The 115343-nt window shown below is 72.7% G+C and carries 106 protein-coding genes and 1 pseudogene (1 of these 107 running past the window's edge); 37 read left to right on the top strand and 70 right to left on the bottom strand.

Going from position 1 to position 115343, the window contains the following annotated elements; all coding sequences use genetic code 11:
• From IE109_RS28015 to IE109_RS28005, 3 genes are all read left to right on the top strand, one after another.
• Positions 1-215, top strand: the end of a protein-coding gene (locus IE109_RS28015; RefSeq protein WP_506417186.1) for a response regulator transcription factor. 469 nt of this gene lie to the left of the window's left edge; 215 of the gene's 684 nt are visible here — the last part of the coding sequence; the start codon falls outside the window, past its left edge; the stop codon is at positions 213-215.
• 287 nt (positions 216-502) lie between these two features.
• On the top strand, positions 503-2473 hold the full coding sequence (locus tag IE109_RS28010) for a 2-oxoacid:acceptor oxidoreductase subunit alpha (protein WP_189554150.1): 1971 nt from the start codon (positions 503-505) through the stop codon (positions 2471-2473).
• Entirely contained in the window at positions 2466-3515 is a 1050-nt protein-coding gene (locus tag IE109_RS28005) for a 2-oxoacid:ferredoxin oxidoreductase subunit beta (protein WP_189554149.1), read from the top strand. Before IE109_RS28010 ends, IE109_RS28005 begins: the two co-directional genes overlap by 8 nt.
• Positions 3516-3551: 36 nt before the next feature.
• On the opposite strand, the gene IE109_RS28000 is transcribed toward IE109_RS28005, so the two are convergent.
• Complete coding sequence (locus IE109_RS28000) at positions 3552-3944, bottom strand: winged helix-turn-helix transcriptional regulator (protein WP_189554148.1); 393 nt, start codon at positions 3942-3944, stop codon at positions 3552-3554.
• A 92-nt stretch (positions 3945-4036) separates the two neighbouring features.
• Here IE109_RS28000 and IE109_RS27995 point away from each other — a divergent pair, with 92 nt between their 5' ends.
• Both IE109_RS27995 and rarD read left to right on the top strand, forming a co-directional pair.
• Positions 4037-4900 carry an SDR family oxidoreductase gene (locus IE109_RS27995; protein ID WP_189554147.1) on the top strand — a complete coding sequence of 288 codons (864 nt, stop codon included), beginning with the start codon at positions 4037-4039 and terminating at the stop codon, positions 4898-4900.
• A 183-nt stretch (positions 4901-5083) separates the two neighbouring features.
• Positions 5084-6124: an EamA family transporter RarD gene (gene rarD / locus IE109_RS27990; RefSeq protein ID WP_229891628.1), complete on the top strand. Its 1041-nt coding sequence runs from the start codon at positions 5084-5086 to the stop codon at positions 6122-6124.
• Here the strand turns inward: rarD and IE109_RS27985 are convergent.
• Entirely contained in the window at positions 6121-6522 is a 402-nt protein-coding gene (locus tag IE109_RS27985; RefSeq protein ID WP_189554145.1) for an SRPBCC domain-containing protein, read from the bottom strand. The genes rarD and IE109_RS27985 overlap by 4 nt on opposite strands.
• Positions 6507-7118, bottom strand: coding sequence for a CGNR zinc finger domain-containing protein (locus IE109_RS27980; protein WP_189554159.1), 612 nt, complete (start codon positions 7116-7118; stop codon positions 6507-6509). Before IE109_RS27980 ends, IE109_RS27985 begins: the two co-directional genes overlap by 16 nt.
• A gap of 42 nt (positions 7119-7160) precedes the next feature.
• Here IE109_RS27980 and IE109_RS27975 point away from each other — a divergent pair, with 42 nt between their 5' ends.
• Together IE109_RS27975 and IE109_RS27970 are read left to right on the top strand one after the other, a co-directional pair.
• The gene (locus tag IE109_RS27975; protein ID WP_189554144.1) at positions 7161-7613 is read left to right on the top strand and encodes a VOC family protein; all 453 of its coding nucleotides are present in this window, start codon (positions 7161-7163) and stop codon (positions 7611-7613) included.
• A 382-nt stretch (positions 7614-7995) separates the two neighbouring features.
• The gene (locus IE109_RS27970) at positions 7996-9357 is read left to right on the top strand and encodes a M28 family peptidase (protein WP_189554143.1); all 1362 of its coding nucleotides are present in this window, start codon (positions 7996-7998) and stop codon (positions 9355-9357) included.
• 153 nt (positions 9358-9510) lie between these two features.
• Here IE109_RS27970 and IE109_RS27965 read toward each other — a convergent pair whose 3' ends face one another.
• A complete protein-coding gene (locus IE109_RS27965) occupies positions 9511-10704 on the bottom strand; it encodes a LolA family protein (RefSeq protein ID WP_189554142.1) in 1194 nt (397 codons plus the stop codon).
• A gap of 121 nt (positions 10705-10825) precedes the next feature.
• Positions 10826-11836 (bottom strand): polyprenyl synthetase family protein, encoded by a 1011-nt coding sequence (locus IE109_RS27960; protein ID WP_189554141.1) that lies wholly within the window; start codon positions 11834-11836, stop codon positions 10826-10828.
• 216 nt (positions 11837-12052) lie between these two features.
• Between IE109_RS27960 and IE109_RS27955 the strand changes: the two genes are divergently transcribed.
• Together IE109_RS27955 and fahA are read left to right on the top strand one after the other, a co-directional pair.
• Positions 12053-14179: a CocE/NonD family hydrolase gene (locus tag IE109_RS27955; RefSeq protein WP_189554140.1), complete on the top strand. Its 2127-nt coding sequence runs from the start codon at positions 12053-12055 to the stop codon at positions 14177-14179.
• Between the two features lie 43 nt (positions 14180-14222).
• Positions 14223-15449, top strand: coding sequence for a fumarylacetoacetase (gene fahA / locus IE109_RS27950; RefSeq protein ID WP_189554139.1), 1227 nt, complete (start codon positions 14223-14225; stop codon positions 15447-15449).
• Between the two features lie 184 nt (positions 15450-15633).
• Here fahA and IE109_RS27945 read toward each other — a convergent pair whose 3' ends face one another.
• The 16 genes from IE109_RS27945 to IE109_RS27870 all read right to left on the bottom strand — a co-directional run bounded on the left by IE109_RS27945 (position 15634) and on the right by IE109_RS27870 (position 33549).
• Positions 15634-16437, bottom strand: a complete 804-nt coding sequence (locus IE109_RS27945; RefSeq protein WP_189554138.1) for a dioxygenase family protein — start codon at positions 16435-16437, stop codon at positions 15634-15636.
• A 40-nt stretch (positions 16438-16477) separates the two neighbouring features.
• The gene (locus tag IE109_RS27940; protein WP_189554137.1) at positions 16478-17446 is read right to left on the bottom strand and encodes a helix-turn-helix transcriptional regulator; all 969 of its coding nucleotides are present in this window, start codon (positions 17444-17446) and stop codon (positions 16478-16480) included.
• A 109-nt stretch (positions 17447-17555) separates the two neighbouring features.
• Positions 17556-19217: an NADH-quinone oxidoreductase subunit NuoN gene (nuoN, locus tag IE109_RS27935; RefSeq protein ID WP_189554136.1), complete on the bottom strand. Its 1662-nt coding sequence runs from the start codon at positions 19215-19217 to the stop codon at positions 17556-17558.
• Positions 19214-20800: an NADH-quinone oxidoreductase subunit M gene (locus IE109_RS27930; RefSeq protein ID WP_189554135.1), complete on the bottom strand. Its 1587-nt coding sequence runs from the start codon at positions 20798-20800 to the stop codon at positions 19214-19216. The genes nuoN and IE109_RS27930 overlap by 4 nt, the downstream gene beginning before the upstream one ends.
• 7 nt (positions 20801-20807) lie before the next feature.
• Entirely contained in the window at positions 20808-22748 is a 1941-nt protein-coding gene (nuoL, locus tag IE109_RS27925; RefSeq protein ID WP_189554134.1) for an NADH-quinone oxidoreductase subunit L, read from the bottom strand.
• 11 nt (positions 22749-22759) lie between these two features.
• Positions 22760-23059: an NADH-quinone oxidoreductase subunit NuoK gene (gene nuoK / locus IE109_RS27920; RefSeq protein WP_189554133.1), complete on the bottom strand. Its 300-nt coding sequence runs from the start codon at positions 23057-23059 to the stop codon at positions 22760-22762.
• Positions 23056-23907 carry an NADH-quinone oxidoreductase subunit J gene (locus IE109_RS27915; protein WP_189554132.1) on the bottom strand — a complete coding sequence of 284 codons (852 nt, stop codon included), beginning with the start codon at positions 23905-23907 and terminating at the stop codon, positions 23056-23058. Before IE109_RS27915 ends, nuoK begins: the two co-directional genes overlap by 4 nt.
• Entirely contained in the window at positions 23904-24530 is a 627-nt protein-coding gene (nuoI, locus tag IE109_RS27910; RefSeq protein ID WP_189554158.1) for an NADH-quinone oxidoreductase subunit NuoI, read from the bottom strand. The genes IE109_RS27915 and nuoI overlap by 4 nt, the downstream gene beginning before the upstream one ends.
• The gene (gene nuoH / locus IE109_RS27905) at positions 24517-25875 is read right to left on the bottom strand and encodes an NADH-quinone oxidoreductase subunit NuoH (protein ID WP_189554131.1); all 1359 of its coding nucleotides are present in this window, start codon (positions 25873-25875) and stop codon (positions 24517-24519) included. The genes nuoI and nuoH overlap by 14 nt, the downstream gene beginning before the upstream one ends.
• Positions 25872-28361: an NADH-quinone oxidoreductase subunit G gene (locus IE109_RS27900; protein ID WP_373297790.1), complete on the bottom strand. Its 2490-nt coding sequence runs from the start codon at positions 28359-28361 to the stop codon at positions 25872-25874. The genes nuoH and IE109_RS27900 overlap by 4 nt, the downstream gene beginning before the upstream one ends.
• Before the next feature lie 5 nt (positions 28362-28366).
• On the bottom strand, positions 28367-29710 hold the full coding sequence (gene nuoF, locus IE109_RS27895) for an NADH-quinone oxidoreductase subunit NuoF (RefSeq protein WP_189554129.1): 1344 nt from the start codon (positions 29708-29710) through the stop codon (positions 28367-28369).
• Entirely contained in the window at positions 29710-30552 is an 843-nt protein-coding gene (nuoE, locus tag IE109_RS27890) for an NADH-quinone oxidoreductase subunit NuoE (protein WP_189554157.1), read from the bottom strand. The genes nuoF and nuoE overlap by 1 nt, the downstream gene beginning before the upstream one ends.
• Before the next feature lie 20 nt (positions 30553-30572).
• A complete protein-coding gene (locus tag IE109_RS27885; RefSeq protein WP_189554128.1) occupies positions 30573-31895 on the bottom strand; it encodes an NADH-quinone oxidoreductase subunit D in 1323 nt (440 codons plus the stop codon).
• Positions 31892-32620 carry an NADH-quinone oxidoreductase subunit C gene (locus tag IE109_RS27880; RefSeq protein WP_189554127.1) on the bottom strand — a complete coding sequence of 243 codons (729 nt, stop codon included), beginning with the start codon at positions 32618-32620 and terminating at the stop codon, positions 31892-31894. The genes IE109_RS27885 and IE109_RS27880 overlap by 4 nt, the downstream gene beginning before the upstream one ends.
• On the bottom strand, positions 32617-33171 hold the full coding sequence (locus tag IE109_RS27875; RefSeq protein WP_064070020.1) for a NuoB/complex I 20 kDa subunit family protein: 555 nt from the start codon (positions 33169-33171) through the stop codon (positions 32617-32619). The genes IE109_RS27880 and IE109_RS27875 overlap by 4 nt, the downstream gene beginning before the upstream one ends.
• A gap of 18 nt (positions 33172-33189) precedes the next feature.
• Entirely contained in the window at positions 33190-33549 is a 360-nt protein-coding gene (locus IE109_RS27870; RefSeq protein ID WP_064070021.1) for an NADH-quinone oxidoreductase subunit A, read from the bottom strand.
• 692 nt (positions 33550-34241) lie between these two features.
• Here IE109_RS27870 and IE109_RS27865 point away from each other — a divergent pair.
• Entirely contained in the window at positions 34242-35090 is an 849-nt protein-coding gene (locus IE109_RS27865) for a C40 family peptidase (protein ID WP_189554126.1), read from the top strand.
• Here IE109_RS27865 and IE109_RS27860 read toward each other — a convergent pair.
• Together IE109_RS27860 and IE109_RS27855 are read right to left on the bottom strand one after the other, a co-directional pair.
• A complete protein-coding gene (locus IE109_RS27860) occupies positions 35054-36340 on the bottom strand; it encodes a benzoate/H(+) symporter BenE family transporter (protein WP_189554125.1) in 1287 nt (428 codons plus the stop codon). The two genes, IE109_RS27865 and IE109_RS27860, sit on opposite strands and share 37 nt — an antisense overlap.
• 23 nt (positions 36341-36363) lie before the next feature.
• Positions 36364-37254 (bottom strand): NAD(P)-dependent oxidoreductase, encoded by an 891-nt coding sequence (locus IE109_RS27855; RefSeq protein ID WP_189554124.1) that lies wholly within the window; start codon positions 37252-37254, stop codon positions 36364-36366.
• Positions 37255-37359: 105 nt separating this feature from the next.
• Between IE109_RS27855 and IE109_RS27850 the strand changes: the two genes are divergently transcribed.
• Positions 37360-38370, top strand: coding sequence for a helix-turn-helix domain-containing protein (locus tag IE109_RS27850; protein ID WP_189554123.1), 1011 nt, complete (start codon positions 37360-37362; stop codon positions 38368-38370).
• Here the strand turns inward: IE109_RS27850 and IE109_RS27845 are convergent.
• Positions 38336-39628 (bottom strand): geranylgeranyl reductase family protein, encoded by a 1293-nt coding sequence (locus IE109_RS27845; protein ID WP_189554122.1) that lies wholly within the window; start codon positions 39626-39628, stop codon positions 38336-38338. The two genes, IE109_RS27850 and IE109_RS27845, sit on opposite strands and share 35 nt — an antisense overlap.
• 98 nt (positions 39629-39726) lie before the next feature.
• Between IE109_RS27845 and IE109_RS27840 the strand changes: the two genes are divergently transcribed.
• Positions 39727-40257 (top strand): GNAT family N-acetyltransferase, encoded by a 531-nt coding sequence (locus IE109_RS27840; RefSeq protein ID WP_189554121.1) that lies wholly within the window; start codon positions 39727-39729, stop codon positions 40255-40257.
• Positions 40258-40272: 15 nt separating this feature from the next.
• Here IE109_RS27840 and IE109_RS27835 read toward each other — a convergent pair whose 3' ends face one another.
• The 5 genes and pseudogenes from IE109_RS27835 to mqnC form a co-directional block, all read right to left on the bottom strand.
• A complete protein-coding gene (locus IE109_RS27835) occupies positions 40273-42483 on the bottom strand; it encodes a serine/threonine kinase C-terminal domain-containing protein (protein ID WP_189554120.1) in 2211 nt (736 codons plus the stop codon).
• A 168-nt stretch (positions 42484-42651) separates the two neighbouring features.
• Positions 42652-42720: pseudogene (locus IE109_RS34235) on the bottom strand (zinc-ribbon domain-containing protein); the annotation flags it as partial.
• Between the two features lie 75 nt (positions 42721-42795).
• Positions 42796-43491, bottom strand: coding sequence for a demethylmenaquinone methyltransferase (locus tag IE109_RS27830; RefSeq protein WP_189554119.1), 696 nt, complete (start codon positions 43489-43491; stop codon positions 42796-42798).
• 31 nt (positions 43492-43522) lie between these two features.
• Entirely contained in the window at positions 43523-44122 is a 600-nt protein-coding gene (locus tag IE109_RS27825; RefSeq protein WP_189554118.1) for a hypothetical protein, read from the bottom strand.
• A gap of 7 nt (positions 44123-44129) precedes the next feature.
• Positions 44130-45344 (bottom strand): cyclic dehypoxanthinyl futalosine synthase, encoded by a 1215-nt coding sequence (gene mqnC, locus IE109_RS27820; RefSeq protein WP_189554117.1) that lies wholly within the window; start codon positions 45342-45344, stop codon positions 44130-44132.
• 226 nt (positions 45345-45570) lie between these two features.
• Between mqnC and IE109_RS27815 the strand changes: the two genes are divergently transcribed.
• Entirely contained in the window at positions 45571-46665 is a 1095-nt protein-coding gene (locus IE109_RS27815; protein WP_189554116.1) for an alpha/beta hydrolase, read from the top strand.
• Here the strand turns inward: IE109_RS27815 and IE109_RS27810 are convergent.
• Entirely contained in the window at positions 46628-47509 is an 882-nt protein-coding gene (locus IE109_RS27810; protein WP_189554115.1) for a menaquinone biosynthetic enzyme MqnA/MqnD family protein, read from the bottom strand. The genes IE109_RS27815 and IE109_RS27810 overlap by 38 nt on opposite strands.
• Positions 47510-47770: 261 nt before the next feature.
• On the opposite strand from IE109_RS27810, the gene IE109_RS27805 reads away from it, so the two are divergent.
• From IE109_RS27805 to IE109_RS27795, 3 genes are all read left to right on the top strand, one after another.
• Positions 47771-47974 carry a cold-shock protein gene (locus tag IE109_RS27805; RefSeq protein WP_003967102.1) on the top strand — a complete coding sequence of 68 codons (204 nt, stop codon included), beginning with the start codon at positions 47771-47773 and terminating at the stop codon, positions 47972-47974.
• A gap of 223 nt (positions 47975-48197) precedes the next feature.
• Positions 48198-48638, top strand: a complete 441-nt coding sequence (locus IE109_RS27800) for a DnaJ family domain-containing protein (protein WP_189554114.1) — start codon at positions 48198-48200, stop codon at positions 48636-48638.
• Positions 48639-48824: 186 nt separating this feature from the next.
• The gene (locus tag IE109_RS27795; RefSeq protein ID WP_189554113.1) at positions 48825-49628 is read left to right on the top strand and encodes a maleylpyruvate isomerase family mycothiol-dependent enzyme; all 804 of its coding nucleotides are present in this window, start codon (positions 48825-48827) and stop codon (positions 49626-49628) included.
• Positions 49629-49685: 57 nt separating this feature from the next.
• On the opposite strand, the gene IE109_RS27790 is transcribed toward IE109_RS27795, so the two are convergent.
• Positions 49686-50303, bottom strand: coding sequence for an antibiotic biosynthesis monooxygenase family protein (locus tag IE109_RS27790; protein WP_189554112.1), 618 nt, complete (start codon positions 50301-50303; stop codon positions 49686-49688).
• Positions 50304-50541: 238 nt separating this feature from the next.
• Positions 50542-52404 carry an AMP-dependent synthetase/ligase gene (locus tag IE109_RS27785; RefSeq protein ID WP_189554111.1) on the bottom strand — a complete coding sequence of 621 codons (1863 nt, stop codon included), beginning with the start codon at positions 52402-52404 and terminating at the stop codon, positions 50542-50544.
• Between the two features lie 273 nt (positions 52405-52677).
• On the opposite strand from IE109_RS27785, the gene IE109_RS27780 reads away from it, so the two are divergent.
• Complete coding sequence (locus IE109_RS27780) at positions 52678-53568, top strand: MaoC family dehydratase (RefSeq protein WP_229891623.1); 891 nt, start codon at positions 52678-52680, stop codon at positions 53566-53568.
• Here the strand turns inward: IE109_RS27780 and IE109_RS27775 are convergent.
• Positions 53534-54166, bottom strand: a complete 633-nt coding sequence (locus IE109_RS27775) for a TetR/AcrR family transcriptional regulator (protein WP_189554156.1) — start codon at positions 54164-54166, stop codon at positions 53534-53536. The two genes, IE109_RS27780 and IE109_RS27775, sit on opposite strands and share 35 nt — an antisense overlap.
• 233 nt (positions 54167-54399) lie before the next feature.
• Here IE109_RS27775 and IE109_RS27770 point away from each other — a divergent pair, with 233 nt between their 5' ends.
• Complete coding sequence (locus IE109_RS27770; protein ID WP_189554109.1) at positions 54400-55584, top strand: S8 family peptidase; 1185 nt, start codon at positions 54400-54402, stop codon at positions 55582-55584.
• Positions 55585-55665: 81 nt separating this feature from the next.
• Here IE109_RS27770 and IE109_RS27765 read toward each other — a convergent pair whose 3' ends face one another.
• The 9 genes from IE109_RS27765 to IE109_RS27725 form a co-directional block, all read right to left on the bottom strand.
• Entirely contained in the window at positions 55666-57036 is a 1371-nt protein-coding gene (locus IE109_RS27765; RefSeq protein WP_189554108.1) for a dicarboxylate/amino acid:cation symporter, read from the bottom strand.
• Positions 57037-57379: 343 nt separating this feature from the next.
• Positions 57380-57634: a DUF4229 domain-containing protein gene (locus IE109_RS27760; protein WP_189554155.1), complete on the bottom strand. Its 255-nt coding sequence runs from the start codon at positions 57632-57634 to the stop codon at positions 57380-57382.
• A 122-nt stretch (positions 57635-57756) separates the two neighbouring features.
• Complete coding sequence (locus tag IE109_RS27755; protein ID WP_189554107.1) at positions 57757-58284, bottom strand: GNAT family N-acetyltransferase; 528 nt, start codon at positions 58282-58284, stop codon at positions 57757-57759.
• A gap of 209 nt (positions 58285-58493) precedes the next feature.
• On the bottom strand, positions 58494-59657 hold the full coding sequence (gene mqnE / locus IE109_RS27750) for an aminofutalosine synthase MqnE (protein ID WP_189554106.1): 1164 nt from the start codon (positions 59655-59657) through the stop codon (positions 58494-58496).
• 90 nt (positions 59658-59747) lie between these two features.
• Positions 59748-60203: an Lrp/AsnC family transcriptional regulator gene (locus IE109_RS27745; RefSeq protein ID WP_189554105.1), complete on the bottom strand. Its 456-nt coding sequence runs from the start codon at positions 60201-60203 to the stop codon at positions 59748-59750.
• Between the two features lie 254 nt (positions 60204-60457).
• Entirely contained in the window at positions 60458-61132 is a 675-nt protein-coding gene (locus tag IE109_RS27740; RefSeq protein ID WP_189554104.1) for a UbiX family flavin prenyltransferase, read from the bottom strand.
• A gap of 82 nt (positions 61133-61214) precedes the next feature.
• The gene (gene mqnP / locus IE109_RS27735) at positions 61215-62135 is read right to left on the bottom strand and encodes a menaquinone biosynthesis prenyltransferase MqnP (protein ID WP_189554154.1); all 921 of its coding nucleotides are present in this window, start codon (positions 62133-62135) and stop codon (positions 61215-61217) included.
• Positions 62135-62605 (bottom strand): hypothetical protein, encoded by a 471-nt coding sequence (locus IE109_RS27730; protein ID WP_189554103.1) that lies wholly within the window; start codon positions 62603-62605, stop codon positions 62135-62137. Before IE109_RS27730 ends, mqnP begins: the two co-directional genes overlap by 1 nt.
• Positions 62602-64053: a menaquinone biosynthesis decarboxylase gene (locus IE109_RS27725; RefSeq protein WP_189554102.1), complete on the bottom strand. Its 1452-nt coding sequence runs from the start codon at positions 64051-64053 to the stop codon at positions 62602-62604. Before IE109_RS27725 ends, IE109_RS27730 begins: the two co-directional genes overlap by 4 nt.
• A gap of 204 nt (positions 64054-64257) precedes the next feature.
• Here IE109_RS27725 and IE109_RS27720 point away from each other — a divergent pair, with 204 nt between their 5' ends.
• The 5 genes from IE109_RS27720 (at position 64258) to IE109_RS27700 (ending at position 69789) form a co-directional block, all read left to right on the top strand.
• Positions 64258-64677: a PLD nuclease N-terminal domain-containing protein gene (locus IE109_RS27720; RefSeq protein WP_189554101.1), complete on the top strand. Its 420-nt coding sequence runs from the start codon at positions 64258-64260 to the stop codon at positions 64675-64677.
• A 46-nt stretch (positions 64678-64723) separates the two neighbouring features.
• On the top strand, positions 64724-65179 hold the full coding sequence (locus IE109_RS27715) for a nucleoside deaminase (protein WP_189554100.1): 456 nt from the start codon (positions 64724-64726) through the stop codon (positions 65177-65179).
• Positions 65172-66101, top strand: a complete 930-nt coding sequence (locus IE109_RS27710; protein WP_189554099.1) for an isopenicillin N synthase family dioxygenase — start codon at positions 65172-65174, stop codon at positions 66099-66101. The genes IE109_RS27715 and IE109_RS27710 overlap by 8 nt, the downstream gene beginning before the upstream one ends.
• Before the next feature lie 75 nt (positions 66102-66176).
• Positions 66177-68243, top strand: coding sequence for a hypothetical protein (locus IE109_RS33785; protein WP_189554153.1), 2067 nt, complete (start codon positions 66177-66179; stop codon positions 68241-68243).
• A gap of 1 nt (position 68244) precedes the next feature.
• A complete protein-coding gene (locus IE109_RS27700; protein ID WP_189554098.1) occupies positions 68245-69789 on the top strand; it encodes a type 1 periplasmic-binding domain-containing protein in 1545 nt (514 codons plus the stop codon).
• 14 nt (positions 69790-69803) lie between these two features.
• On the opposite strand, the gene IE109_RS27695 is transcribed toward IE109_RS27700, so the two are convergent.
• The 8 genes from IE109_RS27695 to hemL form a co-directional block, all read right to left on the bottom strand.
• Positions 69804-70319, bottom strand: a complete 516-nt coding sequence (locus tag IE109_RS27695) for an SRPBCC domain-containing protein (RefSeq protein WP_189554097.1) — start codon at positions 70317-70319, stop codon at positions 69804-69806.
• A gap of 49 nt (positions 70320-70368) precedes the next feature.
• Positions 70369-71445 (bottom strand): c-type cytochrome biogenesis protein CcsB, encoded by a 1077-nt coding sequence (gene ccsB / locus IE109_RS27690; protein ID WP_189554096.1) that lies wholly within the window; start codon positions 71443-71445, stop codon positions 70369-70371.
• Entirely contained in the window at positions 71442-73121 is a 1680-nt protein-coding gene (gene resB, locus IE109_RS27685; RefSeq protein ID WP_189554095.1) for a cytochrome c biogenesis protein ResB, read from the bottom strand. The genes ccsB and resB overlap by 4 nt, the downstream gene beginning before the upstream one ends.
• A 4-nt stretch (positions 73122-73125) precedes the next feature.
• Positions 73126-73893, bottom strand: coding sequence for a cytochrome c biogenesis CcdA family protein (locus IE109_RS27680; protein WP_189554094.1), 768 nt, complete (start codon positions 73891-73893; stop codon positions 73126-73128).
• A gap of 16 nt (positions 73894-73909) precedes the next feature.
• Positions 73910-74515 (bottom strand): TlpA family protein disulfide reductase, encoded by a 606-nt coding sequence (locus tag IE109_RS27675; protein ID WP_189554093.1) that lies wholly within the window; start codon positions 74513-74515, stop codon positions 73910-73912.
• Between the two features lie 67 nt (positions 74516-74582).
• Positions 74583-75824 (bottom strand): polysaccharide deacetylase family protein, encoded by a 1242-nt coding sequence (locus tag IE109_RS27670; RefSeq protein WP_189554092.1) that lies wholly within the window; start codon positions 75822-75824, stop codon positions 74583-74585.
• A 250-nt stretch (positions 75825-76074) separates the two neighbouring features.
• Positions 76075-76779: a histidine phosphatase family protein gene (locus IE109_RS27665; RefSeq protein ID WP_189554091.1), complete on the bottom strand. Its 705-nt coding sequence runs from the start codon at positions 76777-76779 to the stop codon at positions 76075-76077.
• Positions 76776-78083 carry a glutamate-1-semialdehyde 2,1-aminomutase gene (hemL, locus tag IE109_RS27660; protein ID WP_189554090.1) on the bottom strand — a complete coding sequence of 436 codons (1308 nt, stop codon included), beginning with the start codon at positions 78081-78083 and terminating at the stop codon, positions 76776-76778. The genes IE109_RS27665 and hemL overlap by 4 nt, the downstream gene beginning before the upstream one ends.
• 302 nt (positions 78084-78385) lie before the next feature.
• Between hemL and IE109_RS27655 the strand changes: the two genes are divergently transcribed.
• The 3 genes from IE109_RS27655 to IE109_RS27645 all read left to right on the top strand — a co-directional run bounded on the left by IE109_RS27655 (position 78386) and on the right by IE109_RS27645 (position 80514).
• Positions 78386-78967 (top strand): hypothetical protein, encoded by a 582-nt coding sequence (locus IE109_RS27655; protein ID WP_189554089.1) that lies wholly within the window; start codon positions 78386-78388, stop codon positions 78965-78967.
• A gap of 113 nt (positions 78968-79080) precedes the next feature.
• Positions 79081-79620: a GNAT family N-acetyltransferase gene (locus tag IE109_RS27650; protein ID WP_189554088.1), complete on the top strand. Its 540-nt coding sequence runs from the start codon at positions 79081-79083 to the stop codon at positions 79618-79620.
• Positions 79621-79779: 159 nt separating this feature from the next.
• Positions 79780-80514: a Mut7-C RNAse domain-containing protein gene (locus tag IE109_RS27645; protein ID WP_189554087.1), complete on the top strand. Its 735-nt coding sequence runs from the start codon at positions 79780-79782 to the stop codon at positions 80512-80514.
• A 168-nt stretch (positions 80515-80682) separates the two neighbouring features.
• Here IE109_RS27645 and IE109_RS27640 read toward each other — a convergent pair whose 3' ends face one another.
• A complete protein-coding gene (locus tag IE109_RS27640) occupies positions 80683-81243 on the bottom strand; it encodes a TetR/AcrR family transcriptional regulator (RefSeq protein WP_189554086.1) in 561 nt (186 codons plus the stop codon).
• A 157-nt stretch (positions 81244-81400) separates the two neighbouring features.
• On the opposite strand from IE109_RS27640, the gene IE109_RS27635 reads away from it, so the two are divergent.
• The gene (locus IE109_RS27635; protein WP_229891619.1) at positions 81401-82858 is read left to right on the top strand and encodes an FAD-dependent oxidoreductase; all 1458 of its coding nucleotides are present in this window, start codon (positions 81401-81403) and stop codon (positions 82856-82858) included.
• Positions 82859-82930: 72 nt separating this feature from the next.
• Here the strand turns inward: IE109_RS27635 and IE109_RS27630 are convergent, their stop codons facing one another.
• Positions 82931-83638, bottom strand: a complete 708-nt coding sequence (locus IE109_RS27630; protein WP_189554085.1) for an AAA family ATPase — start codon at positions 83636-83638, stop codon at positions 82931-82933.
• A gap of 106 nt (positions 83639-83744) precedes the next feature.
• Positions 83745-84212 (bottom strand): hypothetical protein, encoded by a 468-nt coding sequence (locus IE109_RS27625; RefSeq protein ID WP_229891617.1) that lies wholly within the window; start codon positions 84210-84212, stop codon positions 83745-83747.
• A gap of 129 nt (positions 84213-84341) precedes the next feature.
• Here IE109_RS27625 and IE109_RS27620 point away from each other — a divergent pair, with 129 nt between their 5' ends.
• A complete protein-coding gene (locus tag IE109_RS27620) occupies positions 84342-85163 on the top strand; it encodes an SDR family NAD(P)-dependent oxidoreductase (RefSeq protein ID WP_189554084.1) in 822 nt (273 codons plus the stop codon).
• Between the two features lie 196 nt (positions 85164-85359).
• On the opposite strand, the gene IE109_RS27615 is transcribed toward IE109_RS27620, so the two are convergent.
• Positions 85360-86553 carry an RtcB family protein gene (locus tag IE109_RS27615; protein ID WP_189554083.1) on the bottom strand — a complete coding sequence of 398 codons (1194 nt, stop codon included), beginning with the start codon at positions 86551-86553 and terminating at the stop codon, positions 85360-85362.
• Between the two features lie 206 nt (positions 86554-86759).
• Between IE109_RS27615 and IE109_RS27610 the strand changes: the two genes are divergently transcribed.
• From IE109_RS27610 to IE109_RS27600, 3 genes are all read left to right on the top strand, one after another.
• Positions 86760-87623 carry a DUF3558 domain-containing protein gene (locus IE109_RS27610; protein WP_189554082.1) on the top strand — a complete coding sequence of 288 codons (864 nt, stop codon included), beginning with the start codon at positions 86760-86762 and terminating at the stop codon, positions 87621-87623.
• 140 nt (positions 87624-87763) lie between these two features.
• Positions 87764-88507: a DUF3558 family protein gene (locus tag IE109_RS27605; protein WP_189554081.1), complete on the top strand. Its 744-nt coding sequence runs from the start codon at positions 87764-87766 to the stop codon at positions 88505-88507.
• A 106-nt stretch (positions 88508-88613) separates the two neighbouring features.
• Positions 88614-90005, top strand: coding sequence for a DUF2637 domain-containing protein (locus tag IE109_RS27600; RefSeq protein ID WP_189554080.1), 1392 nt, complete (start codon positions 88614-88616; stop codon positions 90003-90005).
• A 200-nt stretch (positions 90006-90205) separates the two neighbouring features.
• On the opposite strand, the gene lysS is transcribed toward IE109_RS27600, so the two are convergent.
• A complete protein-coding gene (gene lysS / locus IE109_RS27595; protein WP_189554079.1) occupies positions 90206-91948 on the bottom strand; it encodes a lysine--tRNA ligase in 1743 nt (580 codons plus the stop codon).
• Positions 91949-92120: 172 nt separating this feature from the next.
• Between lysS and argS the strand changes: the two genes are divergently transcribed.
• A complete protein-coding gene (gene argS, locus IE109_RS27590; RefSeq protein WP_189554078.1) occupies positions 92121-93878 on the top strand; it encodes an arginine--tRNA ligase in 1758 nt (585 codons plus the stop codon).
• Between the two features lie 61 nt (positions 93879-93939).
• On the opposite strand, the gene IE109_RS27585 is transcribed toward argS, so the two are convergent.
• A complete protein-coding gene (locus tag IE109_RS27585; protein WP_229891615.1) occupies positions 93940-95598 on the bottom strand; it encodes a helix-turn-helix domain-containing protein in 1659 nt (552 codons plus the stop codon).
• A gap of 297 nt (positions 95599-95895) precedes the next feature.
• Between IE109_RS27585 and IE109_RS27580 the strand changes: the two genes are divergently transcribed.
• Both IE109_RS27580 and IE109_RS27575 read left to right on the top strand, forming a co-directional pair.
• On the top strand, positions 95896-96660 hold the full coding sequence (locus tag IE109_RS27580; RefSeq protein ID WP_189554076.1) for a DUF4232 domain-containing protein: 765 nt from the start codon (positions 95896-95898) through the stop codon (positions 96658-96660).
• Positions 96661-96842: 182 nt separating this feature from the next.
• The gene (locus tag IE109_RS27575; RefSeq protein WP_189554075.1) at positions 96843-97556 is read left to right on the top strand and encodes a DUF4253 domain-containing protein; all 714 of its coding nucleotides are present in this window, start codon (positions 96843-96845) and stop codon (positions 97554-97556) included.
• 214 nt (positions 97557-97770) lie between these two features.
• On the opposite strand, the gene hemB is transcribed toward IE109_RS27575, so the two are convergent.
• From hemB to IE109_RS27545, 6 genes are all read right to left on the bottom strand, one after another.
• On the bottom strand, positions 97771-98781 hold the full coding sequence (hemB, locus tag IE109_RS27570) for a porphobilinogen synthase (protein ID WP_189554074.1): 1011 nt from the start codon (positions 98779-98781) through the stop codon (positions 97771-97773).
• A 210-nt stretch (positions 98782-98991) separates the two neighbouring features.
• Positions 98992-100659: a bifunctional uroporphyrinogen-III C-methyltransferase/uroporphyrinogen-III synthase gene (locus IE109_RS27565; protein WP_189554073.1), complete on the bottom strand. Its 1668-nt coding sequence runs from the start codon at positions 100657-100659 to the stop codon at positions 98992-98994.
• Positions 100656-101615 carry a hydroxymethylbilane synthase gene (gene hemC, locus IE109_RS27560; protein ID WP_189554072.1) on the bottom strand — a complete coding sequence of 320 codons (960 nt, stop codon included), beginning with the start codon at positions 101613-101615 and terminating at the stop codon, positions 100656-100658. The genes IE109_RS27565 and hemC overlap by 4 nt, the downstream gene beginning before the upstream one ends.
• Positions 101612-102958 (bottom strand): glutamyl-tRNA reductase, encoded by a 1347-nt coding sequence (locus tag IE109_RS27555; RefSeq protein WP_189554071.1) that lies wholly within the window; start codon positions 102956-102958, stop codon positions 101612-101614. The genes hemC and IE109_RS27555 overlap by 4 nt, the downstream gene beginning before the upstream one ends.
• The gene (locus IE109_RS27550; protein WP_189554070.1) at positions 102955-103731 is read right to left on the bottom strand and encodes a redox-sensing transcriptional repressor Rex; all 777 of its coding nucleotides are present in this window, start codon (positions 103729-103731) and stop codon (positions 102955-102957) included. Before IE109_RS27550 ends, IE109_RS27555 begins: the two co-directional genes overlap by 4 nt.
• A gap of 640 nt (positions 103732-104371) precedes the next feature.
• The gene (locus tag IE109_RS27545) at positions 104372-104635 is read right to left on the bottom strand and encodes a glutaredoxin family protein (protein ID WP_189554069.1); all 264 of its coding nucleotides are present in this window, start codon (positions 104633-104635) and stop codon (positions 104372-104374) included.
• Positions 104636-104736: 101 nt separating this feature from the next.
• Here IE109_RS27545 and IE109_RS27540 point away from each other — a divergent pair, with 101 nt between their 5' ends.
• The 3 genes from IE109_RS27540 to IE109_RS27530 all read left to right on the top strand — a co-directional run bounded on the left by IE109_RS27540 (position 104737) and on the right by IE109_RS27530 (position 108193).
• A complete protein-coding gene (locus IE109_RS27540; RefSeq protein WP_189554068.1) occupies positions 104737-105642 on the top strand; it encodes an HAD family hydrolase in 906 nt (301 codons plus the stop codon).
• 341 nt (positions 105643-105983) lie between these two features.
• A complete protein-coding gene (locus IE109_RS27535) occupies positions 105984-106763 on the top strand; it encodes an ECF subfamily RNA polymerase sigma factor, BldN family (protein WP_084907479.1) in 780 nt (259 codons plus the stop codon).
• Between the two features lie 224 nt (positions 106764-106987).
• Positions 106988-108193: a DUF5667 domain-containing protein gene (locus IE109_RS27530; protein ID WP_189554067.1), complete on the top strand. Its 1206-nt coding sequence runs from the start codon at positions 106988-106990 to the stop codon at positions 108191-108193.
• A 67-nt stretch (positions 108194-108260) separates the two neighbouring features.
• Here IE109_RS27530 and IE109_RS27525 read toward each other — a convergent pair whose 3' ends face one another.
• From IE109_RS27525 to IE109_RS27490, 8 genes are all read right to left on the bottom strand, one after another.
• The gene (locus IE109_RS27525) at positions 108261-109373 is read right to left on the bottom strand and encodes a lysophospholipid acyltransferase family protein (protein WP_189554066.1); all 1113 of its coding nucleotides are present in this window, start codon (positions 109371-109373) and stop codon (positions 108261-108263) included.
• A 17-nt stretch (positions 109374-109390) separates the two neighbouring features.
• On the bottom strand, positions 109391-110464 hold the full coding sequence (locus tag IE109_RS27520; protein WP_189554065.1) for an NAD-dependent epimerase/dehydratase family protein: 1074 nt from the start codon (positions 110462-110464) through the stop codon (positions 109391-109393).
• A 180-nt stretch (positions 110465-110644) separates the two neighbouring features.
• A complete protein-coding gene (locus tag IE109_RS27515; RefSeq protein ID WP_003948845.1) occupies positions 110645-110743 on the bottom strand; it encodes a 30S ribosomal protein bS22 in 99 nt (32 codons plus the stop codon).
• A 150-nt stretch (positions 110744-110893) separates the two neighbouring features.
• Positions 110894-111106, bottom strand: a complete 213-nt coding sequence (locus IE109_RS27510) for a helix-turn-helix domain-containing protein (protein ID WP_064070100.1) — start codon at positions 111104-111106, stop codon at positions 110894-110896.
• Between the two features lie 128 nt (positions 111107-111234).
• Complete coding sequence (locus IE109_RS27505) at positions 111235-112050, bottom strand: phosphatase (protein ID WP_189554064.1); 816 nt, start codon at positions 112048-112050, stop codon at positions 111235-111237.
• Positions 112051-112262: 212 nt separating this feature from the next.
• Positions 112263-113438 carry an acetoin utilization protein AcuC gene (locus IE109_RS27500; RefSeq protein WP_189554063.1) on the bottom strand — a complete coding sequence of 392 codons (1176 nt, stop codon included), beginning with the start codon at positions 113436-113438 and terminating at the stop codon, positions 112263-112265.
• Positions 113407-114582 carry an MFS transporter gene (locus tag IE109_RS27495; RefSeq protein ID WP_189554062.1) on the bottom strand — a complete coding sequence of 392 codons (1176 nt, stop codon included), beginning with the start codon at positions 114580-114582 and terminating at the stop codon, positions 113407-113409. Before IE109_RS27495 ends, IE109_RS27500 begins: the two co-directional genes overlap by 32 nt.
• A 43-nt stretch (positions 114583-114625) precedes the next feature.
• On the bottom strand, positions 114626-115270 hold the full coding sequence (locus IE109_RS27490) for an HAD family hydrolase (protein WP_189554061.1): 645 nt from the start codon (positions 115268-115270) through the stop codon (positions 114626-114628).
• Between the last annotated feature and the right edge of the window lie 73 nt (positions 115271-115343).

The following is a 115343-nucleotide window of genomic DNA, read 5'->3' as shown; positions in this document are numbered from 1 at the left end:
AGCAGGACGTGCTTGCGGCGCTGACGCCGCGCGAGCGCGAGGTCCTGGGCCTGATGGCGGAAGGCAGGACCAATTCGGCGATCGCGCGGCAGCTGAAGGTGAGCGAGGGGGCGGTGGAGAAGCACGTGAGCAACATCTTCCTGAAGCTCGGCCTGTCGCCGAGCGACGGGGACCACCGCCGGGTGCTCGCGGTGCTGACCTACCTGAACGGCTGAGGTGCGGCGCCCGCCGAGCCGGCCGCGCCGGCCGGGGAATCCGCCGCACGGCCCGGAATCGAAGGACGAGTCGGGAGCGTCGTTACCGAACGGCACAGGGGGAGACGAAGCATGATGATCCAGGGCGTAAGGGCGTCTCAGAGAGGCGTCCATCATATGAGCGGTCCAGGGTGGGCGCCCCTTGCGGACGTAGGGTGGGCCTTGGGACGGCCGGTGGGCCGGCTGTCTCCCGAGCGTTCCCCCGCCGACGGCGGGGAGGCCCCTTGTCTCGAGGGAGGTCCAGTTCAGTGACCAGCCAGGTCAGTAGCCCAGCCGATCGGTCCGACGGGTCCGGTGGGGACCGGACGGCCGGTGAGGCTGTCGTCGGGGAACAGCGTGGCGGCCCCGGCCAGCAGGGTGCGGAAAAGGAAGTACGCCGTCTGGACCGGGTGATCATCCGTTTCGCGGGTGACTCGGGCGACGGTATGCAGCTGACGGGTGACCGTTTCACGTCGGAGACGGCGTCGTTCGGGAACGACCTGTCGACCCTGCCGAACTTCCCGGCCGAGATCCGGGCGCCCGCCGGCACGCTGCCGGGCGTCTCGTCCTTCCAGCTGCACTTCGCCGACCACGACATCCTCACGCCGGGTGACGCGCCCAACGTGCTCGTGGCGATGAACCCCGCCGCGCTGAAGGCCAACATCGGGGACGTGCCGCGCGGCGGCGAGATCATCGTCAACACCGACGAGTTCGCCAAGCGGGCCATGGCGAAGGTCGGCTACGAGACGTCCCCGCTGGAGGACGGCTCACTGGACGGCTACCGGGTCCATCCGGTGCCGCTGACGACGCTGACGATCGAGGCGCTCAAGGACTTCGGCCTGTCCCGCAAGGAGGCCGAGCGCTCCAAGAACATGTTCGCGCTCGGGCTGCTGAGCTGGATGTACCACCGTCCGACCGAGGGCACGGAGAAATTCCTGCGGCGGAAGTTCGCCAGGAAGCCGGAGATCGCCGAGGCGAACGTGGCGGCCTTCCGCGCCGGGTGGAACTTCGGCGAGACCACCGAGGACTTCGCGGTCTCCTACGAGGTCGCCCCGGCCACCAAGGCGTTCCCCGCCGGCACCTACCGGAACATCTCCGGGAACCTCGCCCTCGCCTACGGCCTGGTCGCCGCGGGCCGACAGGCGGACCTGCCGCTGTACCTGGGCTCCTACCCGATCACCCCGGCGTCCGACATCCTGCACGAGCTGTCCAAGCACAAGAACTTCGGTGTGCGGACCTTCCAGGCCGAGGACGAGATCGCGGGCATCGGCGCGGCGCTGGGCGCGGCCTTCGGCGGGTCGCTGGCGGTCACCACCACGTCGGGCCCCGGTGTGGCGCTGAAGTCGGAGACGATCGGGCTCGCGGTCTCGCTGGAGCTGCCGCTGCTGATCGTCGACATCCAGCGTGGCGGCCCGTCCACCGGGCTGCCGACCAAGACGGAGCAGGCGGACCTCCTCCAGGCGATGTACGGGCGCAACGGCGAGGCCCCGGTGCCGATCGTGGCGCCGAGGACCCCGGCGGACTGCTTCGACGCGGCGCTGGAGGCGGCGCGGATCGCGCTGACCTACCGCACCCCGGTGTTCCTGCTCTCCGACGGCTACCTGGCCAACGGCTCCGAGCCGTGGCGCGTCCCGGACCTGGAGGAGCTGCCCGACCTGGGCGTACGGTTCGCCACCGGGCCGAACCACACGCTGGACGACGGCACCGAGGTCTTCTGGCCCTACAAACGCGACCCGGAGACGCTGGCCCGCCCGTGGGCCCTGCCCGGTACGCCGGGGCTGGAGCACCGGATCGGCGGCATCGAGAAGCAGGACGGCACGGGCAACATCTCCTACGACCCGGCCAACCACGACTTCATGGTCCGCACCCGCCAGGCCAAGGTCGACGGCATCGACGTCCCCGACCTGGAGATCGACGACCCGGGCTCCGCCGCCCGCACCCTGGTGCTGGGCTGGGGCTCGACGTACGGGCCGATCACGGCCGCCGTGCGACGGCTGCGGTCGGCCGGCGAGTCGATCGGCCAGGCCCACCTGCGCCACCTCAACCCCCTCCCGAAGAACCTCGGGGTGGTGCTCAAGCGGTACGACAAGGTCGTCGTGCCGGAGATGAACCTGGGCCAGCTCGCCACTCTCATCAGGGCGAAATATCTGGTCGACGCGCACAGCTACAACCAGGTGAACGGTATGCCGTTCAAGGCCGAGCAGCTCGCCACCGCTCTCAAGGAGGCCATCCATGACTGAGGCGCTGAAGCTGGTCCCCAAGGCCGAGGCCAAGCAGTCCATGAAGGACTTCAAGTCCGATCAGGAAGTGCGCTGGTGCCCCGGCTGCGGTGACTACGCCATCCTCGCCGCCGTGCAGGGCTTCATGCCCGAGCTCGGCCTGGCGAAGGAGAACATCGTCTTCGTCTCCGGCATCGGATGCTCGTCCCGCTTCCCGTACTACATGAACACCTACGGGATGCACTCGATCCACGGCCGCGCGCCGGCGATCGCGACGGGCCTGGCCTCCTCCCGCACCGACCTGTCCGTCTGGGTCGTCACCGGCGACGGGGACGCGCTGTCCATCGGCGGCAACCACCTGATCCACGCCCTGCGGCGCAACGTCAACCTCAAGATCCTGCTGTTCAACAACCGGATCTACGGCCTGACGAAGGGGCAGTACTCGCCGACGTCCGAGGTCGGCAAGGTCACCAAGTCGACGCCGATGGGTTCGCTCGACGCGCCGTTCAACCCGGTGTCCCTGGCCATCGGCGCGGAGGCGTCCTTCGTGGCCCGGACCGTCGACTCCGACCGCAAGCACCTCACCGAGGTGCTGCGGCAGGCGGCCGACCACCCCGGCACGGCGCTGGTCGAGATCTACCAGAACTGCAACATCTTCAACGACGGGGCCTTCGACGTCCTGAAGGACAAGGACAAGGCCGAGGAGGCCGTGATCCGGCTGGAGCACGGGCAGCCGGTCCGCTTCGGCCCGGACGGCGCCAAGGGTGTGGTGCGGGACCCGGCCACCGGCGACCTGAAGGTCGTGACGGTCACCCCCGAGAACGAGGGCCAGGTCATCGTCCACGACGCGCACGGCGCCAGCCCGACCACGGCCTTCGCCCTGTCCCGGCTCGCGGACCCCGACACGCTGCACCACACACCCATCGGCGTGTTCCGTGCCGTCCGGCGCCCCGTCTACGACACGCAGATGGCCGACCAGCTCGACGCGGCCGTCGAGCAGAACGGCAAGGGCGACCTGGCGGCGCTGCTCGCGGGCAACGACACATGGACCGTCGTCGGCTGACGTCCGGCGCGGTCGGCCACCGGGCCCGGGTCTCCGTCAGGAGGCCCGGGCCTCGTCGTAGACCTCCTGTGCCCGCCGGACGTCGTCGACGTGCCGCTCGGTCCACCGGGCGAGGGCCCACACCTGCTCGGCGGCCTCCCTGCCGAGCGCGGTGAGCGAGTAGTCGACGCGGGGCGGGATGACGGGCTGGGCGTCGCGGTGGACGAAGCCGTCCCGCTCCAGGGTCTGGAGCGTCTGGGCGAGCATCTTCTCGCTGACGCCCCCGATGAAGCGGCGCAGTTCGCTGAACCGGTACGGGCGCTCCAGCAGGGCGGCGAGCACCAGCACGCCCCAGCGGCTGGTGACGTGCTCCAGGACCTGACGGGAGGGACACATGGCGTCCATGACGTTCGGCGGGAGCGGCTGGGCGGCCGGGATGCTTACGCTCATGACAGTACCTTACTTCAAAGTGGGTACTTTCCTCCAGTTAGTGCATTCCGTAGGTTGGTGCTCCGATCGTCCGACCGAAGGAGAACCACCTCATGAGCATCGTCGTCACCGGAGCCACCGGCCGTCTCGGCCGCCTCGTCGTCGACGCCCTGCTGGCCGACGGCATCGCGCCGGCCCGCATCGTCGCCGTCGTACGCGACAAGGCGAAGGCCGCCGACCTGGCTGAGCGCGGCGTCGACCTGCGCGTCGCCGACTACGACCGGCCCGAGACGCTGGCCGACGCGTTCCAGGCGGGCGACCGCGTACTGCTGGTCTCCGGCAGCGAGGTGGGGCGGCGCGTGCCGCAGCACGCCGCGGTGATCAGCGCGGCCAAGGCGGCGGGCGTGGCGCAGCTGGCGTACACCGGCATCCTGGGCGGGCCGGAGGCCGACTTCGAGCTGGCCGCCGAGCACCAGGTGACCGAGCGGCTGATCCTGGACTCCGGCCTGCCGTACACGCTGCTGCGCAACGGCTGGTACACCGAGAACTACACCGACCAGCTCGCCCCGGTCCTGGAGCACGGCGCGGTCGTCGCCAACGCCGGCCAGGGGCGCGTCGCCTCCGCCGCCCGCGCCGACTACGCGGCCGCGGCCGCCGCCGTGCTGACCCAGGAGGGGCACCTGGGTCAGGTGTACGAGCTGAGCGGCGACACCGCGTGGTCGCTGGCCGAGTACGCGGCGGAGGTCTCGCGCCGGTCGGGCAAGGCCGTCGCGTACCGGAACGTGCCGGCCGAGGCGCACCTGGCGGTCCTCACCGGCGCCGGGGTCCCCGAGCCGTTCGCGGCGATCCTCGTCGATGTCGACAAGGCGATCGAGCGCGGCCGGCTGGCCCGCACCGACGGCGACCTGTCCCGCCTGATCGGCCGCCCGACCACCCCGCTCGCCGACACGGTGGCGCAGGCGCTGGAACGCCTGTGATCCAGGCGTCATGACCGTATCGCGGTACGGACATGACAGGCCGCCCCGCCCGGCGCTACCTTCGTCCGCAGGGCATGTTCAGGGCATGTGCGGGACAGGGGCGCGGAAGGGCGGCGGCCGGTGGCGGCGAAGAGCGGCGGCGAGCAGCGGGCGGGATTCCTCTACGGCGTGAGCGCCTACGGCATGTGGGGCCTCGTGCCGCTCTTCTGGCCGCTGCTCAAGCCGGCCGGGGCCATCGAGATCCTGGCCCACCGCATGGTCTGGTCCCTGGTCGTCGTGGGCGTCGCGCTCCTCGCGCTGCGCCGCTGGGGCTGGATACGCGAGCTGCTGGGCCAGCCCCGCAAGCTCGGCCTGATAGCGCTCGCCGCGACCGTGATCACCATCAACTGGGGCCTGTACATCTGGGCCGTGAACGCGGGCCAGGTGGTGGAGGCCTCCCTCGGCTACTTCATCAACCCGCTGGTCACCATCGCCATGGGCGTCCTGCTGCTGAAGGAGCGGCTGCGGCCGGCGCAGTGGGCGGCGGTCGGCACCGGCTTCGTGGCGGTGGTGGTCCTGGCGGTGGGCTACGGCCGGCCGCCGTGGATCTCGCTGATCCTCGCCTTCTCCTTCGCCGTCTACGGCCTGGTGAAGAAGAAGGTCAACATCGGGGGCCTGGAGTCGCTGGCGGCGGAGACCGCCGTCCAGTTCCTGCCGGCGCTGGCGTACCTGCTGTGGCTGGGCTCGCGGGGCTCGGCGCACTTCGGCGGCGAGGGGGCGGGCCACGCGGCGCTGCTCGCCGCGACCGGCGTGGTCACCGCGGTGCCGCTGGTCTGCTTCGGCGCGGCGGCGATCCGGGTGCCTTTGTCGACCCTGGGGCTGTTGCAGTACCTGGCGCCGGTGTTCCAGTTCACCCTGGGCGTCGTCTACTTCCACGAGGCCATGCCGCCCGAGCGGTGGGCGGGCTTCTCACTCGTCTGGCTCGCCCTGACGGTGCTGACGTGGGACGCCCTGCGCACGTCGCGGCGTACGAGGGCGGAGGCGGCGGCGCTGCGGCTGTCGGCGGCCACGAGCGCGGCGGGCGCGAGGACGGCGGAGAGCGCGACGCCGCCGGCGACCGCGACGAAGGAGGCGGAAACGGCGGGGGCGACGGCGGCAACCGAGGCCACGGCGGCGACCGCCCCCGCGGCCGGTCCGGCGGGACCGCGGGGGACCACCCGGCCGGTGGACGCGCCGAAGGTCTAGCCGGCGCCCACGCCCAGCTCCTCCACCACCCGGCGCATCACGCCCTGCCAGTGCGCACGGCGCCGCTCCCGCTCGTCCGCGCTCGCGAGCCGCTCCTGATGGAAGCGGAGGACCGCCTTCCGAGGGCCGGCCCCGGAGACGGTGACCTGGAGCGTCGTCCCGCCGTAGGTGAGGCGTACGCGGTCGCCCGGCCGGTAGCCGCGCACCTCGCCGGTGACGCCGTCGGCCGTCGCGTAGGCCGCGCCCCGCTCGGTGGGCAACCCGCCCCGGACGTCACCGAGCCACAGCGCGAGGCCCTCAGGGCCCGTGATGAACTCCCAGACGGCGCCGGCCGGCAGCGGCAGGGTCTTCGAGACGCCGGTCTCCCACCCCGCGTCGCGCGTCAGACCTGTGGGCATCGTTCTTCTCCTTCGCTCTGTGTACGGGCGCGATGGGCACGCACCTTGTGCCGGTTGCCGCACCGTTCCATCGCGCACCAGCGGCGGCGGCCGGGGCGGGAGGTGTCGACGAAGAGCAGGTAGCAGTCGGGACCGCCGCACTCGCGGATCCGGCCCGCCGCCGCGTGCGCGCCCGTGAACAGCTCGACCGCGTCGCGGGCGACCGTCGACAGCAGCCCGGCCACGCTCGCGCCGGGCGCCCACTCCCGCTCCCCCGCCGCCGTCATGCGCACGACCAGCGGCGGTACGGCCGCGGCGGCGTTCACCACGGCCAGGTCGGCGGCCCCCGGGGGGCGGCCGTGCGCCCGGGCGACGGTAAGCCTCTGCAGGGCGTCCCGCACCTCCCGCACCGCGGCGAGGTCGCCCTCGCCCACGGGCGGCAGCCGCAGGCTTGGAGGCTCCAGGCGGCTGGCCGCCACCCAGTCGAGCAACCCGGCGGGAGTGTCGAGCACCTCGAACCGGGCGAGCGGGCCCGGGCCGCCGGTGAGCAGCAGCTCCAGGCACAGGGCGCCCGGATCGAAGCGGAAGGAGCCGCCGTCCGGCGGACGCAGGGTCATTCCCGTTGCACGCTCACTCACCTAACCAATATAAGTGGTTACATGACACCGCTCCACTGGAAGCTTGTGATCGACGCCGCCGACCCGCACGCCCAGGCCGACTTCTGGGCGGAGGCCCTGGGGTACCTGGTCGAGGACAACAGCGCCCTGATCGACCGGCTGCTCGGCCTCGGACACGTGACGGAGGCGGACACCGTCGAGGCGCACGGCCGTCGCGCCTGGCGGAATCTGGTCGCAGTCCGGCATCCGGACGACCCGTACCAGGAGGAGACGGGCATCGGGCTCGGCAGGCGGCTGCTCTTCCAGCGCGTACCGGAAGCGAAGACCGGGAAGAACCGCCTCCACCTCGATCTGCACGCTCCACCGGGACGGCGCGACGCGGAGGTGGCGCGCCTGGAGGCGCGGGGCGCGTCCGTACTGCGTCACGTCGAGGAGCCGGGTGGCGAGTGGACCGTCCTGGCCGACCCGGAGGGCAACGAGTTCTGCGTGCAGTAGCTGCCGGGGCGACGCCGTGCCGGCGCCGGTGCCGGACCCCGCGGGCGTCACCCCGGCCGGACCCTCCGGGTGGACCAGGTGCACGGACGGGGACGCGCATGGGCCGTCAGGAGCGCTCATGGACGGACGGGACTGGAAAACGGTGCGATGGAGTTCATTCCACGACCGCTTCGCGTCGACTGCCTTCCGATATCCGAACAGTGGTGACCGGTTTACGCCCTTGACGCTGAGTCAAACTCTCGCTGAACATTCAGCACGCACGTCGCAGCAGTAGCTGCACCCGCTCCACCGGCTCGACCAGCTCCAACGCCCCGCGCCACCCCGGCCGCGGGGCGTCTCGCACGTTCCGTCCCATCCCCGTACGGAATTCCGGAGCCCCCACATGAATCTCTCCGTCCACCACCGCATACCCAGACGCACCGCCGCGACAGCCGCGCTCGTCCTGGCCGGCCTCCTGGCCACCGCCGCCCCGGCCGCCACCGCCGCCCCGTCCTCCGCGACGACCACGTCGACCACGGCACGGACGACCGCCGCCGCGCTCGCCGCACCGGACATCCCCCTCGCCAACGTCAAGGGGCACCTCACCCAGTTCCAGTCCATAGCCGGCGCCAACGGCGGCAACCGCGCCCACGGCCGCCCCGGCTACAAGGCGTCGATCGACTACGTGAAGGCCAAGCTGGACGCCGCCGGATACACCACCACCGTCCAGCAGTTCACGTACAACGGCACCACCGGCTACAACCTGATCGCCGACTGGCCCGGCGGCGACACCAACCAGGTGATCATGGCCGGCGCCCACCTCGACTCCGTGTCCTCCGGCGCCGGCATCAACGACAACGGCTCCGGGTCGGCCGCCGTGCTGGAGACCGCGCTCGCCGTCTCCCGCGCCCAGCTCAAGCCCACCAAGCACCTGCGCTTCGGATGGTGGGGCGCGGAGGAACTCGGCCTGGTCGGCTCCAAGCACTACGTGAGCACCCTGCCCGCCACCGAGCGGGCCAAGGTCTCCGGGTACCTCAACTTCGACATGATCGGTTCGCCGAACCCCGGCTACTTCGTCTACGACGACGACCCGGTCATCGAGAAGACCTTCAAGGACTACTTCACCGGCCTCGGCGTCCCCACCGAGATCGAGACCGAGGGCGACGGCCGCTCCGACCACGCCTCGTTCAAGAACGCCGGCATTCCCGTCGGCGGTCTGTTCACCGGCGCGAGCCGTACGAAGACCAGCGCCCAGGCGCAGAAGTGGGGCGGTACGGCCGGCCAGGCCTTCGACCGCTGCTACCACTCCTCCTGCGACAGCACGTCCAACATCAACGACACGGCGCTCGACCGGAACAGCGACGCGGTCGCGCACGCCATCTGGACGCTGTCGGCCGGTACGACCGAGCCCCCCACCGGTGACACGTACGAGAACACCGCCGACGTGGCCATCCCGGACAACGGCACGGCCGTGACGTCAACGGTCACCGTCGCCGGCCGCACCGGCAACGCGCCGGCCGCGCTGAAGGTGGGCGTCGACATCGTCCACACCTGGCGCGGCGACCTGGTCGTGGACCTCGTCGCGCCCGACGGCACGGCGTACCGCCTGAAGAACTCCAGCAGCAGCGACTCGGCGGACAACGTGCAGACCACGTACACGGTCGACGCGTCGAGCGAGGCGGCGAACGGCGCGTGGAAGCTGCGCGCGCAGGACGTGGCGGCCCAGGACACGGGCTACATCAACGCCTTCCGCCTCACGTTCTGAGCCCCGGCCCCCGGCCCCTTCCCCGGCCACCCGGCCAAGGGCCGCACCGGCGCCCGCGCACGGGCCCGCCGCACCGCACAAGCAGGCGCCCCGCCCGGAGAGCGAACACAGCCTCTCCGGGCGGGGCGCCCCCCAACGAGCCGCGCGCACCGCCTACTTGTCGGCGTTGGCCGCGTCGACCAGCGCCCCGGGGGTGACGGCGCCCACGTAGACCCTGCCGTCGTCGGTCATCAGGGCGTTGACCAGACGGGTCTTGAACACGGTCCCGGAACCGAACTTCCCGGTCACCTTGTCGCCGAGCGCGTCCAGGAACTGCTGGGCCTCCGCCGGTGCGTCCTCGGGCAGATCGGAGGGGACACCACCGGACGGGCCGGCGAGCCGGGCGATGGACGTCCAGCCCTCACCGATGACGTTCAGGTCATCCTCGCCCGCGAAGTCCTCGGGGGCACCCTTCCCGCCCTTCTCCCGGGGGACGGCGTGCTCCGCCGCGCCGGCCGGCTCCTCGATCACCTTGGCGCCCTCGGGCGGGGTGAAGTCGAACGTCGACGCGTCGGGCTTGGCGAAGTCCACCTTGGTGAACCCGGCGTCGATCGCGGCCTTGCCGCCGCCGCTCGGGGTGAGCGTGAACTTCAGCGGCACGCCGTTGCCCGCGTCCACCGCGACCTTGATCGATCCGATCGTCGAACCGCTCTGCTTCGGCTTGATCACCAGCTGGTACGCGTCACGCCCGGCGATCCGCGCCGTACCGTCCACCGTCACCGACGTCGTGGCGTCGACGGCCTTCAGCGCCTCGTCCACCAGGGCCTTGGGCGTGGCCGGGCCGCTCGGGAGACCGGGCGCGGTGCGGGCGCCGTCATCGGACCGTGCCGCCCCGGACGGTGCCGCCTCCTTGGAGTGCACCGCCTCCTTGGACGCCCCGTCGTACGCCCAGACGTCCTCGCCGTCGCGCACCAGGCTGTACTCGGCGGAGGCGTCGTCCACGACGGTCAGCCGCTGCTTGTCCGGCCCGTCCGCCGCAACCCGCAGGGTGTGGGTGCCGGAGGCGAGCTCCAGCAGCTTGCCGATGCCCTCGTCGCCGCCCGCCGCGCCCCCGAGGTCGCCCCCGAGCCCGGCCACGGACGGCAGACCCAGGTCCGTCGTCACCTTCACCGTGCCGGACAGCTGCTGCACGTCCGACGCGGCGATTCTCTCCATCAGTTGCTGTGCCGTGATCTCCGGCAGTTCGGGGTCCCCGGATGCCGCGAGCGCCGGGACGAGCCCGATCGTCGCCGCCGCCACCCCCGCCACCGCGACCGGAACCGCGTACCGTGCCGTCCTGCGGCGTCCGGCGCTGTCGTTCGGTGCCATGTGTGCCTACCTCCGTGGTCAGCGATCCATCGGTATCCATCTGACCAAGGCGGCACCCCCTGGGGCGTCAGACCGGGGGCCCGACTTCCGTACTGCTCAGGGATGACAACGACCCCGAGCCCTACCCCGCGCGGTGCACCACCAGGTCGCACAGCTCCTCCAGCGCGGCCTTCGCGTAGCAGTCCGGGAGGGGCCCCAGCGTGGCCCGCGCCTCCTGGGCGTACCGGACGGTGTCCCGCCGGGCCTGCTCCAGGGCCGGGTGGACGCGCAGCCGCCGCAGGGCCTCCGCGTGCCGGGCGTCGTCCGTCAGGTCGCCGTCCAGCAGCGCGACCAGCTCCAGGTCCTCCGCCCCGCCGCCCGACGCCGCCCGCGCCCGCAGGTGCAGCACCGGCAGGGTGGGGATGCCCTCCCGCAGGTCGGTGCCGGGCGTCTTGCCGGACTCGTGGGAGTCGGAGGCGATGTCCAGGACGTCGTCGGCGAGCTGGAAGGCGACGCCGAGCCGCTCGCCGTACTGCGTGAGGATGTCCACGGCCCGCTCGTCGGCGCCCGACATCATCGCGCCGAAGCGCCCCGACACGGCGATCAGCGAGCCGGTCTTGCCGGCGATGACGTCCAGGTAGTGCTCGACCGGGTCGCGCCCGTCGCGCGGGCCGGCCGTCTCCAGGATCTGTCCGGTGACGAGGCGCTCGAACGCCTCGGCCTGGATGCGCACCGCTTCGGGGCCGAGGTCCGCCAGGATGTGCGAGGCCCGCGCGAAGAGGAAGTCACCCGTCAGGACGGCCACCGAGTTGCCCCAGCGGGCGTTGGCGCTGTCCACCCCGCGGCGCACGTCCGCCTCGTCCATGACGTCGTCGTGGTACAGGGTCGCGAGGTGCGTGAGCTCGACGACGACGGCGGAGGGCACGACGCCCGGGGCGTGCGGGTCGCCGAACTGGGCGGCGAGCATCACCAGCAGCGGACGGAAGCGCTTCCCCCCGGCCCGTACCAGGTGCTGTGCGGCCTCGGTGATGAACGGCACGTCGCTCTTGGTGGCATCGAGGAGCCCTGCCTCGACGGCCGCCAATCCGGTCTGGACATCGGCCTCAAGAGCCTGGTCCCGCACGCTCAGCCCGAACGGCCCGACTGCGGTCACGAGGGGGTCTCCTGTCTGGTGACGATCACACGGATTGTCGATGTGTCGCTGGATTCACTCAAGTCAGCGTATCCGGTCCCCTTTCGATCACCGTGGGCGCCTTCCGCCCTCCCCCGGTATGTTCAAGAACAGCTCATATGACCGTGAACGCCCCCTTTACCCCATGCTGCCAAGGAAACCCCAGGGAACATCGACGAGACGGGTCCCGAGGCCCCTATGAAGATCCGCACCGCCTTTCCGTACGCAACGGTCCACGAGGACGTCCGCGTCCCCCTCGCGGACGGCACGAGGCTCTACGCACGGGTGTGGCGCCCCCTCACCGACGAGCCCGTCCCCGCCCTCCTGGAGTACGACCCGCACCGGCTGACCGACTGGTCCGCGCCCCGCGACCGGCAGCGCCACCCCTGGTACGCGGGGCACGGCTACGCCTCGGTGCGGGTGGACGCGCGCGGCCACGGCAACAGCGAGGGACTGCCCGGCGACCTGGGCTCCGGGGCGGAGCCCTCCGACTGCGCCGAGGTGATCGACTGGCTCGCCGCCCGGCCGTGGTGCACCGGCCGCGTCGGCATGTTCGGCGTCGGCCGGGGCGGCACCGCCGCGCTGCGGACCGCCGCGCTCGCCCCCGAGCCGCTCCGGGCGGTCGTCGCCGTCGCCTGCCCCGACGGGCGGTACGAGGCCGGGGTCCCCCACCGGGACGGTCCGGCCGACGGGAACGGCCCGGAACCGGCGGACGGCCCCGATGGCGCGGGCGGCCCCGCCGACGGCCCGGCCGCCCAGGACGGTCCGGCCGACGGGAACGGCACGCCCGGCCTGTCGGCAGCCCTGCTCGCCCGGTCGGCCGCCCTGCTCGCCCTCGCCGCGTGCCCGCCCGACCCCCGGTACGCCGGTGACGCCTGGCGCGAGATGTGGCCGGCCCGCCTCGAAGCGCTGGCGCCCCCGGCGCACGCCTGGCTCGCGCACCCGGCCGGCGACGACCACGCCGGGACCGGCGGACCCGGCCCCGGGGGCGGCGCCCCTGACCCGTACGCCTCCGTCCGGGCGGCCGTCCTCGCGGTGGGCGGGTGGCACGACCCGTACCACGACACCGTCCTGCGGCTGGTCGCGCACCTGCCGGACGACCTGGTCCGGGGCGTCATCGGGCCCTGGGCGCACCAGTACCCGGACCGGGAGCAGTCGCCCGGTCCCGCGATCGGCTTCCTCCAGGAGACGCTGCGCTGGTGGGACCACCACCTGAAGGGCGAGCCCACCGGGGTCATGTCCGAACCGCTCCTCCGCTCCTGGATCGGCACGCCGTCCCCGCCGGTGCCCGCCCGCCCGGAGCCCGGACCCCGCCCCGGGCCGGGGCCCGCCGGACGCTGGGTGGGCGACGGCGCCTGGCCGTCGCCGAACGTCACGCCGGTCACGTACGCCCTCCAGGGCCCGCCCGTCCTCGTCCGCTCCCCGCAGCACACCGGCCTGGACGCCGGGCGCCCGGTCCCGTCCGGCGATCCCGCCGGCCTGCCGCCCGACCAGCGGGCCGAGGACGCCCACGCGGCCTGCTTCGACTTCCCCGTCCCGCACGACGGCGCACCCGTCGACGTCCTCGGCCGGCCCCGCGTCGCCCTCACCCTGCGCGCCGAGGCCCCCGCCGGGCAGGTCGCCGTCCGCCTCTGCGACGTCGCCCCGGACGGCTCGTCCACCCTCGTCACCCGGGGCGCGGCGCGGCTGGCCGCCGGGCCCGGAGGCGGCCCACGCGAGTACGTCTTCGAACTGGACGGCACCGGCCACGCCTTCCCGCCCGGCCACCGGATCCGGCTCGCGGTCTCCTCCGCGTACTGGCCCCGGGTCTGGCCCGGCCCCCGGGCCGCCGGCTTCACCCTCGACCCGGCCGCCTGCTCGCTCCGGCTGCCCGTCCGCCGGCCCACCACCGACAGCGTCGCCTTCGCGGAACCGGAACAGGCCGAGCCCCTCGGCGTCACCGTCCCCGCCGCCCTGGACGACCCCGAGACCCGGCGCCCCGCGCGCCTGATCGTCCGGGACGTCGCCGCAGGCGAGTGGCGCCTGGAGGACCGCCCCAGCCAGGACGGCACCCACGCGTACCCGGACGGGCTGGAGATCACCGAGGACGCCGTGGAGACCTGTGTCATCACCGAGGGGGAACCCCTCTCCGCCCGCGCCCGCACGGAGTGGAGGATCCGCCTGCACCGACCGGACATCGCCTGGAACGTCACCGTCGACGCCCGCTCGGAGATCGTCTGTGACGCCACCCACTTCCTCACCACCGACGAGGTGATCTGCGCCGAAGGTCCCGAGGTGGTGTTCCACCACACCTGGGAGAAGCGCATCGCCCGCGCGCCGGGCTGATCTAACGTGTCCCCCACACACGTGGAAAGCGAGGCAAGCACCGATGCCCGAGCAGAGCCCGCTCGACCTGACCGAAGGCGATCCCTTCGGCCCGCACAACCTTCCGTACGGCGTCTTCACCACCGCCGACGAGCCCGGCCGCCGCCGGCTCGGCGTCCGCATCGGCGACCACGTCCTGGACGCGGGAGCGGCGGCGCACGCGCTGGGTTCCCCGTACGCGGCGCTGCTGGCCCAGCCGAGCCTGAACCCGCTCCTCGCCGCCGGCCGCACCGCCTGGCGCGACGTCCGCCGCGCCCTCACCGCCTGGGTGACCGTCCCGGCGCACCGCCCCGACATAGAGCCGCTGCTGCGCCCGCTCGGCGAGGTCACCCTGCACCTGCCGTACGAGGTCGCGGACTACGTCGACTTCTACGCCTCCGAGCACCACGCCACCAACGTCGGCAGGATCTTCCGCCCGGACGGGGACGCCCTCACGCCGAACTGGAAGCACCTGCCGATCGGCTACCACGGCCGCTCCGGCACGGTCGTCGTCTCCGGTACCGACATCACGCGCCCCGCCGGGCAGCGCAAGGCGCCCGCGGACCCGGCGCCCGTCTTCGGGCCGTCGGTGAAGCTCGACATCGAGGCGGAGGTCGGCTTCCTGGTCGGCACGCCCTCCGAGCTCGGCCGGCCGGTTCCCCTCGCCTCGTTCCGCGACCACGTCTTCGGCCTGACGCTGCTCAACGACTGGTCGGCGCGCGACATCCAGGCGTGGGAGTACGTCCCCCTCGGCCCGTTCCTGGGCAAGTCCTTCGCGACCTCGGTGTCCGCCTGGGTGACCCCGCTGGAGGCCCTGGACGCGGCCCGGGTGGCGCCGCCCGCGCGCGACCTCCCCCTCCTGCCGTACCTGGACGACGGCTCCGACGAGGAGCCGGGGGGCTTCGACCTCCACATCACGGTGCGCATCAACGGGGAGACGGTCTCCGAGCCGCCCTTCTCCACCATGTACTGGACGGCCGCCCAGCAGCTGGCGCACATGACGGTCAACGGCGCCTCCCTGCGTACCGGTGACCTCTACGGCTCCGGCACGGTCAGCGGCCCGGAGGTCCACCAGCGCGGCTCGCTGCTGGAGCTGACCTGGAACGGCCAGGAGCCGCTGGAACTGTCCACCGGCAAGCGGACGTTCCTGGAGGACGGCGACGAGGTCACGCTGACGGCCTGGGCCCCGGGCCCCGACGGCACGAAGGTCGGCCTCGGCGAGGTCACCGGACGGATCACCCCCGCGCGGTGAGCCGCGCCCGGCCGCGCGCTGCCGGGCGCCGGCCGAACCGCCCGCCCGGTATGCGCGCCCCCGGCCGGCGGCGCGGCGACCGGCGGGACCCGGGGGCAGGTCCACCGAGCGGAGCCCCCGGGTCCGCCGCCCCGGCACCGGGGACCGACCGGTCAGCCGGCCTGCGGCACCGGGGACCGACCGGTCAGCCGACCCGCCACAGGGCCGGCGCGCTCGGGGGCTCCCAGCCCGGCTGCGCCGTGTGGCCCTGGAGGCAGGCGTACGCCGCTCCCCCGTACGTGACGCGGTCGCCCGGCCGGTAGGCGGTGCCCACCGTCCAGGTGGTCCCGCCGGGCGGCGGGGTGGGCCCGGGACCCGGTGTCTGCGGCACGTCGAGCACGAAGTCGAACGCCGCCTCCCTGGCGCCGCCCGCGTCCCGCACGGTCATCAGCAGCCGGGGGTCGAACAGCGCGTCGGTGTTGTTGCGGGGCTCGCCGGGGAAGTAGAGCTGCGTCGTCAGCACCGGGCGGCCGGGGGCCTGCACCTTGACGTGCAGGTGCCGGGTGCGGCCCGGGTACAGCCCCGGCACGATGGTGGTCAGCGTGAACGCCCCTCCCCCACCGGTGAACTGGTGGCCGCGGAACCGGAAGCCCGCGTTGTCGTAGGCCCCGTTGACGTCCGCCTGCCAGAAGTCCAGCAGCACCCCGCCGAGCGGGCGGCAGGCGAGCCCGAAGACGTACCCGGTGACGGTGAGGCGCACACCGGGGGTGCCGGGCTCCAGCAGCGAGGTGCGCCGGGGCGAGTTCGGCTTGAAGTAGGGGCCTTCCATCTGCGGCGGGGTGGGGTCGTCGCCGTCGTCGCAGGTGGGGGTCAGTTCGGGCGCCGGGCCGTTCGTCGTGCCGCTGACCGTGCGGGCCAGCGCCGGCACGCCCATCAGCGCGGCGGGTGTGGAGACGCCCGCGGCGAGCGCGGCGCGCAGCACGGTCTTTCGGCTGGGGTGTCCGTCCATGCCTGCTCCTCATGGGGGCGGTCGGGGATCGGCACCGAACCTACGCAGCCGGTTCCGGGCGGGCGATGGACTCGATCCGGTGGTCGTGGTGAATACCGTCGCCGTGTGCCTCGCCGCCCCGCCGGAACGTGCCGGGGCTCAGTCCGGTCTCCCGCCGGAAGAAGCGGCAGAAGTACGCCGGATCGTCCATCCCGACGCGTGCCGCCACCTGGCGCACCGTCAGTTCGGTGTGCGCGAGGAGCCGCTTGGCCTCGTGGGTGCGGGCCTCCCGGACCAGCTGGCCGGGGGTCCGGCCGGTGGCGGCCTTGACGGCCTCGGTGAGGTAGCCGGTCGTCACACCGATGTGCGCGGCGCAGGCGCGTACCGACCACAGGTCCGGATCGGTGCGGGCCAGCAGCCGGGCGAACGCCTCCGCGACGGCACCCGGCCGGGTGGTGCCCGGGGGCGCCTGGGCGGTGGCGGCGCCGGGGGCGGGCAGCCGGGCGGCGCGCACGACGAGGATGTGCAGCAGGGCGCGCAGGACGCTCTCGAACCCGTCGGCACCACGCCGGTACTCCTCCTGGAGGTCGGCCAGCAGGCGCCCGGTCCGCTCGTGGTCGGGCCGGTCGAGCGTGAGCCAGGGGCGTCCGGCGAAGCCCCGCAGCACCTCCCGGTCGCCGGGGTGGTCGAGCAGGAAGTCCTCGGTGAACAGCACCACCGTGCCGTCGAGCCCTTCCGCGTCCTGCCAGTGGTGGACCTGGCCCGGCACGATGACGCACAGGTGGGGCGGGCGCAGCTCCCAGCGGGCGAGGTCCAGTACGTGCGTGCCGGTCCCGGCCGTGACGTGGACGATCTCGTAGAAGGTGTGCCGGTGCGGGAAGGCGGCGCGGGACATCGGGCCGATGGTGTCGAAGCTGCCGATCGCGAACGGCAGCGCGTTGGGCATGGGCACTTCGAGGCGGTGCATGGGCAGCACGCCCTCCGCGGGTGCGGTGCAGGGCGTGCCGGGTAAGACGGTGGTGCCGCGCATCGTCCTGTTCCCTTCCAGGAGGTCCAGACCAATTCCCGGCCACGATGACACGCGCGCGCAGGGCCCGGCACCCCTTACGGGAGGCCGGGCCCTGCGAGGCGCCGTCGGGTCAGCGGACGAAGACCCCCGCCTGCCCGGCCAGGTCGAGGAAGTACTGCGGCGCCACACCCAGGGCCAGGGTGACCGCGACGCCCACGGCGATCGTCGTCATCGTCAGCGGCGACGGCACGGCGACCGTCGGGCCCTCCGGCTTCGGCTCGCTGAAGAACATCAGCACGATGACCCGGATGTAGAAGAAGGCGGCGATCGCCGACGAGAGCACGCCGATGACCACCAGCGTCCCCGCGCCGCCCTCGGCCGCCGCCTTGAAGACGGCGAACTTGCCCGAGAACCCGGAGGTGAGCGGGATACCGGCGAAGGCCAGCAGGAACACCGCGAACACGGCCGCCACGAGGGGCGACCGCCGCCCGAGCCCGGCCCACTGCGACAGGTGCGTCGCCTCGCCGCCGGCGTCCCGCACCAGGGTGACGACCGCGAAGGCGCCCACCGTCACGAACGAGTAGGCGCCCAGGTAGAACAGCACGGACGACACCCCGTCGGGCGTGGCCGCGATGACACCGGCGAGGATGAACCCGGCGTGGGCGATCGACGAGTACGCCAGCAGGCGCTTGATGTCGGTCTGGGTGATCGCGACGATCGCGCCCGCGAGCATGGTGACGATCGCGACGCCCCACATGACGGGCCGCCAGTCCCAGCGCAGCCCGGGCAGCACCACGTACAGCAGCCGCAGCATCGCGCCGAACGCGGCGACCTTCGTGGCGGCGGCCATGAAGCCGGTGACCGGCGTCGGGGCGCCCTGGTAGACGTCCGGGGTCCACATGTGGAACGGCACCGCGCCGACCTTGAACAGCAGGCCCATCAGCACCATGGCGAAGCCGATGAGCAGCAGCACGTCGTTGCCCATGGTCCCGGCGAGGGCGGGGGTGATGTCGGCGACGGATCCGTCTACCACGTCGGCGATCCTGGCGTACGACACCGAGCCCGCGAAGCCGTACATGAGGGCGACGCCGAACAGCAGGAACGCCGACGAGAAGGCGCCCAGCAGGAAGTATTTGACCGCCGCTTCCTGCGACATCAGCCGCTTGCGGCGGGCGACCGCGCACAACAGGTACAGCGGCAGGGAGAAGACCTCCAGCGCGATGAACAGCGTCAGCAGGTCGTTGGCCGCCGGGAACACGAGCATGCCGCCGACGGCGAACAGCACGAGGGGGAAGACCTCGGTGGTGGTGAACCCCGCCTTGACGGCGGCCTTCTCCTGGTCACTGCCCGGTACGGCGGCGGCCTCGGCGGCGAACGAGTCGACCCGGTGCCCGTGGTGTGCGGGGTCCAGCCGCCGCTCCGCGAAGGTGAACACGGCGACCATCGAGGTCAGCAGGATCGTTCCCTGGAGGAACAGGGCGGGTCCGTCGACGGCGATCGCGCCCATCGCGACGATGCCGGCCTTGGTGGTGGCGTGGCCGCCGGCCGCCAGGGCGACGACGGCCGCGAAGGCGGCGGCCAGCGCCACGACGGTCAGGAACACCTGCGCGTGGTAGCGGGCCCGGCGCGGTACGAACGCCTCCAGGAGCACGCCCACCACCGCGGCGCCCACCACGATCAGCGTGGGTGCCAGCTGGGCGTACTCGATGGCCGGCGCCCCGATCCGGTCGGCGGCCGGTTCGGCCGCCGTCGTCCACAGGCTGTGGACAGCCACTGCGGCTGATGCGCTCACTTGGCCGCCTCCACTTCCGGTCGCGGGTCCTTCTGCTGTACGTCGGACATGGTGTGCCGCACGGCCGGGTCGACGATCTCGGTCAGCGGCTTGGGGTAGACGCCCAGGACGAGCAGCAGGGCGATCAGCGGGGCGACCACCACCAGCTCACGCGCCTTGAGGTCGGGCATCGCCCGCACCTCCTCCTTCACCGGCCCGGTCATGGTCCGCTGGTACAGCACCAGCGTGTAGAGCGCGGCGAGCACGATGCCGGTGGTGGCGATGATCCCGGCCACCGGGTAGCGGGCGAACGTGCCGACCAGCACCAGGAACTCGGAGACGAACGGTGCGAGGCCGGGCAGCGACAGCGTCGCCAGTCCGCCCACGAGGAACGTCCCGGCGAGCACCGGCGCCACCTTCTGCACGCCGCCGTAGTCGGCGATGAGCCGCGATCCGCGCCGTGTGATCAGGAACCCGGCCACCAGCATCAGGGCGGCCGTCGAGATCCCGTGGTTGACCATGTACAGGGTGGCCCCGGACTGGCCCTGGCTGGTCATCGCGAAGATGCCCATGACGATGAAGCCGAAGTGGGAGATCGACGCGTACGCGACCAGGCGCTTGATGTCGCGCTGGCCGACCGCGAGCAGCGCCCCGTACACGATGCTGATTAGCGCCAGCGCGATGATCACGGGCGTGGCCCACTTCGACGCCTCCGGGAACAGCTGGAGGCAGAAGCGCAGCATCGCGAAGGTGCCGACCTTGTCGACGACCGCCGTGATGAGCACCGCCACCGGCGCGGTCGCCTCGCCCATCGCGTTGGGCAGCCAGGTGTGCAGCGGCCACAGGGGGGCCTTCACCGCGAAGGCGAAGAAGAACCCGAGGAACAGCAGCCGCTCGGTGTCGGTCGCCATCTCCAGCGACCCACTGGCCCGGGCCTCGGCGATCTCCGTGAGGGAGAAGTTGCCGGCGACCACGTACAGCCCGATGACGGCGGCCAGCATGATGAGCCCGCCGACCAGGTTGTAGAGGAGGAACTTGACCGCCGCGTACGAGCGCTGGGCCGCCGCGTTCTCGTCGGAGCCCGTGTGGGCCCGGTCCCCGAAGCCGCCGATGAGGAAGTACATCGGGATGAGCATGGCTTCGAAGAGGATGTAGAAGAGGAAGACGTCGGTGGCGGCGAAGGAGAGGATCACCATCGCCTCGACCATCAGGATCAGGGCGAAGAAGCCCTGCGTCGGCCGCCACCGCCGGGACCGCGTCTCCAGGGGGTCGGCGTCGTGCCAGCCGGCCAGCACGATGAACGGGATGAGCAGCGCGGTGAGCGCGATCAGCGCCACCCCGATGCCGTCCACGCCCAGTTCGTACCGGACGCCGAAGTCCTCGATCCAGGCGTGGGACTCGGTGAGCTGGTAGCGCGCGCCGTCCGGTTCGAACCGGACGACCACGAACGCGGCCAGGACCAGAGTGCCCAGCGAGACCAGCAGCGCCAGCCACTTGGCGGCCGTGCGGCGCGCGGCCGGGACGGCGGCGGTGAGGATCGCACCGGCGGCCGGCAGGGCCGCCGTCACCGTCAGGAGGGGGAACACTGTGCTTGATTCGGACATGGCGTGGTCACACCCCCCTCATCAGCAGGGTCGCGGCGATCAGCACCGCCGTACCTCCGAACATCGAGACCGCGTAGGAGCGGGCGAAGCCGTTCTGCAGCTTGCGCAGCCGGCCGGACAGTCCGCCGACCGAGGCGGCGGTGCCGTTGACCACCCCGTCGACCAGGGTGTGGTCCATGTACACCAGCGAGCGGGTGAGGTGCTCGCCGCCACGGACCAGGACGACGTGGTTGAAGTCGTCCTGGAGCAGGTCGCGCCGGGCGGCGCGGGTGAGCAGCGAGCCGCGCGGGGCGACGACCGGGACGGGCTTGCGGCCGTACTGCGCGTACGCGATGCCGACGCCGATCAGCAGGACGACGACCGTGGAGGCGGTGACCGCGGCCGCGCCGATCGGCGGGTGTCCGTGCTCGAACGCGGTGACCGGCTCCAGCCAGTGGACGAACGCGCTGTTGAGCGAGAAGAGGCCGCCCGCGAAGACGGACCCGAACGCCAGCAGGATCATCGGGACCGTCATGGACTTCGGCGACTCGTGCGGGTGCGGCATCCGCCCCGCGTGGTCCTCGGCTGCCGGTTCGGCGCTGGGCACCGCGTCCGCGTCGGGGGCCGGCTGCCAGCGCTTCTCGCCGAAGAACGTCATGATCATCACGCGGGTCATGTAGTACGCGGTGATGCCCGCGCCCAGGAGCGTGACCGCGCCGAGGATCCATCCCTCGGTGCCGCCCTTGGCGAAGGCCGCCTCGATGATCTTGTCCTTGGACCAGAAGCCGGACAGCCCCGGGAAGCCGATGATCGCCAGGTACCCGAGCCCGAAGGTCACGAAGGTCACCGGCATGTACTTCCGCAGGCCCCCGTACTTCCTCATGTCGACCTCGTCGTTCATGCCGTGCATGACCGAGCCGGCGCCGAGGAACAGCCCGGCCTTGAAGAAGCCGTGGGTCACCAGGTGCATGATCGCGAAGGCGTACCCGATCGGGCCGAGCCCGGCCGCCAGGATCATGTAGCCGATCTGCGACATCGTCGAACCGGCCAGCGCCTTCTTGATGTCGTCCTTGGCGCAACCGACGATCGCACCGAACAGGAGCGTGACCGCGCCGACCACCACGACCGCCAGCTGCGCGTCCGGGGCCGCGTTGAAGATGGCGCCCGACCTGGTGATCAGGTAGACGCCGGCGGTCACCATCGTGGCCGCGTGGATCAGGGCCGAGACCGGGGTCGGGCCCTCCATCGCGTCACCGAGCCAGGACTGGAGCGGCACCTGGGCGGACTTGCCGCACGCGGCGAGCAGCAGCATCAGCCCGATGGCCGTCAGCATGCCCTCACCGGTCTCCCCCGCCGCCGCGAGCACCGGCCCGAAGGCGAACGTCCCGAAGGTGGTGAACATCAGCATGATGGCGATCGACAGGCCCATGTCGCCGACCCGGTTGACCAGGAACGCCTTCTTCGCGGCGGTGGCCGCGCTGGGCTTGTGCTGCCAGAAACCGATCAGGAGGTACGAGGCGAGGCCGACGCCCTCCCAGCCGAAGTACAGCAGCAGATAGTTGTCGGCGAGGACCAGCAGCAGCATCGCCGCCAGGAACAGGTTCAGGTAGCCGAAGAAGCGGCGCCGGCGCTCGTCGTGCTCCATGTACCCGATCGAGTACACATGGATGAGCGTGCCGACACCGGTGATGAGCAGGACGAACGTCATCGACAGCTGGTCGAGCTGGAAGGCGATGTCGGCCCGGAAGCTCTCCACCGGCACCCAGCTGAACAGGTGCTGGTGCAGCGCCCGTTCCTCCGCGCCCCTGCCCAGCATGTCGAAGAAGAGCACCGCCCCGATGACGAAGGAGGCGGCGGCGAGCAGGGTGCCGAGCCGGTGCCCGGCCCTGTCCAGCCGCCTCCCGCCGCACAGCAGGACGGCGGCTCCCAGCAGGGGCGCCGCGACGAGCAGCGCGATCAGATTCTCCACGATTCAGCCCCTCACAGCTTCATCAGGCTGGCGTCGTCGACCGAGGCCGAGTGGCGGGAACGGAACAGCGACACGATGATCGCGAGGCCGACCACGACCTCCGCGGCGGCGACGACCATCGTGAAGAAGGCGATGATCTGACCGTCGAGATTGCCGTGCATCCGGGAGAAGGCGACGAGCGCCAGGTTGCAGGCGTTGAGCATCAGCTCGACGCACATGAAGACGACGATCGCGTTCCGCCGGATCAGCACCCCGGCCGCGCCGATGGTGAACAACAGGGAGGCCAGATACAGGTAGTTGACCGGGTTCACTGGGCGTTCTCCTCCTTACGGCCCTGGGGCCGGGACGCCTGAGGCTCCGACGGGCCGCGCCCCAGCCGCTCCTCGGCGCGCTGCTCCAGCGCCCTGAGGTCCGCCAGCGCCTGCCGCGACACGTCGCGGACCTGGCCGCGCGCCCGCAGCGTCCGGCTGACGGTGAGCTCCGACGGCGTGCCGTCGGGGAGCAGGCCGGCGATGTCCACGGCGTTGTGCCGGGCGTAGACACCGGGCGCCGGCAGGGGCGGCAGGTGCTTGCCCTCCCGTACGCGCCGCTCGGACAGCTCGCGCTGGGTGAGGGCCCGCTCGGTGCGCTCCCGGTGCGTCAGCACCATCGCGCCGACCGCGGCGGTGATCAGCAGCGCGCCGGTGATCTCGAAGGCGAAGACGTACGTGGTGAAGATCAGGGCCGCGAGGCCCTCCACATTGCCCCCGGCGTTCGCCGTGCCGAGGCCCTCGAAGGTGTCCAGCGAGGCCCTGCCGAGTCCGGCGACCAGGAGGATGCCGAAGCCCAGGCCGCAGGCGGCGGCCAGCCAGCGCTGGCCCTTGATGGTCTCCTTCAGGGAGTCGGCGGCGGTGACGCCGACGAGCATCACGACGAAGAGGAAGAGCATCATGATCGCGCCGGTGTAGACGATGATCTGCACGACGCCCAGGAAGTACGCCCCGTTGGCGAGGTAGAACACCGCCAGGATGATCATGGTCGCGGCCAGGCTCAGCGCGCTGTGCACGGCCCTCTTCATCAGGATCGTGCCCAGCGCCCCGACGACGGCGATGGTGCCGAGCACCCAGAACTGCACGGCCTCGCCCGTGGAGGCCGCGCCGGCGGCGGCGAGCGCGCTCATGCGCCGATCACCTTCTTCGACGCGGGCTCGTCCGGCCCGAAGTCCGACGCGCCCTCCTGCGGCTCCTCCCGGCCGGCCGCGGCCTGCCGGACCGTGCCGGGCGCGGCCTCCGTGACCAGGCCCCGGTAGTAGTCCTGCTCGGTCATGCCGGGGAAGATGGCGTGGGGCGAGGCGACCATGCCGTCCTCCAGGCCCGCGAGGAGCTGCTCCTTGGTGTAGATCAGGTTCTCGCGGGAGCTGTCGGCCAGCTCGAACTCGTTCGTCATCGTCAGTGCCCGGGTGGGGCACGCCTCGATGCACAGACCGCACAGGATGCAGCGGGCGTAGTTGATCTGGTAGACGCGGCCGTACCGCTCGCCGGGCGAGTAACGCTCCTCGTCCGTGTTGTCCGCGCCCTCCACGTAGATGGCGTCGGCCGGGCAGGCCCAGGCGCACAGCTCGCAGCCGACGCACTTCTCCAGGCCGTCCGGGTGGCGGTTGAGCTGGTGCCGGCCGTGGAAGCGCGGCGCCGTCGTCTTCTGCTGCTCCGGGTACTGCTCGGTGAGCCGCTTCTTGAACATGGCCTTGAAGGTCACGCCGAAGCCGGCGACCGGATTCTGGAAGTTGCTCTCAGACACCGTCAGCCTCCTTTCCGTCACTGTCAGTATTGGCGCCACCACTGACAATCAACTCGCCGTCACGGCGCGGCCGTCGGCGAGGCACCGGCGGCAGGGTCTGACCGGGCAGCGGCGGCACGGGGAACCCGCCGGCCATCGGGTCGAACTCGGCGGGCGGCGCCGCCTCCTCCGCCCCCGCCCCGGCCTTCTTGTCGCGGAAGACGTCGACCACGAAGGAGAGGAGGAGGACCGCGACGACCGCGCCCGCCACGTACAGCACGACCTCCTGGAAGTCGTAGTTCTCGTTGCGCAGCGCCCGCACGGTGGCCACCAGCATGAGCCAGACGACCGAGACGGGGATGAGGACCTTCCAGCCGAGCTTCATCAGCTGGTCGTAGCGGACGCGGGGCAGCGTGCCGCGCAGCCAGATGAAGAAGAACAGCAGCAGCTGCACCTTGATGACGAACCAGAGCATCGGCCACCAGCCGTGGTTCGCGCCCTCCCAGAAGGTGGAGACCGGGTAGGGGGCCCGCCAGCCGCCCAGGAAGAGGGTCACCGACACCGCCGAGACGGTCACCATGTTCACGTACTCGGCGAGCATGAACATCGCGAACTTGATGGAGCTGTACTCGGTGTTGAAGCCACCGACCAGGTCGCCCTCGGACTCGGGCATGTCGAACGGGGCGCGGTTGGTCTCACCGACCATCGTGACGACGTAGATGATGAACGAGACCGGCAGCAGGATGATGTACCAGCGGTCCGCCTGCGCCTCGACGATCGCCGAGGTCGACATCGACCCGGAGTACAGGAAGACGGAGGCGAAGGCGGCGCCCATCGCGATCTCGTAGGAGATCATCTGCGCGCACGACCGCAGGCCGCCGAGGAGCGGGTACGTCGAGCCGGACGACCAGCCGGCCAGCACGATGCCGTAGATGCCGACGGAGGCGACCGCGAGGATGTAGAGCATCGCGATCGGCAGGTCGGTCAGCTGCATCGTGGTGCGCTGCCCGAAGATCGAGACCTCGTTGCCGGCCGGGCCGAAGGGAATCACCGCGATCGCCATGAACGCGGGGATCGCGGCCACGATCGGCGCGAGGACGTAGACGACCTTGTCGGCGCGCTTGACGACCAGGTCCTCCTTCAGCATCAGCTTGACGCCGTCCGCGAGGGACTGGAGCAGTCCCCAGGGGCCGTGCCGGTTGGGGCCGATGCGCAGCTGCATCCAGGCGACGACCTTGCGCTCCCACACGATGGAGAAGAGCACCGTGATCATCAGGAAGGCGAAGCAGAAGACGGCCTTGACCACCACGAGCCACCAGGGGTCGCGGCCGAACAGGGACAGGTCCTCCGCAGCCAGGGTGTACGGGATCATGCCTCCACCTCCGTGGCGGCCTCGGACGTCGGGGTCGTCGGGGCGAGGCGGACCAGCTGTCCGGGCGCCGCGCCCAGGGCGGACAGGACGCCGCCCGGGGTCGAGTTCAGCGGCAGCCAGACCACCCGGTCGGGCATCTCCGTGACCTCCAGGGGGAGCTCGACCGAACCGGCCGGGCCGGTCACCGACAGCGGGTCGCCGTCCTTGACGCCGGTCTCCGCCGCCGTGGCCGCCGAGAGGCGGGCGGGGGCGGCGTGCCGCGTGCCCGCCAGGGCCTCGTCGCCCTGCTGGAGGACGCCCAGGTCCAGCAGCATCCGGTGCCCGGCCAGCACCGCCTCGCCCTCGCCCGCGCGGGGCAGCGGTACGGCGGATTCCACCGGGTCGCCCGCCCGCGTGCCGTCCCAGGCGCCGAGCCGGTCCATCTCGCGCCGCACGGCCTTCACGTCCGGCAGCGCGAAGTGGACGTCGAGGGTGTCGGCCAGCATGTGCAGCACCCGCGCGTCCGTCGGGGCGAGCGTGCGCGCCATGTGCTGCGGCTTGAGCGCGGCCTCGAACATCCGCACCCGGCCCTCCCAGTTGAGGAAGGTGCCGGACTTCTCCGCGACCGCGGCCACCGGCAGGACCACGTCCGCCCGCTCGGTGACCTCGCCCGGCCGCAGCTCCAGCGACACCACGAACGCCGCGTCCAGGGCCTCACGCGCGCGTGCCGCGTCCGGCAGGTCCGCCACCTCGACGCCGGCGACCACCAGGGCGCCGAGCTCTCCGGTGGCCGCGGCCTCCAGGATCTGGCCCGTGTCCCGGCCGTACCGGTGCGGCAGCTCCCGGACGCCCCACGCCGCGGCGACCTCCTCACGCGCGCGCGGATCGGTCGCGGGGCGCCCGCCCGGCAGCAGCGAGGGGATCGCGCCCGCCCACACCGCGCCGCGCTCACCGGCCCGGCGCGGGATCCACACCAGGTCCGCCCCGGTGGCCGCCGAGGCGCGCACCGCCGCGGACAGCCCGCCCGGCACTCCCGCCAGCCGCTCACCGACCACGATGACCGCGCCCGGCTCCCGCAGCGCCGTGGCCGCGGCGGCGCCGTCGGCGTCCAGCCCCGTCCCCGAGGCGAGCGCGTCCAGCCACTCGGGCTCGGTCCCGGGCGCCGCCGGCAGCAGGGTGCCGCCCGCCTTCCGCAGGCCCCGGGTCGAGTGGGCCGCCAGCGCGTACGTGCGCTGCCCCTTCTTGCGCCACGCCTTGCGCAGCCGCAGGAAGACGCCCGGCGCCTCCTCCTCGGCCTCCAGCCCGGCGAGCAGCACGGCCGGGGCCTTCTCCAGGGAGGTGTGGGTGACTCCGCTCCCGTCCAGGTCCCGGCCGCGCCCCGCGACCCGGGCGGCCAGGAAGTCGGCCTCCTCGCCGCTGTGCACGCGCGCGCGGAAGTCGATGTCGTTGGTGTCGAGGGCGACGCGGGCGAACTTGGCGTAGGCGTACGCGTCCTCGACGGTCAGCCGGCCGCCGGTCAGGACGCCGGTGCGCCCCCGGACCAGGCCGCGGGCCGCCGCCTCCAGGGCCTCCGGCCAGGAGGCCGGCTCCAGCTCGCCCGTCGAGGCGCTGCGCATCAGCGGCGTGGTGAGCCGGTCACGCGCCTGCGCGTACCGGAAGGCGAAGCGCCCCTTGTCGCACATCCACTCCTCGTTGACCTCCGGGTCGTTGGCGGCCAGCCGCCGCATGACCTTGCCGCGCCGGTGGTCGGTGCGGGTGGCGCAGCCGCCCGCGCAGTGCTCGCACACGCTCGGCGAGGAGACCAGGTCGAAGGGGCGGGAGCGGAACCGGTACGCCGCCGAGGTCAGCGCGCCGACCGGGCAGATCTGGATGGTGTTGCCGGAAAAGTACGACTCGAACGGGTCGCCCTCGCCGGTGCCGACCTGCTGGAGCGCGCCGCGCTCGATCAGCTCGATCATCGGGTCGCCGGCGACCTGGTTGGAGAACCGGGTGCAGCGGGCGCACAGCACGCACCGCTCACGGTCGAGCAGCACCTGCGTGGAGATCGGCACGGGCTTCTCGTAGGTGCGCTTGCTGCCCTCGAAGCGGGAGTCGGCCCGCCCGTGCGACATCGCCTGGTTCTGCAGGGGGCACTCGCCGCCCTTGTCGCAGACGGGGCAGTCCAGCGGGTGGTTGATGAGCAGCAGCTCCATCACCCCGACCTGGGCCTTCTCGGCGACGGGCGAGGTGAGCTGCGACTTGACGACCATGCCGTCGGTGCAGGTGATGGTGCAGGAGGCCATCGGCTTGCGCTGGCCCTCCACCTCGACGATGCACTGCCGGCAGGCGCCGGCCGGGTCGAGCAGCGGGTGGTCGCAGAACCGGGGGATCTCGATGCCGAGCTGCTCGGCGGCGCGGATGACCAGGGTCCCCTTGGGTACGGAGACCTCGATCCCGTCGATGGTCAGGGTGACCAGGTCCTCGGGCGGGACGGCCGCGCCGCCGCCCCCGGCGGGGCCGGATGCCATGACGGTCACGCCGTCACCTCCACGTGGTTGTCCGCCCAGGCGGTCGACTTGGCCGGGTCGAAGGGACAGCCCTTGCCCGTGATGTGCTGCTCGTACTCGTCCCGGAAGTACTTCAGCGACGAGAAGATCGGTGAGGCGGCGCCGTCACCGAGGGCGCAGAACGACTTGCCGTTGATGTTGTCGGCGATGTCGTTGAGCTTGTCGAGGTCGCCCGGCGAGCCCTTGCCGGCCTCGATGTCGCGCAGCAGCTGGACGAGCCAGTAGGTGCCCTCGCGGCAGGGGGTGCACTTGCCGCAGGACTCGTGGGCGTAGAACTCGGTCCACCGGGTGACCGCCCGCACCACGCACGTCGTCTCGTCGAAGCACTGGAGCGCCTTGGTGCCGAGCATCGAGCCGGCCGCGCCGACGCCCTCGTAGTCGAGGGGGACGTCCAGGTGCTCGTCGGTGAACATCGGCGTCGAGGAGCCGCCGGGGGTCCAGAACTTCAGCCGGTGGCCGGGCCGCATCCCGCCGCTCATGTCGAGCAGCTGGCGCAGGGTGATGCCGAGCGGCGCCTCGTACTGGCCGGGCGAGGCGACGTGGCCGCTGAGCGAGTAGAGCGTGAAGCCGGGAGACTTCTCGCTGCCCATCGACCTGAACCAGTCCTTGCCCCGGTTCAGGATCGCGGGAACCGACGCGATGGACTCGACGTTGTTCACCACAGTGGGGCACGCGTACAGACCGGCGACGGCGGGGAAGGGGGGTCGCAGCCGGGGCTGGCCACGACGGCCTTCCAGCGAGTCGAGCAGCGCGGTCTCCTCACCGCAGATGTACGCGCCGGCACCGGCGTGCACGGTGAGTTCCAGGTCGAGTCCGCTGCCGAGGACGTCCTTGCCGAGGTAGCCCGCCGCGTACGCCTCGCGCACCGCCTCGTGCAGCCTGCGGAGCACGGGCACGACCTCGCCGCGCAGGTAGATGAAGGCGTGGCTGGACCTGATCGCGTAGCAGGCGATCACGATCCCCTCGATGAGGGAGTGCGGGTTGGCGAAGAGGAGCGGGATGTCCTTGCAGGTCCCGGGCTCCGACTCGTCGGCGTTGACGACGAGGTAGTGGGGCTTGCCGTCCCCCTGGGGGATGAACTGCCACTTCATCCCGGTGGGGAAGCCGGCGCCGCCGCGGCCGCGGAGGCCGGAGTCCTTCACGTACGCGATGAGGTCGTCGGGCGTCATGGCGAGGGCCTTCTTCAGGCCCTCGTAGCCCTCGTGCCGCTTGTAGGTCTCCAGCGTCCAGGAGCCCGGCTGGTCCCAGAACGCGGACAGGACGGGTGCGAGCAGCTTGTCGGGGCTGGTCATCTCGGGTGCCAACGTCATCACTCCCCCTCCTCGGTGACCGGGCCGTCCTGGCCGGCCGGGCCGACCGGCCCGGACGGGTGCCGGGGGTCGGAGGCCGAGGTCGGCTGCGGCGCGTCGTGCGAGCTCAGGTGGCCCGAGCCGGGCGTGGGCCGGTCCCTCGGGGCCTCGCCGCGCGGGTGGACCACGCGGGCGCCGGGCGCGGTCTCGCCCTTGGCGAGCTTCAGGCCCACCAGCGAGGCGGGGCCGGCGCCGCCGGTCGCCTCGACCGCGCCGGGGCGCTCGTCGGGGAAGCCGGCCAGGATGCGGGCGGTCTCCTTGTACGTGCACAGGGGCGCGCCGCGGGTCGGTTCGACGGGGCGGCCGGCACGCAGGTCGTCGACGAGCCGTTTGGCGGAGTCCGGCGTCTGGTTGTCGAAGAACTCCCAGTTGACCATCACCACGGGGGCGAAGTCGCAGGCGGCGTTGCACTCGATGTGTTCGAGGGTGACCTTGCCGTCCGGGGTGGTCCCGTTGTTGCCGACGCCGAGGTGCTGCTGGAGCTCCTCGAAGATCGCGTCGCCGCCCATGACCGCGCACAGGGTGTTGGTGCACACCCCGACCTGGTAGTCGCCGGACGGCTTGCGCCGGTACATCGTGTAGAAGGTGGCGACGGCGGTGACCTCGGCCGTGGTGAGGCCGAGCACCTCGGCGCAGAACCGCATGCCCGTGCGGGAGACGTATCCCTCCTCGGACTGCACCAGGTGCAGCAGCGGCAGCAGGGCGGAGCGGCTGTCGGGGTAGCGGGCGACGACCTCCCTGGCGTCCGCTTCGAGCCGGGCGCGTACATCGGCCGGGTAATCGGGGGCGGGGAGCTGCGGCATCCCCAAGCTGACGTCTGTCATTACCGGTCGACGCCTCCCATCACGGGGTCGATGGACGCGACGGCGACGATGACGTCGGCGACCTGGCCGCCCTCGCACATCGCCGCCATGGCCTGAAGGTTGGTGAACGACGGGTCGCGGAAGTGGACCCGGTAGGGGCGGGTGCCGCCGTCGCTGACCACGTGGACGCCCAGCTCGCCCTTGGGCGATTCGACCGCCGTGTAGCTCTGGCCGGGCGGTACGCGGAAGCCCTCGGTGACCAGCTTGAAGTGGTGGATCAGGGCCTCCATGGAGGTGCCCATGATCTTCTTGATGTGGTCCAGGGAGTTGCCGAGTCCGTCCGGGCCGAGGGCCAGCTGGGCGGGCCAGGCGATCTTCTTGTCGGCGACCATCACCGGACCCGGCTCCAGCCGCTCCAGGCACTGCTCGACGATCCGCAGCGACTGGCGCATCTCCTCCAGCCGGATCAGGAAGCGCCCGTAGGCGTCGCAGCTGTCGGCGGTCGGGACGTCGAAGTCGTACGTCTCGTAGCCGCAGTACGGGTCGGTCTTGCGCAGGTCGTGCGGGAGGCCCGCCGAGCGCAGGATCGGGCCGGTGGCGCCGAGGGCCATGCAGCCGGCCAGGTCCAGGTAGCCGATGTCCTGCATGCGGGCCTTGAAGATGGGGTTGCCGGTGGCGAGCTTGTCGTACTCCGGCATGTTCTTCTTCATCGTCTTCACGAACTCGCGAAGCTGGTCGACGGCGCCGGGCGGCAGGTCCTGGGCGAGGCCGCCGGGGCGGATGAACGCGTGGTTCATCCGGAGCCCGGTGATCAGCTCGTACAGGTCCAGGATCATCTCGCGGTCCCGGAAGCCGTAGATCATGATCGTGGTGGCGCCCAGCTCCATGCCGCCGGTGGCGATGCACACCAGGTGGGAGGAGAGCCGGTTGAGCTCCATCAGCAGGACGCGGACGACCGTCGCCCGGTCGGGGATCTGGTCCTCGATGCCGAGGAGCTTCTCCACGCCCAGGCAGTACGCCGCCTCGTTGAAGAACGGCGTCAGGTAGTCCATGCGCGTGACGAAGGTGGTGCCCTGCGTCCAGGTGCGGTACTCGAGGTTCTTCTCGATGCCGGTGTGGAGGTAGCCGATGCCGCAGCGGGCCTCGGTGACGGTCTCGCCGTCGATCTCCAGGATGAGCCGGAGCACGCCGTGCGTGGACGGGTGCTGCGGGCCCATGTTGACGACGATCCGCTCGTCGTCGGCCTTGGCCACGGTCTGGACGACCTCGTCCCAGTCGCCGCCGGTGACCGTGTAGACGGTGCCCTCGGTGGTCTCGCGGGCGCTGGCAGGTGGAGTGGTCACGAGTACGACCTCCGCTGGTCCGGAGCCGGGATCTGGGCGCCCTTGTACTCGACGGGGATGCCGCCGAGGGGGTAGTCCTTGCGCTGCGGGAAGCCCTGCCAGTCGTCCGGCATCATGATCCGGGTGAGGGCGGGGTGGCCGTCGAAGACCAGGCCGAAGAAGTCGTACGTCTCGCGCTCGTGCCAGTCGTTGGTGGGGTACACCTCGACGAGCGAGGGGACGTGCGGGTCGGCGTCCGGGGCGGAGACCTCCAGGCGGACCAGCCGTCCGTGGGTGAGCGAGCGCAGGTGGTACACCGCGTGCAGCTCGCGTCCCTTGTCCCCGGGGTAGTGCACGCCGCTCACTCCCGTACAGAGCTCGAAGCGCAGGGCCGGGTCGTCGCGCAGGGTGCGGGCGACGTGGACGAGGTGTTCGCGGGCGATGTGGAAGGTGAGCTCGCCGCGGTCGACGACCGTCTTCTCGATGGCGTTCTCCGGGAGGAGTCCCTGCTCCTCCAGGGCGCCCTCCAGCTCGTCGGCGACCTCGTCGAACCAGCCGCCGTAGGGGCGGGTGGCCGGGCCGGGCAGGCGTACGGAGCGGACGAGGCCGCCGTAGCCGGAGGTGTCGCCGCCGTTGTTCGCGCCGAACATGCCGCGCTGGACGCGGACCTCCTCCCCGTGCGAGCCGCGCTGCCCGGGCAGGTTCTGCGCGCCGAGGTCCTTGTCGGGGTCGGGCCGGTCGCTCATCGCAGCAGCCCCTTCATCTCGATCGTGGGCAGCGCCTTGAGCGCGGCCTCCTCCGCCTCGCGGGCCGCTTCCCGGGCGTTGACGCCGAGCTTGGAGCCCTGGATCTTCTGGTGGAGCTTGAGGATCGCGTCCATCAGCATCTCGGGACGCGGCGGGCAGCCCGGCAAATAGATGTCGACGGGGACGATGTGGTCGACGCCCTGAACAATCGCGTAATTGTTGAACATGCCGCCCGACGAGGCGCACACGCCCATGGAGATGACCCACTTGGGGTTCGGCATCTGGTCGTAGACCTGGCGCAGGACGGGGGCCATCTTCTGGCTCACCCGGCCGGCGACGATCATCAGGTCGGCCTGGCGCGGTGAGCCGCGGAAGACCTCCATGCCGAAGCGCGCCAGGTCGTACCGCCCGGCGCCGGTCGTCATCATCTCGATGGCGCAGCAGGCGAGGCCGAAGGTCGCGGGGAAGACGGACGCCTTGCGCACCCAGCCCGCGGCCTGTTCGACGGTCGTCAGCAGAAAACCGCTCGGCAGTTTCTCTTCGAGTCCCATTTGGTGCCCCTCAGCCCCTCAGTCCCATTCCAGGCCGCCGCGCCGCCACACGTACGCGTAGGCGACGAAGACGGTGAGCACGAAGAGCAGCATCTCCACGAGCCCGAAAAGCCCCAGGGCGTCGAAGCTGACCGCCCAGGGGTAGAGGAAGACGATCTCGATGTCGAAGACGATGAAGAGCATCGCCGTCAGGTAGTACTTGATGGGGAAGCGGCCCCCTCCGGCCGGAGTGGGCGTCGGCTCGATACCGCACTCGTATGCCTGAAGCTTCGCCCGGTTGTACCTCTTTGGGCCGATAAGCGTGGCCATGACCACGGAAAAGATCGCAAACCCTGCCCCGAGGGCGCCGAGCACGAGGATGGGCGCGTAGGCATTCACGCTCCTCGCTCCTTCCAGTCGTCCTTGACCGATGGACCGCACCGGGCACCGTCTCGCCGCCTCGCGAAGATCGTGCACATGTGAGGCAGTTCACAAGCCCGACTGCTTCGCATCCTATGCCCGTCGATCTGTGATCTGCGACACGGGGTACAGCAACGCTCTTGTGATCTCCACCACCCGACGAAGGATCATGAATCACCGACAGAGGTGATCTTCGCACCGCCCGTGTTCAGACACTCACAAGACGTGACATTTCCAGCGGTCGGGGCAGGTCAGAGCGGCCTCGCTTTATCAAGGGATGGCCAGTACAGGCAAATTGGCCATGGACCCGCCGGGGTGATAAAGAGCCTCGGTTCACTCCCGCGAGGGGCCCGCGGGTACCGAAGTGGACACGTGCGCGCTTTCACGATCTTCCGGGCATCCCCGGTGGCGACCTCGCCGTGACCTGTGTCACTCGCGGCGGGGCCCGACGAAAGCGGGCTTGGCCACCGGAGTGAAGGAGTGGTAAGCGCACGGCAATTCGGACGTTTCGCGGAAAACCCATGATCACGGGCCTGATCGCCCCAGCCCGGTTTGTCCGTTACGGCGTCAATAAGGGCCCGACGGAACCGGATTCACCGAATCCGCCCGCAACTGTGGCGCAACACACGTTTCTTGATGGGAACCGTGCAGCCCTGATAGCGGTTGTACTCATGTCCCACACCGCTCACATACCCAGCCACCGGAAGCCCCGCCGCAGCGCTTCGAAGCTCGCGCTGCGGGCCGGAGTTGCCGGTGGCGTCCTCGGCACCATCGCGGTGGCCGGTGCTGCCGGGCCGGCGAACGCCGAGCCGGTGACCGAGACCATCGAAATGCCCACCCTCAACGCGGACCTGTCCGCGGACCTGTCGAGCGCCGTGGCCGCCTCCGCCGAGGCGACCCAGCAGATCGCGCTCGACCAGGAGCTCCAGGCCCAGGAGGACGCCGCGGCCGCCAAGGCCGCGAAGGACGCCAAGAAGGCCAAGGCCGAGGCCGAGCGCAAGGCCGAGGCCGAGGAGGCCGAGCGCAAGGCCGAGGCCAAGGCGCAGGCCGAGGCCGCCGAGCGCGCCTCCCGCTCCGCCGAGCGCACCACGCTGTCCGCGTCCGCCGGTTCCTCCTCCGACGAGGACGGCGGCGGCTCCTCCTCCTACGACTCCGGCCAGGCGACCGGCTCCGCCGCGGCGATCGTGGCCTTCGCCCGCGCCCAGGTCGGCGACGCGTACGTCATGGGCAGCACCGGCCCCAACTCCTGGGACTGCTCCGGGCTCGTCCAGGCCGCCTACCGCCAGGCCGGCATCGAGCTCCCGCGCGTCTCGGGCGACCAGTCCAGCCGCGGCACCTCCGTCTCGCTGGACAACCTCCAGCCGGGCGACATCCTCTACTGGGGCAGCCGGAGCAACTCGTACCACGTGGCGATCTACGTGGGCGGTGGCATGTTCGTCGGCGCGCAGAACCCCGGCACCGGTGTCGTCGAGCGGTCGCTCGACTACGACATGCCGTCCGGCGCGGTCCGCGTGCTCTGAGCCGTAGCCGCACGGTGTGAAGGACCGTCGCTCCCCCGCTCGGGGAGGGAGCGACGGTCCTTCGGCGTGCCCGCGCCCAGCAGGACGTGCGCGCCGACGCCGGCGATCAGGCCCCAGAACGGCGAGCCGATGCCCGCGATCGTGACGCCCGACGCGGTGGCCAGGAACGTGATGACGGCCGCCTCCCGGTGGCGCTCGTCGGCGACCGTACGGGCCAGGCTGCCCGCGATCGAGCCCAGCAGCGCCACCCCCGCGAGCGTGGCGACCAGCGCGTCCGGCAACCCCGTGAACAGCGCGACCAGGGTGGAGCCGAAGCAGCCGACCACCAGGTAGCCGACCCCGCACGCCACCCCGGCGATCCACCGCTTCGCCGGATCCCGGTGCGCGTCCGGCCCGGTGCAGATCGCCGCCGTGATGGCCGCCGGGTTCACCGCGTGCGACCCGAACGGTGCCAGCAGCACCGACACCAGGCCCGTCGTCCCGCACACCACCCTGCTGTCCGGCCGGTAGCCCGCCGCCTCCAGGACGGCGACGCCCGGGGCGTACTGCCCCGCCAGGGTCGCCACCAGCAGCGGCACGCCGATCCCCACGAGCGCCCCGACCGAGAACTGAGGCACCGTGACATGCGGGACGGCGAGCCCCAGTCCGGGCAGATCGAACCGGAGCCCGCCCGTCGCCCCCGCCACCGCCAGCCCGGCCGCCAGCGCGCACACCACGGCGTACGTCGGTACCAGGCGCCGCGCCACCAGGTACGCCAGCAGCATCCCGCCGGCCTGCAGCGGGGCCGTACGCATGGAGGTGAAGACGGCCGTGCCGAAGGAGAACAGCGTCCCGGCGAGCATCGCCGCCACCACACCGGGCGGGACGCGGGCCATCACGCGCGCGAAGACCCCCGTCGCCGTGAGCGCGGTGGCGGCCACACCCGCCGCCAGGAACGCGCCGACGGCCTCGGCGTAGCCGTGCTGCGGCAGCGCGGTGACCAGGATCGCCGCGCCGGGCGTGGAGAACGCGGTGATGACCGGTGCGCGACTCCACCAGCTGAGCCCCACGCAGGTGACCCCCGCCCCGACGGAGACCGCCCACACCCATGACGAGGTCTGGGCCGCCGACAGCCCCGCCGCCGACGCGGCGGCCAGGACGAGCGCGAGCGGCCCCGCGTACGAGACCACCATGGCGACCGTCCCCGCGGTCACGGCGGTCAGCGGAACGGCCCCGCCGGTGCGTATCGGCCCACGCGGCTCACTGATCATGCGCTCATCGTGCCGTACCGTGATCAGGGCCTGCGGAACGCGTCCACCAGGCGGGCGTAGCTGTCGCCACCGTGGCCCGCCGCGACCGCCTTGGCCATCAGCTCCCGGTGGAGTTCGGGCAGCCGCCCGTCGACGCCCCGCTCCCGGCCCGCGTGCAGCAGGTGCTCGACGGCGGCGAGCTGGACGTCGATGGTGGCGTCGTCGCCCGGGTAGTGACCGGCGTCGATCTGACCGGCGTACCGGTCCAGGAAGCCACCCACGGTCGTCAGCCAGCGGAGGGCGACCGGGGTGAACGCGCCCGCCGCCACCCCGTCCGCCCCGACCAGGGCCGTGGCGTGCAGCCAGCCGCCGAACACCGACCACATCAGCCCCAGCAGCCCCGCGTCGTACAGCGAGGCCAGCCCGGCGTCCGGGCCCAGGTCGATCGGGTCGCCCAGCGCGGCGAGGGTCGCCCGGTGCGCGGCGAACGCCTCGGGCGACCCGCTGTAGAGGATCATGCTCGTGCGCAGCCCCACGCCCTCCGGCGTCGTCATGATGCCGCCGTCCAGGTATCCGATGCCGTGACCGGACGCCCAGGCGGCCATCTCGCGGGCCTGCTCCGGCGATCCGGACGTCAGGTTGACCAGGGTGCGGCCCGCGAGGGAACCGGCGACCGGCTCCAGCAGGGCGCTGGTGGCCGCGTGGTCCAGGACGCAGACGACGACGAGGCCGCTCGCGGTGACGGCGTCGGCGACCGTGTCCGCCCGGACCGCGCCCGCGGCGGCGAGGGCGTCGGCCTTGCCGGGGGTGCGGTTCCAGACGGTGGTGGGGTGGCCCGCGGCGAGGAGGGCGGCGGCGAGCGCCGAGCCCATGCGGCCCAGGCCGAGGACGGTGACGGGTGCTGCTCCGGTGTGTGTGCCAGGTGCGTCATTCATGATCGTCAGACTCGCAGCGGGCCCGCGCCGCCGACAGCGGCAGGACTGCCCGTCTCCGCAAAATTCCCGCCGCGCGCCCCGCGGCACGCCGTACGCTCGGGACACATGAGCCCCGGGACCGTCGCCATCGCCGTCGTACCCGACCCCCGGCTGGGCATCTCGCCCTGGGAGATGTACGAACTGTCGATAGCCCTCGCGGTGTTCGGCATCCCGCACGCCGACCTCGCCGCCACCTGGTACGACCTGCGCCTCTGCGGCTCCGGCGGCCCCGCGCCCGGCCCCTACGCGCTGCGCACCGATCACGGCCTCGACGCCCTCGCCGGCGCGGACACCGTCATCGTGCCGTCCGTGCCGGAACGGGTCGTGGACGACGGCGAGGAGGTCCCCGCCGACCTGGTCGAGGCGCTGCGCGCGGCCGCGGACTCCGGGGCGCGCGTGGTGTCGCTGTGCACCGGCGCCTTCGCACTCGCCGCGGCCGGGCTCCTCGACGGCCGCCGCGCCACCGCGCACTGGCAGCACACCGCCCGCCTGGCCGCCCGGTACCCGGCGGTGATCGTCGACGACTCCGTCCTCTACACCGACGAGGGCACCGTCCTGACCAGCGCGGGCGCCACCGCGGCGCTCGACCTGTGCCTGCACCTGGTCCGCCGCGACCTGGGCGCCCGGGTGGCCAACCAGCTCGCCCGCCGCCTCGTGGCGCACGCCCATCGCGCGGGCGGCCAGGCCCAGTTCATCGACACCCCGGTGCCACCCGCCGACGGCGACGGCCTCGGGCCCGTGCTCCAGTGGGCCGTCGAGCACCTCGCCGACCCGCTGACCGTCGACGACCTGGCGCGCCGCGCCGGGATGAGCCCGCGCAGCTTCCACCGCCGCCTGCTGGAGGCCACCGGGACGACGCCTTGGAAGTGGCTGCTCAAGCAGCGCATCGCCCACGCCCAGCTGCTGCTGGAATCGACCGACCTGCCCGTCGAGCGGATCGGCGAGAGCAGCGGCCTGGGCACCGCGGCGAACCTGCGGCGCCACTTCACGCGGTCGGTGGGGGTGCCCCCCACCGACTACCGCAAGGCGTTCCGGGTGACCGTCAGGCCTTCGGGGCGACCTTCGACAGGCCGTTGATGATGCGGTCCATCGCGTCGCCGCCGGTCGGGTCGGTGAGGTTCGCCAGCATCTTCAGCGTGAACCTCATCAGCAGCGGGTGGGTCAGGCCGCGCTGTGCGGCGATCTTCATGACCTTCGGGTTGCCGATCAGCTTCACGAACGCGCGGCCCAGCGTGTAGTAGCCGCCGTAGGTGTCCTTGAGGATCTTCGGGTAGTTGTGCAGGGCCAGCTCGCGCTGTGCCGGGGTCGCGCGGGCGTGCGCCTGGACGATGACGTCGGCGGCGAGCTGCCCCGACTCCATGGCGTAGGCGATGCCCTCGCCGTTGAACGGGTTGACCAGACCGCCCGCGTCGCCCACCAGCAGCAGGCCGCGCGTGTAGTGCGGCTGGCGGTTGAAGGCCATGGGCAGGGCGGCGCCCCGGATCGGGCCGGTCATGTTCTCGGGGACGTACCCCCACTCCTCCGGCATGGAGGCGCACCATGCCTTCAGCACCTCGCGCCAGTCCAGCTCCTTGAAGGAGTCGGAGGTGTTGAGGACGCCCAGGCCGACGTTGGACGTGCCGTCGCCCATGCCGAAGATCCAGCCGTAGCCGGGCAGCAGCCGGTCCTCGCCGGGGCCGCGCCGGTCCCACAGCTCCAGCCAGGACTCCAGGTAGTCGTCCTCGTGGCGGGGGCTGGTGAAGTACGTCCGGACGGCCACGCCCATCGGCCGGTCCTCGCGCCGGTGCAGGCCCATGGCCAGGGACAGGCGTGTGGAGTTGCCGTCGGCGGCGACGACGAGCGGCGCGTGGAAGGTGACCGGCGTCTTCTCCTCGCCCAGCTTCGCGTGCACGCCGGTGATCCGGCCGGTGCGGTCGTCGACGACCGGGGCGCCGACGTTGCACCGCTCGTACAGCCGCGCCCCGGCCTTCTGGGCCTGGCGGGCGAGCTGCTCGTCGAAGTCGTCGCGCTTGCGGACCAGTCCGTAGTCCGGGTAACTGGCCAGGTCCGGCCAGTCGAGCTGGAGGCGCACCCCGCCGCCGATGATGCGCAGGCCCTTGTTGCGGAGCCAGCCGGCCTCCTCGGAGATGTCGATGCCCATGGCCACCAGCTGCTTGGTGGCGCGGGGCGTCAGACCGTCGCCGCAGACCTTCTCGCGCGGGAAGGCGGTCTTCTCCAGGAGCAGGACGTCCAGGCCGGCCTTGGCGAGGTAGTACGCGGTCGTCGATCCGGCCGGACCGGCCCCGACGACGATCACATCCGCGGTGTGTTCGGAGAGGGGCTGCTGCTCGGTCACGGCGGGGTCTCCCGAATACTCGAAACTGCGTACCGGACGGCACAGGACGTGTGCAGTCTATGGGGACGCACCGATCACCGACCCGAAGGGCCACCCCGATGACCGAGCTGCTTCCCGGCGCCGTCGAGCCCGTCCTCCGGCTGCGCGTACCGACGCACGAGGACGCCTACGCCTGGCACCGGGTCTTCGACGATCCGGAGGTCATGGAGTTCTTCCAGGGCGGCCCGGCCGAGCTGTCGGTCTACCACGAGGTCACCGCCCGCCAGCGCCGGCACGACGCCGAGCTGGGCTTCTGCCTGTGGACGCTGCTGGACGAGGACGGCGAGGTCATCGGCTTCGCGGGCGCCCAGCCGTGGCCGCACGCGTGGGGGCCGGCCGGGGAGATCGAGATCGGCTGGCGGCTGGCGCGTTCCGCCTGGGGCAAGGGGTACGCGACGGCCGCCGCCCGCGCCACCGTGGAGCGGCTGCGGGCGGCGGGGGTGGAGCGGGTGGTCGCCATGGTCAACACCCGCAACGAGCGGTCGGTGGCGGTGACGCGCCGGCTGGGGATGACCAGGGCGGAGACGTACGCCATCCCCGGCAGCGGCGGGCAGGAGGGGTACTGCTTCCGCCTGGACCTCACCGCCTGATCCGAAAGGCAGGCCCTAGTCGACGTCGTTGAGCGTCCATGTCGACAGGGCGACGTCGAACGTCTCCCGGGCCACGTCCCAGCTGTCGTCCTGCACGGTGAAGTAGACGGCGTACTCGGTGCCGTCCTCCGCGATGTACGACTGGTCGACCGCGTGGATCCTCCTGCCGCCCTTGTCGGTGTAGGTGTACTCCCAGATGGCTCCCGGCCGGCCCTGGAAGGTGTTGGCCTCCAGCCTCAGGCGCTGGTAACCGGGGTTCCTCTTACGGGAGTTGGCCTCCAGGGCGGTGAGGTTCTCCAACGAGGTGTACGGGGCGGCGTGGACGACGCCGACGAGCAGGTGGGACATCCCGGTGGAACCGGCGTAGGTGACCTGGCCGGCCGGCTCCTCCTTGACGCGGTCCCAGACGGAGGGCACCGCGAGGGAGAACCCGGCGGGGTCGGCCACCATCCGGTAGCCCTCCGGCACGTCCGGTCCCTCCGGGGCGGTGCCGCCCGGGTCGCTCTCCGGTGAGGGGCTGCTTCCCGGTGAGGCGGTGCGGTCCTGGGAGGGCGTGCCGTCCGGCGAGGGGCTCCGCCTCGGGGCGGGCTCCTGGCCGGTGCCGGTGCCGGTACCCGCACCGGTGGCCGGTGTCCCGGACACCGCGGCGGCGGGCTTGCCGCCCGCCGGGGACGCGGGCTCGCCGCGCTCCTTCAGCAGCAGTACGCCGGCGGTGCCGCCGCCCCCGACGGCGGCGGCGGCCACCAGGACGACCGCCCAGAGCAGGACGCGCCGCTTCCCCGACCGGGGGGCGGACGGGCCGGCGACCGGCGCGCCGGCGGACGGGTGGCCGCCGGGCGTGATCGGGTCGCGGGGCGTGATCGGGGCGCCGGGCGCGGTCCGGTCGGCCGCGGCGTGCGCCGGGGCGGCGTCGGGGGCGGGGATGGTGTCCGGGGCGTGCGCCGGGGCGGGAGCAGGGGCCGCCGGTGGCCAGGCGGTGGGGGCCGGGTACGGGCTGCCCTGCCCGGGCGTCCCGTGCGGCGCCGGAGCCGGCGTCCGGCGGGTCAGGGCGCGCAGCAGGTACGGCGCCACGAACGTCGCCGCCCCCGTCCACAGCAGCCCGAACAGCAGGGCGTCCGCGACGCTCGGGGCCAGCTCGGCGCGGCCGTCACCGCCGAACTCCTCGACCGTGCCGGTCACCTGCCCCGACACGCCGCTCGCCCCGGTCAGCAGCAGGTACAGCACGAGGAAGAACCCGGCCGTCGCGAGCCGGGTGCCCTGGTCGCCCGCGCGCCGGGCCGCCCACACCCCGGCCGTGAGGGCCGCGGCCACGCCCAGGGCGACCAGCCCCGTCACGGTCCACCCGCCGAGCCCGTCACCGATCTCGGAGAGGCCGAGGCTCCCACGCTCCACTCCGGACCCGAAGAATCCGAGCCGGCCCCGCACCTCGTATTCCAGCGGCACGCCCCAGGCCAGCCCGAGCACCGCGATCCCGATGTTCGGCAGGACCGGCAGAACCACCAGCAGGGACGTGCCGTCCACCTCGTCCCTGGCGGCGTACCAGACGAACCCGATCACCGTGCAGACCGCGACCAGCACGCCCAGCGCCCGCGCCGCCGTGCCCAGGGCCCGCACCAGCGCGTGCGCCACCGGCCGGCGGGCCAGTCCGGCGCGCCCGAGCACGGCGGCCGTGACCAGCAGTGCCGCCACCAGCGCCCCGAGCGCGGAGAGCAGCGGGGACGACGACACCTCGGCGCCGGCGACCCGCGGCCGGGCGAACAGGCCGAGGACCAGCACCGCTCCGGCGACCAGCACCGCGACCCGTACCGCCGCGTCCACGCCGGCACCCCGCGCGCGCAGCGTCCGGGCGCCCAGGTACAGCGCGCCGGCGAACAGGGCGGTCACCGTCAGCGGTACGAGGGACAGCTCGCCGCCGCCCTGCGTGTAGGCAGCACCTGAGCCGAAGTAGCCCCAGCCCTGCGACCCGTGCCCGACTCCGTCCGCGCCTCCGCTTCCACCGAAGGACGGCTCGGAGGCGGCCGACAGCTCGAATCCCCCTCCGACGGCCTGGAGCAGCAGGGCCAGCGCGATCCGCAACCGGTCCGACCAGCCGACGACGACCTCGTCCTCCTGCCCGTACGACGGGATGGACAGGATCACGGCGAGAGCCGGGAACAGCCCGGCCGGCCAGGCGGCCGCCCTGGCCGCCGACGCCCAGTCGCCCTTGAAGGCTCGCGCGAGGAACACCCCGGCCGCCGACGGCCGCGCCGGCCCCGGCGCGTACGGCGGCGGAGGCGGCGGCCCCACCGGAGCGGGCCCCGCCGAATGCGGTGCCACGGCGGGCGGTGCCGGGGGAAGCGGTGTCACGGGAGGCGGGGGCGAGGCCGGGGGCGGGGGTGCCGCGAGCCTCTCCCGCCCGCAGGTCATGCAGAAGCGCGCCTCGTCGGGTGAGGGGGTTCCGCAGTGCGGGCAGTTCGACGCCATGGATGCTCCGGGTGACGGGAAGTGATGGACGGTCACATCCTGCCGGTCGGCCGCCTCCCGTCAACCCGTATTGCCTCAGGCGGCTTTGGTCCCCCTGTGCAACGCCACGATGCCGCCGGTCAGGTTCCGCCAGGCCACCTTCGACCAGCCGGCCTGCTGGAGGCGCCGGGCGAGGGCGGGCTGGTCCGGCCAGCTTCGGATCGACTCGGCGAGATACACGTACGCGTCCGGGTTGGACGAGACGGCGCGTGCGACCGGCGGCAGGGCGCGCATCAGGTACTCCTCGTACACGGTCCGGAACGGCGCCCAGGTGGGGTGCGAGAACTCGCAGATCACCACGCGTCCGCCGGGCCTGGTCACCCGGTACAGCTCGCGCAGCGCGGCGTCGGTGTCCTGGACGTTGCGCAGCCCGAAGGAGATGGTGACCGCGTCGAAGACCCCGTCCCGGAAGGGCAGCCGCGTGGCGTCGCCCGCCGTCAGCGGCAGCCAGGCGTGCCGCTTCTTGCCCTCGCGCAGCATGCCGAGCGAGAAGTCGCACGGGACGACGTACGCGCCGGCCGTCGCGAACGGCAGCGAGGACGTGCCCGTGCCGGCCGCCAGGTCGAGGACCTTCTGACCGGGCCGCGCGTCGACCGCCTTGGCGACCTCCTTGCGCCACCGGCGGTCCTGGCCGAGCGAGAGCACGTCGTTGGTGAGGTCGTAGTTCGCGGCGACGTCGTCGAACATCGAGGCGACTTCGTGCGGCTGCTTGTCCAGGGTTGCTCGCGTCACCCGCCCATTGTGGCAGGCGGCCCCGGTCCGCCTACGCGCGCCTGTGGACGAGGCGGCCGGCCACGACGGTGGCCACGCACGTCGAGGCGCCCAGGCGCACCAGCGCGGCCGGGTCGGGCACGTCGAAGACCGCGAACCGCGCCGGTCCGCCGACGGTGAGCGCCGGCAGCAGCACCAGCGGCGAGGGCGAGAGGGACGCCGGCCCCGGCAGGCGGGGCGGGCGGTGTCCGACGGCCAGGCCGGCCCGCCGCACCGCGTCCAGGGCGGCGCGGGAACGCAGCTCCCCGGCGACGGCGACCGTGCCGTGCGCCAGCATCCGCTGCACCCCGCGCCGGGCGCTCGCACCCTGCCGGGACGGGTCGGCCCGGAACAGGGCCCGCGCCCGTTCACCGGTGATCGGCTCGGTGCCGAGCCGGTCCGCCTCGCGCGGGTCGGGGTGGTAAGCCTGCTCCAGGAGTTCGGGGCCGTAGGGGTTGAGCAGCCCGGGCGTGAGGATGCCGGGCCACCGCCGCACCCGTGCGGCGGGGCGGGCGGCGGCCAGCTCCTCGTACGGGCCGAGCGCGGCGACGTACGCGCCCTCGACCAGGACCGCGGACCCGGGCGAGGCGTCGGCGACGTGGATCGTCAGCACGGCCGGCTCAGGTGGTGGGAAGCAGCTTGAGCTCGGGGTGGGCGGTGCCGCCCTCGATCGCGGTGGAGGAGATGTGGGACGCCACGCGCTCGTCGGCCGGGTCGTTCGCCGGGTCGTCGTGGACGACGATGTGCTCGTACGTCGTGGTGCGCTGCGCCGGTACGCGGTCGGCGGTGCGGATCATGTCGATCATCTCGCGCAGGTTGGAGCGGTGCTTCGCGCCCGCCGACGACACCACGTTCTCCTCCAGCATGATCGACCCGAGGTCGTCCGCGCCGTAGTGCAGGGTGAGCTGGCCGATCTCCTTGCCGGTGGTGAGCCAGGAGCCCTGGATGTGGGCGATGTTGTCGAAGAACAGCCGCGCGATGGCGATCATGCGCAGGTACTCGAAGATGGTGGCCTGGGTGCGGCCCTTCAGGTGGTTGTTCTCCGGCTGGTACGTGTACGGGATGAACGCGCGGAAGCCGCCCGTACGGTCCTGGACGTCCCGGATCATCCGCAGGTGCTCGATGCGCTCGGCGTTGGTCTCGCCGGTGCCCATCAGCATCGTGGACGTGGACTCCACGCCCATCCGGTGGGCGGTCTCCATGATCTCCAGCCACCGCTCGCCGGACTCCTTCAGCGGCGCGATCGCCTTGCGCGGACGCTCCGGGAGCAGCTCGGCGCCGGCGCCCGCGAAGGAGTCGAGACCGGCGGCGTGGATGCGGGAGATCGCCTCTTCGACGGAGACGCCCGAGATGCGGGCCATGTGCTCGACCTCGGAGGCGCCGAGGGAGTGGATGACCAGCTGCGGGAACTCCTTCTTGATGGCGGCGAAGTGCTTCTCGTAGTACTCGACGCCGTAGTCCGGGTGGTGGCCGCCCTGGAACATGATCTGGGTGCCGCCCAGCTCGACCGTCTCCGCGCAGCGGCGCAGGATGTCGTCCAGGTCCCGGGTCCAGCCCTTGGCGGTGTCCTTCGGCGGCGCGTAGAAGGCGCAGAACTTGCAGGCCGTGACGCACACGTTGGTGTAGTTGATGTTCCGCTCGATGATGTACGTCGCGATGTGCTCCGTACCGGCGTAACGCCGCCGCCGCACCGCGTCCGCCGCCGCGCCCAGGGCGTGCAGCGGAGCCGACCGGTACAGGACCAGGGCCTCCTCGGGGCTGATCCGCCCGCCCTCGGCGGCGCGGTCGAGCACGGCTGTGACATCAACAGCAGTGAGGTCGGCCTTCTCGGTCACCGGGTGTCCCTTTCGGCGGGGTTGCGGACGGACCGAACCAGCCTACGCCAGCGTTTCGGCCGCCTTCGGGCGCACCCCACCGGCCCCGGTGCCGGGGCACGGCGCCGCGCCGGTCGCCGCGTACGCCACCACCGCGCCGTAGAGGGGCGGGGCGGAACCGGTCGGCGCGTCCCGCCATCTAGCACGCCGTACCCGCCGTGAATGCCGGAAAGACCCGGAGTGCTCCATGAAACGTCCCACCCAGGTGCTCATAGCCGCCGTCGCCCTCGGCTCCCTCACCGCGGTCACGGGCTGTTCCGGCGAGGGGGAGCCGATGACCTTCGACGGCCCGAGCGCCCCGGCCTCCGCCTCGGGCCGCGCCCCGGCACCCGCTCCCGCCACTCCCCGGGGCGCCGGGAAGGCCGTCCCCCGGACGCTGATGCCGGCCGGCCCGAAGGCGGAGTTCACCACCGCCAACACACTGCCCGACGGCACGAGGATCGGGGTGACGACGCTGCGCGGGGCGAAGTCCGGCTTCACGGGCAAGGTCTGGGTCTGGGCGCCCCCGCAGTACTTCGACCCGGAGTACGCCGCCAGCGGTTTCCCGGTGCTGATCGCCCTGCCCGGCGGCAACGGTTATCCGAACAACTACTGGATGGGCACCGACCTCAAGCTGCAGAGCAGCATCAGCGAATGGTCGAAAGAGGGCAAGAGCCTGCCCTTCGTCGTGGTCATGCCGGTTCTCAACCCGGACAAGGAGCACTACTACGACGGCAGCGACATCCCGGGTCGGCCGAGAATGGGCACCTGGATGACGGAGGACGTTCCCGATTTCGTCCGCGCGAATTTCCGTACGTTCGCCTCACGGGACGGCTGGGCGTTCATGGGCTCCTCCTCCGGCGGGTTCGTCGGCCTGAAGTCCGTGCTGAAACACCCCGACAGGTTCAAGGCGGTGATCGCGTCCGGCCCGGACACGGTTCCGGACTCGCCGCTGTGGGCCGGACACGAGAAGGAGAGGCGGGCCAACGACCCGGAGAGGCTCGCCGCTCTCCTGGGCGCGAAGCCGGACTCCGAGGACCGCGCGGTGTACCTGGCGTTCCAGGTCGGCAGCAGGGAATCCGGCGTGGCGAACGTGCGGTCCTTCGTCGGGAAGTACACCAAGGGGCCGGTCAGGACCCGCCTCCAGGTGATCCCCGGCGGCGAGCACAACGCCAGGACCTACGTGAAGGGCATGGGGGACGGCTCGATCCAGTGGATCAGCGAGCACATGCAGGCCCCCGTGCCCGCCTCCGCGCCTCCGGCGTCTAGACCTCCGGCCCGGGGGACAGCAGCTCGACCGTGACGTCCGCCGGGAAGCCGGTCGTGGGGCCGGTCCTGCGGGCGAACTCACGGACGCCGGCGAGCTGGTCGGCGCCGAACCGGAAGTCCAGCGTCGTGAAGTACTTCTCCAGCAGCACCGCGTCGAACGCCTCCCAGCGCGCGGCCTGCTCGGCGACCTTCGCGACCTCCTCCAGCGACACGTCGCGGGAGGCGAGGAACGCCTCGTGGACCAGGCGCACGACGCGCGGCTCGCGCGCCAGGTACTCCTTGCGGACGGCCCACACCGCGAAGACGAACGGCAGGCCCGTCCACTCCTTCCACATCTGCCCCAGGTCGTGGACCTGGAGGCCCAGTCGCGGGGCGTCGTGCAGGGAGGCGCGCAGCGCGGCGTCGCCGATCAGGACGGCCGCCTCGGCCTCCTGCATCATCACGCCCAGGTCGGGCGGGCAGGTGTAGTAGTCCGGGGCGACCCCGTACCGCTCGGCGAGCAGCAGCTGCGCGAGCCGTACGGAGGTGCGGGAGGTGGAGCCGAGCGCGACGCGCGCCCCGTCCAGGTCCTCCAGCGGCCGCTGGGAGACGATCACGCACGACATGACGGGGCCGTCGCAGCCGACCGCGAGGTCGGGGAAGGCGACGAGGTCGTCGGCGGCGCGCAGGAACTCGACGAGGGTGATCGGCGCGATGTCGAGGTCGCCGCGGACGAGCCGGTCGCTGAGCTTCTCCGGGGTGTCCTTCGTCAGCTCCAGGTCCAGGAGGGTGCCGGTGCGGGCCAGTCCCCAGTAGAGGGGGAGGCAGTTCAGGAACTGGATGTGTCCGACGCGGGGCCGGCTCGGCAGCTGGTGGGGATCGTCGGTTGAATTGTCCACAACGCGAGGCTAGCCCCGGCTCGTAACGCGGGTCTCGCCGGGCCCGGTGTGACCCCGGATGAAGTCCGTCAAACATCCGGGTGACGTGATCTTTCCCTCTACCCATGCGCACAGACTGCGTGCTAGGCTCGACGCAAGTTGCAGTTTGGTTTCCCTTGCAGTACAGAGCCTGCGGAGCATGTGACCCGCAGGCTTTTGTAGTTTTCAGACTTGTTTGGCAGGTTCTGGAGCAGGGCAACCCTTTGGCCCATAGGAGGGCTTATGGCTACCGGAACCGTCAAGTGGTTCAACGCTGAAAAGGGCTTCGGCTTCATCGCCCAGGACGGCGGCGGCCCGGATGTCTTCGTCCACTACTCCGCGATCAACGCGTCCGGTTTCCGCTCCCTCGAGGAGAACCAGGTCGTGAACTTCGACGTCACCCAGGGCCCGAAGGGCCCGCAGGCGGAGAACGTCACCCCGGCCTAGTTGCCCGGGTCGGCGATCGCGCACGACTTTCAGTAACAGCTAGAGCAGTACCCAAGGAGTCCTTTCCGTCCGGCCGCACGGCCGCTCGGAGAGGGCTCCTGCCTTTTTCGACCGGAGCTTCCGGGTTCGGGTGGCGCCGGACCGGCCCCGCCCGGGTGGGGGGACCGGGGCCGGCGGCCGGAAGGCGCCCGGCCCGCGACTACCCCGTCGTACGCTCGAAGACATGACCGAGCGCAAGCCTCCAGGCGTCGACTTCGAGTCGTTCGTCGACAAGCAGATCCGCGAGGCGACGGAACGCGGTGACTTCCGGAACCTCTCCGGTTTCGGCAAGCCCCTGCCGGACGACTCCGCCCCGTACGACGAACTGTGGTGGGTCAGGGGCAAGATGCACCGCGAAGGCATCGCCCCGGTGCTGCCGCCCGCGCTCGCCCTGCGCAAGGAGGCGGAGGACGCGCTGGAGGCGGTGGACCGGGCGGGGAGCGAGGCGGAGGTGCGCCGGATCGCCGCCGGGATCAACGAGAAGATCACCGAAGCGGTGCGCCGCCCCCCGGCGGGTCCGCCGCTGCGCCTGGCCCCGTTCGACACCGAGGCCCTCGTACGCCGGTGGCGGGCGCGCCGGTCCGACGGCCGGGGCCCCGGCCCGGTCCCCGGCTCCGCGCCCTAGGCGTACCGCGCCCCAGTGGCGGGGCCGCGCGCGGCGTCCCCGGCGCCGGCGCGTGGCGTCCCCGGCCCGTGGCGTCCCCGGCGCCGGACACCGGTCGTCGCGGGGGCCGACGGCGGGAAATGTCGTCGCGACGGGCGTAGCGTGAGTCGTGTCTCGGGGAGAACGCCGTCCCCAGGGAGGCCGACCATGGTCACCACCGCACCGCCCTCCGCCCTCGGGATCCCCCGGACGCACCCGCTGCGGGCACGGGCGGTGAACGCCGCGGAGCTGAGGGCGATGACCGCGACGCTGGAAGGGCTGGACCCCGGCGACTGGTCGCTGCGCACGGCGTGCGACGGCTGGACCGTGCGGGACCTCGCGACCCATGTGGTGGGGCAGTACGAGGAGCTGGCCCGGCCGTGGTTGCTGGTCGGCCGGACGCTGCTCGGCCGGCGGCGGCACCCGGGGCTGACACCGCTGCACGCGCGCAACCTCTGCCAGGTGGAGGCCCGGCGCTCGGTGCCGCCCGGCGCGGTGGCCGGGCTCCTGGACCGGTTCGGTCCGCGGGGCCTGCGGGCGCTGGAGCGGCTGCCGGGCGGTGTGCGGCGGCGGATCCCGCTGAGCCCGCTGTTCCCCGAGTCCAAGGAGCTGGCCGAGGACTCGATGGACTTCCTGGCCAGGGTGCTGGTCTCCCGCGACACCTGGATGCACCGGGTGGACATCTGCGACGCCACCGGCCGCGACCCGGTGCTGCGCGAGCACGACAAGGAGGTCGTCGGCCAGGTGCTGCTGGACCTGGCGCTGGACTGGAACGGCCCTCCGGTGTTCCTGGACCTGTCGGGGCCCGCCGGTGGCCGCTGGACGCTGGGGCGCGGCGCCCCGGCCGTGGTGGTGCAGACGGACGCGGTGACGCTGATGCGCCACCTCTCGGGCCGTCCCGCGCCCGGCGTCGTCTACGACGGTGACCCGGCCGCGGCGGCGGCCGTCGGGGCGGCGCGGGTCCCCTTCTGAGCGGGTCGTCCCCGAGCGGGTCGTTCCCTGGGCGGTCCTCCTCCGCACCGGGGCGGTTCAGGGCGACGGGGGCCGGGACTCGACCATGACGACCTCGAACTCCTCCACCGACCGCACGGTCGCGCGGGTCCTGCTGGTCGCCTCACCGCGCACGGCGGCGCTGTGGCCCCGCGACGCCGCCAGACTGTCCTGGTCGGCGTAGATCGCGCCGACCGTGGCCCGCCCTCCGGCGCGGTCGAGGAGCAGCGACCCGCCGAGGAAGCCGTTCATGGCACGGAGTTTGGGCAGGGCGCCGTTCTCATAGGCGTCGACCAGAGCGTCGGCGTCGGACGGGGCGACGTCCATCCGGGTCATCCGGAAGCGGGCGTCCTCGCCGGCCGCCTCCGGCCGGGTGGCCACCGCCGCCTCCCAGACGTCGACCGTCACGGTGGCCGCGAACCCCGCCAGCATCCGGGCGCGCACCTCGCCCATGCGCTCGGCGCTCGCGCGGAGCGCCTCCTCGTCGTCCCACCAGGTGCCGGTCATCAGCTTGCCGACCTCACGGTCCACGAACAGGCCGGCGCCGCGGAAGCCCGGCTGCCCGAACAGCTGTTCCCGGCCCTCGGTGGTCAGTGCGCGTACGGCCCCGTCGAGCTTGGCCGGATCGCCTGTCGCATAGGTGGTACGAACGAACATGGCAGCCTCTCGCGCGCCGGTCGGATGTCCCTGTCCATGCGACGGTCCGCGCGGACGGACGGCAAGGCGGCCCGCGCGTTCGGGTGACCTCCCCGGGACGGGCGGGGCGGCCCGTAGCGGTCCCGGCCCGGCCCACCGGGGGAGCCGGGACCACCGCACCACCGGGACGTCACGGGTCCACCGGCACCGCCGGTGGCGGTGGCGGTGGCGGTGGTGCCGGTGCCGGTTCGCACCGAGGTCAGCGCCGGTCACCGGCGTACAGCGCCTCGATGTCCGCCGCGAAGTCCCGCGCTATCGCCGCCCGCTTGAGTTTCAGCGAGGGCGTCAGGTGGCCGCCCTCCTCCGTGAAGTCGGTCGCGAGGACGCGGAAGCGGCGGATGGCCTCGGCGCGTGACACCAGGCGGTTGGCCTCGTCCACGGCCCGCTGGAGAGCGGCCAGCAGATCCTCGTCCGCCACGAGATCCCGCAGCGGGACGTCGTCCTTCTTCCTCATACGGCGCCAGTGCGCCAGGCCGTCCGGTTCCAGGGTGATCAGGGCGGTGACGTAGGGACGGTCGTCGCCGACCACCATGCACTGGGACACCAGGGGGTGGGCGCGGAGCCAGTCCTCCAGCGGGGCGGGCGTGACGTTCTTGCCGCCCGAGGTGATGATGATGTCCTTCTTGCGGCCCGTGATCGTGAGGTAGCCGTCCTCGTCCAGCTCGCCCAGGTCGCCCGTGGCGAACCACCCGTCGGTGAGCGCGGGCACCGCCCCGCCGCGTTCCGCGTCCCAGTAGCCGGCGAAGACGTGGCCGCCCCGCAGCAGGACCTCGCCGTCGCCGGCGATCCGGACCGCCGTCCCCGGCAGCGGCCGGCCCACCGTGCCGACCTTGGGCCTGAGCGGCGGGGTCACGGTGGAGGCGGCGGTGGTCTCCGTCAGGCCGTACCCCTCGAACACGTCGACGCCCGCGCCCGCGTAGAACGACGCCAGACGCCGTCCCAGCGGGGAACCGCCGCAGATCGCGTACCGCACCCGGCCGCCGAGCGCCGCCCGGATGCGGCGGTAGACCAGCGGGTCGTACAGGGCCCGGGCGGCCCGCAGACCGAGCGACGGGCCGGGGCCGGTGCCGTGCTGCGCGGCCTCCACGGCCTCGCCGTACCGCCGGGCGATCGCCGCCGCCCGGTCGAAGGAGGCGGCGCGGCCCATCCGCTCGGCGGTGGCGCGGCCGGTGTTGTGGACCTTCTCCAGGACGTACGGGATGGCCAGCAGGAACGTGGGCCGGAAGCCCGCCAGGTCGGCGAGCAGGTCCTCGGTCCGGATGGACGGCGCGTGCCCGAGGCGCACCCGGGCGCGGAGGCAGCCGATGGCGACCATCCGGCCGAACACGTGGGAGAGGGGCAGGAAGAGCAGGGTGGAGGCCGGCTCCTTGCTGACGGACCTGAAGACCGGGTGCAGCAGTTCGACCGCGTTGTCCACCTCCGCGAAGAAGTTGGCGTGGGTGAGGACGCAGCCCTTGGGGCGGCCGGTGGTGCCGGAGGTGTAGATCAGGGTGGCGATCGTGTCCGGTGACAGACCGGCCCGCCGGGCGGTGACCACCCCGTCGGGTACGCGGTGGCCCGCCTGCCGGAGCGTGCCGATCGCGCCGTTGTCGAGGACCCACAGGTGCCTCAGCCCGGGCATCCGCTGCCGCTCGGTGCTGATCAGCCGGGCCTGGTCCATGGTCTCCACGGCGCAGGCCGCCGCCCCGGAGTCCTGGAGGATCCAGCGGGCCTGGAAGGCGGAGGACGTCGGGTAGACGGGGACGGTGACCAGTCCGGCGGCCCAGGCGGCGAAGTCCAGCAGCGTCCACTCGTACGTCGTCCGGGCCATGACGGCCAGTCGGTCACCCGGGCGCAGGCCCTCGGCGACAAGTCCCTTGGCCACCGCGAGGACTTCGGCGGCGAAGCCGGCGGCGGACACGTCGCGCCACACTCCCCCGGCGTCCTTGCGGCTGAGGACCGGGGCGGCGGGCGCCTGGCGGGCGTTGTCGAACGGGATGTCGGCGAGGGAGCCGTCCGTCACGGGCGGGACGAGGGGCGGTACGGAGACTTCGTGCGGCGGCTGGGGCGAGGCGTCTGTCACGTGCGGCTCCTTCGGGCGGGCCGGGGGCGAGAGGGGCCGCTCGCGGCGGCACCCTCGACCAGGTCCTGACCTTTGAGTAACCTTACTCAGGAGTAAATCTAGGGCCGAGCAGGGAGCCAGGACAATGGCCGACCGCCATCCGCACCTCACCGCCACGGGATCCGGCGGCCTCCCGGGTCACGGCCACGGGGACCGGGCGGCCGTCGCGCCGGACGCCACCGCCGCCCCTCCGGCGCGATTGGGCGAGCGGGACGCGACGTCGCGATGACGGACCTGACGAGCCTGCCGCTCACGCTCGCCGCCGGAGCCCTCCGCTCACCGTTCAAGCGCCCCGGCCGTGGCGGCCCCCGTCCCGGCGGCCCCGATGCCGGCGTGCCCGGCCGGCGGTACGTCGCCACGGACGTACGGATCGACCCGGCGCGCCTCGGGGCGTACGCCCGGGTGTGCGGGTTCCCCGACCGGGGACCGGCGCCGGGACCGGTGCCGCTGCCGTACCCGCACGTCCTGGCGTTCCCGCTCGCCATGCGGCTGATGGCCGCGCGGGACTTCCCGCTGCCGCTGCTCGGGCTGGTGCACACCTGGATCGAGGTCGTCCAGCACCGGCCGCCGCGCCCGTACGAGAGGCTGGAGTTGACCGTCGCGGTGACCGGGACGGCCCCGCACCGGCGGGGTACCGAGGCCACCGTCACCACCGAGGCGCGGGTGGCGGGCGAGCCGGTCTGGGAGTCCCGCAGCGGCTACCTCGCCCGCCACCGCCCGCCCGCCCCGGCCGTGCGTCCCCCCGCACCGGACCACCCCGCCCAGAAAACCCCCGCACCGGACCACCCCACCGGTCCGCGTGCCCGCGCCGAGTGGCACCTCGACGCCGGGCTGGGCCGCCGGTACGGCGGCGTCTCGGGCGACCGCAACCCGATCCACCTGTACCCGCTCACCGCCCGGCTCTTCGGCTACCCCCGGCCGGTCGCCCACGGCATGTGGACCTTCGCCCGCTGCCTGGCCGAGCAGGACCCCGCACCCCGCCACGTCCGCGTACGCGCCGACTTCAAGGCGCCCGTCCTGCTCCCGGCCCGCCTGACGTACGCCGCCGGGGGCGACGTCTTCCAGCTGCGCGACGGCGACCGGGTCCACCTCACCGGGACGGTGACCAGCGCCGCCCGTCCATGAGGCTGCCCAGGCCCGCCCAGGCGAAGTTCATCAGGGTCGCGGCCGCCTCCTTGGCCGACACCCCGGGCGTCTCGTTGGCCCACTGCGCCAGCGACTCCGCCGCGCCCACCAGGGCCTGGGCGAGCCCGGACACGTCCCGGTCGCCGAACGCCGGGTCCTGGTGCGCCTCCCGGGCCGCCTCGCCGATCAGACCGGTCACGAAGGCCGCGATCTCGGCCCGCATCGCCGCCACCTCCGCCGCGAACGGCTCCCCGTGCGTACGGGCCTGCTGGTGCAGCACCGCCCAGCCGTCCGGGTTCTCGGCGGTGTGCGTGAAGAAGGCGGTGAGGCCCGCCCACAGCTGCCGGTCGGCCGGCGTGCCCGGCCCGGCGGCGTCCGCCTCCACCGCGTCGCGCACGGCGGCGACCAGCGCGGCGGCCTCGCGGCGGATGCAGGCGGTGAAGAGCTCTTCCTTGGAGTTCAGGTAGAGGTAGACCAACGGCTTGGACACGCCCGCGAGTTCGGCGATCTCGTCCATCGACGCGGCACGGTAGCCCCGCTGTCCGAAGGTCCGCACGGCCGCGTCCAGCATCTGCTGCTCGCGCACGGCGCGCGGCATGCGCTTCGCCTTCGCACCCGGGCTCTTCACGGCAACCGTCCTCCTACTACTCGGTAGTCGGTAAGCCTACGGCCCGCCGCGAGGGCGCGTGCCGCGCACATAACCCGGTGACACATGCGCCGTTCACCACGGAAAGCGCGCACATCACTCCGTCAGGCGATGTGTCCTGATGCCCGGTGGCTGCTTCCCTACAGACGTCGCCCTTCGCCGGACACTCCCGATCGGAGTTCTGCATGAGGTTGTCCGCTCGCCGCGCCTGTGCCGCGCTGCTCCTGCTGCTTCCCCTCACCGCGACCCCCGCCCCCACCGCCACCGCCGCCCCCACCGCCGGCCTCGCCCCGCTGCGGACCACCACCTCGCCGGTACCCGACCAGTACATCGTCGTCCTGAAACCGGGTACGACATCAGCGGTCCGGATCACCCGACAGCTCGGCGTCACCCCGCTCCACGAGTACTCCAGCGTCCTGCGCGGCTTCGCGGCGAGACTGAGCGCCTCCCAGCTGACGACCGCGCGCGGCCTGCCGGAGGTGGCGGCCGTCGAGCAGGACGCGGTGGTCACGGCCACCCCCGTACCCGCCGGGCCCACCGTCCGCGCCACTGCCGCCAGTTGGGGCCTGGACCGCATCGACCAGCCGTACCTCCCGCTCAACCAGCAGTACAACGTCAACGGCACCGGCGCCGGCGCCAGGGCCTACGTCCTCGACACCGGCATCGACTACCGGCACCCCGAGTTCGGCGGGCGCGCCGTGCCCGGGTTCGACGCGGTGGGCGACGGGCGCAACGGCCAGGACTGCAACGGCCACGGCACGCACGTCGCGGGCACCGTCGGCGGGGCGACCTTCGGCGTCGCCCGGCAGGCCGGCCTGGTCAGCGTGCGCGTCCTCGGGTGCGACGGCAAGGGAACGTACTCGGGAATGATCGCCGGACTGGACTGGGTGGCGAAGAACGCCAGGCAGCCCGCGGTGCTCAACGGGTCCGTCGGCGGCCCTCGGAGCGACGCCCTCAACCAGGCCGCCACCTCCCTGTCCGACAGCGGCGTCCTGCCGGTGATCGCGGCCGGGAACGACGCGGCCGACGCGTGCGGCGTCTCGCCCGCGAGCGCGGCCCGGGTCCTCACCGTCGGCGCCACCAACCACCTGGACCAGGAGACCGGCTTCTCCAACTTCGGCCCGTGCCTGGACATGTACGCCCCTGGGGCCGCCATCGTCTCGGCCAGGCTCGGCGGCGGGAGCGTGGCGCTGAACGGCACGTCCATGGCCAGCCCGCACGTCGCGGGCGTGGCCACCCTCCTGAAGGCGCGCCACCCGTCGGCGACGCCCGCCCAGACCTTCACCTGGCTCGTCGACCAGTCGGTGAAGGACGCCCTCACCGTGAGCAAGTCCTCCCCCAACCGGCTGCTCCAGACCGGCGGCCTCTGACCGCGCGACAGCGCCCCCGCCGGCCGGCCGGTGGGGGCGCTGTCGTACGACGTGCCGTGAGGTGTCGTGACGTGGTGGGCGTCAGACGGTGGCGGGTACGGCCTTCCGACCGGCCTCGCGCACGCCGTGGTCGTCCCGCTCGTCGTCCTCGTCGATCGGGGACGACGACGCCGCGTTGTACGCGTCGAGGTCGAGGATCTTCTCGCGGGCGGCGACGATCACCGGGACGAGCGCCTGGCCGGCCACGTTGGTGGCGGTGCGCATCATGTCGAGGATCGGGTCGATCGCCATGAGCAGGCCGACACCCTCCAGCGGGAGGCCCAGCGTCGACAGGGTCAGCGTCAGCATGACCGTGGCGCCGGTCAGGCCGGCGGTGGCCGCCGAGCCGATCACCGAGACGAAGGCGATCAGCAGGTAGTCGCCGATGCCCAGCTGCACGTCGAAGATCTGGGCGATGAAGATGGCGGCGAGCGCGGGGTAGATCGCGGCGCAGCCGTCCATCTTCGTGGTGGCGCCGAACGGGACGGCGAAGGAGGTGTACTCCTTGGGGACGCCGAGGCGCTCGGTGACCTTGACCGTCACCGGCATGGTGCCGACCGACGAGCGGGAGACGAAGGCCAGCTGGATGGCGGGCCAGGCGCCCTTGAAGAACTGGACCGGGTTGACCTTCGCGACGGTCGCCAGCAGCAGCGGGTAGACGCCGAAGAGGACCAGGGCGCAGCCGATGTAGACGTCGGCGGTGAAGGTGGCGTACTTGCCGATGAGGTCCCAGCCGTAGTCGGCGATGGCGTAGCCGATGAGGCCGACGGTGCCGAGCGGCGCCAGGCGGATGACCCACCACAGGGCCTTCTGCAGCAGCTCCAGGACCGACTCGCTCAGGGTGAGGATGGGCTGGGCCCTCTCGCCGAGCTTCAGCGCGGCGACGCCGGCGACGGCGGCCATGAAGACGATCTGGAGCACGTTCAGCTCGGTGAACGGCGTGACGACGTCGGTCGGGATGATGCCGGTGAGGAAGTCCAGCCAGGAGCCCGCGTTCTCGGGCTTCTCGCCGTCCTTGGGGGTGAGGCCGGTACCGGCGCCCGGGTTGGTGAGCAGGCCGATCGCGAGGCCGATGGCGACGGCGATCAGCGACGTGATCATGAACCAGAGCAGGGTGCGGGACGCGAGCCGGGCGGCGTTGTTGACCTTGCGCAGGTTGGTGATGGACACCAGGATCGCGAAGAAGACGAGTGGCGCGACGGCCAGCTTCAGCAGCTGGACGAAGATGTGGCCGACCTTGTCCAGGGTGGTGTGCAGCCACTGCACGTCATAGGTGCGGGTGACCCAGCCGAGGACGACGCCGAGGACGAGACCGGCGACGATCTGGGCCCAGAAGGGCACCTTGGGTATCCGGCGGGTGGGCCGGACATCGGGGTTCGCGGGGTTGTTCGCGGTGCTCGCGGACGCGGACACGGACACACTCCAGTGGTACGTATCGGGGGAATACGGGACGAGGGGTGCGGCGCACGCGCCTTTCGGCGGCGCCGCTGCATGATGCCGGGTCAGACTTCGCGGCAACAGACCGCGGACATACAGCGGCAGAGGTCGACATGCAGGCGCGCCACGAGCGGGATGCCCATGGCGTCGGCTTGGAGGCGCACTGCTGTCTTCACGTCGAACACGTTAACACTTGAACTTTGAGTACCTCAAAGCACTTCTTTGAGGGCCGCGGGGGTCCGGACACGTCAACACCCCCGCACGAAGCGACGCTTCGGTACGGGGGTGCGGGTGCCGGCCGGGCCGCGGGTGAGCCAGCTCACTGCACGGCGGTGTCCTCACGGGTGCGGTTGGCCTCCAGGCGGGCCTTCGCGGTGTCGACCTTCTCGACGATCTGCGCGGACATCGCGTCGCGCTGCTTGCGCAGCAGGACGAAGCTGAGGGGCGCCGAGATCACGATGGACAGGAGCAGCACCCACAGGAGGTTGGAGTCCCCGAGGCCACGGGGCAGCGCGCCGACGTACACGAGCCCCCACAGGGCGAGGAAGCAGCCGGCGAAGACGCCGAGACGCATGAGGGTGTACCGGATCGTGGCGCTCGTGCGGGGAGCAGCGGACACGGCGGGGCCTTCTTCCTTCGTATTCGTTCGTACGACGTTCCTGCCCGTCCAGTGAAGCACGTGACGATTCGATCGATTCAGGGGGTGAGCGGCAGATACATGATGATGTCGTCGCGGTCGTCACCGTCGGCGACGCGGATCGCGTCCGGGACCCGTCCGACCTCCTTGTACCCGCAGGAGGCGTAGAACCGGTCGACGCCGGTGCCGCCGCGGCAGGTGAGCCGGATCGCGTCGATGCCGTCGATGCCGCGCACCGCCGCCTCCGTCGCGGCCATGAGGTCGCGTCCGTACCCCTTGCCCTGGTGCCGGGGGTGCACCATCACGGTGTAGAGCCACACCCAGTGCCTCATCAGGCGGTGCGTGTTGTGCGCGATGAAGGCCGTGGCCGCGACGGCCCCGTCCCGGTCGCGGCCGACGAGGAGGCGGGTGCGGCCCTCGGCCAGGGCGGTGAGGTGCCTGACCCACTCCGGCCGGATGTCGTCGGGGGTGACGGGCGGGACGAAGCCGACGGAGCCGCCCGCGTTGGAGACGTCCGTCCACAGGGCGAGGACGCCATCGCGGAGGGCGGAGTCGATCCGCGGATCCAGTTCGAAATTCAACGGCATGCGCCCGACGATAAACGGCTCGGCGCGGGGCCCGCGCCACCATCCGCAGGCCGGACACCGGCCCCGCCCGGACCGCGCCCCGGCCGCCGGCGCGCGGCACCGCCATGGGGCGGGCGGGGCGCGGCGGGCCCTCGCGGCGCCCCGCTCCCGGCACCCGGGCGGCGGTCACAGCCCCGGAGGGCCGTACCCCGCCGGCCGGGGCCCCGGGGTCAGACCCGCATCGGCTGGGGCGACTCGCGGCGGTCCTGCTCCGGACCGGGGTACTCGCGGATGATCTCGTAGCGGGTGTTGCGCTCCACCGGGCGGAAGCCCGCGTCCCGGATGAGCTCCAGCAGGTCCTCGCGGCCCAGCTTGTTGGGCGTGCCGTAGTTGTCCGCGTCGTGCGTGATCTTGTACTCGACGACCGAGCCGTCCATGTCGTCCGCGCCGTGCTGGAGGGCCAGCTGGGCGGTCTGCACACCGTGCATGACCCAGAAGACCTTGACGTGCGGGACGTTGTCGAAGAGCAGCCGGGAGACCGCGAAGGTCTTCAGCGCCTCGGCGCCGGTCGCCATGGTCGTCCGCGCCTGGAGCCGGTTGCGGACCTTGCCGTCCTGCATGTCCACGAAGTCGTGCTGGTAGCGCAGCGGGATGAAGACCTGGAAGCCGCCGGTCTCGTCCTGGAGCTCCCGCAGCCGCAGCACGTGGTCCACGCGGTGGCGCGGCTCCTCGATGTGGCCGTACAGCATCGTGCAGGGGGTCTTCAGACCCTTCTCGTGCGCGAGGCGGTGGATCCGGGACCAGTCCTCCCAGTGGGTGCGGTGGTCCACGATGTGCTGACGGACCTCCCAGTCGAAGATCTCCGCGCCGCCGCCGGTCAGCGACTCCAGGCCGGCCTCGATCAGCTCGTCGAGGATCTCGGAGGCGGACAGCCCGGAGATCGTCTCGAAGTGGTGGATCTCGGTCGCCGTGAAGGCCTTCAGGGAGACGTTCGGCAGCGCCTTCTTCAGCTCGCTCAGCGAACGCGGGTAGTAGCGCCACGGCAGGTTGGGGTGGAGCCCGTTGACGATGTGCAGCTCGGTGAGGTTCTCGTTCTCCATCGCCTTGGCGAGGCGGACGGCCTCCTCGATGCGCATGGTGTACGCGTCCTTCTCGCCCGGCTTGCGCTGGAACGAGCAGTACGCGCACGACGCGGTGCAGACGTTGGTCATGTTCAGGTGCCGGTTGACGTTGAAGTGGACCACGTCACCGTTCTTGCGCGTCCGCACCTCGTGGGCCAGGCCACCGAGCCACGCCAGGTCGTCCGACGCGTAGAGGGCGATGCCGTCCTCGCGGGTCAGCCGCTCCCCGGACCGGACCTTCTCCTCCAGCTCGCGCTTGAGCCCCGCGTCCATGTGGCCGCCTCCCATACGTGTGTCAATCGGGCTCCCCCACGGTACTCCCCCGCACTTCGCGGGCGGGGGGACCCCCGTCGGCGCCGGGCGTCAGGACTCCTCGGGCAGGTCGCCGACCCGGTTCTCCCACTTCGTGGACAGCACGATGGTCGTCCGCGTCCGGGAGACGCCCTTGGTGCCGGACAGCCGGCGGATGGTCTTCTCCAGGCCGTCCACGTCGCTGGCCCGCACCTTGAGCATGAACGAGTCGTCACCCGCGATGAACCAGCAGTCCTCGATCTCGGCCAGGTCCCGCAGGCGGCGCGCCACGTCCTCGTGGTCGGCGGCGTCGGAGAGGGAGATGCCGATCAGCGCCGTGACGCCGAGGCCGAGGGAGGCGGAGTCGACGGTGGCGCGGTAGCCGGTGATGACGCCCGCCGCCTCCAGACGGTTGATCCGGTCGGTGACGGAGGGCCCGGAGAGCCCGACGAGCCGGCCGAGCTCGGCGTACGAGGCCCTGCCGTTCTCACGAAGGGCCTGGATGAGCTGCCTGTCCACGGCGTCCATATACCTGAAGCCTTCCATTGTTCAGCAACACAGCATGTTTGATTTTAGAATCAAAGGCACGCAGAGCCAATACCCTGTGATTCTTTCAGATGATCAAAGGCGATCCGTCAGGAGACGACCCTCATCGTGTACACGATCGAGAGGGCGCACGCCCCGATGCGCGCTCTGCGGGGGCCGGCCGACCGCCCGCCTGCCCACCGGCCGGCCGCCGCCGGGCCCGGCCGGGCGCCCCGGCCGCACCCCGCCGGCAGACGCTAGTCCCCACGCGAACCCCCACCCAGCTCCCCCTTCCAGCGGCGGTACAGCCGGTGCGGCACCCCCGCCGCGTCCAGCACCCGCCCGGCGACGAAGTCCACCAGGTCCTGGATGTGCGTCGCGCCCGCGTAGAAGGCCGGCGAGGCGGGCAGCACCACCGCGCCCGCCTCGTCCAGCGCCACCAGCTGCCTGAGGGTCTGGCCGCTCAGCGGGGTCTCGCGGACGGCCACCACCAGCGGGCGGCGCTCCTTCAGCGTGACGCTCGCCGCCCGCTGCAACAGGTCCTTCGACAGCCCGAGCGCCACCCCCGCCACGCACGCGGTGGACGCGGGCACGATCAGCATCCCCTTGACCGGGTACGAACCCGACGACGGCCCGGCCGCGAGGTCGCCCGCCGCCCAGTGCCGCACGTCCGACACGTCGACCCGGTACGCGCCGGGCTTCCCGTCCGCGCCCCGCGCCAGCCACTCGGCGAGGTCCTCGCGCCAGTGCGCGTCCCGGAACGCGATCCCGGTCTCGTCGAGCAGCGTCAGCCGCGACGCCCGCGACACCACCAGGTCGACGCTCTCCCCGGCGGCGAGCAGCCCGCGCAGCACGGCGGCGGCGTACGGGGTCCCTGACGCCCCCGACACCCCGACGACCCACGGACGACGCTGCGATTCTCCCGGCTCCACGCGTCTGAGCCTATCCGGCCGGACCCGTACGGAACCGGCCGGTACGGAACCGAGCGGGGCGTGGCCGCCCCGCCCCCGAGGCTCACGGCACCAGGCCGCGCACCACCAGGTCGGTCAGCGCGCACACGAAGAGCGCGACGCCGATGAAGCCGTTCGTGGTGAAGAACGCCCGGTTCAGCCGCGAGAGGTCGTGCGGGCGCACGATCGTGTGCTCGTACACGAAGGCGACGGCCACGACGGCCAGGCCCACCCAGAAGAACACGCCCGCGCCGGTGAGGACGGCGTACCACACGAGCAGCGCCGTGGTGACGGCGTGGCACGCGCGGGCGCCGTGGAGCGCCGCCGGGACGCCGAAGCGGGCGGGCACGGACCTCACCCCGTGGGCGCGGTCCGCCTGGACGTCCTGGCAGGCGAAGATCAGGTCGAAGCCGCCGATCCAGACGCCCACCGCGAGCCCCAGGACCGCCGCGTCCCACGACCACGCCCCGGTGACCGCGATCCACGCGCCGACCGGGCCCATCGCCTGCGCCAGCCCCAGGATGGCGTGCGGGAAGTCTGTGAACCGCTTGCCGTAGGGATATACCACCATCGGTACGACGGCGAGGGGCGCGAGCGCCAGGCACAGCGGGTTCAGCAGCGCCGCCGCGCCGAGGAACGCCACCAGCGCCACCAGCGCCCCGGTCCAGGCGGTGCGGACCGACACCGCGCCGGTGACCAGCTCACGGCCGGCCGTGCGGGGGTTCCGCGCGTCGATCTCGCGGTCGATGATCCGGTTGCACGCCATCGCGAAGGTCCGCAGGCCCACCATCGCGACGGTCACCAGGAGCAGCTCCACCCAGTGGACGGTCCGGTCGTCCCGGTACATCGCGGTGAGCGCGGCGATGTACGCGAAGGGCAGCGCGAACACGGAGTGCTCGATGAGCACCAGGCGCAGGAAGGCCCGCACCTTCCCGGCCGGCCTCGGCACCGGGGCGGAGCCGGCGACCTCGCCGGCGGCTGTCATCATGCGAGGCTCCCGAGGAACGCGTCGAGGTCGGCAAGCAGCCGGGCGACGGGCACGGGGCCCGTCTCCACGGTCAGCTCGGTCTCCGGGTCGTCGGGCGGGCTGACGCGCGCGGTGAAGGCGTACGCGGCCTCACCGGCCGGACGGGCGTCCAGGCGCAGCACGGCGCCGCCGTCGACGGTGAACGGCCCGGACGCCCCGGCCAGCCCGGCACGCAGCCGCTCGGCGAAACCGGCGGGCTCGGAGTCGCGCACGCCGGGCAGCTCGAAGCCGTCGCCGTCACCGTCCTGCTCGACCAGCACCGCCCACAGGTCGCCGGGGCCGGCGAACTCCTCGGCGGAGACGCCCGCCTCGGCGGCGGCGAGGCGCACGCCCTCGTCGGACGGGTCGAGCCGGGGGCGCACCAGGGCCACGTAGTGCGTGCCGGTGCCGATGAAGAGGGCGGGGCCGCCCCCGGCGCCGGCGCTCACAGCCCGTACTCCTTCCAGCGGCGGTCCACCAGCGCGGCCGTGGACGGGTCGGACTCGACCATGTCCGGCCAGCCGCCGTCGCGGGTGTAGCCCTCCTCGGGCCACTTCCTCGTGGCGTCGATGCCGGCCTTGCCGCCCCAGAACTGCTGGTAGGAGGCGTGGTCCAGGTGGTCGACCGGGCCCTCGACGACCGTGAGGTCGCGGGCGTAGTCGGTGTTGCCCAGCGCCCGCCAGGACACCTCGTGCATGTTGCGGACGTCGCAGTCGGCGTCGACGATCACGATGAGCTTGGTCAGCGACATCATGTGCGCGCCCCAGATGGCGTGCATGACCTTCTGGGCGTGCTTGGGGTACTTCTTCTCGATCGAGACGATCGCGCAGTTGTGGAAGCCGCCGGACTCCGGGAGGTGGTAGTCCACGATGTCGGGCACGATGATCTTGAGCAGCGGCAGGAAGAAGCGTTCCGTCGCACGCCCGAGCGGCCCGTCCTCCGTGGGCGGGCGGCCCACCACGATCGACTGGAGCAGCGGCCGCCTGCGCATCGTGACGCAGTCGATGGTGAGCGCCGGGAACGGCTCCTGCGGGGTGTAGAAGCCCGTGTGGTCGCCGAAGGGCCCCTCGGGCAGCATCTCGCCCGGCTCCAGCCAGCCCTCGAGCACGACCTCGGCCTGCGCCGGGACCTGGAGCGGCACGGTCTTGCAGTCCACCATCTCGATCCGCTTGCCCTGGAGGAAGCCCGCGAACATGTACTCGTCGATGTCCTCCGGCAGCGGGGCCGTCGAGGCGTACGTCACGGCCGGCGGCGCCCCGAACGCGATGGCCACCGGCAGCCGCTCCCCTCGCCGGGCGGCGACCTGGTAGTGGTTGCGGCTGTCCTTGTGGATCTGCCAGTGCATCCCGATGGTGCGCTTGTCGTGCCGCTGGAGCCGGTACAGCCCGAGGTTGCGGATGCCGTTCTCGGGGTGCTTGGTGTGCGTGAGGCCCAGGTTGAAGAACGACCCGCCGTCCTTCGGCCAGGTGAAGAGCGCGGGGAGCTTCTCCAGGTCGACGTCGTCGCCGGTGAGGACGACCTCCTGGACCGGCGCCTCCTTGACCTTCCTCGGCGGTACGTGGGTCATCGCGCCCAGCTTGCCGAAGGCCTCCCGCACGCCCACGAAGCCGTGCGGCAGCTCCGGCTTGAGCAACCCGCCGATCTTGGCGCTGATCTCGTCGTACGACTTCAGGCCCAGCGCCTTGAGCAGCCGCCGGTCCGTCCCGAAGACGTTCATCGCGAGCGGCATCGCCGATCCGCGCACGTTCTCGAAGAGGAGCGCCGGACCGCCGGACTTCTGAACCCGGTCGACGATCTCCCCGACCTCCAGATACGGGTCGACTTCGGCCTTGATGCGCTTGAGGTCGCCTTCGCGCTCCAGCGCCCTGAGCAGCGAGCGAAGATCGTCGTAAGCCATGAGGTCAAGTATGTCCGAACCGTACCCGCCGGCCCGCGCCGGGGCCGGGCGGTTCCTGCCGGGCCCTCCGGGGGGTCGTTCCCCGGGGGACGCCCCCGGAGGAGGAGGTCGGCCCCGGACCGGTACGGCCGCCACCGGCTACGCTGGGCTTGTCACCGGGGCTGGCGAGACGCGCCCCGCCAAAGCTTCAGGGGGCTGTCCCACATGCTCAGGGCACTGCTGTACATCCTGCCGCTGGCGCTGACGATCTACGCCTTCATCGACTGCCTGAACACCCCCGAGGACGAGACCAAGCACCTGCCGAAGGTCGCCTGGATCTTCATCATCCTGCTGTTCTGGATCGTCGGCCCGATCGTCTGGCTCGCCGCCGGGAAGCTGCGCCGCGCCCCGGCCGGTGGCGGCGCCCCCTCCCCCTTCTCCAGGGGCTCCCGCGACCGCCGCGGCGAGTGGGTCGCCCCGGACGACAACCCCGAGTTCCTGAAGTCGCTCCGCGAGGAGAACCAGAAGGACGAGTCGCTCCTGGAGGACTGGGAGGCGGACCTGCGCCGCCGCGAGGAGGAACTCCGGAAGAAGGACGGCGACGAGCAGCAGGACGGCGGCGAGGGCGGCTCCGGGAAGTCCTGACCGGTCCCCGCGGGGGAACGGCCGCCCGGCGGGGAAGGTACCCGCCATGGACCATCAGCAGCAGGTACGGCGGTGGCTGGAGACGGCCGCCGCCGAAGCGCGCGCCGGCCTCGCCGAGGGCGGCATCCCCGTCGGAGCCGCCCTGTACGGACCCGACGGCACCCTCCTCGGGAAGGGGCGCAACCGTCGCGTCCAGGACGGCGACCCCTCCACGCACGCGGAGACGGCCGCGTTCCGGGCGGCCGGGCGGCAGCGGTCGTACCGGGGCACGACCATGGTCACCACGCTGTCGCCGTGCTGGTACTGCTCCGGGCTCGTGCGGCAGTTCGGCATCTCCCGGGTCGTCATCGGCGAGGCGGAGACCTTCCGGGGCGGCCACGACTGGCTCGCGGAGCACGGCGTCGAGGTCGTCCTGCTCGACGACCCGGAGTGCGCCGCCATGATGCGCGGCTTCGTCGCACGGCACCCGGAGCTGTGGAACGAGGACATCGGCGATGAGTGAGCCCCCGGTCCCGGTGATCGACCTGACCCCCTGGCTGTCCGGGGACCCCGCCGCCCGTGCCGCGACCGCCCGCCGCGTCGACCGGGCGCTGCGCGACGCCGGGTTCCTGCTGGTGACCGGGCACGGCGTGGAGCCGGAACTCCGGGCGGCGGTCCGGCGGGAGGCGCGGAGGTTCTTCCGCCTGGACCCCCGGGTGAAGCGGCCGTACGCCGTGCGGGTCGGCGGGCGCGGCTGGCTCGGGCCGGGCACGGAGGCCAACGCGTACGCGGAGGGCGTCCGGACCCCGCCGGACCTGAAGGAGTCGCTGTCGTTCGCCGCCGACGAGCCGACGGGCGACCCGGCGGTGGACGCGGAGTGGTTCCTGCCCAACACCTGGCCCGCCGAGGTGCCGGAGCTGCGGCCCCTGGTGGAGCGGTACCTGGCGCGGACGCGGGAGCTGTCCGGCCGGCTGCTCGGGCTGCTGGGCGTGGCGCTCGGCGAGGGCGAGGACTTCTTCACCCGGCACTCCGCCCACCCCACCTGGGGCTTCAACATCAACTGGTATCCGGGCCGGGACGTGCTCGGCGAGCCGGAGCCCGGCCAGTTCCGGATCGGGCCGCACACCGACTTCGGGACGGTGACCGTGCTGGACCGGCAGGCGGGCAGGGGCGGGCTCCAGGTGTTCACCGACGCGGGCGGCTGGCAGGACGCCCCGTACGACCCGGACGCCCTGACCGTGAACATCGGCGACCTGATGGCCCGCTGGACGGACGGGCGGTGGTGCTCGGGCCGGCACCGGGTGCTGCCGCCGCCCGCCGACGTCCCGTCGGAGGAGCTGATGTCGCTGGTGTACTTCCACGAGTGCGATCCCGGCACCGACGTCCGGGGCGTCGACTCGCACGCGTACCTGCGCGAGCGACTCGACGCGATCACGACTGAATGACGGTTCTCCCGACCCCCCGCGCCACCAGCGGTGCGAAAGTAACCTTCACTTGACGCTGAGTCACGGGGGGTGGCGGTGGACAGAGAGCTGTACGGCCGCGAGGCGGTGCTGGACGGGTCGGGGCTGGCCGCGCGGCTGACCGGACTCACTCCGTACAGCTTCGCCGCCGTGGGGTACGAGCACGGTGACGATCCGCCCGTCACCGTCTTCACCGGCGGCCGGGGCATGGGCAAGACCGCGCTGCTCAAGCAGGTCCGCAACGCCTACCGGGGCGGCACCCCGCTCGCGCTGCTGGACTGCGCGCACATCGAGCCGCCCCTCGACCACGGGCCCGGCTGGAACCCGCTGACCGGGGCGCTCGCGGAACTCGCCGTGCAGCTGTCGCCGAGGGTGCTGTCGGCGCGGCCGGTGGAGTTCCCCCGCCTGTCCCTGGGGCTGGCGGCCATCGCGGTCACCGGCTGGTCGCAGGAGGACGACGACCGGGCGCGCCGCGACCTCCAGCGCCTCGGCCCGGTCCTCGCGACCGTCGACGAGGCCAAGGGCGCGGCCGGCACGTGGGTCTCCAAGGTGCTCGCCAAGCTGGCCGCGACGGCCGCGGAGGCGACGGCGCCGCTCGCCGGGGTGCTGGCCGAGGCGACGGTGGAGACCCTCCTGGAGGAGGTGTTCGGCCGCTACCAGCGCAAGTCCAGGGGCTGGTACGGCGCGTACCGCAACGCGGGCGGCCGGGGCGAGCTGGGCCTGCACCAGCTGGCCGTCGACTTCGAGCTGGGCGGACGCCGCCGCGAGGAGGCCGAGGGCTTCCTGGTCGGCGCGCTCGTGGAGGACGTGCGCCGCGCGTACGTCGGCCTCACCCGGCGCGGGTCCCGGCGCGGCCGCCCGGTCGTCCTGCTGGACAACGCCCACCTGCCGCTCGGCCGGCGCCTGGTCGAGCCGGTCCTGCGGGACCGCAGCGCCGGGCGCCGCGACCGGCTGGTGATCCTCGCCTCGTCCCGGGACCCCGACCACGAGGGGCTGCGCCGGGCTACCCGGACGCGGCTGCCCGAGGTGGCGCACCGGGCGTCGTGCCCGCGGGGCGCGGACATCACGTCGGGCGTCCTCGCCGTGGAGCTGACCCCGCTGAGCGCCGCGCACACGCGGGCCGTGTTCGACCGGTACGACACGGCCGGACGCACCCCGGCCGGCCTGCCGCGGGCGGTCCACCGGCTGACGGGCGGCCGGCCGCTGGCGGTGGAGCTGCTGGGGCGGGCGGCCGGCGGGGTGCGGGCGGCGGACCGCGGGGCGCTCACACCGGGCGCGCTGCTGGACCTGGCGGTGGAGCTGCGCGAGGACACCGCCCCCGGGCCGGTCGCCGGCACCCTGCTGGCCGAGCTGCTGCCGCGCGGGCTGCGCCCGGACGTGGCCGCCGTGCTGGCCGCCGCCCACGACGAGGACTCCGCCCGGGTGCTGGCCCGCACCCGGCTGCGCGGCGCGTCGGTGGACGGCGACATGGCGCTGCTGGTGCGGGACGCGCTGAGGGAGGACGGCTGGCCCGAGGGCGGCGGGCAGTTCGTGGCCGACCCGCTGCTGCGGGCGCTGCTGCTGCACCGGCTGCGGTTCCACGACGCCGACGCCCCCGAGTACGCCGCGTGGCGCGCGGTCCACGAGACGCTGCACCGCCACTACGGGCCCGAGCCCACGCCGCACCGGCTCCGGCAGGAGCTCGCGCTCGGCCGCACCGAGGAGACGGTGACCGAGCTGCGGCGGGCGTTTCCGGGGCCGGACGTCCTGGGCTGGCTGGAGCGCCTGCGGTGCGTCGCCTCCGCCCCGTACCCCCGCGAACACCGGCGCACCGGCCCCGATCCGCGCCGCGCGGTGGCGCTGGGCGAGGACCCGGGCGGCCCCCTGCCGGACGGGCTGGACGCGGACGCGACGGCACTGCACCTGTGCCTGCGGCGGCTGCTGCACGCGGTGTGGCTGCTGACCGATCCGCTGGCCCTGCCGGACGACGACGTGGTGGAGAAGCTGGCGCACGAGCTGCGGCAGCTGTCCGGCCGGCATCTGACCGGCACCAGCCCGCTGTGGGACGCGGCCACCCACTGGCCGAGGGACATCCGCGCCTGGCGGGGGCTCACCGTCCCGCCGGGGCGGGAGGACGGAGTCTGAGGTGCCCAATCCCCTCCGCTACCGGGTCTTCTACACCACCCGGCAGAAGGTCGTCACCAGTGCGCTGGCGCTGGCGCTGCTCGCCTGGGGGACGGTGTACGCCGTCGGCCGGCTGACCACGCCCGAGGACCGCTCGTGCGCCCCGGGCGTCGCACGGCCCGTGGGCAGCGACGAGTGCGTCGGGGTGTCCGGCGACGGCTTCGACTTCCGCGTCCCGGCGCTCGGCCCGGTCGCCCGGGCGATCGACAGGGAGAACGACAAGCTGGAGCCCGGCCGGTACGCGACGGTGGCACTGCTGCTGCCGCTGACCTCCACCAGCCCGTCGATGCGGATCAAGATCCTGCACGAGGTGCAGGGCGCGTTCGCCCAGCAGTACGCCGCGAACAACCGCTCCAACAACCAGGTCCCCAAGATCCGGCTGGTCCTGGCCAACACGGGCAAGGGAAACGCCCACTGGCGGACGCCCGTCGCCGCCCTGAAGGCGATGACCGGCGCGCCCCACCACCTGCGGGCGGTCTCCGGCATAGCGACCAGCAGCGCTCCCGTCCGGCAGGCGGTGACCGAGCTGACCGGCGCGGACATCGCGGTCGTCGGCACCACCATCACCGCCGACGACCTCACCAACGGACCGGGCAGGAAGCCGTTCCCGGGCCTCGCGCGGGTCTCCCCCACCAACAGCGACGAGGCGCGGGCGCTGGCCCACTTCGGGCGGGTCGACGCGGCGAGGGCGATCCTGGTGCACGACGCCCGCGACGGCGACCACTACACGGACACGCTCAAGAGCGCCTTCTCGGCGCTGCTGGAGAAGTCGCCGTACCAGCCGCAGCTGTTCACCTCGCCCGAGGACCCCAACGACGAGGGCAGCACCGCCAACACCTTCCGGCAGATCGCCCACCTGCTGTGCACCACGCGCGCGAACACCGTCTTCTTCGCCGGGCGCCACACCCAGCTGAGGCAGTTCATCAACGCGCTGGGCGCGCGCGGCTGCACACACCGGCCGTTCACCGTCCTGACCGGCGACGAGGGCTCCTACCTGGGGGCGGATCCCCAGCTCGACCGCAGCGTCCTGGGCGGCGGGCTGACCGTCCGGTACGCGGCGCTGGCGCACCCCGACGCGTGGCAGCCCGCAGCCGGCAGGCCGACGCCGCCCCGGGGCGGGTCGAAGGACGCCTACCAGCGGTTCCGCTCGATGATGGACGCCGTGAGCGGGCCGGAGGCCGGCCCGGTCGGGCCGGTCGAGCTGTCCGACGGGCAGGCGATCATCGCGTACGACGCGATGGCGACGGCCGTGCACGCGATCCGGCAGGCGACGGTGAAGGGTCCGCTGCCGTCCCTGGAGGACGTGGGGCTCCAGTGGCCACAGGTGACGGGCCCGCTGCGGGTGGAGGGCGCGAGCGGCTGGATCTGCCTGGACAACCACGGCAACCCGTACGACAAGGCGGTGCCGGTGGTGGAGCTCACCCGCGACAAGCCCCGCTTCGTGCGGATCGCCTGGCCGGACGGGAAGCCCCCGACCGCCGAGTGCATGCCGCCGCGCAGGCGGTAGGGCCGGGCCCGGGGTCAGGTCGCGTCGAAGTCGCGGGCCTCGTACCGGTCGCGGAGGTCCTGCCGGCGTTCCGGCGACCAGGACGCCCAGTCGGCGGGCCGCCCGTCGAGGAAGTCGGCGAGGTGCAGGAAGTGGTCGTGCCAGTCGGCCAGGCGCTCCAGCCGCAGGTCCTGCGTGCCGCGGAACTCGTTGACGAACCGCAGCACGGTCGCCTCCGGTCCGCCGGGCTCCAGGTGGAACCGGGCCCGGCCGTATCCCTCGACCGTGTACTCCACGACCCGCTCCACGTCCCACGCGGTGACCGTCCCGGACACCTCGGCCGGGGGGCGGGTCGTCGGACGGCGCAGGACGACCTCGCCGCCGAGCCGGCTCTGGAGCACCTCGGGCTCGGCGAGCCACCCCCGCAGGCCGCCCGGGGTGGTCAGGGCGAGCCAGACGCGCTCCTCGGGGTGGGGCAGGGGGACGGCGAACCGCAGGGTGTGGGTGTCGCCGTGGCTCTCGCTGGTGCCGGGCGGGATCTGTCGGACCATGCCTCCAGCGTGGCGCGGTCCCCCGTCCGCCGCTACCCGGCCGCGGGCCTCAGACTCCCGCGTACGAGTGGAGGCTGTTCACGAAGATGTTGACCCCGTAGTAGTTGAAGAGCCAGCAGGCGAAGGCGATCAGCGCCACGTACGCCGCCTTGCGGCCCTTCCAGCCGGCCGTCGCCCGGGCGTGCAGGTACGCGGCGTACGCGACCCACGTAATGAACGACCAGACCTCCTTGGCGTCCCAGCCCCAGTAGCGGCCCCACGCGTCACCGGCCCAGATGGCACCGGCGATGATCGTGAACGTCCACAGCGGGAAGACCGCCGCGTTGACGCGGTAGGCGAACTTGTCCAGCGTCGCCGCCGCCGGGAGCCGCTCCAGCACCGAGCGGGCGAAGCCGCTCGGCGTACCACCGGAGGCGAGCTTGTTCTCGTAGGCGTCCCGGAAGAGGTACAGCAGCGTGGCGACGGCGCCCAGGTAGAAGACCGCGCCGCAGAAGATCGCGGTGGAGACGTGGATCCACAGCCAGTACGAGTGCAGGGCCGGGACGAGCTGGTCGCTGTCGGTGTAGAGCCAGGTCGTGGCGACGCCGAGGTCCAGCAGCACGGTGGTGACCAGGAGCAGGCCCATCCACCGGACGTTCTTCCCCGCGACCAGGAAGGCGAGGTACGCGCCGACGGCCACCGTGGAGAAGGTCAGGGAGAACTCGTACATGTTGCCCCAGGGGGCCCGCTGCACGGACAGCGCGCGGGCGACCACGGCGGCGGCCTCGACGAGGAACGCCAGGGTGGTCAGCGAGACGGCGATGCGCCCGTACAGGTCGCCCTTCTGGTCCCCGCCGGCCGCACCCGGCCCGTCCGGCACGTCGCGGGAGCCGGACGCGGAGCGGGTGACGACCTTCGGCTTGTCGAGGACGGCGGTGCCCCCGCCCTGCCCGGCGGTGCGCACCCGGACCTTCGGCGCCGCCGGGGTGGTCAGGGCCGCCGCCGTGCGGCCGACCTTGCTGCGGCTGCCGAGGACCCACTCCGCGATGTGCGCGAGGAAGGCCAGGGTGTAGACGGCCATGGCGGAGTAGACGAGCACGTTGCTCATCTCCGCCAGGCTCTCGTTGGTAGCGGCGGCGAGATTCACTGCTCTGCCCTTTCATCGGCTTCGTCGGCCTCGGGCGCGGTGGGCGCCACGGAATGGAGCGTGGCCGCCAGCTCGGCCAGTTCCTCGGGGAGCTTCGCGGACTCGCTCCGCCCCAGTCCCGCCATCTCGACGACGGTCAGCCCCCCGGTGGAGGCGTCCCCCCGTACGGCACGCACCCAGACCCGGCGGCGCTGGATGAACAGCGAGCCGGCCAGGCCGGCGATCGCGGCGATCGCTCCGGCGAGGGCGAGGCCGTTGCCGGGCTGCTGGGCGATCTTGAAGCTGGCCCACTCCTTGATCTCCTTCTCGAAGGTGATCGAGCCCGCTCCCTGCGGCAGCGTCATGGTCTCGCCCGGGATCAGCGTCTTCTTGAAGATCTGGCCGCTCGCGTCCTTGAACGGCTTCATCTTGCTGGTGTCGAGCTGGTACACGTTCTGCGGGAGCCCGCCGTCGACCCGCAGGTCGCCCTGGTACGCGCTGAGGTTGAGCGCGGGGAAGGCGAGCCCGGGGAACTGGCTGAACATCTGGCCCTGGCCCTTGCCCGCGTACGTCGGCACGAAGAAGGCCGGGAAGCCCAGCTGCACCTTCTTGCCGCTCTTGTCGCGGTAGCCGTCCATCACCTTGATCACGCCGGTGGAGGTGATGTTGTTGTCGATGGGCAGGAGCGGGACGGCGCCCCGGAAGACGGTGACGCCCTTGCCGTCCTTGACGGTGACGACGGGGGCGTAGCCGTGGGAGATCAGGTAGACCTTCGAGCCGCCGATCTCCAGCGGCTCATTGACCCGGATGACGCTCCGCTTCCGGACGCCGCCGCCCTGGGAGTACGTCACGTCCGCCTCGAAGGTGCGGGGGGTACCGCGCTGCGGGCCGCCGGTCTCGTACGTACCGGTGAACCGGTTCAGCGTGAAACTGAACGGCGCCAGCTCGTCGGTGGAGAACAGCGAACCGGACGAGAAGTCGTCGTACTGCGTGAGGGTGTTGGCGAAGCCGCCGCCCTCGATGATCAGCTTGCCGCCCTCGGACTTGAAGAGCTGGCCCATGGCGAACGCCACCAGCATCACGATGAGCGCGATGTGGAAGACCAGGTTGCCGACCTCCCGCAGGTACCCCTTCTCCGCGGCGACGGCGTCATCCACCGCATGGGCCCGGAACCGCCGCTTCCTGAGCATCGCCAGCGCCGCCTCCCGCACCTCCTCGGGCGCGGCCTCGGTACGCCAGGTGGTGTACGCGGGCAGCCGGGTGAGCCGCATGGGGGCGGCCGGCGGCCGGCCGCGCAGCTGGCCGGCGAACTGCCGGCTGCGCGGGACGATGCAGCCGATCAGGGAGACGAACAGCAGGATGTAGATCGCGGAGAACCACACCGAGCTGTAGACGTCGAAGAGCTGGAGCCGGTCGTAGATCGGCGCCAGGACCTCGTGCTGCTCCTTGAAGGTGCGGACCTTCAGGTCGTCCACGCTGTTCTGGGGGATCAGCGAGCCGGGGATGGCCCCGAGGGAGAGCAGGAAGAGCAGGATCAGCGCGACCCGCATGGAGGTCAGCTGGCGCCAGAACCAGCGGATCCAGCCGATGACGCCGAGCGTCGGCCCGCCGCCCGTGGTGAGGTCTTCCCTGGGCGCGGTGGACAGCTGCTCGCCGGCCTCCGCCATGTCCCGCTCGGTCGTGTCTGTGTCGCTCATGGATCTAGATCCCCACCTGGAAGCCTGCGGACCACCCTTGCATCTCCTGCACCAGGCTGTCCCACGCGCCGGTGAGCAGGAGCAGGCCGGTGAGGATCATCATGCCGCCGCCGATCCTCATCACCCACGCATAGTGCCGCTTCACCCAGGAGAAGGCGCCGAGCGCCTTGCGGAACGCGATCGCGGCGAGCACGAACGGCACGCCGAGGCCGAGGCAGTACGCGACGGTCAGCAGCGCCCCGCGCCCGGCGCTCGCCTGCTGGAAGGCGAGCAGGTTGATCGACGAGAGCGTCGGGCCGATGCACGGGGTCCACCCGATACCGAAGAGCGCGCCCAGCAGCGGCGCCCCGACCAGGCCGGTCCCCGGCCGCTTGTGGAAGCGGAACTCGCGCTGCGTCAGCCACGGCATGAGGCCGAGGAAGAAGACCCCCATGAGGATCATCAGGACGCCGAGGACGGTGGTGACGGTGTGGCGGTACTCCTGGAGCGTGGCACCGAAGTAGCCGAAGAGGGCGCCGCCGGAGACGAAGACGGCCGTGAAGCCGAGGACGAAGAGGGCGGCGCCGGCGGCCATCCGGCCCCGCCGGGCCTCGGCCAGGTCGGTGCCGGTGACGCCGGTCACGTACGAGAGGTAGCCGGGGACGAGCGGCAGCACGCAGGGCGAGAAGAAGGAGACCAGCCCGCCGAGCACGGCGACGGGCAGGGCCAGCAGGAGGGCTCCGCTGAAGACCGTCTCGTTGCGGCCCAGCTGCTCGGCGGCGAGGAGGATCACAGGATCACGTCCCCGGTCACTTCTCGGCCAGCAGCGGGTCGATCATCTTGCGCAGCCGGGTGTCGTCCAGAGCCGTGAGCGAGCGCGCGGCGATCTTCCCGTCGCGGTCGAGCACGACGGTGGACGGGATGCCCTGCGGGTTGAGGGTGCCCTTGGGGAAGCCGTAGAGGACCAGCTCGCCGTCCGGGTCGTACAGGCTCGGGTACGGGACCTTGTAGTCCTTCTCGAAGGCGAGGGCCGGCTGCTTGTTGTGGTCGCGGGTGTTGATGCCGACGAACTCCACGCCCTTGCCCTTGAGGTCGCCCGCCACCTTGGCGAAGTGCTTGGCCTCGGCCCGGCAGGGTCCGCACCAGGAGCCCCACACGTTCAGCACGACGACCTTGCCCCCGAGGTCGGCGACGTCGAGCCGCTTGCCGTCGAGGGTCTCGCCCGCGAGCTTGCCCGGTGCCGTGCGCTCGCCCTTGGCGACGGTCTCGACACCGCCGGTGTTGGTGACGAAGTTGGTGTTGCCCCCACCGCCGGAGGTGCCGTTGGAGCCGCCGCTGCACGCGGTCAGCGTGAGCGCGGTCGTGAGGGCGGCGGCGGTGAGCAGGATGCCTCGGGGGGCGCGGCTGAAGCTCATGTGAAAAGTTTCGCATGTGCGTTCCGGGGATCTTGCGCGCCCCCCTGGCTGCCCGTAAAGCCCGATGTCAGACGGACTTAAGGAAGGCGTTCCAGCCGCCTGTCGGGGATTGGCCGACCTCCAGCGTACGGAGCTTGTCCAGGATCTTCGGATCCTGGACGTCGAGCCAGTCGACGAACTGTTTGAAGGACACCAGTCGTACGTCCTTCTTGCCGGCCATGCCCTTGAGCGCCTCTTCGACGGCGTCCATGTAGATGCCGCCGTTCCACTGCTCGAAGTGGTTGCCGATGTAGAAGGGCGCGCGATTCGATTCGTAGGCGCGCTTGAATCCGGCGAGGTAGGCCCCGGTGGCCTGCTTCTTCCATTCCGGATAGCGCGAGGGCATGCCCTTGGTCGTGTTCTGCGACTGGTTGGCCAGGATGTTGTAGTCCATGGAAAGGACCTCGAAGGACCTGCCCGGGAAGGGGATCTGCTGGAGCGGCAGGTCCCACAGCCCCTGGCGCTTGACGGGCCACTTCTGGTGGCCGCCGGGGGAGCTGGCGTCGTAGCGCCAGCCCAGCTTCCTGGCGGTGGGCAGCAGTTTGTCCTGACCGAGGAGGCAGGGGGTACGGGCGCCGACGAGTTCCTTGCGGTAGTCGAAGGGCAGCGGGTCGAGATCGGTCCAGCCGCTGTTGGTCTTCCACTCGGTGACGAATTTCACCGCCTGGTCGATTTCGTTCTGCCAGTCGGCGGGGGTCCACTTCTCGACGGATCCGGAGCCGGCGCAGAAGTGGCCGTTGAAGTGGGTGCCTATCTCGTGCCCGTCGAGCCAGGCCTCGCGGACGTACTTCAGCGTCTGCTTGATGTGGTCGTCGGTGAGGTAGCCGATGTCGGAGGCGCCGGTGCGGTTGTTCGGCGGCCGGTAGAGGTGCTTCTTCGATTCGGGCAGCAGATAGAGGCCGGACAGGAAGAAGGTCATCGCCGCGTCGTGGTTCCTGGCGAGTTCCAGAAAGCGCGGGAAGAGGCCGTTGCCGACCTCGCCCGCCCCGTCCCAGGAGAAGATCACGAACTGCGGCGGGGTCTGCCCGGGTTCCAGGGGCACGGGCTCGGCGGGCTGGTTCGGCTGCTTTCCGGTGTCGGAGGTGGACCCGTCCCCCAGGAGACGCCCCTCGACCTTGCCGGGGGCCGGGTCGCCCGTACCGCCGCCGCCCTTACCCGGCCGGTCTCCGCCCTGGTCCGAGCCGCCGGCCAGGCCGCAGCCGCCGACTCCGATCGCCGCCGCGGCTCCGACACCGGCTCCCAGCAGGCCCCTTCGACTGATCCCGCGCATATCGTCCCCATCCGCGCTCGTTCGGTGCCGGACATACCTTCCAAACCGGCAAGGAGTGAGAGGGCGGAACGAAGGGGACGGTTCCCGTGATTACCACACGATCTTCTGGGTGACGAGGCGATTACTCGCCTGTTCGGCTGTCCGCGTGCGCGGGTGTCCGCCTGTGCGGCATCCGGCACGCGCGGGCGTACGGACGGGATGCCGGGGGCCGCCGCCGGGGTGGCCGTGCGCCCCGGCGGCGGACCGGGCGTCAGGCGCCGAAGGCCCTGGACTTGCCCTTGACCGGCTTGGCACCGGCCAGCAGGTGCGGCGGTACGAGATCCCGGGCGGGCTCGCTGTAGCCGACCGAGACGATCCGGTCGCCCTGGTACGTGAACGTGGTCAGGGACGCGAGCGTGCACTGCCGGCGGCGCGGATCGTGCCACAGCCGCCGCCGCTCCACGAAGCTCCGCACGATCCAGATCGGCAGCTGGTGGCTGACGCAGACCGCCTCGTGCCCGCGCGCCGCGTCCCGCGCCGCGTTCAGGGCGCCCATCATCCGGACGACCTGGTCGATGTACGGCTCGCCCCACGACGGGCGGAACGGGTTGGTCAGGTGCCGCCAGTTGGCGGGCCGGCGCAGCGCGCCGTCGCCCACGCCGAACGTCTTGCCCTCGAAGACGTTGCCCGCCTCGATCAGCCGCTCGTCGGTGACGAGGTCCAGCCCGTGGGACTTGGCGATCGGCTGGGCGGTCTCCTGCGCCCGCTCCAGCGGGGAGGCGACGACGTGCGTCACGTCCCGGCCCGCGAGGTGCTCGGCCACCCGGTCGGCCATCCGCCGGCCCAGGTCCGACAGGTGGTAGCCCGCCCGGCGCCCGTACAGGACCCCGTCGGGGTTGTGGACCTCGCCGTGGCGCATCAGGTGGACGACGGTGATGTCGCGGTTCTCGCCGCCGGTGCCGGTGCCCGTGCTCATGCGGTGGCCTCCGCGGCGGCACGCGCGGCGGCCGGCAGCGCGGCGGCGATCCGCTCCACCGCGCGCTCGTCGTGCGCGGTGGAGACGAACCACGACTCGAAGGCGGACGGCGGCAGGTACACGCCCTGCGCCAGCATGGAGTGGAAGAACGCGGTGAAGCGGAACGCCTCCTGCTTCTTCGCGTCGTCGTAGTCCACGACCTCCGCGTCGGTGAAGAAGACGGAGAACATGTTGCTCGCCGTCTGGAGGCGGTGGGCCACGCCCTCCTTGCCCAGCGCCTCGGTCACCAGGCCCTGGATCTCCCGGGAGACGGCGTCGACCTTCTCGTACGCGGCGTCGTCCAGCAGCCGCAGCTGCGCGAGGCCGGCGGCGGTGGCGACGGGGTTACCGGACAGGGTGCCCGCCTGGTAGACCGGGCCGGCCGGGGCCAGATGCGCCATGACGTCGGCCCGGCCGCCGAACGCGGCGGCCGGGAACCCGCCGCCCATGACCTTGCCGAAGGTCATCAGGTCGGGCGCGACGCCGTCGACGCCGTACCAGCCGGCCTTCGACGTACGGAAGCCGGTCATGACCTCGTCGGAGATGTACAGCGCGCCGTTCGCGGCGCACAGGTCCTTCAGGCTCTGGTTGAACCCGTCGCGGGGCGGGACCACGCCCATGTTGCCGGGCGACGCCTCGGTGATCACGCAGGCGATCTCGCCGGGGTGCGCGGCGAACGCCCGGCGCACGGCGTCGAGGTCGTTGTACGGCAGGACGATCGTGTCGCCCGCCTGCGCACCGGTCACGCCCGGCGTGTCCGGCAGGCCGAAGGTGGCGACCCCGGAGCCGGCGGCGGCGAGCAGCGCGTCCACGTGCCCGTGGTAGCAGCCGGCGAACTTCACGACCTTGGCACGGCCGGTGTAGCCGCGGGCCAGCCGGATCGCCGACATGGTGGCCTCGGTGCCCGACGACACCAGCCGCACCTGCTCGACCGGGGCGATCCGGGCCACGATCTCCTCGGCGAGCGCCACCTCGCCCTCACCGGGCGTACCGAACGACGTGCCGCGCGCGACCGCCTCCTGAACGGCGGCGATCACCTCGGGGTGCGCGTGGCCGAGGATCATCGGCCCCCACGAGCAGACGAGGTCGACGTACTCGCGCCCGTCCGCGTCGGTGAGGTACGGACCCGCACCGGACACCATGAACCGGGGCGTACCGCCCACGGCCCGGAAGGCACGTACGGGAGAGTTCACGCCGCCGGGCGTCACGAGGGACGCGCGGTCGAAAAGCGTCTGTGAGACTGGGGCTTCGTATGAATACGGCACGTTGGTCCTGACCTGCGAGTACGAGTTGACGGCAGCAATGCTCGGGCATGGCGGCCGGGGCGAGGGAGTGGGCCCTCCGTGAACGGCCCGCCTGTCCGCGACGTTGTTTACGACGAGGCGCCGGACCTCCGGGTCTGCGAAACTGGGGCGTCATAGGGAATGCTCACGGAATCCATGGTGTCAGAGGCCCGGACGTTCTTGCGGACAGGTGTTTCACCACACGTTCGTGGGGGAGGTCACTGTCACGATGATCGGGTTGCGCGGCGGGGGCTGTGTTACCTAAAAAGCAGTCGGGTGGAGATATGCATCGCGGTGGCGGACTGGGCGAGGGGACCGACGACCTGGGTCCTGAGCGTGCCCGGCGGGGGAAGCACCGGCGCGAGCAGGACAGAGCCGCCCTGGGCCCGGTCGGCCCGGTCGGGAGCGGAAGCGGGGGTGGCCGGGGCATGGGGGTGACCTACAAGTACTTCGGCGCGCCCAACGGCGCCACCGCCGCCCGCGTGCCCATCTCCATGCGGCCCGAGGAGCTGGGCGGCGACGAGCTGGGCATGGGCGGCATGTTCACCAAGATCAAGCCGGAGACCATAGCCGCGATGGTGCTGACCGGCATCCAGGGCATGCCGCTGCACAAGGTGCCGCCGCTGGAGCTGGTGGTGCTGCACCCCGACTACGCGGTGGTCAAGCTCCCCACGACGGTGGTCGACCCGCTGCGCGGCGTCGGCGAGGAGTCGGTGGGCGCGGCGGCGTTCATCTGGTCGACCGTCCCCGACCGCGGCGGACCGCGGGACGCGTTCAACGTGTACCAGCTGCTGCACGAGTGGCAGGACTTCTCGGTCCGCCTGCACGAGGCGGGGCACCAGCCGTACTGCCTGGTCTGGCCCTGAGCACCGGCTCGACGCCGCCTTCGCCGTCGCTGTCGTGGGCGGACGCTCGGGGGAGGGCCCCGGCGCGGGCCGCACGCCCCGTCGTTGTCGGCGGGCCGCCCTAGAGTGCCGGTATGGGACGTGACGTGTCACCGGTACGCATCGAGGCGTGGTCTGAGCGGGACCTCGGGCTGCTCCGGGCGGTCAACGCGCCGGAGCTGATGGAGCACCTCGGCGGTCCGGAGACCGAGGACCAGCTGGTCAAGCGACACCAGCGGTACGTGGACCTGAGCGGGGACCGGACCGGCGCCGGCCGGATGTTCCGGATCGTCCTGGAGCCGGAGGAGGTCCCGGTCGGGGTGATCGGCTTCTGGGAGCAGACCTGGGACGGGACACGGGTGTACGAGACCGGCTGGTCCGTGCTGGGCGGGTTCCAGGGGCGGGGTGTGGCGACCGCGGCGACGGCGGCCGTGGTGGAGCGGGCCCGGGCGGCACGCAAGCACCGGTACCTGCACGCCTTCCCGTCCGTGGGCAACGGCGCGTCGAACGCGGTGTGCCGCAAGGCCGGTTTCGAGCTGCTGGGCGAGCGGGACTTCGAGTACCCACCGGGGCACCTGCTGCGGACCAACGACTGGCGGCTGGATCTGGAAGCGGGCCACGGGCGGGCGGGCTGACGGCCGGGGCCGGGCGGCGGGCGGCGGGCGGCGGGGACATCGGGCGGCGCGGCGTTTCGGGCGGCGCGGCGTTCCGGGCGGCGGGCGGCGCGGCGTTCCGGGCGGCGGGCGGCGGAAACGCCGTGGCCGGTCCGGCGGGCCCGGTGGCATGCTGACCACGTGAACGGACCGGAGATCCACATCAGTTTCGCGCCCGGCCTGGGGCTCTTCGTCGCCGCCCGCCGCCGGACCGGGCGCTCCGCCGTGGTCACCGACGGGGTGTCGACCCTCGGCCACGTCGTCGAGTCGCTCGGCGTGCCGCTCACGGAGACGGGCCGGCTGCTGGTCGACGGACGACCGGTCGCGCCCGCGCACATCCCGGCGGCCGGCGAACACGTCCATGTGCTGGGCGTCGAGCGGCCGCAGCGGGTGCCGGGGGCGCCGCTCCGGTTCCTCCTCGACGTGCATCTCGGCACGCTGGCCCGGCGGTTGCGACTGCTGGGCGTGGACGCGGCGTACGAGAGCGAGGACATCGGCGACCCCGCGCTGGCCGCGTGGTCGGCGAGGGAGCGCCGCGTAATGCTGTCGCGCGACCGGGGACTGCTGCGCCGCCGCGAGCTGTGGGCCGGCGCGTACGTCTACAGCGACCAGCCGGACGACCAGCTGCGGGACGTGCTGGAGCGGTTCGCCCCGCGGCTCGCCCCGTGGAAGCGCTGCACGGCCTGCAACGGGCCGCTCACCGACGCCGACAAGGACGCGGTGCGCGAGCGGCTGGAGCAGGGCACGCGGCGGACGTACGACGTCTTCGCGCAGTGCACCGCCTGCGACAGGGTGTACTGGCGCGGTGCGCACCACGCCCGTCTGGAGGCGATCGTCGAGGACGCGGTGCGCGAATTCGGCGACGCGGCCGTCTAGTTCCGGCGCGCCCGCCGGCGCTCGATCCGCGCGGCGCCGACCCCGGCGGTCCGCCGCACATGGGCGGTGAGGAAGGCCGGGCGGTCGTCGGCACAGGCGTCGGACCTCCCCCGGCGGCGCTCGGCCGCTCCCGGACCCGCACCGTGCGGGGGTGCGCGGAACCGGGGCCTACGGCTCCTCCGCGGTCAGGTACCGCTGCACGGTCGGCGCGAGCCAGGCGACCACTTCCTCGCGGGACATCTCGACGGCCGGCGGCAGCCGCAGCACGTACCGGGCCATCGCCATGCCGAGGATCTGCGAGGCGGCGAGCGCCGCGCGGCGCGGGGCGTCGGCGGGATCGGGGCAGACCCCGGCGGCGATGGGGCCGAGCTGCGCCCTGAAGACGCCGCGCATGCGCTCGGCGCCCGCCTCGTTGGTGACGCCGACCCGCAGGACGCCGGTCAGCACGTCGTCCTGCTCCCAGCGGTCGAGGAAGTGGGAGACCAGGACCGCGCCCACGTGCGTGGCGGGCAGCGCCCCCACGTCGGGCAGGCGCAGGTCGATCTCGGAGGCGGCGGCGAACAGCCCCTCCTTGTTGCCGTAGTAGCGCATCACCATCGACGGATCGATCCCCGCATCGCGGGCAATGGAGCGGATGGTGGCGCGCTCGTACCCGTCGGCCGCGAACCGCTCCCGGGCTGCCTCGAGGATGGCGGCACGGGTGGCATCGGAGCGGCGCGGGGACGTCATGCCAACAACTGTAGGCCAACAACCGTTGACACGCCAGCGGCACCGGGCCTACCGTTGCCAACAAGCGTTGACCAACAAGCGTTGGCCGACAGGCGTCGACCCGTGGGCGTCGCCGCGCCGGACCGCGCGGCGCCGTCCCGCGGGACGACCGGCAGCTATGGCCCCACGCACCCCGCTCGGCAACCAGGAGGCAGCCATGAACGGCACGGCCGGCACGGAGACCGACGTCATCGTCGTGGGCGCGGGCCCGACGGGACTACTGCTCGCCGGGGACCTCGCCGCCGCGGGCCTCAAGGTGACGGTCGTCGAGCGCCGGCCGCCCGGGATCAGCAACATGACCCGCGCCTTCGGCGTGCACGCCCGCACCCTCGAACTGCTCGACGCCAGGGCCCTCGCCGACGAGCTCGTGAAGACCGGCACCCCCGTCGCACGGCTGCGCCTCTTCCGCAGGCTGACGCTCGACCTGTCACGGCTGCGCTCCCGGTTCCCCTTCGTGCTCATCACCCCGCAGTACGAGGTCGAACACCTGCTGGAGCGCCGCGCCGTCACCGCGGGCGCGGAGTTCCGGTACGGCACGGAGCTGCGCGCCCTGCGGCAGAACGCCGAGGTGGTGACCGCGGAGGTCACGACCGTGGACGGGACGCGGGAGACCCTGCGGGCCCGCTACCTCGTCGGCGCCGACGGCCACCGCAGTGCCGTGCGCCACGAGCTGGGACTGCCGTTCCCCGGCCGCTCGGTCATCCGCTCGATGGTGCTCGCCGACGTCCGCCTGGCCGAGGAACCGGGCGAGCTGATCACCGCCGGCGGCAGCGGTGACACGTTCGCGTTCGTCGCCCCCTTCGGCGACGGCTGGTACCGGGTCATGGGCTGGGACCGCCACCGCCAGGTCGCCGACAGCGAGCCGGTCGGCCTCGACGAGGTGCGCGACATCGCCCGGCGCACCCTCGGCTCGGACTTCGGGATGCACGACGCCCGGTGGCTGTCCCGTTTCCACAGCGACGAGCGCCAGGTCCCCGCCTACCGGACCGGCCGGGTCTTCCTCGCCGGGGACGCGGCGCACGTCCACTCCCCGGCCGGCGGACAGGGCCTGAACACCGGCCTCCAGGACGCCGCCAACCTCTCCTGGAAGCTCGTCTCCGTCCTGCGCGGAGAGGCCCACGACCCCGAGGAACTGCTCGACAGCTACCACGGTGAGCGCCACCCCGTCGGCGCGACGGTGCTGCGCAGCAGCGGCGCCCTGGTCCGCCTCGCCATGGCGCACGGCCCGGCCCGGCGCACCGTCCGCGCCCTGGGCGCCGGCCTCCTCAACGCGGTCCGCCCGGCGGCCGACCGGGCCATGGGCCAGGTCACCGGCATCGGCGTCGCGTACGCCGCCGGCCGCGGCGCCCACCGCCTGACCGGCCGGCGCGCCCCGGACCTGCGGCTCACCGAAGGGCGGCTCTACGAACTGCTCCGCCAGGGCCGGTTCGTCCTCGTCGCCCCGCGGGGCGCGGCCCCCCAGGGGCCCCACACGCCGGTGCCGGGTCGCGTCATACGGGCGAGCTGGGCGAACAGCGCCCGCCACGACACGCTCCTGGTCCGCCCCGACGGGTACATCGCCTGGGCCACGGACTGAGCCCTTCCCCGGACCGGCCCCGCGCGGCGCGCCGGCCGGCCGGCGGGGCACCGGGGGCGAGGACCGCGCCGGTCATCCGAGTACGTGCCGCAAATAGGCCCGCGGGTCGGCGAGATAGCGGCGCCAGTGGTCGACGAGGGCCGACTCCCGCCATTCCACGCGTCGTAGCCCGTGCTCGCCGACCTCGACGATGTCCGCGCCCGGCAGCGCGGTCAGCAAGGGGGAATGGGTGGCGCAGACGACCTGGCCGCCCCGTTTCACCAACTGGTCGAGATGGCCGAGCAGTTCCAGGCAGGAGCTGAACGACAGCGCCGCCTCCGGCTCGTCCATCACGTACAGCCCGGGCTCCAGGAACTTCTCCCGGAACGCCGCCAGGAAGCCCTCGCCGTGACTGACCGCGTCGGGCGCGAAGCCCTCGCGGTCCAGGGCGTCCACGGCCGTCTCGGCCCGCAGGAAGAACCCCTTGCGGGCGGCCCGGCTGCCGAGCATGCGGCGCCCGCGCGGCGCCGCCTCGAACCGGATCCGTTCCCCCAGCACCGACTTGCCGCGCCGGGTGGCGTACCGCCAGTCGTGCGACCCGCCCCAGGAGTCCAGCCCGAAGCCCTCGGCCAGGGCCTCCACCAGCGTCGACTTGCCCGAGCCGTTCTCCCCGACCAGGAAGGTCACCGGTGCGGTGAACCGCAGCCCCTCCTCCATCAGCGACCGCACGCACGGCACCGACCAGGGCCACTCGCCCTCGTCGTGGGTGGCGACATGGGCGTACGCACGTTCGACGATCACCCTCCGAGTCTCCCCTCCGGCACCGCCCGTCGCCAAACGCCGACCCGCCGGGCACCGGCCGGCGACCCGCGGGCCCTGCGACCCTGCGTCCGCGTCCGCGTCCGCGTCAGAAGACGTACGGGTCACCGGTGGCCAGGACCAGCACCCGGTGGTCGTTGTCGGCCGGGTTCCGGTCCGTCGCGCCGCCGTTCCAGGCGGTGCTCACCCGCATGGTCAGTTCCTGCGGCGCACCGGCGGCGGCCCGCAGGCCGAGCGCCGTCTCGCGCCGGGTGCCGTCCGCCCGCAACGGGCCGGTGGAGCACAGCACCTCCCGGTCACCGCCCCACACGCAGCCGCCCGGCAGCGGGTGCCCCGCCGCCAGCGGCACCGTGAAGGCCAGCCGGACGGTCGCGTCCTCCAGCGCCGACGGCCCTCGGTTCTCGCTCAGCAGCACGACGTCGAGCCGCCCGTCCCAGAAGGTGACGTGGCCGTGGTGCGACACGTCCGCCTCCGGGGCCACCGTGCCGGCGGCACCGCCGCCCGTGCCCGTCACCGCCGCCAGGGCGACGGACACCACCAGCAAACCCCTGCGCATGGCAAACATGACCAGAACATACCGATATGGCCATATCCGATCCGACTCCCCCGCCGCCGGGGCGGCATCTTCGTGGCCCATATGCTGGCCGCGTACCGGCCTTCGATCACCCGCGCGAGGAGTACCGCCATGACCGCCGCCGACACCCCCGCCGGCTCCCCCGAGTCCCCCGGCTCCCCCGGCAACGCCGGCCGGCCGCTCGCCGTCGTCACCGGGGCGAGCAGCGGAATCGGCGCCGCCACGGCACGCCGGCTGGCCGAGGCCGGTCACCACGTCGTCCTCACCGCCCGCCGCAAGGACCGCGTCGAGGCTCTCGCGGCCGAACTCACCGCCGCGGGCCACCGCGCCACCGCGTACGCCCTCGACGTCACCGACCGGTCCGCCGTCGACGCCTTCGCGGCGAGCCTGGAGCGCTTCCCCTCCGTCGACGTCCTGGTCAACAACGCGGGCGGCGCCCTCGGCGCGGACCCCGTCGCCACCGGCGACCCCGCCGACTGGCGCGACATGTACGAGGTCAACGTCATCGGCACGCTCCACATGACCCAGGCCCTGCTGCCCGCCCTCACCGCGAGCGGCGCGGGCACGGTGGTGGTCGTCTCCTCCACCGCCGGGCACGCCACCTACGAGGGCGGCGCGGGCTACGTGGCCGCCAAGAACGGCGCCCGCGTCCTCGCCGAGACGCTCCGCCTCGAAATTGTCGGCACCCCGGTCCGCGTCATCGAGATCGCCCCCGGCATGGTCAAGACCGACGAGTTCGCCACCACCCGCTTCCGCGGTGACACGGAGAAGGCCGCGAAGGTCTACGCGGGCGTCCCCGACCCCCTGAGCGCCGACGACGTCGCCGACACCATCACCTGGGCGGTCACCCGCCCCGCCCACGTCAACATCGACCTGCTGGTCGTCCGCCCCCGCGCCCAGGCCTCCAACAGCAAGGTCCACCGCGAGCTCTGACCACCGACCCGGCGGCGCGCACACCCGCACGGCACACCCGGCCGGCACGGACCCGGCCGGCACGGACCCGGCCGGCACGGCACGCACGGCACGCACGACCGACACGCACGGGCGGCCGGCACGGCACGCACGCACGGAGGACCGGAACGACCGAAGGGCCCCGGCCGGCCGGGGCCCTTCGCGCGTCCGGGGCGCCTCAGCCCTTCACACACACCACCTGCTTGAGCTTCGCCACGACCTGCACCAGGTCGCGCTGCTGGTCGATGACCTTCTCGATCGGCTTGTACGCGCCGGGGATCTCGTCCACCACACCGGAGTCCTTGCGGCACTCGACGCCCCGCGTCTGGTCCTCCAGGTCGCGGGTCGTGAACCGCCGCTTCGCGGCGCTGCGGCTCATCTTCCGGCCCGCGCCGTGCGACGCCGAGTTGAAGGACGCCGCGTTGCCCAGCCCCTTCACGATGTAGGAGCCGGTGCCCATCGACCCCGGGATGATCCCGAAGTCCCCGGATCCGGCACGGATCGCGCCCTTCCGCGTGACCAGCAGGTCCATCCCGTCGTACCGCTCCTCCGCCACGTAGTTGTGGTGGCAGGAGATGACCTGGTCGAAGGTCACCCTGGCCTTCTTGAACTCCTTGCGGACCACGTCCTGGAAGAGCGCCATCATGATCGCGCGGTTGTACTTCGCGTACTCCTGCGCCCAGAACAGGTCGTTGCGGTACGCCGCCATCTGCGGGGTGTCCGCGACGAAGACGGCGAGGTCGCGGTCGACCAGCCCCTGGTTGTGCGGCAGCTTCCGCGCCTCGCCGATGTGGTGCTCGGCCAGCTCCTTGCCGATGTTCCGGGAGCCGGAGTGCAGCATCAGCCAGACCGTTCCCGACTCGTCGAGACAGAACTCGATGAAGTGGTTCCCCGAGCCGAGCGAACCCATCTGCTTCGCCGCCCGGTCGCGACGGAACCTCACCGCGTCCGCCACCCCGTCGAACCGCGACCAGAAGTCGTCCCAGCCCGCCGTCGGGAAGCCGTGCAGCCGGCCGGGGTCGACCATGTCGTCGTGCATGCCGCGGCCGACCGGGATGGCCTGCTCGATCTTCGAGCGGAGCCGCGAGAGGTCACCGGGCAGGTCGTTGGCCGTCAGCGACGTCCTCACCGCCGACATGCCGCAGCCGATGTCGACCCCGACCGCCGCCGGGCAGACCGCCCCCTGCATCGCGATCACCGAGCCGACCGTCGCGCCCTTGCCGTAGTGCACGTCCGGCATCACGGCCAGGCCCTTGATCCAGGGCAGGGTGGCGACGTTGTGCAGCTGCCGCATCGCCCCGTCCTCGACCGTCGAAGGATCGGCCCACATCCGGATCGGGACGTTCGCCCCGGGTACCTCTACGTACGACATAACCCCTCAATTCCCCCGATAAGTCCGAAAGCGCAAAAACCGGCGCCAACGTCCGCGAAAGAGACAGCGGACCGGCATCGACGGCGGCGCGTGCGATAGACATTGTGTCCATCGGCCGGCGACGAGCGGCAACCCGTTTTCGCCGGGAAAGCCGGCAGCCGGCACCGGCCGTACGACCGGCACCAGAGCGAAAGGAGCCCGGGACCGTGCAGCGAAGGGCGTACGTACCCGGTGTGGCCGCACTCCTCGCGGCGCTCACCGTCGGCGTGACCAGCCTCACCGGCTGCAGCGCCGGCTCCGGACCGGACGGCTCCACCGCCGACTCCAAGGCCGGCGACACCGCGGACGACGCCGGCCGGCCGGGCAAGTACCGCACGCTCCTCGAACCCTGCGGCTCCATCCAGCGCTCCACGCTCAGGGACCTCCTCCCCGGCGCCGCGCAGCTGCCCGAGCAGCAGCGCGAGCGGGTCTACCGGGGAACCGCCGCCGTCACGTACGACACCGACCGCCGCGCCGGGTGCAGCTGGAAGACCGACGGCCCGGACGCCTCCCACCAGCTGACCGTCGACTTCGAGCGGGTCGTCTCCTACGACCCCGCCGTCAGCGACGACGACCGCGCCCAGCAGGTGTACGCGGAGAAGGAGGCCGCCGCCGGCCTCCCCGCCGCCGTCCCGCCCTCCGGGGCCGCGCCCACCGCCACGCCCGCCGCGCCCTCCCCCGCGAAGGCGCCGCCGTCCCCGCGCGCCACCGCCCCCACGGGCGCGGCCTCCGCCGCCGGGACGGCGGGCAGTCCCTCCCCCGGCGACGGCGAAAGCACCGCACCGGAGGGCCTGGAGCCCCGTGTGCTGGCCGACCTCGCCGACGCGGCGTTCCTCGACGACGTCCTCGCCCGCGCCGGTTCGACCGCGCAGCACCGCACCGTGAGCGTGGTGTTCCGCACATCGAACGTCATCGTGACGATCCGGTACGGCGAGCAGCCCGCCCGCGTCACCGAGGTGCCGGACAGCAAGGAACTGCAGGAAAAGGCGCAGGGCCTGGCGCGGAACCTCGCCGAGGAGCTCGAGGAGTAGCCACCCCCCGCAGGGCCCGCCGGAGCCCCGCCGCCCGCCCGCCCCGGGCCGGGGGGCGCCCCCGCGGACGCGGCGACTCGGGCTACCGTGTCGGGACCGCAGACCGCAGGACCGTACGACGACAAGCGACTGAAGGAACCATGCACCGATCAGCCCCGCGACTCACCCGCATACTCGCCTGCGCAGCCGTACCGGTGATGCTCGTCGTCGCCGGCTGCTCGTCGGACTCCGACAGCACGGGCGACAAGAGCGGCAGCACCGACGCGTCCGCGCAGTCGCCGTCCGCCGCCTCCTCGCCGCAGCCCGCCGCCAAGCCCACGCCGAGCGTCGCGCCCGCGAAGTACACCAAGCTCCCCGACGCCTGCAAGGCGATCACCGGGGAGACCGTCGAGGACCTGGTGCCGGAGGTGAAGAACGAGAAGGGCACGCCCGGCAAGTCCAGCGACGTCGACAGCCGCGGCAGCTGCGCCTGGAACGGCCTCGACGACAACGGCGTCAAGGGCTCGCAGTACCGCTGGCTCGACATCTCCCTCCTGCGCTACGAGTCCGACCCGTCGCTCGGCAGCGGCGAGCAGCGCGCCCAGGCGAACTACACCAAGGAAGTCGCCAAGGTGAAGGCGACCGAGGGCGCCACCAGCATCAAGACCTCGCCCGCCGCCGGCGTCGGCAACGAGTCGACCGCCGTCAGCTACGGGCTGAAGAAGACCGGCGAGGACTTCAAGTACGCGGCGATCGTGACCCGTACGGAGAACGTGCTGATCACCGTCTCCTACAACGGCGCCGGCTACGCGGGCGCCAAGACGCCGACCCCGTCCGACCTGATGGACGACGCGGTCACGGCCTCCAAGGAGGCGGTGGCCGCGGTCGCGGCGGCCAACAAGTAGCCCTTTCCCGGCTGTTTGCGGAGCCCGGACCTCCCCCGAGGTCCGGGCTCCGAACGCGTGTGCCAGGCTTTGCCCGCTCGGACTCATCAAGGGGAGGGGATCGCGGGTGGCCGCGATGCAGCTGACACGCACGCACCGAATACTCATCGGCGTCGTCATCACCGGTGCGGTGATCATCGCCGGCATCGGTTTCGCCGGTTCGTACGCGGCGGTGCGCGAGCTGGCCGAGAAGAAGGGGTTCGGCGACTTCTCGCTCGTCTTCCCCATCGGCATCGACGCCGGCATCTGCGTCCTGCTCGCCCTGGACCTGCTGCTGACGTGGCTGCGCATCCCGTTCCCCCTGCTGCGCCAGACCGCGTGGCTGCTGACGGCCGCGACCATCGCGTTCAACGGCGCGGCCTCCTGGCCCGACCCGCTGGGCGTGGGCATGCACGCCGTGATCCCGGTGCTGTTCGTGGTTTCCGTGGAGGCCGCGCGGCACGCGATCGGCCGGATCGCCGACATCACCGCCGACAAGCACATGGAGGGCGTACGCCTCACCCGGTGGCTGCTCTCGCCGGTACCGACCTTCCGGCTCTGGCGCCGGATGAAGCTGTGGGAGCTGCGCTCCTACGAGCAGGTCATCAAGCTGGAGCAGGACCGGTTGATCTACCAGGCCCGCCTCCAGGCCCGCTTCGGCAGGGCGTGGCGCCGCAGGGCGCCGGTGGAGGCGCTGATGCCGCTGCGGCTGGCGAAGTACGGCGTGCCGCTCGCCGAGACGGCCCCCGCGGGCCTGGCGGCGGCGGGCATCGACCCGGTGCTGCTGCCGCCGAACCCCCTGGAGCAGACGCACGCGGCGCCCGAGCTGGAGCTCCCGCAGCACCGCACCCCCGACGACGAGGACCAGCAGCGGGCCCAGGACCACCCGCAGCCCCAGCCCCACCCGTACCAGGAATCGGCCGCCGTACCCGCCCCCGCCCCGGGCCCCGCGCACGCCCCCGGCCAGGTCGCCGCCCCGGGCCCCGCCCCCGCCCCGGGCCCCGAGGCTCAGCCGGTGCCGCCGTCCGGGCCGCAACAGGCGCCCCCGCCCGAGCCGCAGCCCGACCCGCAGCCCGAGGTCGCGGTCCCCGCCAACCATGTGAGCCCCTGGTTCGCCGCCGCCCAGCTGCCGCAGGACGCCCAGGAGCGCGGCTACGCCCCGCCGTACGCCGACGGTCAGGAGCCCGCCCCGGCCCCGGTCGCGCCCGGCCCGGGTACCGGCGTCGACGGCGAGCCGCTGCCCGACGAGGTGGCCGGGGCCACCGATCCGGACGCCGAGGAGTTCGGCCGCCTCGCGTACCCGGTGTTCAAGCAGTACGTCGACGAGAACAACGACTGGCCCAGCGTGGACGTCCTCGACATCCACCTCGCCGACGGCTACGGCATCCGCCACCCGCTGAGCGCGGTCCTGCTGCGCCGTCTGCTGCCCGAGTTCAAGAACCACTACCAGGCGGAACTCGCGGCCGACCACATCGCCTGACCGCCGCCCCGGCGCGGCTCGGCGCCCGGCGGGGTCCTCGCTCTCCTGCCCGGCGGTCCGCGGCATCGTGCTCAGGGCCGGTACCGCGCGGGTCGCCCGCCAGGCGCGCGAACGCCCCGGGGGCGCGAACGAGGGTGCGGGAACGCCCGGAGGGCTCCCACCCACGAGGTGAGAGCCCTCCGGCCGGACAGCGGCACGCGTTACGCGGCGAGCAGCTTGCGCACCCGGTCCGCGCCCACCGCCAGCAGCAGCGTGGGCAGCCGCGGCCCGGTGTCCCGGCCGACGAGCAGCTGGTAGAGCAGCGCGAAGAAGGTGCGCTGGGCGACCTTCAGCTCGGGCGTCGGCCTGGCCTCCGGGTCGAGGCCGGCCATCACCTTCGGCACGCCGTAGACGAGTGTGGTGAGCCCGTCCAGCGACCAGTGGCTGTCCAGGCCCTCCAGCAGCAGGCGCAGCGACTCGCGCCCCTCGTCGTCCAGCGAGCCGAGCAGGTCGGTGTCCGGCTCCGAGCGGACGATGGTGCGCTGGTCGGCCGGGACCTGGGTGGAGATCCAGCTCTCGGCGCGGTCCAGCCGCGGCCGGGCCTCGTCCAGCGAGGACAGCGGGTTCGCCGGGTCCAGCTCGCTCAGGATGCGCAGCGTCTGCTCGTCGTGGCCGGCGGTGATGTCGACGACCGAGGCGAGCGTCCGGTACGGCAGCGGGCGCGGGGTCCGCGGCAGCTCGCCGGCGGCCGTGCGCACCGCGCGGGAGTGGGCGGCGGCGTCGGCCGGCAGCACGCTGCCGTCGGCGACCTTCGCCTCCAGCTTGTCCCACTCGTCGTACAGCCGCTGGATCTCCTGGTCGAAGGCGATCTTGAAGGCCTGGTTGGGCTTGCGACGGGCGTACAGCCAGCGCAGCAGCGGCGCCTCCATGATCTGGAGCGCGTCGGCCGGGGTCGGCACGCCTCCCTTGGAGGACGACATCTTCGCCATGCCCGAGATGCCCACGAACGCGTACATCGGGCCGATCGGCTGGACGCCGTCGAACACCTCGCGCACGATCTGCCCGCCCACCACGAACGACGAACCGGGCGACGAGTGGTCGACGCCGCTGGGCTCGAAGATCACGCCCTCGTACGCCCAGCGCATCGGCCAGTCGACCTTCCAGACCAGCTTGCCGCGGTTGAACTCGCTGAGCCTCACCGTCTCGGAGAAGCCGCAGGCGCAGCCGTAGGCCAGCTCCGTCGACTCGTCGTCGTACGAGGTGACGGTGGTCAGGTCCTTGCCGCACTGCCCGCAGTACGGCTTGTACGGGAAGTAGCCCCCGGCACCGCCGGAGCCGTCGTCCTCGCCGGCCGCGCCGGAGCCCTCGGCGGCCTCCAGCTCGGCCTCGTCGACCGGCTTCTGCTGCTGCTTCTTGGGCTTGCCGGTGGCCTTGTCCTTCGTCCGGTACCGGTCGAGGATCGCGTCGATCGCCCCGCGGTGCCGCATCGCGTGCAGGATCTGCTCGCGGTACGCGCCGGACGTGTACTGCTCGGTCTGGCTGATGCCGTCGTACTCGACGCCCAGCTCGGCCAGCGACGCGATCATCCCGGCCTTGAAGTGCTCCGCCCAGTTCGGGTGCGAGGAGCCGGCCGGGGCCGGGACGGAGGTCAGCGGCTTGCCGATGTGCTCGGCCCACGACTCGTCCACGCCGGGGATGCCGACCGGCACCTTGCGGTACCGGTCGTAGTCGTCCCAGGAGATCAGGTGACGGACCTCGGGCCCCCGGCGGCGGATCTCGTCGGCGACCAGGTGCGGGGTCATGACCTCGCGGAGGTTGCCCAGGTGGATGGGGCCGGAGGGCGACAGGCCCGAGGCGACGACGACCGGTTTCCCAGGCGCACGCCGCTCCGATTCGGCGATGACCTCGTCCGCGAAACGGGAGACCCAGTCGGTCTCGGTGCTGCTCTGAGCCACGGTCGGCACGTCCTTGGTTCCTCGGTCTTCTCGAAGGCTGGCGTAAGACATTCTCCCAGACGGAACGACGTCCCCCGAGGTTGTCCACAGGCCGGGGGAAGCCACGGCAAAGAGCTTGCGGACCCGTGGGACACTTGACAACCGGAATAGGCATTCACCACCTCGACAGGAACGGAAGCTCATGGCCTCGGTCCCTTCCCTCGCTTCGACCGTGCAGCAGCGCCTCGCGGACGCCCTCTCGGCAGCCCTGCCGGAGGCCGGCTCCGCCGACCCGCTGCTGCGACGAAGCGACCGGGCCGACTTCCAGGCCAACGGCATCCTGGCGCTGGCCAAGAAGCACAAGGGCAACCCGCGCGAGCTGGCGGCCAAGGTCGTCGAGGCGGTCGGCGCCGACGACGTCTGCAAGGACATCGAGGTGTCCGGCCCCGGCTTCCTCAACATCACCATCGCGGACCGGGCGATCACCGGGACCCTCGCCGCGCGCGCCGCCGACGACCGCCTCGGCGTGCCGTACGCGGACGGGGCCGGCACGACCGTCATCGACTACGCCCAGCCGAACGTGGCGAAGGAGATGCACGTCGGGCACCTCCGCTCCGCCGTCATCGGCGACGCCATGGTCAAGATCCTGGAGTTCGCGGGCGAGAAGGTGATCCGCCGCCACCACATCGGCGACTGGGGCACCCAGTTCGGCATGCTCATCCAGTACCTGATGGAGCACCCGCACGAGCTGGACCACGAGGACGCGGACGTCTCCGGCGAGGAGGCGATGAGCAACCTCAACCGCCTCTACAAGGCGGCGCGTGCCCTGTTCGACTCCGACGAGGAGTTCAAGGCCCGCTCGCGCGACCGCGTGGTGGCCCTCCAGTCCGGCGACGAGGAGACCCTCGCGCTGTGGCAGCGGTTCGTCGACGAGTCGAAGATCTACTTCTACTCGGTCTTCAACAAGCTGGACATGGAGATCGACGACCCGGACGTGGTCGGCGAGTCCGGGTACAACGACATGCTCGACGAGACGTGCCGCCTGCTGGAGGAGTCCGGCGTGGCGGTCCGCTCCGAGGGCGCCCTGTGCGTGTTCTTCGACGACGTGAAGGGCCCGGACGGCAACCCGGTCCCGCTGATCGTCAAGAAGTCCAACGGCGGCTACGGCTACGCGGCCACCGACCTTTCGGCCATCCGCGACCGCGTCCAGAAGCTGGGCGCCGACACCCTGGTGTACGTCGTGGACGCCCGCCAGTCGCTGCACTTCAAGATGGTCTTCGAGACCGCCCGCCGCGCCGGCTGGCTGAACGACCGGGTCCACGCCGTGCAGCTCGCCTTCGGCACGGTCCTGGGCAAGGACGGCAAGCCGTTCAAGACCCGTGAGGGCGAGACCGTCCGGCTGGTCGACCTGCTGGACGAGGCGATCGACCGGGCGGCGGTCGTGGTCCGCGAGAAGTCCGAGGACCTGACCGAGGCCGAGGTCGCCGAGCGGGCCGCCCAGGTGGGCATCGGCGCGATCAAGTACGCCGACCTGTCGACGTCGGCGTCCCGGGACTACAAGTTCGACCTGGACCAGATGGTGTCGCTGAACGGCGACACGTCCGTCTACCTCCAGTACGCGTACGCCCGTATCAAGTCGATCATCCGCAAGCGGGGGTCCGCCGAGCCGGTCGCGCACCCGGAGCTTCCGCTGGCCCCGGCCGAGCGCGCGCTGGGCCTGCACCTGGACCGGTTCGGCGAGACGCTGGCGGACGTGGCCGCCTCGTACGAGCCGCACAAGCTGGCGGCGTACCTGTACCAGCTGGCGTCGCACTACACGTCGTTCTACTCGGAGTGCCCGGTCCTCAAGGCGGACTCCCCCGAGCAGGTCGAGAACCGTCTGTTCCTGTGCGACCTGACCGCCCGCACCCTGCACCAGGGCATGGCGCTGCTCGGCATCCGCACCCCCGAGCGCCTCTGACGGACCCGCGGCCGGCCGCCGCACCGGTGCGGTGCGGCGGCCGGCCCCCGGGCCCGGAGCCTCAGCCCCCGTCCGGCACGTGCGGGATCCACCCGCTGCCGCCGAGGGGGTAGTCGTAGGCCGGCCGGCCGGTGACGGCACTCGTGGCGAACGGCCGCCCGTGGTCGTCGACCCGCAACGTCCCCCGCCGCCCTCCGCTGCTCCACTCCAGCTCCAGGTACCAGCGCACGGCGTGCCCGGCCGTGTGCGCGGTGACCCGCAGCATCTGCGGATCGCTCGCGGAGACCTTGTACGGAAAGTCCCCCGCCGGGATCTCCCTGTCGCCCTGCCGCCCTGCGACGGGTACGGTACGCGGCCGGGCCACGTCCAGATTGATGTCGAGGCTCCTGGGCGTCATCTCGCCACCGCACCCGACGCCCATCGTGTACGCGTTCCACGCCAGCGGCGCGTCCTTCTCCACCACCCGTACGCGCAGCGCGTGGAGCACCACCGTCTCCTGGCCGGTGCCCTGGACGGAGAGGTCCAGCATCATGTCGCCGCCGGGCGCCCCGCCCAGCGCGGTCACCCAGCCCCGCGCGTCCTGCTCCGACGGCGGCGGCGGCACCTGCGCGGGCGGCCGGTCCACCACGTACACCTGACTGCACGGGTCGCGCCAGACGTACGGGCGGACGTCCACCGTCAGCGGTACGCCGCCGCCGCCGCGCCGGCCCGGTACGGCGCCCTCGGGCGGGGCCGCCCCGGACGCCGCCCCGGACGCCGCCGCGGAGGGCGCCGCCGTCGCCGGGGCGGTCGGGGCGGGCGCGCCGGACGGGGCGGACGGTGACGGAGCGGCGGGGGCGGACGTGCTCGGGCGAGGCGCCGGACCCGGGGAACCGGACCGGCCGGCACCCGCGCCGACGGACGCCGCGGTCCGCTCGACGGAACCGGCCGCTTCGTCAGGGCGGTCCCCGTGACCGGGCGTCAGGGTCAGGGCGAGCGCGGTGGAGCCGACCAGCACGACGAGCGCCGCGGCGGCGGCGACGAGCCTGCCCCTCCGCCGGGCACGGACGGCGCCGGGCGCGCCGGGCGGAGGGGCGAGCACGGCCACGGGACCCTCGCCCGGTTCCGCCGCACGCCCTTCCCCGGTGCCGCCCCCCGGACCGGCCCGGCCGTCCGGGCCAAGGGCGCCGTGCCCAGGGCCCGGGCCGTCCCGGTGGGCCGGACCGCCCCCGTCCACCGCCTCCGCCCGCCCGCGCGCCGCTCCCGCCCGCCCGTACGCCGTCACCGGCGCATCCACCGGCTCGGGCGTACCGTCCGGCTCGGGCGTGCCGTCCGGCCGGTGCTCGGGCCGGGTGCCGGACTCCGCCGTACCGGGCCGCGGTTCCGCCCCGGCCTCCGGCTCCGCGTCCGCGCCCCGGTCCGGGTCCGGTCCTCCCGTACCCGCCCCCTCCGGCTGCCGCGCGAGCGCCGCCCCCGGTGCCGGGGCGCGTCCGCGCCGCCGGGCGTCGTCGGCGACGATCCACCGCCGGTGCAGCGCCACCATCTCGTCCCGCGACGCCCCGCAGAGCCGTGCGAGGCGCTCCACGGGGGCGAACTCCGTCGGTACGGCGTCCCCGTTGCAGTACCGGTGCAGCGTCGAGGTGCTCATGTGCCCCCGCTTGGCGAGGGCGCCGTAGCTAAGCCCGGAGCGTTCCTTGAGCCCGCGCAACGCCTCCGCGAAGACTTCCGTCTCGGTCCCCACCCGGCCGTCCCTCCACCGCACCCCGTCCCAGGAAAGCGTTCCAGGGACCCAACGAACCCGCAGGTCAACGCCGTTCCGGCATTCCAGCGTTCCTCATTCTCCCGTGCCGATTGCCCCTGGATCACGCCGCCCGGCACGGTGTGTCCGGCACCACCGGAGAGGGGACACCGATGCGGCCGCACCACCGCCTCCGCTTCGTCGACGCCTGCGCCGTCGCCGTACTGATCGCCTGCACGGCGGTCGTCATCGCGCTGATTCACCGTCACTGAACGCACACCAACGGGGAGAACGACCCACATGCGTACCTTCCGCACCCGCACCACCGCCGTCGCCGCGACCGTCCTCCTGGCCGCGCTGTCGCTGACCGCCTGCCAGAACGACGGCACGTCCGGCGCCGCCGCCTCGTCCTCCGCCGCGGCGGCGACCCCGACCCCCGACCGGACGGCCCCCGGCGGCGCGACCGGCGGCACGGCCGGCAAGCCGGTCTCCGGCACCCCGGCCGCCGGCGGCCCGGGTTCGGCCGGCGGAGGCCCGGCGACGGGCGGTTCGACGGGTGGCACGACCGACGACGGAGGGGCCGCCCCCATCGCCACCCCCACCAAGGGCGGCCCGGCGGCCCCGGCCGGCGACGACCCCGTGACCGAGCCCTGCGGAGCCGATGCCAAGGTCACCTACACCGCGGTGAGCCGTCCCCTGAACCACGCGCTGCTCACCCTGACCAACACCGGCTCCACGCCGTGCAACGCCTACCACGCGCCGCTGCTCCGCTTCGACGACGCCCAGGCCGCCACCGCCGTCGACCACGGCAGCCGGCCGCAGGCGGTGGTGACCCTCGCCCCCGGCGAGTCCGCCTACGCCTCCATCACGCTGGCCGCCGCCGACGGCAGCGGCAGCGAGGGCGGGACGGCCCGCAAGGTCTCGGTGGGCTTCGCCCCCCGCAGCGGCGAGGGCTCGACGGGCGCCGCCCCGGCCGTCGTCACGCTGCCCACCGGCACGTACACCGACAGCTCCGCGACCGTCACCCACTGGCAGAGCTCCATGGACGACGCGCTCATGCACTGAGCCCGCCGCTCCGCCACGCCGTCCGGCGCCCCGGCCCCGCGCCCCCGCCTCGTCCACCACCCCCCGGTCCGGGGCGCCGCGACGCGCCCCGGACCGGGGCATGTCCCAACACCCGGTACGGGGCCCGGCGTTCGCGGGGCTCGTCCCCGGGCGTTGTCAGTGGCGGCGCCTATGGTCGTTCCATGGTCATGAACCCGAACGCGCTGGGCCTGGACCTGCCGCCCGGCACCCTGCGCGTCCAGCCGTCGCTCTGGTACGCGGACGAGCCCGCCACACCCGGCACCTGGGCCCGTCTCCTCCCTGCCCGGGACGCCACCGGGATGCAGCCGGTGCTGCTCGCCGAGACCCGGTTCCTCCACCCGGGCCAGGTGGCCGACCCCGACGACCACGACGCGGCCACGACCCTGGCCGACCTGTGGCGGCTGGTCCAGGAGGAGGACGACGAGACGCCGCCGGAGCCGTGGCCGGGTCTCGCGCCGGCCGCCCCCGGCGGCACCGACCCGGACGGCGCCGCCGCCCGGACGGCGGCCGAACTGGCCGGCGACGACGACTGGTTGAAGGGCACCCGCGGCGCCCTGGTCCCGGCCCGCCGCAGCGCCGACATCCCGGCGGTCCTCGGCTGGGGCGGCGCCGCCGGCCACGCCGACGCGGTGCGGATCTCCGCCGTCCTGCGCTCCTGGGAGGACCGCTTCGGCATACGGGTCGTGGGCCTCGGCCCCGATGTGCTCACCGTCTCCGTCGCGGCCCCGCCCCGCACCCCGGAGGTCGCCCTCGCGGTCGCCGCCGAGCACGCGGCGTTCGCCCCCGACACCGTCTGGGACGACTACGAAACACTCCGCGCCTACGCCACCGAGGAGGTGCTCGACCGCCGGGACTGGACGTTCTGGTGGGACTGATCCGTCGGAGGGCGGCACCAGGCGCACGTGTTCCACTCCGGCGCCCACTACGGCACCAAGGGTCCCGTCCGCGTCGAGGTCGGGACCACCGCCGCCGCTCTCCCGAACTCCCCGGCTCACCCGGCTCACCCGGCTGGGGCCTCCGGTACGCCACCACACCGTCCGCCGACCCCGGCGTCAGGCTCCACGACGGCCGGGCGAGGTCCTCGCGGAACTACCGGGCAGCGGTCCCCGGGGCGAGCCGCTGGGCGGCCTCGGTCGCCCAGTAGGTGAGGATCATCCGGGCGCCCGCCCGCTTGATGCCGGTCAGGGACTCCAGGATCGCCTTGTCGCGCTCGATCCAGCCCTTCTCCGCGGCTGCCTCGATCATCGCGTACTCACCACTGATCTGGTACGCCGCGACCGGCACGTCCACCGCGTCCGCGACCTTCGCCAGCACGTCGAGGTAGGGACCGGCCGGCTTGACCATCACCATGTCGGCGCCCTCCTCCAGGTCGAGCGCCAGCTCGCGCATCGACTCCCGGAGGTTCGCCGCGTCCTGCTGGTACGTCTTCCGGTCGCCCTTCAGCGACGACCCGACGGCCTCGCGGAACGGCCCGTAGAACGCGGAGGCGTACTTCGCCGTGTAGGCGAGCACCGCCACGTCCTCCTTGCCGATGGTGTCCAGGGCGTCCCGGACCACCCCGACCTGGCCGTCCATCATCCCGCTGGGGCCCACCACATGGACGCCCGCGTCCGCCTGGACCTGCGCCATCTCGGCGTACCGCTCCAGGGTCGCGTCGTTGTCGACCCGCCCCTCGGCGTCCAGCACGCCGCAGTGGCCGTGGTCCGTGTACTCGTCCAGACACAGATCGGACATGACGACCAGCTCGTCCCCGACCTCGGCCCGCACGTCGCGGATGGCGACCTGGAGGATGCCGTCCGGGTCCGTACCGGCCGTCCCGAGCGCGTCCTTCTTCGTGTCCTCCGGCACACCGAAGAGCATGATGCCGGACACCCCGGCCTCGACCGCCTCCACGGCGGCCTTCCGCAGGGTGTCACGGGTGTGCTGCACGACGCCCGGCATCGCCGAGATCGGCACCGGCTCGCTCACGCCCTCCCGCACGAACGCGGGCAGGATGAGGTCGGCCGGGTGGAGCCGCGTCTCCGCGACCATCCGCCGCATCACGGGAGTCGTCCGCAGCCGCCGCGGCCGCGCACCGGGGAAGGATCCGTACGAAGTCATACGCCCACGCTACGCCCGCGCCACCCCTGCTCTTGCCGACACGGTGCCGGACGGGCCCGCACCGCGAGAGGCCGCGCGACCCCGGTGACGGACGAGGGCGCCCCCGACCAGGGGACGCCCCACCCGGCACCCGGCGTCACCGCCGGCCACCGACACTCCACCACCAGCCGACCCGCCACCGCATGAGGCGGCCACCGGCCGAACCGGCCGTCAGGTCGTCGTACGCCTCCGCCGCGCGCCCGGGCGGCGCTCGCTGGGCCGGGTGACCGGGTCACCGGCCTCCAGCGCGGCGGTGCGGCGCCGCATCCCGAACTCGGCCAGGGCCTCGGCCAGCTTGTGCACGGACGGCTCGGGCGACAGCACGTCGACCCGCAGCCCGTGCTCCTCCGCCGTCTTGGCGGTGGCCGGCCCGATGCAGGCGATGACGGTCACGTTGTGCGGCTTGCCCGCGATGCCCACCAGGTTCCGCACCGTCGACGACGACGTGAACAGCACGGCGTCGAAGCCACCGCCCTTGATGGCCTCCCGGGTCTCGGCCGGCGGCGGCGAGGCGCGCACCGTCCGGTAGGCGGTGACGTCGTCCACCTCCCACCCGAGCTCGATGAGACCGGCCACCAGCGTCTCGGTGGCGATGTCGGCGCGCGGCAGGAACACCCGGTCGATCGGGTCGAAGACCGGGTCGTACGGCGGCCAGTCCTCCAGCAGCCCGGCGGCCGACTGCTCACCGCTCGGCACCAGGTCGGGCTTGACGCCGAACTCGACCAGCGAGGCGGCGGTCTGCTCGCCCACCGCCGCGACCTTGATCCCGGCGAAGGCGCGGGCGTCGAGCCCGTACTCCTCGAACTTCTCCCGCACCGCCTTCACCGCGTTCACCGAGGTGAAGGCGATCCACTCGTACCGCCCGGTGACGAGGCCCTTGACGGCCCGCTCCATCTGCTGCGGCGTACGCGGCGGCTCGACGGCGATGGTCGGGACCTCGCTCGGCACGGCACCGTAGGACCGCAGCTGGTCGGAGAGCGACGCCGCCTGCTCCTTGGTGCGCGGCACGAGCACCTTCCAGCCGAACAGCGGCTTGGACTCGAACCACGCGAGCCGGTCGCGCTGGGCGGCGGCGCTGCGCTCCCCGACCACGGCTATGACGGGCTGGTGGCCCTCGGGCGAGGGCAGCACCTTCGCCTGCTTGAGCACCTGCGCGATGGAGCCGAGCGTCGCGGTCCAGGTCCGCTGGCGGGTCGTCGTCCCGGCCACCGTGACGGTCAGCGGGGTGTCGGGCTTACGGCCCGCCGACACCAGCTCACCGGCGGCGGCGGCCACCGAGTCCAGCGACGTCGACACGACCACGGTCCCGTCCGACGCCCCCACCTCGCTCCAGCACCGCTCGCTCGCGGTCCGGGCCTCCACGAAGCGCACGTCCGCGCCCTCCGCGTCCCGCAGCGGCACACCCGCGTACGCGGGCACGCCGACGGCCGCGGCGACACCGGGCACCACCTCGAAGGGGATGCCCTCGGCGGCGCACGCGAGCATCTCGGCGCCCGCGTTGCCGTCGAGTCCCGGATCGCCGCTCACCGCACGGACGACCCGCTTGCCGCCCCGCGCGGCCTCCATGACAAGATTGGTCGCATCCCTCAACACGGGGACCCCGGCGGGCATTGACGCATCGTCAACGACCGCCAGCTCCGGCGTGCTCACCCCCGCCCGCGCATGGCCGCGTACGACGTCGAGCACATCCGGCTCGGCGATCAGTACGTCAGCGCCCGACAGGGCCTCGACGGCGCGCAGTGTCAGCAGTCCCGGGTCACCGGGTCCGGCGCCCAGGAAGGTGACGTGCCCGCACGCGGAGTACGCGGAGGAAGCCTTGGATGCAGCGGTGGGGCTCAAAGTGCTCGCTCCCCCATAAGACCGGCCGCACCCTTGGCGAGCATCTCGGACGCGAGCTCGCGACCGAGCGCGACAGCGTCGCCGTGCGACGTGGGTACGGGACCGGTGGTGGACAACTGCACCAGCGTGGAGCCGTCGGTCGTGCCGACGACGCCCCGCAGGCGCATCTCATGAACAACCTGCCCATCGGCCAGCAGGTCGGCCAGGGCACCCACAGGTGCGCTGCAGCCGGCCTCCAGGGCGGCGAGCAGGGATCGCTCGGCGGTCACGGCGGCCCGGGTGTACGGGTCGTCGAGCTCGGCGAGCACGGCGGCGAGACCGGCGTCGGCCGCCGTGCACTCGACCGCCAGGGCCCCCTGCCCGGGAGCGGGCAGGACGGTGTCGACCGACAGGAAGTCGGTGGCCTCCTCACCACGTCCGATGCGGTTGAGCCCGGCCGCGGCGAGTACCACCGCGTCCAGCTCCCCGTTCCGTACGTAGCCGATGCGCGTGTCGACGTTCCCCCGGATGGCGACGCACTCGATCTCCATGCCGTGGGCGCGGGCGTACGCGTTGAGCTGCGCCATGCGCCGCGGCGAACCGGTGCCCACGCGGGACCCGGCCGGCAGCTCGGCGAACCGCAGCCCGTCGCGGGCGACCAGCACGTCGCGCGGGTCCTCGCGGCGCGGGATCGCCGCGACGACCAGGTCGTCGGGCTGCGCGGTCGGCAGGTCCTTCAGCGAGTGCACCGCGAAGTCGACCTCACCCGCGAGCAGCGCGTCCCGCAGCGCCGTGACGAAGACGCCGGTGCCGCCGATCTGCGCGAGGTGCTCGCGCGAGGTGTCGCCGTACGTGGTGATCTCCACGAGCTCCACCGGCCGCCCGGTCAGCTGCCGCACCGCCTCCGCGACATGCCCGGACTGGGCCATGGCGAGCTTGCTGCGCCTGGTCCCGAGCCTCAATGCCCTCTCGGTCATACTCGCCCTCTATTCGGGTCGTTCATGTCGGCCCGGCTGACGGAGGCGACCGTCTCCGGGTCGAGGTCGAAGAGTGTGCGCAGCGCGTCCGCGTACCCGGCGCCGCCGGGCTCGCTGGCGAGCTGCTTGACCCGTACGGTCGGCGCGTGGAGGAGCTTGTCCACCACACGGCGCACGGTCTGGGTGATCTCGGCGCGCTGCTTGTCGTCGAGGCCGGGCAGCCGGCCCTCCAGTCGGGCCATCTCCCCCGCGACGACGTCGGCGGCCATGGTGCGCAGCGCGACGACGGTGGGGGTGATGTGCGCGGCCCGCTGGGCGGCCCCGAAGGCGGCGACCTCGTCGGCGACGATGCCGCGCACCTGGTCCACGTCGGCGGCCATCGGCGCGTCGGCGGAGGCGTCGGCGAGCGACTCGATGTCGACGAGCCGGACGTCCGCCAGCCGGTGCGCGGCGGCGTCGATGTCGCGGGGCATGGCGAGGTCGAGCAGCGCGAGCGGAGCGGTACGGCCGGCCATCGCGCTCTCGACCGCGACACCCGTCAGCACCAGCCCCGTGGCGCCCGTGCAGGACACGACCACGTCGGCACGTGTCAGTTCGTCGTTCACGGCCGTCATGGCCACCGCGCGCGCGGCCACGCCCGTGCCCCCGGGCTCGGTCAGGATCTGTACGAGCCGCTCGGCGCGCTCCAGGGTCCGGTTGGCGACGACGATCTCGCCGACCCCTGCCCGCGCGAGCGTGGCGGCGGCCAGGGAGGACATCGACCCGGCGCCGATGACGAGCGCCCGCTTGCCCTCGGCCCAGGCGGCGACGTCGCCGCCGGACGCCAGCTGCTCCAGCCCGAAGGTGACGAGCGACTGGCCGGCCCGGTCGATACCGGTCTCGCTGTGGGCCCGCTTGCCGACCCGCAGCGCCTGCTGGAACAGGTCGTTCAGCAGCCGCCCGGCGGTGTGCAGCTCCTGCCCGCGCGCGAGGGCGTCCTTGATCTGGCCGAGGATCTGGCCCTCGCCGACGACCATGGAGTCGAGCCCGCAGGCCACCGAGAACAGGTGGTGGACGGCGCGGTCCTCGTAGTGCACGTAGAGGTAGGGGGTGAGCTCCTCGAGCCCCACCCCGCTGTGCTGGGCGAGCAGGGTGGACAGCTCGGCGACGCCCGCGTGGAACTTGTCCACGTCGGCGTACAGCTCGATGCGGTTGCAGGTGGCCAGGACGGCCGCCTCGGCGGCCGGTTCGGCGGCGAGGGTGTCCTGGAGCAGCTTGACGCGCGTGTCCGGGTCGAGGGAGGCCCGCTCCAGCACGCTGACGGGAGCGCTGCGGTGGCTGAGGCCGACGACGAGGAGGCTCATGCCGGCATCACGGCGGGCATGTCCCCGTCAGGTCCCTTCCGGCCCTCGGCGGGCGTGACGGCGGCGGCGTCGCGGACGACCGGAGGCAGGATCGCCTCGCCGCCCGTCTCCTCGCCGGCCTTGCGCTGCTCGTGGAAGGCGAGGATCTGCAGCTCGATGGAGAGGTCGACCTTGCGCACGTCCACGCCGTCCGGCACGGACAGCACGGTCGGCGCGAAGTTCAGGATGGAGGTCACCCCGGCCGCCACCAGCCGGTCGCAGACCTGCTGCGCGGCACCCGCGGGCGTGGCGATGACGCCGATGGAGACGCCGTTCTCGGCGACGATCCGCTCGAGGTCGTCGATGAACTGGACGGGCATGCCGGCGACGGGCTTGCCGACCATCGAGGGGTCGGCGTCGATCAGCGCGGCGACCCGGAAGCCCCGGGAGGCGAACCCGCCGTAGTTGGCGAGGGCGGCGCCGAGGTTGCCGATACCGACCATGACGATCGGCCAGTCCTGGGTGAGCCCCAGCTCGCGGGAGATCTGGTAGACGAGGTACTCGACGTCGTACCCGACGCCACGGGTGCCGTAGGAGCCGAGGTACGAGAAGTCCTTGCGAAGCTTCGCGGAATTGACCCCCGCCGCCGCCGCGAGCTCCTCGGAGGAGACCGTGGGTACGGAGCGCTCCGACAGTGCGGTGAGCGCCCGCAGGTACAGCGGAAGCCTGGCGACGGTGGCCTCGGGAATTCCTCGGCTACGGGTCGCCGGTCGGTGTGTTCGGCCAGTTGCCACGGTGCTCCTGCGGGATGAGCGGGGCTGCAGGCGGCCATACGTACCAAGACCGCCCCGTCGACAGCAGGCTATGTCTTTGTGAACGCGTGCACAAAGATGGTGTCCATTTTGTCCGCGCAAAGTGACCGGGCTCACGCGAATCGATCGCGCCGTCCCGGAACCGGGGCGCACCTCGGACCGTTCGCGAGCCGTAGGGGACAAAGCGGTACACACTCCTCATGACCACGCCCCCGAAGCGCAACAAAACGCACACGATGGTAACCGCCATTCCCGGTCACCCCCTCGCGCGCGCCCCGCGCCCGCCTCGCCCCCCGCGCCCACCGGCCCGCAGACGGCACAGGCGGCCGGGCCGGGCGGCGCCCACCGGCCCGCAGTCGGCGTACGACCGGGGTGGGGCCGTGCAGGGCGCCCCCGCAGGGGCCGGCGGCGACGGAAGGGCTCCCCGGCAAGGAACCCGAGGCCGCCGGCCCCGAGGAGGTGAGCCCGGAGGGGCCACACCCCACACCCACCCACGCGCCCCGCCACAGGGGCGGCACCCCGCCCGGTACAGCCGCCACAGGGGCGCCACCCCGCCCGGTACGCACCGCGCCGGGGCACGCGCCCGGCGGGCGGCACCCCGACCCGGGACACCGCGCCGCGGTCAGTCCGACAGGGCGCGGCGCAGGCGCGCCGGGTCCACCTTCCAGAAGGTGTGCTGTTCGCCGTCCACCAGCACAACCGGAATCTGCTCCCAGTAGGCCCGGTGGAGTTCCTCGTCCTGGAGGATGTCCCTCTCCTCCCACACCGCCCCGGTCTCCGCGCACACCTCACGGATCACCGTCCGCGCGTCGTCGCACAGGTGGCAGCCGGGCTTGCCGATGAGCGTCACGGTCCGCGGACCGGTCTTCTTCTTACGTCCGAACATGCACCCATTCTCCGCCCGTGTCATACCGGTGCCTCCCAGAGTTCACGCCGTGGCATCCCCGCCGGTCGGGAAGTTCCGAACACAGTGGCTATGCTCACCGCATGGCCGCTCCGGGATGGCTCACCCCTCACAGGCGCTCCGCCACCGCACGCAGCGTGCTCGCGGGCGAGGCGTCGGCCGAGGCCGCCCGCAAGACCTCGCGACCGGCGCCCGAGCCCCAGTTCCCCGTGCCCGGCGACGACCGCGCCGCCGCCTTCTTCGACCTCGACAACACGGTGATGCAGGGCGCCGCGATCTTCCACTTCGGCCGCGGACTGTACAAGCGGAAGTTCTTCCAGCGCCGCGAGCTCGCCCGGTTCGCCTGGCAGCAGGCGTGGTTCCGGCTCGCCGGGGTCGAGGACCCCGAGCACATGCAGGACGCCCGCGACAGCGCGCTGTCCATCGTCCGGGGCCACCGGGTCTCCGAGCTGATGACCATCGGCGAGGAGATCTACGACGAGTACATGGCCGACCGCATCTGGCCCGGCACCCGCGCCCTCGCCCAGGCCCACCTCGACGCCGGCCAGCGGGTCTGGCTGGTCACCGCCGCGCCCGTCGAGACGGCGACCATCATCGCCCGCCGCCTCGGCCTGACCGGGGCGCTCGGCACGGTCGCCGAGTCCGTCGACGGCGTCTACACCGGCAAGCTCGTGGGCGAGCCCCTGCACGGCCCGGCCAAGGCGGAGGCGGTCCGCGCGCTGGCCGCCGCCGAGGGGCTGGACCTGTCGCGCTGCGCGGCGTACAGCGACAGCCACAACGACATCCCCATGCTGTCCCTGGTGGGCCACCCCTACGCGATCAACCCGGACGCCAAGCTGCGCCGGTACGCGCGGGACCGCGAGTGGCGTCTGCGCGACTACCGCACGGGCCGCAAGGCCGCCAAGGTCGGCATCCCGGCCGCCGCGGGCGTCGGCGCCCTGGCGGGCGGCACGGCCGCCGCCGTGGCCCTGCACCGCCGCCGTCGCTGACCGCACGGCCCGCCGCCCTCCCGGCGGGCCCTACCACCGGCCAAACGGGCCTCTTACCCGCCTCCGGCCCGCGCCAGTCCACCCGCGCGCACTCGGGCACAAGGGAACCTGCACCCAAACACTTCCCGAAGTAATCCGATCAATAAATGGTCACGAAGTGCGACTTGATCAGCCGCGTAGACGTAACAGAAGCGACTGAATCGATGATTTGAGCAACTCGGCGTAGCGCTCCCTGCACTAAGCGTTATTCTCCTCAAACGCATACGGGACACCCACGCGTCGCTACGACGGGTGAAAGGTTTCGTACTGCACGTGATGGAAGCTCTGCCTCTGGGAGTCCCGTGTACCCACACGTCGGGGTTGACGCCTCGGGCCTGGCTACGCTCCGCGCGACGGTCATCGACCATCTGCGCGGCTTCGTCCCCACCGCGTACGCCGTCCCGGCCTTCGCCTCACCGGCACTGGCCGGTCCTTGCTATGCCCTCGCCGACGGCGGTGCAGCCGTCGGGAGACGCGGCGGCCGGGGCGGTTCGGGCACCTCGACCACCGCCCGCCGGCCCACCGCCGACAGCGACAGCGCGCGCATGATGGAGCTGGTCGAGCGCGCCCAGGCCGGCGAGGCCGATGCCTTCGGTCGCCTGTACGACCAGTACAGCGACACCGTCTACCGCTACATCTACTACCGCGTCGGCGGAAAGGCGACGGCCGAGGACCTGACCAGCGAGACGTTCCTGCGCGCCCTGCGCCGCATCTCCACCTTCACCTGGCAGGGACGCGATTTCGGTGCCTGGCTGGTCACCATCGCTCGCAACCTGGTCGCCGACCACTTCAAATCGAGCCGGTTCCGGCTCGAAGTGACCACCGGCGAAATGCTCGACGCCAACGAGGTCGAGCGCAGCCCGGAGGACTCGGTCCTGGAGTCCCTCTCCAACGCCGCGCTCCTGGAGGCGGTCCGCAAGCTCAACCCGCAGCAGCAGGAGTGCGTGACCCTGCGCTTCCTCCAGGGCCTGTCCGTCGCGGAGACCGCCCGCGTCATGGGCAAGAACGAAGGTGCCATCAAGACCCTCCAGTACCGGGCCGTCCGGACCCTGGCCCGCCTCCTCCCCGAAGACGCCCGATGACCCCCTCCACCCCAACTGACCCTCGGTGACGCCTCGATGACGCGCTGGTCCGATCATCTTTCGTGCGTAACCCAAGTGCCGAGCCGCTCGTTGTGCGGGATGCAGGCTCCCTGTGGTCACACCCTGACCCCAGCCACTCACTCGTTCGTGTGGATGGGCTCAAGGTGTGCAACCTTTCGGACCCCCCGGGGAGTCGACCGTCATGACGAGAGGAGGTGCCGCCAGTGATCGCGAACGTATCGGCGCACCGGCGGGCGAACGCCTTCGCCCAGGCCCTGGAAGAACAGGCGGCCGAGCAGCCCGAGGCATCGGTCGAACCGACCGAGCAGGGTCGGCTGTTGGCCCTGGCGAACGGTCTCGGTGAACTGCCGAGACCGCAGATGGACCCGGACGTGAAGGTGGTGCAGCGAGCGCAGCTCGTCGCCGCCATGGAAGCGCTGTTCCTGGAGGGCACCGCCCCCGGGAAAAGCGCGTCCTCGGGCCCTGCGGTGCCGGAGCAGCGGGCGGCGACGGGGCGGGGCGCCCACCGGGCGACCGCGCTCCGGAAATTGCGGCCCCGTTCCCGCTGGTCGAAGGGGCTCGCCGCCGGCGGCCTCACCGTCGGTGTGGCCGCGGGCGCGTTCAGCGGAGTCGCCGCTGCCAGTTCGGACGCCCTTCCCGGTGATTCGCTCTACGGGCTGAAGCGCGGTATGGAAGACCTCAAGCTCGGGATGGCGGACGACGACGCCGACCGGGGCGAGATCTACCTCGACCAGGCGTCGACCCGGCTCAGCGAGGCCCGCCGCCTCATGGAGCGCGACCGGACCGGCGTCCTGGACCACGAATCCCTGGGCGAGATCCGGCGCGCGCTGAACGGCATGAAACACGACGCCACCGAGGGCCACCGGCTGCTGCGCCTGGCGTACGAGCGGGACGGCGCCATCGCCCCGCTGGCCACGCTCAACTCGTTCGCCCGCAGCCACCGCGAGGTCTGGAACGGCCTCCGCGACCGGCTGCCCGTCCAGCTGACCGACGTCGGGGACGAGGTGAGCGACGTCTTCGCCGCCATGGACGAAGAGGTCGGTCCGCTCCAGTCCCAGCTGCCGCAGCCTCCCGAGCGGAGTGACGGCCGGGGATCCGGCCGTCCGGGTGCCACGCAGGACTCCTCCGGCTCCGGGCCGTCCCACGAGGCCCCGTCCAGCCCGGAGAGCCGTCCTTCGGGCAGCAGCAAGCCCGGCCCCTCCGGTTCCGGGTCGGGCGCGGCGAAGGACGACGGCCTGCTCGGCGGCAACACCGGCGGGCTGCTCGAACCGGACCCGTCGACACCCCCGCCCGCCACGGGCAACACGGGCGGCCGGCCCACCCCGTCGCCGGAGCCGGACGTCACCATCCCGCCGCTCCTGCCCGGCATCCTCCCCGGCCTGGGGATCGACGAGGAGGACGCCGGATAGACGCACGAAGGGTGGTGCCCCTCGCCGGAGGAGCACCACCCTTCACGGTGCGTCAGGACACACTGCTTCAGAAGAACACCGAGCGCCGCTGCACCAGCAGCTTGTACAGCGTGTGCTGGATCTGCTCCCGCACCTGGTCGGTCAGGTTGAACATCAGCATCGGGTCCTCCGCCGCCTCCAGCGGGAACCCGTCCGTCGGGATGGGCTCCCCGAACTGGATCGTCCACTTCGTCGGCAGCGGCAGCGCCCCGAGCGGCCCCAGCCAGGGGAACGTCGGCGTGACCGGGAAGTACGGAATGCCCAGCACCCGCGCGAGGGTCTTCACGTTGCCGATCATGGGGTAGATCTCCTCCGCCCCCACGATCGAGCACGGCACGATCGGGGCGCCCGCCCGCAGCGCCGTCGACACGAACCCGCCGCGGCCGAACCGCTGAAGCTTGTAGCGCTCGCCGAAGGGCTTTCCGATGCCCTTGAAGCCCTCCGGCATCACCCCGACGACCTCACCGCGCTGGAGGAGCCGCTCGGCGTCCTCCGCGCACGCCAGCGTGTGCCCCGCCTTGCGGGCCAGCTCGTTGACGACCGGCAGCATGAAGACGAGGTCGGCGGCCAGCAGCCGCAGGTGCCGACCGGCCGGGTGGTTGTCGTGCACGGCGACCTGCATCATCAGCCCGTCCAGCGGCAGCACCCCCGAGTGGTTCGCGACCACGAGCGCCCCGCCCTCGGAGGGGATGTTCTCGATGCCCTTCACCTCGACCCGGAAGTACTTCTCGTACAGCGGCCGCAGCAGCGACATCAGGACCTGGTCGGTGAGCTCCTCGTCGTACCCGAACTCGTCGACCTCGTACTCGCCGGTGAGCCGCCGGCGCAGGAACGCCAGGCCGCCCGCGATCCGCCGCTCCCAGTCGCCACCGCCGGCCGCGTCCGCGCGGGCCTCCGCGCCGGACGGCACGTCCGGCGCGGGCGGCTCGCCGACGTCCCGTGGCCCGGCGGCCTCACGCGGCCCGGCGGCGCCCTGCGGCTCGCCGGAGGCGGCCTGTGCGCCGGGGAGCGGGCTGACCGCGCCCTCGCCGTTCCGCCGCCGCCCGCCGCCCGGCAGGGACCGCCGGCGCGCCGGCCTGGGGGTGGCCGCGCCCGAGCGCGGCCGGTCGTCGTCGAACGGAATGACCTTGGCGTCCGCCATCGTTGAATCGCGCTCCCTCATCCGGCGCTGGGGGTCGTCTTCGCCCGGCTTCCGCCGCCCGGGAGCGGCAGCTGCCGCGCGGCGATCCGGTCCACCACTCCGGCGACGGCCTCGGGCGGCAACAGGCCCGGTCCACGGCTGCGCGCGAAGTCGGCGAACGTCTCCACGGTGGTGTACTTCGGTTCGAAGCCGAGCGTCTCGCGCATCTGCGCCGTGCTGACCACCCGCCCGTGCATCAGCAGCCTGATCTGCTCGGGTGAGAAGTCGGTCACACCGACCGTGCGCAGCGCCGTACCGATCCAGGTGACCGCCGGCATCGGCACCGCCACCGTCGGCCGCCCCAGCCGCCGTGAGCACTGCGACAGCGTCAGCACGCCGTCGCCCGCCACGTTGAACGTGCCGCTGTTGAGCGTGCCGCGGCGCGGCTCGTGGGAGGCGATCCGCAGGACCTCCACGACGTCGTCCTCGTGGACGAACTGGAGCCGCGGGTCGTAGCCGAACACCGTCGGCAGGACGGGCAGCGAGAGGTACTCGGCGAGCGGGGAGTCCGCGGCCGGCCCCAGGATGTTGGCGAACCGCAGCACGCACACCGCCACGTCGGGCCGGCGGCGCGCGAAGCCCCGCACATAGCCCTCCACCTCCACGGCGTCCTTGGCGAAGCCGCCGCTCGGCAGTGCCTTCGCGGGCGTCGTCTCCAGGAAGACGGCCGGGTCACGGGGGGCGGAGCCGTACACGTTGGTGCTGGACTTCACCACCAGCCGGCTGACCGTCGGCGACTTCTGGCACGCTCCGAGCAGCTGCATGGTGCCGATGACGTTGGTCTCCTTGACCGCCGTCCGTCCGCCGCTGCCCAGCGGCGTCCCGGTGACGTCCAGGTGGACGACGGTGTCGACCTCGTACTCCGCGAGGACCCGCCCTATGGCGGGCTGGCGGATGTCGGCACGGACGAACTCCGCGGTGCCCAGCCGGTGCGGGGGCGGGACGGCGTCCACGCCGATCACCCGCTCCACGCCGGGGTCCCGCTGGACGCGGCGGACGAACCTGCCGCCGAGTTGCCGGGCCACACCGGTGACGAGCACGACCTTTCCCAAGATCAGCGCCTTCCGTTCGGTCCCTCGCCTACGCGCCACCGTAGCGGGTGAGCGATGCGCTGTGACGACCGCCGCACCACCGGGGCACCGCGCGGGGGCCCCGGCGGCACCCGGGAAACACCGCGGCCCTCCCACCGGAACCGGTGGGAGGGCCGCGGAACGCGCACGTTCAGCCGTCGCTTACTTCTTGTTGCGACGCTGGACGCGAGTGCGCTTGAGCAGCTTGCGGTGCTTCTTCTTGGCCATCCGCTTGCGCCGCTTCTTGATAACAGAGCCCACGACTACCCTCGCTCACTTCTCGGAACACCCCCGCATCGGCGGGGATCTCGGTGCGGGGCGTCTGGGCCCACACGACCTACGTCGGCCTAGCCTACCGGCCAAAGCCCCGAGCTTGTAATCCAGGGGTACGCGGGACTCCGCGGACGACCGCTAGGCGGTCTCCACCCCCACGAAGGACTCCCGGAGGTACTCGTGAACCGCTTGCTCCGGAACCCGGAACGACCTGCCCACCCGGATCGCCGGCAGATGACCGCTGTGCACCAAGCGGTACACGGTCATCTTCGACACTCGCATCACCGAGGCGACTTCCGCCACGGTCAGGAACTTGACCTCGTTGAGAGGCCTCTCGCCAGCAGCAGCCATGACCCACCTGTACCTTCCGCCCACAACGCCCACCGGCTTCCCCTCCGGTGACTCTTCGTCGCGGTGCGCTCACTCACCAGACTAGGGGCGGGTGATACGAGTGGGGAAGAGGAGCTACCACCGGCCGCCTACCGTGACAGACACGCCCGATTGAGTACATAGCGAGTAAGCGGTCGGTAGTAATCGGACCGCACGGCGTCATCCAACGGGACGGCGACGGACACCCGCCCCTCGGCCTCTCCGACGAACAGCGCGGGGTCGTCCGTGTCGGCCAGGCCGACGGCCTCAATACCCAGCTGACCTGCTCCGCAGACCCATCCGTGGTCCCCCACGACCAGCTCCGGCATCGGTCCGCCGAGGTCCGCGAGACCCTCCAGAGCGGCCCTGATCGGGAGGGGCGAATGGGTGTGTGCGCCGGTCTCACAACCGGCGCCTGCACGCCCTGGTTCCCGCACCAACGCGACTCCCCGTACGTAGTCGAGACTGTACGTACGTACGCCGAACCGGGTCGTTATGTCGACACATCGGCCCTTCGCGGGTGTGAGAACGAGACATCCGGCCGCCGACAAAGCGTCTGCGAGCCCGGCGTAGAAACCGAGCAGCCGATGCGGGTGCCCCGTCCCGAACAGCACCGGTGCCCGCCGGCGGGCGGCCTCCGCCAGCCGCGCGGCGAAGGCCGCGAGCGCGGTCAAGGTCCGCTCCGGGTCGATGACATCGGGCCCGGAGCGGTACGCGGGGTCGTCGGAGACCCCGCACTTGTCGGCCATGAGACGTAACAGGTCCCCCTCGTCCCACGACCACTTCGGATCGAGCCCCAGGGTCACCCGCGGGTCCCGGGCCGCGAAAAGTCGATAGCTCCGGAGGCTGTCCTCCCGCGAGGTGGCCACCGGGCCGGCCAGTCGGGCCGCCAGCAGATGCGCGCGCAGTGCACCGGTACTCAACACCCTGCCGATGCTGCCGCAGCCCACCCCGCCCGGCGCCGGAACGGCCCGGACACCCCACAGTTGGCGTAACCCCCGCCCCCGGGCGTCACGGACCGGCCTGCGCGCCCGCACCCCGGAGGGGACCACCCCGACCGCCTGGGCGCACCGCGGAGCTCGCACCGGAACCGCACCGGAACGAACACGGCGCCCGGCTCGCCGGAGGCGGGACCGCCCTACGCCAGCAGCCCCCGCAGCGGGAACACCGCGCGCCGCGCCGCCAGCACCGCCTGGTCCAGCCGGTCCGCCGGGTCGTACCCCTCGTCCCAGCCCCGCCACGACACCGGCCACCGCCCGTCGGTCATCCGGCCCGGCGCCAGCTGCCGCGTCCGCGCGTACACCTCGTCCCGCCACGACGACGGGATCACCGACTCGGGCTCCACCGGAACGCCCGCCGCGACGCCCACCAGGTGCGTCCACGAGCGCGGGACGACGTCGACGACCGCGTAACCGCCCCCGCCGAGGGCGATCCACCGCCCCCCGGCGTACTCGTGCGCCAGGTCGTGGCAGGCCGCCTGGACGGCGCGCTGGGCGTCCAGGGACACCGCCAGGTGCGCCAGCGGGTCCTCGAAGTGCGTGTCCGCCCCGTGCTGCGTCACCAGCACCTGCGGCCGGAAGTCCGCCAGCAGCTCGGGCACCACCGCGTGGAACGCCCGCAGCCACCCGGCGTCGCCGGTCCCGGCCGGCAGCGCCACGTTCACCGCGCCGCCCTCGGCGGGCCCCGCGGCGCCCGTCTCCTCCGGCCATCCGGTCCCCGGGAACAGCGTGCGCGGGTGTTCGTGCAGCGACACCGTCAGCACCCTCGGGTCCTCCCAGAACGCCGCCTGCACGCCGTCCCCGTGGTGCACGTCCACGTCGACGTACGCCACCCGCTCGGCGCCCAGCTCCAGCAGCCGCGCGATGGCCAGCGAAGCGTCGTTGTAGATGCAGAACCCGGCCGCCGACCCCGGCATCGCGTGGTGCAGCCCGCCCGCGAAGTTCACCGCGTGCGCCGCCTCACCGCGCCACACCGCCTCCGCCGCGCCCACGGACTGACCCGCGATCAGCGCGGAGGCCTCGTGCATCCCGGCGAACGCGGGATCGTCCATGGTGCCCAGCCCATAGGACTGGTCGGCCACCCCGGGGTCCGCCGAGGCCGCGCGCACGGCCGTCACGTAGTCCTCCCGGTGCACCAGCCGCAGCGTCGAGTCCCCGGCCGGCTTGGCGGCCACCACCTCGACGGCGCGGTCCAGGCCGTAGGCCCGCACCAGCCCCATGGTCAGTTCGAGCCGCACCGGATCCATCGGGTGCCCGTCCCCGAAGTCGTACCCGGTGAGTGCGTCATCCCACATCAACAGTGCGCGGCCGCTCATGCCCGCCACCGTATCGGTCCGGTTGACCGTCGAACGACCGGGCGTACCGCAGCGTCATCAGCACCAGCACCAGCGGCACCACCATCGCCCCCCGGTAGCTCCACGCGTCGCCGAGCGCCCCCACCAACGGCGACCCGACCAGGAAGCCCGCGTAGTTGAAGACGTTCAGCCGTGCCACCTCCGCGTCGTCGCGCGCCGCCGCGAACGTCTGCGGCACCAGCACGCTCAGCCCGAGCCCCAGCACCGTGAACCCGGCCAGCCCCGCCCAAGGCCCCGGCGCCACGGCCACCGCCCCGAACCCGGCCGCCGCCAGCACCGCCCCGCCCCGCACCACGGCCACGGCACCCAACCGCCGCACCCCGAGGTCCCCCACGGCCCGCCCCAACAGGGTCGTCACCATGTAGGCGTTGTACGGCACCGTCGCCAGCTCCTCCGAGCCGCGCAGCACATCCGTCATGTACTTCGCGCTCCAGTTCGACACCGTGGAGTCGCCGATGTACGCGAACGTCATCACCAGGCACAGCGGCACCAGCGTTCCCGCCGCCCGCCCCGCCCGCCCGGCAGGCCCCTCCGCCGTACGCCGCTCCCCGTCCACGTACCACCGGCTCCCCAGCAGCGCCGCCGGCAGCACCACCACGACGACCGCCAGGTACGAGACCGCGAGCGCCACGTCCCAGTGCACCGCCGCCCACGCCAGCGACGCCCCCGCGATCCCGCCCAGGCTGTACGCGGCGTGGAACCCGAGCATGATGCTCCGGCCGTACGCCTGCTGGAGGCTCACCCCGAGCATGTTCATCGCCGCGTCCAGCGCCCCGACGGCCAGCCCGAAGGCCCCGAGCGCCACGGCCACCTGCCAGAGGCCCTCCCCGGCGCCCACCGCGAGCAGGGCCAGCAGCACGACCGGCTGGGCCCACCTGAGCACGGCGCTCGGCGCCACCCGCCGCACCAGCTTCCCGGCGCACACGCTGCCCACCCCGGCGAGCACCGGGACGGCCGCCAGGAAGGCCGGCAGCAACGCGTCGGATATCCCGTACCTGTCCTGTACGGCGGGGATGCGCGTCACCAGCAGCGCGAAGGTCACCCCCTGGACGAAGAAGGAGACCACCAGCGAGCCACGCCCGCGCCGCAACCGCGCATCCGTCATGGCGGCACAGCGTAGGGCGGTCACCCACGGCTGGACAGATCGGTCACGCGAGCAACCCGAGCAACTGCCCCATGTCGTCGAAGCAGCCGTTCACCGCGCCCAGTCGCGCGGCCGGCGTCATCGCCGTGAACCCGTAGACGTCCATCCCGGCCGCCCGTGCCGCGCGCGCCCCGAGCGGGCTGTCCTCCACGACCACGCACCGCCCGGGTGCCACCCCCATCCGCTCGGCGGCGTACAGGAAGAGGTCCGGTGCCGGCTTCCCCCGCCCCACGTCCTGCGCACTGAACACCTTCTCCTCCGTGAACCACCGGTCCAGCCCCGTCTTCCGGTGCCCCACCCTGATCCGCTCGTGACTCCCGGACGACGCGACGCAGTACGGCACTCCTTCGGCCTCCAGCTTCCCCAGCATCTCCGGGACCCCCGCGACCACTTCCAGCTCGCGCGCGAACGCCGCGAAGACCCGTGCGTGGAACTCGTCGTCGAAGTCCTCGGGCAGCCGCCGCCCGGTCCGCTCCAGCACCAGGTCGTGTACCCGGTGCACGGCGGCCCCCATGTAGTCGCGCAGGGAGTCCTCGTACGAGGTGGGGTGCCCGAGCTCGGTCAGGTACCCGGCCAGGATGGTGTTGGACAGCGGCTCGCTGTCGACGAGGACACCGTCGTTGTCGAAGATCACCAATTCGTAGCGCATGGGATGACTGTAAACGCAGAAAAGCCCCGCACCATAAGGTGCGGGGCTTCCCCACAATAATTGTTCGGCGGCG

The sequence above is a fragment of the Streptomyces lavendofoliae genome (assembly GCF_014649735.1).
Classification (GTDB): Bacteria; Actinomycetota; Actinomycetes; order Streptomycetales; family Streptomycetaceae; genus Streptomyces; species Streptomyces lavendofoliae.
The sequence above is the reverse complement of the archived record's forward strand: the minus strand, read 5'-3'. Positions and strand labels throughout refer to the sequence as shown.

Coding starts and splice junctions, on each gene's coding strand:
- IE109_RS28005 (WP_189554149.1), top strand. CDS start 2,466: ATGACTGAGGCGCTGAAGCTGGTCCCCAAGGCCGAGGCCAAGCAGTCC.
- IE109_RS28000 (WP_189554148.1), bottom strand. CDS start 3,944: ATGAGCGTAAGCATCCCGGCCGCCCAGCCGCTCCCGCCGAACGTCATG.
- IE109_RS27995 (WP_189554147.1), top strand. CDS start 4,037: ATGAGCATCGTCGTCACCGGAGCCACCGGCCGTCTCGGCCGCCTCGTC.
- rarD (WP_229891628.1), top strand. CDS start 5,084: ATGTGGGGCCTCGTGCCGCTCTTCTGGCCGCTGCTCAAGCCGGCCGGG.
- IE109_RS27985 (WP_189554145.1), bottom strand. CDS start 6,522: ATGCCCACAGGTCTGACGCGCGACGCGGGGTGGGAGACCGGCGTCTCG.
- IE109_RS27980 (WP_189554159.1), bottom strand. CDS start 7,118: ATGACCCTGCGTCCGCCGGACGGCGGCTCCTTCCGCTTCGATCCGGGC.
- IE109_RS27975 (WP_189554144.1), top strand. CDS start 7,161: ATGACACCGCTCCACTGGAAGCTTGTGATCGACGCCGCCGACCCGCAC.
- IE109_RS27970 (WP_189554143.1), top strand. CDS start 7,996: ATGAATCTCTCCGTCCACCACCGCATACCCAGACGCACCGCCGCGACA.
- IE109_RS27965 (WP_189554142.1), bottom strand. CDS start 10,704: ATGGCACCGAACGACAGCGCCGGACGCCGCAGGACGGCACGGTACGCG.
- IE109_RS27955 (WP_189554140.1), top strand. CDS start 12,053: ATGAAGATCCGCACCGCCTTTCCGTACGCAACGGTCCACGAGGACGTC.
- fahA (WP_189554139.1), top strand. CDS start 14,223: ATGCCCGAGCAGAGCCCGCTCGACCTGACCGAAGGCGATCCCTTCGGC.
- IE109_RS27945 (WP_189554138.1), bottom strand. CDS start 16,437: ATGGACGGACACCCCAGCCGAAAGACCGTGCTGCGCGCCGCGCTCGCC.
- IE109_RS27940 (WP_189554137.1), bottom strand. CDS start 17,446: ATGCGCGGCACCACCGTCTTACCCGGCACGCCCTGCACCGCACCCGCG.
- IE109_RS27930 (WP_189554135.1), bottom strand. CDS start 20,800: ATGTCCGAATCAAGCACAGTGTTCCCCCTCCTGACGGTGACGGCGGCC.
- IE109_RS27915 (WP_189554132.1), bottom strand. CDS start 23,907: ATGAGCGCGCTCGCCGCCGCCGGCGCGGCCTCCACGGGCGAGGCCGTG.
- nuoH (WP_189554131.1), bottom strand. CDS start 25,875: ATGATCCCGTACACCCTGGCTGCGGAGGACCTGTCCCTGTTCGGCCGC.
- IE109_RS27900 (WP_373297790.1), bottom strand. CDS start 28,361: ATGGCATCCGGCCCCGCCGGGGGCGGCGGCGCGGCCGTCCCGCCCGAG.
- nuoF (WP_189554129.1), bottom strand. CDS start 29,710: ATGACGTTGGCACCCGAGATGACCAGCCCCGACAAGCTGCTCGCACCC.
- nuoE (WP_189554157.1), bottom strand. CDS start 30,552: ATGCCGCAGCTCCCCGCCCCCGATTACCCGGCCGATGTACGCGCCCGG.
- IE109_RS27880 (WP_189554127.1), bottom strand. CDS start 32,620: ATGAGCGACCGGCCCGACCCCGACAAGGACCTCGGCGCGCAGAACCTG.
- IE109_RS27875 (WP_064070020.1), bottom strand. CDS start 33,171: ATGGGACTCGAAGAGAAACTGCCGAGCGGTTTTCTGCTGACGACCGTC.
- IE109_RS27865 (WP_189554126.1), top strand. CDS start 34,242: ATGTCCCACACCGCTCACATACCCAGCCACCGGAAGCCCCGCCGCAGC.
- IE109_RS27860 (WP_189554125.1), bottom strand. CDS start 36,340: ATGATCAGTGAGCCGCGTGGGCCGATACGCACCGGCGGGGCCGTTCCG.
- IE109_RS27855 (WP_189554124.1), bottom strand. CDS start 37,254: ATGAATGACGCACCTGGCACACACACCGGAGCAGCACCCGTCACCGTC.
- IE109_RS27850 (WP_189554123.1), top strand. CDS start 37,360: ATGAGCCCCGGGACCGTCGCCATCGCCGTCGTACCCGACCCCCGGCTG.
- IE109_RS27840 (WP_189554121.1), top strand. CDS start 39,727: ATGACCGAGCTGCTTCCCGGCGCCGTCGAGCCCGTCCTCCGGCTGCGC.
- IE109_RS27815 (WP_189554116.1), top strand. CDS start 45,571: ATGAAACGTCCCACCCAGGTGCTCATAGCCGCCGTCGCCCTCGGCTCC.
- IE109_RS27805 (WP_003967102.1), top strand. CDS start 47,771: ATGGCTACCGGAACCGTCAAGTGGTTCAACGCTGAAAAGGGCTTCGGC.
- IE109_RS27800 (WP_189554114.1), top strand. CDS start 48,198: ATGACCGAGCGCAAGCCTCCAGGCGTCGACTTCGAGTCGTTCGTCGAC.
- IE109_RS27795 (WP_189554113.1), top strand. CDS start 48,825: ATGGTCACCACCGCACCGCCCTCCGCCCTCGGGATCCCCCGGACGCAC.
- IE109_RS27790 (WP_189554112.1), bottom strand. CDS start 50,303: ATGTTCGTTCGTACCACCTATGCGACAGGCGATCCGGCCAAGCTCGAC.
- IE109_RS27775 (WP_189554156.1), bottom strand. CDS start 54,166: ATGCCGCGCGCCGTGCGCGAGCAGCAGATGCTGGACGCGGCCGTGCGG.
- IE109_RS27770 (WP_189554109.1), top strand. CDS start 54,400: ATGAGGTTGTCCGCTCGCCGCGCCTGTGCCGCGCTGCTCCTGCTGCTT.
- IE109_RS27760 (WP_189554155.1), bottom strand. CDS start 57,634: ATGCGTCTCGGCGTCTTCGCCGGCTGCTTCCTCGCCCTGTGGGGGCTC.
- IE109_RS27755 (WP_189554107.1), bottom strand. CDS start 58,284: ATGCCGTTGAATTTCGAACTGGATCCGCGGATCGACTCCGCCCTCCGC.
- mqnE (WP_189554106.1), bottom strand. CDS start 59,657: ATGGACGCGGGGCTCAAGCGCGAGCTGGAGGAGAAGGTCCGGTCCGGG.
- IE109_RS27745 (WP_189554105.1), bottom strand. CDS start 60,203: ATGGACGCCGTGGACAGGCAGCTCATCCAGGCCCTTCGTGAGAACGGC.
- mqnP (WP_189554154.1), bottom strand. CDS start 62,135: ATGACAGCCGCCGGCGAGGTCGCCGGCTCCGCCCCGGTGCCGAGGCCG.
- IE109_RS27725 (WP_189554102.1), bottom strand. CDS start 64,053: ATGGCTTACGACGATCTTCGCTCGCTGCTCAGGGCGCTGGAGCGCGAA.
- IE109_RS27720 (WP_189554101.1), top strand. CDS start 64,258: ATGCTCAGGGCACTGCTGTACATCCTGCCGCTGGCGCTGACGATCTAC.
- IE109_RS27715 (WP_189554100.1), top strand. CDS start 64,724: ATGGACCATCAGCAGCAGGTACGGCGGTGGCTGGAGACGGCCGCCGCC.
- IE109_RS27710 (WP_189554099.1), top strand. CDS start 65,172: ATGAGTGAGCCCCCGGTCCCGGTGATCGACCTGACCCCCTGGCTGTCC.
- IE109_RS27695 (WP_189554097.1), bottom strand. CDS start 70,319: ATGGTCCGACAGATCCCGCCCGGCACCAGCGAGAGCCACGGCGACACC.
- resB (WP_189554095.1), bottom strand. CDS start 73,121: ATGAGCGACACAGACACGACCGAGCGGGACATGGCGGAGGCCGGCGAG.
- IE109_RS27675 (WP_189554093.1), bottom strand. CDS start 74,515: ATGAGCTTCAGCCGCGCCCCCCGAGGCATCCTGCTCACCGCCGCCGCC.
- IE109_RS27670 (WP_189554092.1), bottom strand. CDS start 75,824: ATGCGCGGGATCAGTCGAAGGGGCCTGCTGGGAGCCGGTGTCGGAGCC.
- IE109_RS27665 (WP_189554091.1), bottom strand. CDS start 76,779: ATGAGCACGGGCACCGGCACCGGCGGCGAGAACCGCGACATCACCGTC.
- IE109_RS27655 (WP_189554089.1), top strand. CDS start 78,386: ATGCATCGCGGTGGCGGACTGGGCGAGGGGACCGACGACCTGGGTCCT.
- IE109_RS27650 (WP_189554088.1), top strand. CDS start 79,081: ATGGGACGTGACGTGTCACCGGTACGCATCGAGGCGTGGTCTGAGCGG.
- IE109_RS27640 (WP_189554086.1), bottom strand. CDS start 81,243: ATGACGTCCCCGCGCCGCTCCGATGCCACCCGTGCCGCCATCCTCGAG.
- IE109_RS27635 (WP_229891619.1), top strand. CDS start 81,401: ATGGCCCCACGCACCCCGCTCGGCAACCAGGAGGCAGCCATGAACGGC.
- IE109_RS27625 (WP_229891617.1), bottom strand. CDS start 84,212: ATGCGCAGGGGTTTGCTGGTGGTGTCCGTCGCCCTGGCGGCGGTGACG.
- IE109_RS27620 (WP_189554084.1), top strand. CDS start 84,342: ATGACCGCCGCCGACACCCCCGCCGGCTCCCCCGAGTCCCCCGGCTCC.
- IE109_RS27615 (WP_189554083.1), bottom strand. CDS start 86,553: ATGTCGTACGTAGAGGTACCCGGGGCGAACGTCCCGATCCGGATGTGG.
- IE109_RS27605 (WP_189554081.1), top strand. CDS start 87,764: ATGCACCGATCAGCCCCGCGACTCACCCGCATACTCGCCTGCGCAGCC.
- argS (WP_189554078.1), top strand. CDS start 92,121: ATGGCCTCGGTCCCTTCCCTCGCTTCGACCGTGCAGCAGCGCCTCGCG.
- IE109_RS27580 (WP_189554076.1), top strand. CDS start 95,896: ATGCGTACCTTCCGCACCCGCACCACCGCCGTCGCCGCGACCGTCCTC.
- IE109_RS27575 (WP_189554075.1), top strand. CDS start 96,843: ATGGTCATGAACCCGAACGCGCTGGGCCTGGACCTGCCGCCCGGCACC.
- hemB (WP_189554074.1), bottom strand. CDS start 98,781: ATGACTTCGTACGGATCCTTCCCCGGTGCGCGGCCGCGGCGGCTGCGG.
- hemC (WP_189554072.1), bottom strand. CDS start 101,615: ATGACCGAGAGGGCATTGAGGCTCGGGACCAGGCGCAGCAAGCTCGCC.
- IE109_RS27555 (WP_189554071.1), bottom strand. CDS start 102,958: ATGAGCCTCCTCGTCGTCGGCCTCAGCCACCGCAGCGCTCCCGTCAGC.
- IE109_RS27545 (WP_189554069.1), bottom strand. CDS start 104,635: ATGTTCGGACGTAAGAAGAAGACCGGTCCGCGGACCGTGACGCTCATC.
- IE109_RS27540 (WP_189554068.1), top strand. CDS start 104,737: ATGGCCGCTCCGGGATGGCTCACCCCTCACAGGCGCTCCGCCACCGCA.
- IE109_RS27525 (WP_189554066.1), bottom strand. CDS start 109,373: ATGGCGGACGCCAAGGTCATTCCGTTCGACGACGACCGGCCGCGCTCG.
- IE109_RS27510 (WP_064070100.1), bottom strand. CDS start 111,106: ATGGCTGCTGCTGGCGAGAGGCCTCTCAACGAGGTCAAGTTCCTGACC.
- IE109_RS27500 (WP_189554063.1), bottom strand. CDS start 113,438: ATGAGCGGCCGCGCACTGTTGATGTGGGATGACGCACTCACCGGGTAC.
- IE109_RS27495 (WP_189554062.1), bottom strand. CDS start 114,582: ATGACGGATGCGCGGTTGCGGCGCGGGCGTGGCTCGCTGGTGGTCTCC.
- IE109_RS27490 (WP_189554061.1), bottom strand. CDS start 115,270: ATGCGCTACGAATTGGTGATCTTCGACAACGACGGTGTCCTCGTCGAC.